Source organism: Salinispora sp. H7-4, assembly GCF_013416675.1.
GTDB classification, from domain to species: Bacteria; Actinomycetota; Actinomycetes; order Mycobacteriales; family Micromonosporaceae; genus Micromonospora; species Micromonospora vitiensis.
The window spans coordinates 70,971-186,313 of sequence record NZ_JABZED010000016.1; the positions used below are offsets into that span (position 1 = coordinate 70,971).

Genomic DNA, 115,343 nt, shown 5'->3' on the forward strand with positions numbered 1-115,343 from the left:
CCCGCGTCTCCCAGGGACGGGAGACCTCCAGCGGGCCCATCGACATCTCGTACACCCGGAACGTGTCCGCCCCGTACGCGGCACACATCTCGTCCGGTGTCACCACGTTCCGCAGGGACTTGCCCATCTTGCCGTACTCGCGGTTGACCTGGTCGTCGCCCAGGTAGTAGGCACCGGAGCGCTCGACCACCTCCTCCGCCGGCACGTACGCCCCGCGCGCGTCGGTGTACGCGTACGCCTGGATGTAGCCCTGGTTGAACAGCTTGCGGAACGGCTCGAAGCTCGACACGTGCCCCAGGTCGTACAGCACCTTGTGCCAGAACCGGGCGTAGAGCAGGTGCAGTACGGCATGCTCGGCGCCACCGACGTACAGGTCGGTGCCCCCGCAGTCGCCCTCGCCGCGCGGACCCATCCAGTACCGCTCGGTCTCCGGGTCGACGAAGCGGTCGGTGTTGGTCGGATCCAGGTAGCGCAGCTCGTACCAGCAGGAGCCGGCCCACTGCGGCATCACGTTGGTCTCCCGGGTGTAGCGCTTCGGACCATCGCCCAGGTCCAGCTCCACCTCGACCCAGTCCCGGCGTCGCGACAGCGGCGTCTCCGGGTTCGACTCCGCGTCCGACGGATCGAAGGTGCGGGGCGAGAAGTCATCCACCTCGGGTAGCTCGACCGGCAGCAGCTCCTCCGGCAGGGCGATGGCGGCGCCGGTCTCGTCGTACACGATCGGGAACGGCTCACCCCAGTACCGCTGCCGGCTGAACAGCCAGTCCCGCAGCCGGTAGGTCACCGCGCCCGAGCCGTGACCCTCCGCCTCCAGCCAGGCGATGGTCCGGGCCTTGGCCTCGGCGACGGCCAGGCCGTTCAGGTCCAGGCCGCGTTCGGGCACGGCGCTGTTGATGGCCGGGCCCTCACCGGTGTACGCCTTACCGGCAAAACCCTCGGCCGGCTGGACGGTACGGACGATGGGCAGATCGAACACCTCGGCGAAGGCCCAGTCCCGCTCGTCCTGACCGGGCACCGCCATGATCGCGCCGGTGCCGTAGCCGGCCAGCACGTAGTCGGCGATGAAGATCGGAATCTGGGCCCCGGTGACCGGGTTGGTGGCGTACGCCCCGGTGAAGACGCCGGTCTTCTCCTTCGTCTCGGCCTGCCGCTCCAGGTCGGTCTTTGCCGCGGCCACCTTGCGGTAGCCCGCCACCGCCGCCCGTGGGCTGGCCTGCCCGCCGGTCCATGCCTGCGGAACCCCCGCCGGCCAGGCCGTCGGTACCAGTGCGTCCACCAGGTCGTGCTCGGGCGCCAGCACCAGGTAGGTGGCGCCGAAGATCGTGTCCGGCCGGGTGGTGAAGACGCTGATCCGCTGCTCGCCCCCCGGGTCCGGATCCGAGGCCGAGGTGGGGAACTCGATGTGCGCGCCGATGGAGCGGCCGATCCAGTTCCGCTGCATCAGCTTGATCGGCTCGGGCCAGTCCAGCTGCTCCAGGTCGTCCAGGAGCCGGTCACCGTACGCGGTGATCCGCATCATCCACTGCTTCAGGTTCCGCTTGAAGACCGGGAAGTTCCCCCGCTCGGAGCGGCCGTCGGCGGTGACCTCCTCGTTGGCCAGCACGGTGCCCAGCCCCGGGCACCAGTTGACCGGTGCCTGCGAGACGTACGCCAGCCGGTGTTGGTCAACGACGGCCCGCCGCTCGGCGTCGGTCAGCTCACCCCACGGTCGTCCGTCGGGGGTACGCCGGACACCGCCGGAGAACTCGGCGATCAGCTCGGCGATCGGGCGGGCCCGCTTCGCCTCGCTGTCATACCAGGCGTTGTAGATCTGCAGGAAGACCCACTGGGTCCAGCGGTAGAAGTCGGCCTCGATGGTGGCCACCGAGCGGCGCTCGTCGTGCGCCAGCCCCAGCCGACGCAGCTGCGCCTTGTACCGGTCGATGTTCGCCTCGGTGGTGGTACGCGGATGGGTGCCGGTCTGCACCGCGTACTGCTCGGCGGGGAGCCCGAAGGCGTCGAAGCCCATCGCGTGCAGCACGTTGCGCCCAGCCATCCGCTGGTAGCGGGCGAAGCAGTCGGTGCCGATGTAGCCCAGCGGGTGGCCGACATGCAGCCCGGCACCCGACGGGTACGGGAACATGTCCAGTACGTACAGCTTCTCCGCTCCCGCCCGCGGATGCTCGGGGTCGGCCAGCGGGCCGGTCGGGTTGGGAGCGTGGAAGGTGCCCTCGCGTTCCCAGGTGTCCTGCCAACGGCGCTCGATCTCGTCGGCCAGGGCCGCCGTGTAGCGGAAGGGGGGAATCTCGCTGGCCGGTGCGGCTGCCTCAGTCATGGCTCTCCTCGCTTCAGTCGGCGCGGATGGTCTCGTGCGTGCCGGTTGATGCTCGCCACCTGCCGGCGGGACCGGGCCGGCGACGGGCACAAAAAAGCCCCTCACACAGGAGGGGCCGCCGTGCTGTCGCGCGTTCAGCGCATCAGCACGGCCCGGTAAGAAGCACGAAGACTCCGGCCATGCCCCGGAGTGTACCCCGCCGACACCCGGGAGCGCGCCCGCGGCCACCCGAGCTGGTCCTCCCCGGGCCCGTCCGGCCCAGACCGGTCATCCCGGGCCCCGGCCGCCGGCGTGCCCGGCCCCGTTCGGCCCGGACCGATCATCCCGGGCCCGGCCGCCGGCGTGCCCGGCCCCGTTCGGCCCGGACCGGTCATCCCGGGCCCGGCCGCCGGCGTGCCGCTGGACCCGCCCGCCGAGTTCGTCGTAGCGCGTGCTGTCAGCCAGCGGACTACCCGCCCGGTAGGCGGCTCGGGCCAGGGCGTACCCGCCGACCGGCGCCGAGACGAGCTGCAGCCCGATGGCGACCAGGCCCACCAGCACCGTCCGGGGGTCGGGCAGCAACACCACCACCGCCAGCAGGACGCAGATCAGGCCCAGGCTGCCGGACTTCGCGACGGCGTTCATCCGGTTGTAGACGTCGGGCAGTCGGATCAGCCCGATGGAGCTGATCACGATCAGGCCGGCGCCGATGACCAGCAGCGCGGAGGCGACCAGCATGCGAATCATGGCCGCCGCCGATGCACCAGACGGGCCAACGCGACCGTGGCCAAGAAGCTGACCAGGGTGCCGGTGAGGACCAGGTCCAGCAGTCCGGGCGCGTCCAACCGCACCGCCAACACCGCCACCGCCGCCAGGAACACGAAGAAGCCGTGGTCGAGCGCGGCCGCACGGTCGGCGTCCGTGGGGCCAACGATCAACCGGCCGAGCACCACGGTCATCGACAGGGCGAGCACCACCAGCACCACGTCGAGCAGGAGCATCCGTCACCCACCTCCCTCACCACCGGTCCGGCCGCCGCCGACCGGTCGGACGGCAGCCAACAGCCGTCCCTCCAGCTCCGCCACGGCGCGGCGAAACGCCAGCGCGTCGTCGGCGTACATGCCGTGCACCCACATCACCCGCGGGTCCCGCCGCACCGCCAGCGCGAGGGTGCCCGGGGTCAGGGTGACGAAGAGCGTGAGCAGGGCCACCTCGGAGTCGGTCCGGGCGCGCAGCGGAACCCGAACCACCGCGGGCTGCAGCGCCAGGCCCGGAGTGACGATCTCCCGGGCCACCATCAGGTTCGCCTGCACCAGCCGACCCGTGAACCAGGCCAGGAACCCCACCATCCGCGCCACCCGGACCGCGGCCCGCCGCACCACGTCGCCCACTGCCCGGCCCACCCCGCCGCTCACCGCCCGCTCACCGCCCGCCGCACCACGCCGCTCACCGCCCGCCGCACCACGCCGCTCATCGGCCGCTCACCGCCCGCACATACCCGGCCGGCTCCAGCAGCCCCGCCGCGGCGTCGTCGGCCACCTGCAGCAGCGGCCCGCCCAACGGCCCGAGCAGCAGCGCGCACCCGCCGAGCGCCAACGGCGGTCCCAGCAGCGCCAGACCGGGGCGGGCCGTTCGCTCCCGGGCCGCTCGCGGCACCTCACCCCAGAACGCGACACCCCAGATCTTCAGCATCGACAGCAGCGTCACCAGGCTGACCAACACCGCCACCGTCAGCACGAGCCAGTCACCGACCTCGTTGGCGGCCCGCAGCACCAGAAACTTGGCGAGAAACCCGCCGAACGGGGGCAGACCAGCCAGGGAGAGCGCGGCGACGCCGAAGGCCAACGCGAGCAGCGGGCTGGACGAGGCCAGCCCACCCAGCCGACTCAACCGGTCGGTACCGCGGGTGGCCACCACCACCGCCGCGCACAGGAACAGTGCCGCCTTCACCAGCACGTACTGGGCCAGGTAGAAGATGGCGGCGGCGAGACTCGCGGCGGTGAACAGGGCCAACCCGAGCAGCACGTAGCCGATCTGGCTCACCATGTGAAAGGCCAGCACCTTCCGCATCGAACCGACGCCGATCGCGCCGAGCACCCCGATCACCATGGACGCCAGCGCCACCGCCACCAGCAACGGGTGGTACGCCGGGTCGCCGCCGTACAACACGGCGTAGATCCGGATGATCGCGTACAGCCCCACCTTGGTGAGCAGACCGGAGAAGAGCGCGACGACCACCGGTGACGCGACCGGGTAGGCGCGGGGCAGCCAGTCGTGCAGCGGCACGAGCGCGCCCTTGAGCGCGAACGCCAGCAGCACGACACCGCCGGCGGCCGCGGCGGCGGGTACCTCCCGGGCGATACCGGCGAGGTCCGCGAGCCCGACCGTACCGGTGACCCCGTAGAGCAGTCCGACACCGGCCAGCAGGATCGTGGAGCCGAGCAGGCTGGTGGCGATGTACACCCGGCCCGCACCGGCACGCCCCGGTCCGCCGGAGAGCGCCAGCAGCACGTAGGACGGAACGAGCATGACCTCGACCAGCACGAACAGGTTGAACAGATCGGTGGTGAGGTACGCGCCGTACGCCCCGGCCGACAGCACCATCGTCAGCGGCAGGAAGGCCCGCTGGCGGTCATCTGCGGTCCCGGCGGCGGCCACCAGGCAGGCCAGCACCACCATCGCCGAGACCGTGACCAGCAACGCGCTCAGGGGATCAGCGGCCAAGGTGATCGTGACAACCGGAGGCCAATCCCCGACCCGGAGCACCGGAACCTCGCCGCCGGAGGTCGCCACCAGCAGGCCGACACCCACCGCGATGACGGCCGCCGTGGCGAGCAGCGCCACCACCCGGCGCAGCAGCAGCCGGTCCGGAAGAGCGAGCAGCACGGCGGCGGCGAGGAGCGGACCCGCCACCGGAACAATCAACAGGATGCTCACCGCGACCCCCCGTCCCACGTCTCCGGTGGCCGACTCCCCCGCCGGGCGGCGCGGCGCAGCAGCCGCAGCAGGTAGACGGTGATACCGAAGGTGATCACGATGGCGGTCAGGATGAATGCCTGGGGCAGCGGGTCGGCGTTCTCCGGGCCACCACCGTCAACCGGCGGCTCCCGCCGGTGCAGCCCACCAGCGGCCAGCAGGAGCACGTTCACCGCGTGCCCGAGCAGCACGAAGCCGAGCACCAGCCGCAGCTGCCCGGGGCGGAGCAGGAGGAAGACGCCGGCCGCCACCAGCACCCCAACGATCAGCGGCCCGCTCATCGGACCCACTCCCGAACCGGCCCGGGCGCCGGGCCGGCGGGCGCGCTGTCCAGTCGACGGACCGCCGCCACGACCAGGGCCAGAACCATCAGGTACACCCCCAGGTCGAACAGGAGAGCCGACGACACCGAACCGACGCCGGGCAGGGGGAACTTGACCGGGGCCAGGAAGGCAAGGCCCCCGGCCAGCGGCACCAAGCCCGCGACGAGCGCCAGTAGCAGACCGACGGTGAGCAGCGGCGCTCCCCGGAGCCGGCCCAGCAGCGGCGCTCCCGCCGGGTGCGCCAGGTGACCGAGTCCGACCGCGGTACCGGCGAGCAGAGCGGCGATGAACCCGCCCCCGAGCTCCTGGTGGCCGCGGAGGAACAACACCGCGGACGCGACGAGCATGACCGGAGCCAGCACGCGGTACGCCAGCTCGAGCACCGGATCGACGGCATGCCGTACCGCGTCGGGAGGATTCCGTACGGCCTCGGCCGGCCGGGCGAGGCCGATCAGCCCCACCGCGACCACCGCGAGTACGACCGCCTCACCGAGGGTGTCCAGGGCCCGGATGTCGACGAGGATGGTGTTGACCAGATTCTGCCCCCCGGTCGCCGAGGACGATTCCCGCAGGTACCAGTCGCCGGCGGGCGACAGGTCCCGGCGGCCGGTCAACGCCGCGGTCGCCACCGCCGCCGCCACCCCGGCGAGCACCGCCAACCCGGCGCCGGCGACTAACCCCACCCGTCGGCCCGGCGCGACCAACCGGCCGGGCCGGCCCCGCAGGGCGAGCATGACCACCACCGTGGTGAGCACTTCGACCAGCATCAGGGTGAGCGCCACGTCCGGGGCGCCGGTGGTGAGGAACCAGGCTGAAAGGATCAGGCCGACCGCGCCGGTCAGCGCGACCGCCGCGAGCGCCGACCGGGTGGTCAGCAGGCCGGCGAGGGCGACCAACAGCAGCCCGAGCACGAGCCAGTCCCCCGGTCGGGTGGCGTCCGGATGCCCGGTGGGCAGCGGGCCGAGGAGCAGCCCGGCGACGGCCGCCAGCGCCACCAGGGCCAGCAGCGGCCGGGCCAGGTAGGGGGCCGGAGCCGTGACCCGGGCGGGTCGGGCCACGATCGCCCCGAAGCGCACCAGGGCACGCCGCCACCGCTCGAGGTAGCCGGTGAACGGTGGGGTGGTCGGTATCGCCGCGAGCACCGGATCGGTCCGGCGCCGGTACCAGAACAGCAGCGTCCCGAGCAGGACGGTGAGCGCGGAGAGCCCGAGCGCCGGGGTAAAGCCGTGCCAGAAGGCCAGGTACGGCGCCGGCCCCTGGGGCCGGGCATCGCTGGCGGCCCGCTCCACCATCGGGCTGAGGAGGGCGACGGCCGGGCCGAGAGCGGTGGCGAGGAGGGCCGCGACCGCTGCCGGCGCCAGGAACGACCAGGCTGGTTCGTGCAGCTCACGCTGCCGGGTCGGGCCGGAGAGGACACCATGGACCAGCCGCGCGGCGTACGCGAAGGTGAGCGTCGCGGCGAGTACCGCCAGGCCGGCGGCGATCCACCCGAGCCAGGGCACCTCGTCCACCGTGATGAGCGCCTCGAAGATCGCCTCTTTGCCGACGAAGCCGATCGTCGGCGGCAGACCGGCCAGCGACATGGCCGCCAACACGGTAAGCGTCACGGTGATCGGCATCGCCCGCCGCAACCCGGACAGGGCCCGGATGTCCCGGCTGCCCGCCTGCCGGTCGATGATCCCCACCAGCATGAACAGCGTCGCCTTGAACAGGGCGTGCGCGATCGTGTAGAGGATCGCCGCCGCGTCCGAGGCGGGCGTGCCGACGCCGATGACGCTGACCAGCAGGCCGAGCTGGCTCACCGTGGAGTACGCGAGCAGGGCCTTGAGATCGTGTTGGCGGAGCGCCAACACCGCGCCGACGATCGCGGTGAGCAGCCCGAGGCCGATCAACGTCAGGTCCCACGGCCACTGTCCGCCGAACAGCGCCGAGAAGCGCATCAGCAGGTAGATGCCCGCCTTCACCAGCGTGGCGGCGTGCAGATAGGCGCTGACCGGGGTGAGGGCGACCATGGCACCGGGCAGCCAGAAATGGAACGGCACCTGCGCCGACTTCGTGATCGCCGCGAAGATCACCAGGGCGCCCGCGGCCCAGGCGGGTCCGGTCGCCAGCCGGCCCGGATCGGCCAGGATCAGATGGAGGTCGCTGGTGCCGAGGCTCGCGGTCAGCACCACCACCGCCACCAGCAGCGCCACCCCACCGGTGGTGGTGACGACGAGGGCCTGGATCGCCGGCCCACGGGCCTGCGGGCGACCGTCCTGCCCGATGAGAACGAACGACAGGATGCTGGCCAGCTCCCAGAAGACGAACAGCAGCAGCAGGTCGTCGGCGAGCACCAGACCCAGCATCGCCGCGGCGAACAGGGTCATCGTCACGTACACCCGGGTGTGCCGGCTGTCCGGGCTCAGGTAGCGCGGGCAGTACGCCATGACGAACGCGCCCACCCCCAACACCAGCAGGGCGAAGATGAGACTGAGTGCGTCCATCCGCAGCTCCGCGTAGACCCCGAGCGACGGTAGCCACGGCCAGGAGAAGATGACGGCCTGGTCGGCGAGCAGGAGTGGACGCTGGGAGAAGAGCAGACCCGCCCCGGCCAGATAGCCGACGGCGAGCAGGTAGCCGGCGTTCCGCCCCAACCACCAGGTCAGCACCGGCGCTACGGCAGCGAGGAGGAACTGCCCGCCGAGGACGACAGCGAGAATCATGCCGGCCCGCAGCAGCCGGACCGGTGTCGCCCACGAACCCCCGGCACCGCCGCGGCTGCCATCTCCTTCTCCCTACTCCACCGACCGGGTCGGGGCTGCGGACTACTACCCGTCCGGTGCCCCGTCGACACCTCCCCCCGACGGACGAATAATCCGGACGTTTGCGATGGAACACCGGTGCCGGTCGGCTGTGGTGTCAAACCTCGCTAGCCTGAGAGGCCAGTGAGATTTCTGCGGCAGACGAGGCTTACGCGGGACCGCGCCAACCCAACGGCGGGGCCAGCCGCTCCGGACGGAGCTGCCGTCGAGGCGACGAGGAGGACGTTCGTGACCCAACAGACCTGGGACGAGGTGGGCGGTCTGCTGCCACACGATGAGTTCTGCGCCGTCGGTGACGCGATCGTGGCGAACATCGAACAGGTCATTGAGGGTAAGACCGCCACCGTGCAACTCGCCCTCGCCGTTCTGCTCGCCGAGGGCCACCTGCTCATCGAGGACGTCCCCGGGGTCGGCAAGACCAAGCTGGCCAAGGCACTGGCGCGCTCGATCGACTGCTCGGTACGCCGGATCCAGTTCACCCCCGACCTGCTACCCAGCGACGTCACCGGAGTCAGCGTCTACAACCAGGAGACGCACGACTTCGAGTTCCGTCCCGGCGCGGTCTTCGCCAACCTGGTGGTCGGCGACGAGATCAACCGGGCCTCGCCGAAGACCCAGTCCGCGCTGTTGGAGTGCATGGAGGAGCGGCAGGTCACCGTAGACGGCATAACCTACCCGCTGCAGACGCCGTTCATGGTGGTCGCTACCCAGAACCCGATCGAGATGGAGGGCACCTACCCGCTGCCGGAAGCCCAGCGCGACCGCTTCACCGCCCGGATCGCGATGGGATACCCGGACGTCGGGGCCGAGTTGGCGATGCTCGACGCGCATGGCGCCACCGACCCACTGGAGTCGCTGCGGCCGGTCTCCGACGCCAGCACCGTGCGCCGACTCATCACCCACGTCCGGCAGGTGCACGTCGCCGACGCCCTCAAGCGCTACGCGGTGGAGCTGGTCACCGCAACCCGCGAGGCTCCCGACCTCCGCCTCGGCGCGTCGCCCCGAGCGACCCTCCAGTTGCTGCGCACCGCCCGCGCGGTCGCCGCGCTCGAGGGGCGCGACTACGTCCTCCCCGACGATCTGCAGGTGCTGGCCGTACCGGTGCTGGCACACCGAATCATTCCGACCGCCGACGCCCAGCTGGCCCGACGCACCACCGACACGATCGTCTCCGATCTGGTGCACCGGCTGCCGCTGCCGCAGGAACGCCGGCGTTCGTCGTACGACACCCGGCCCGCCACCGACAGCAGCCGGGTGTCGTACGAGCCGCGGAGGGCGTGAGGGTGCGCGACGGGCTGCACGGGCTGACCACGCGGGGCCGGTCGTTCCTCGCCGCGGCGGTCGCGGCGGGGATCTCGGCCGCCATCCTCGGCGAACGGGATCTGCTCCGGGTGGCGGCGCTGCTCGCAGTCCTGCCACTGCTGGCCGCACTCTACGTTGGCCGTAGCCGGTACAAGTTGGCCTGCAATCGGTCGCTGGAACCAGAGCGGGTACCGGTCAGCACCAGCTCCCGGGTGGTGCTGCGCCTCCAGAACCTGTCCCGCCTGCCCACCGGTACGCTCCTGCTGGAGGACCGACTGCCGTACGCGCTGGGCAGCCGGCCCCGGGTCGTGTTGGACCGGCTCGGCGCGCAGCAGGCCAGCTCGGTGGCGTACACGGTGCAGGCCGACGTACGCGGCCGATACCGGATCGGCCCACTGGTGGTCCGGATGACCGACCCATTCGGTCTGTGCGAGGTGACCCGCGCCTTCCCCAGCACCGACCAGCTGACGGTCGTCCCGCAGGCCACGCCCCTGCCCACCGTCCGACTTCCCAGCGAGTACGCGGGCAGCGGCGACAGCCGGGCCCGGTCGGTCGCGGTACACGGCGAGGACGATGCGGCGACCCGGGAGTACCGGTTGGGCGACGACCTACGACGGGTGCACTGGAAGTCCACCGCACGCACGGGTGAGCTGATGGTCCGCCGCGAGGAGCAACCCTGGGAAAGCCGCGCCACCGTGCTGCTGGACACCCGGGCGTACGGGCACTGTGGTGACGGGCCGACGGCCAGCTTCGAGTGGGCGGTCTCCGCCGCCGCGAGCATCGCCATGCACCTGCGGCAGAGCGGCTACCGGCTACGGCTGCTCACCGGCTCCGGTACGGACATCGACGCGACGGAGGCGAGCGGGCACGGGCTCCTCCTGGACAACCTCGCCGACGCCCGTCTCGACCAGCGGATCGAGATCGCCACGCTGATCCGGGAGATTCGGCAACACGTCGGCGGTGGTCTGATCATCGGCCTGTTCGGGACGCTCAGCACCGTTGAGGCCGAGCTACTGGCCGCGTTACGCGGCAACGGCGCCACCTGCGTGGCGTTTCTGCAGAACAGCTCCACCTGGCTGACCCTGCCGGCCAGTGCCCGGGCCGAGGCCGACGACGCGCACGCCACCGCCGCGCTTGCGCTGGTCCGAAGTGGCTGGCGAGTGATCGGCGTGGACCATGGCTCCCGGCTACCGGCCCTGTGGCCGCAGGCCGGCCGGGGCGCACAGGGCTTCGCTGTCCGGGCCGCGTCGGCCGAGACCGTGGCAAGCAGACGATGAACCGGAGGCCGCGCACATGATCTCCCACCGGAACCTGGGCCTGGTCGCCGCGGCCGCGACCCTGCTCGCCGCGGCGCCGTTGTCGGCCATCTTCGACCGCTGGACCTGGCTGGTCCAGTCGACCATCACCGTCGCCGCGGTGGCCGCGGTGGCCGCCCTGGCCCGGTTGGGTCGGGCCCCGCTGTGGGGGCAGGTGCTGGCCATGCTCGGTGGCCTGTTACTCGCCCTGACCTGGCTGTTCCCCGCGGGCACCGAGTTGCTGGGCGTGGTGCCGACCCCGGCCACCATCGGGCACTTCGGGGCGCTGGCGGAGGCGTCGCTGGTAGACATGCGCAGCTATCGGGTAAAGGTGCCCGACACCGACCCGATGCTGTTCGTCACCGTACTCGGCATCGGCGGGGTCGCCGTGCTGGTTGACGTGTTGGCGGTCGGGCTGCGCCGGCCCGCACTCGCCGGTCTGCCGATGCTGGCCATCTACTCGGTCCCGGTGGCCGTCTACGTGAACAGCGTCCCTCCGGTGCCGTTCGCCGTCGGCGCGGCCGGTTACCTGTGGCTGTTGGCCGCCGACAACGTCGACCGGGTCCGCCGGTTCGGCCGGCGATTCACCGGCGACGGCCGGGGGGTGGACGTGTGGGAGGCATCCCCGCTTGCCGCCGCCGGTCGCCGACTCGCGGCGGTGGGGGTCGCGGTCGCGGTCCTGCTGCCGCTGGCGGTGCCGGGGATGACCAGCGGCCTACTCAGCACGCTCGGCTCCGGCGCCGGGGACGGCACGGGCGGATCGGGCCGGGGCACAACCGGCCAGGTCGACCTTTTCTCGGCTCTCCAAGGCCAGCTCAACCAGGGCGAGATCACCGACATGGTGAAGGTGACCACCAATGAGCCGTCCCCGCCCTATCTACGGTTCGGCACTGCCGACCAGTTGCGAAGCGGTGGCTTCCAGGCCCGGTCTCCGAGTGGGGTACCGGTCAACCGGGATTTCCGCCCGACCGTGCCCGACCGGGCGGAAATCACCCGCGCCCGCTACCAGGCGACGGTCGAGGTGATGGAGGGTTTCGACATGCCGCTGCTGCCGGTGTACCCCGAGCCGGTGCAGTTCAAGCTGGACGGCAGCTGGTCCTTCGACCCGAGCCAGCAGGTCCTCTTCTCCAACCGGGAGCGTTCGTCGGGCAAGCGCTACGAGTTCGAGTACGTGCGGTCGACCTACTCGCCGGCGGCCCTGCGGCAGGCCGGCCCGCTCCCGGCCGAGCATAGCCTCCGCCGACAGACGGTCACCCCGGCGGTGCCCGAGGTGGAGGCGTTGGTGGACGAGCTGACCCAGGGCCAACGCACCGAGTACGACAAGGTGCGGGCCATCTATGACCACTTCGCCACGGAGAACGGGTTCAGCTACGCCCTCAGCACCGAGGGAGGCACCAGCGGTGAGGAGATCGTCGACTTCCTCACCAACAAGGTCGGGTTCTGTCAGCAGTACGCTGCCGCGATGGCGTGGTTGGTCCGGGCCGCCGACATTCCGGCACGGGTTGCCTTCGGGTTCACCACCGGCGCCAACTCCGACGGGGACACCTACGTGTTGACCAACCGCAACCTGCATGCCTGGACCGAGGTCTACTTCGACGGGTTCGGCTGGGTTCCGTTTGACGCTACTCCCGCATACGGCGTGCCGGGGGCCGTCCGCTCCGACTGGGCCCCCGATCTGGAGGTGGAGGAGGAGGTCGCCCCGGGGCCGAGCGCGTCAGCGGGGCCGGCGGGCTCCGGTTCCGGGACGAGTCAGAACCAGCTGCAGGAAGGGCTGGGGGAGGAGTTGTCGGGGCTGCCGAACGGCACCAGCACCCCCACCCGGCCCGGATCCTCCTGGCTCTGGTGGGCTGTCGGGGCAGTGGCCCTGCTCGTGCTGCTCACCGCACCGGCGTTACAGCGGTCCGCCCTACGCCGACGGCGCAGTGGCAGACGAACGCCGTCGGCCGCGCCGGCCGGGGTGGCCGCGGGCGGGATACCTTCGGGCGACCACCGGATGGTGGTGCTGGCCGACGCGGACCGGGCACGGGCCGACGCGCACGCGGCCTGGGACGAGTTGCTGGACACGTTGGTGGACTTCCGGCAACGGATCAACGGGGCGGAGACGCCGCGCGCCACCGCCAGCCGGCTCGCCCGCGACACCTTCCGTGCGGACAGCGAGGCCAGGTCGGCGGTACGGCTGCTGGGCCGGGCCGAGGAGCTCGCCCGCTACGCCCGCGATCCGCAACCCGGGGAGCCGCTACTGCCAGCTCTGCGTCGGGTCCGGGCCGCGCTCGTGGCAGGATCCGACCGCCGCACGCGCCTGCTGGCGGCAGCCCTGCCCTCGTCGGTGCTGCTGCGTTGGCGGGAGGCCGCCGCTGCCGCCCTCACCCGCCTGACGTCTTCCTACGGTCGGTTCCGGGCCGTGACCCTACGCTGGAGCCCGCGCCGGCTGCTCGTCAACCGCCGCCCCCGTTGACACACCCGCCCCAACCGGGGACCACCGGTTGGGGCGGGACGGTCAAGGGCTCAACGGCGCCCCTCCGGGCGCTGCCGCCACCGGTCCTCCATCCGGTCCAGGATTGACGGTCGACGCCCCGACCGCCCACGGGGCCGGCGGCGCGTTGTCGTCGTCCCGCCCACGACATGTAGGTCGGGGGACTGCGACCGCCGGTGCGACTGCGCCCCGAAGCCCAACGCGGCCAACATGACGACGAAACCCGCCACCGCCAGCGGCGGCGTCTTGATCACCGCGCCGTAAACCAGCAGGGACAGGCCGACGACGACCACGCCGGCAGCGATGAGCAGACGACGCCGCGCGTGGAAACGCGGGTCGCTGGCGCGCACGGCCGAGGCGAACTTGGGGTCCTCGGCAAGCGACCGCTCGATCTGATCGAACAGCCGCTGCTCGTGCTCCGAGAGCGGCACGGCACTCCTCCCCGGTCACGTTGGTCGGCCCGGGCGGCCGACAGACCGTGGCAGCCAACCAGCTGCTTACCCACAAGTCTACGAGGGCCCTCGCGCGTCGGAAAGCGGGACGACCTATGGCCGGTGCTGATTTTCCCTCAGCTGCTGGTCACGGGGGCGCAACAGACTGGCTGGGCCGATGACGGAACGCCCGAAACGGGCAGCGGCGGCGTCAACGGCACGTTCGGCCTCCCGCCACCCCCGCGCCGGCTCACCAAGGGCGAGTTGCCGGGGTGCGTCCCGGACGGGCACGATCTGCTCGGCCCGGACGCCGACCAGCCGGATCGGTTCCCCGGGGTCAAGGAGGGTGTACAGCGCCCAGACAGTGTCGAACATCTCCCGACCGACATCGGTCGGAACAGAGAGGCTGCGGGAGCGGCTTACCGTACGAAAATCGGCCAGCCGCACCTTCAACGTCACCGTCCGCCCCACCTGGCCACCGCGGCGCAGCCGGGCACCGACCTTCTCGGCGAGGCCGAGCAGCGCCCGACGGATCTCCCGCCGATCGGTCACGTCAACGTCGAACGTCACCTCCGCACCGACCGACTTCTCCCCCCGCTCCGGGGTGACCCGCCGCGGGTCCCGCCCCCACGCCAGCTCGTGCAGGTGCCGGGCCGCGGCGGTACCGAGCGCCCGACGGAGCATCCCGTCCGGCGCCTGCGCCAGCTCACCGACGGTGACCAGGCCGAGCCGACGCAGCGTCTCGGCCGACCGCTCCCCAACCCCCCAGAGTGCCTCCACCGGCAGCGGGTGCAGAAACTCGAGCACCCGCGCGGTCGGAACCACCAGCAGCCCGTCCGGCTTGGCCCGCGTCGAGCCCAGCTTCGCGACGAACTTGCTCGACGCCACCCCGACCGAGCAGGTGATCCCCACCTCGGTCGCCACCCGCTCGCGAATCAGCCGGGCGATCGCCGACGGCGGGCCGAACAGCCGCTGGGCGCCGGCCACGTCGAGGAACGCCTCGTCCAGGGAGAGGGGCTCGACCAGCGGGGTGACCTCCCGGAAGATCTGCATGACCCGGCGCGAGGCGGTCGTGTAGGCGGTGAAGTCGGGCGGCAGGAAGACCGCATGCGGGCAGAGCGCCCGGGCCCGCGCGGTCGGCATCGCGCTGCGGACGCCGTACCGTCGGGCCGGGTAGCTCGCCGAGCTCACCACCCCCCGCGGCCCAAGCCCGCCGACCACGACCGGCTGGCTACGCAGCTCCGGCCGGCGGCACACCTCGACAGCGACGAAGAACGCGTCCATGTCGACGTGCAGGACACGGCATCCGGAATCGTCGGCGTCCGGCCCGAAACGCGGGTCGCCGCCGCGCGGCAACGACTGGCTGCGGCCCATACCCGCAGGGTAGTTCGGTTTTCCCCGCCCTGGCCAGCGGCGCGGTAGCGGAACCGCAGCTCAGCCCCGGACCACCAGCAGTGGGATCGTCATCTCCGCCGCGGTGTCCGAACCGTGGTAGGCCACCAGCCGGCTCGCGATCGGCGGCTCGGACCGGGTGGCCAGCACGGCGTAGTCGCTGTTGCAGAGCACCACCACGTCACCGATTCGGCCCAGGTGCTCCTCGGGCACCGGGCCGAACCAGCCGGCCGCCACCAGCTCCGCCCGGGTGGTGACCCGGGCGGCGGCACCGAGCACGGCCGACCAGCTGGCCACCACGTCGTCCCGGGCGCCGGGCCGCACGTGCAGGTAGCGAACTCGGGGCTCGCCGGCCACCACCGTCACGCCGGCCCGCAGGCGCGGGTCGGCGTCCAGGTCGAACCGGTGCTCGAGGGGAATGTTGAGCTGACCGTGGTCGGCGGTAACCAGCAATGCCGCGTCCGGCGGCAGCCCTTCCACGAGACGAGCCAGCAGCCGGTCGACATCGGCCGCGGCGGCGCGCCACGGCGCCGAATCGACCCCGCTGAGATGGCCGTGCCGATCGAGGTCGGGGTGATAGCCAGAGACCAGGGTGGGCCCGGACCCAGCCGCCAGCGCGGCCAACATCTCCCGACCCAGTTCGTCAACGTCCGCCGCACCCCGGTAGTCGCCACCCCGATTGGCCGCCAGGGTGAGGCCGCTCCCGCCGAACTCGGGCCGGCTCACCACCGTCACCCGGACCCCGGCGGCCCGGGCCCGTTCCAGCTGGGTGGGTACGGGTTGCCAGTGCAACGGCTCCGGGTCGCCGGCCCAGTCGATGTGGTTGAGCACCCGGTCGGTGCCGGGGACCCGCAGGGTGAACCCGAGCACGCCGTGCGCACCGGGGGCAGTGCCCGTACCGAGGGTCACCAGGCTGGTCGGAGTGGTCGACGGAAAGCCGGAGGTGAGCGGCCGGCCAGCGGTTGCGGCCAGCCCAGCCAGAACCGGTGCGTACGGCGTGGCGGTGGGGATCTGCTGCCAGCCGAGCCCATCCACCAACAGCACGGCGATCCGGCGCACCCCGTCCAGCACGGTGGTCAGGCCGAGCACGTCGGTCGCGCCGGGCACTCCCAGCGCCGCGAGCGCGGCGGGCAGGATGTCCGCGAGGCTCGCCACGCCGTACCGGGGGGCGAGGATCCCGTACGGATCGCTCGCCCCGGAGTCAGCCCCGGCGGGCGAACCGGAACCGGCCCCCGGCAGCGGGATGCCCGGCAGGCGGGTGTGCTCCGGCGGGCCGGTCATGCCTGCCGACGGGCAAACAGGTGCAACTGGGCGGCGAGGTCCCGCCAGGGCGGTTGGGCGGCGAGCGCCAACTCCAGCTCCAGCAGGGCGGCGGGCTGGCCATCGGCGACCGCGGCGGGCAGCAGATCGGTGAGGACGCGTACGCCGTGGATCTCCTCGACCGCCAGACCAGCGGCCGTGAGCAGCGCGGCCGCCTCATCGGCGGCGAAGCGCCGCCGCAGCGTGTCCCGGGGACCGGCGGCTCCGGAGGGGTCGGCGGCAAGGAGCGCGGCGACATCCAGCTGGCCGGTCATGGCCCGGCCGAGCACAGCGGCGGCCCGCCCGGCGACCAGCGCGCTCGCGGCCCCGCCGGGGCGCAGCGCACCGGCCAGTGCCGCGACCACCGCCGCCGGGTCGTCAACCACTTCCAGAACGGCATGACAGAGCACCAGATCCACGCTGGCCGGCGCCACGAGCCCTGCGAGCGCGTCACCGTCGCCCTGCACCGCATGCACCCGGTCGGCGACCCCGGCCTCAGCAGCGCGGCGGGTCAGCGCGGCGAGCGCGTCGGGGTTGGCGTCCACGACGGTCACCCGGTGCCCCGCCAGGGCCAGCGGGACCGCGAAGCCGCCGGTGCCCCCACCCACGTCGAGTACGGTCAGGTCAGTGCCGGCACGGCGGTCAAGCTCGGCGCGCAGCACCGACCAGATGACAGCGGTACGCGGGGTCAGCGGCGGGCCAGCGAGCCGCCCTCGGGTCTGCTCCACCTCGACCAGCCTAGTCACCACGTCCAGTCCCTTCCGGAACGGCTGGCCGGTCAGGACTCGGGACGGGTCAGGACTCGGGACGGGTCAGGACTCGCCGCCGGTGACGGCCTCCTCCTCGTGCCGCGAACGCACCGAGTTCGCCACCGGCCCCTCGGTGATCTCGTACTCCCGGGCCTCGGCGTGATGGGTGGGCACCCACCCGGTGCCGAGCCGGGTCCGGCTCGTGTTGGCCACCCCACCGTGGTAGGCGCGATTCCCCGTCATCGGTTCGTCCCCTCGTACCGCGCGGGCCACGTTGCCAGCGCGGGCATGGAGTCTCCCGCCACCCAGAGCGAAAAACCGTAACCTGAATCACTCAACGATCATCTAAAGTCACGGGCGGGCGGCCGAACCTGGAGCTCAATCGGGTCCAGTCGATCAGCGGTGAGATTGATCACCCCCTCGTGCCGGCGGAGGAGACCCCGGACCACCAGCCCTCCGCTGTTCTTCGCCACCTGCCGATAGCGCTGCCACAGCCCGGGGGAACAGGTGACATTGAGCATCCCCGTCTCGTCCTCCAGGTTGAGGAAGGTGACCCCACCCGCGGTCGCCGGACGCTGCCGGTGGGTGACGATCCCGCCAACCCGAATCCGCCGCCCCGGCTCCACCAGCGCAAGCCGGGCGATCGGCACCGCCCCCAAAGCATCGAGCTGGTCCCGGACGAACCGGGCCGGATGGCTCTCCGGCGACAGCCCGGTCGCCCAGACATCCGCGACGAGACGATCGACCGCCGCCATCCCGGGCAACATCGGCGCGACCGTGCCGGGCACCGTACCGGGCAGGCGGTCGGGATGCTCCTGGGCCGCCGCCCCGGCGCTCCAGAGCGCCTGTCGTCTGGTGACGCCGAAACACGCGAAGGCATCCGCGGTGGCGAGCGCCTCCAGCTGCGTGGCGGTCAGACCCGCCCGCCGGGCCAGGTCCGACATATCCTGATACGGCCCGTGCGTTGCCCGCTCGGTCTCGATCCGCTCGGCCACCTCCACACCGAGCGTACGCACGCTGCCCAGCCCGAGCCGGACCGCCGGACCACCCAGCCCCCACTCGTGCGGCGGCTCCCCCGGCTGGCTTCCCCACCGGGTGTTCGGGGTGGACTCCAGGACCGCCCCGGCACCGCTGGCATTGACATCCGGCCGACGGACCTCCACCCCGTGCCGACGCGCGTCATCCACCAGGGTCTGCGGCGAGTAGAACCCCATCGGTTGGGCGTTGAGCAGCGCGGCCAGGAACGGTGCCGGGTGGTACCGCTTGAGCCAGGAACTGGCGTAGACCAGGTAGGCGAAGCTCATCGCATGGCTCTCCGGGAAGCCGTAGCTGGCGAACGCGGTGAGCTTCCGGAAGACATCGTCGGCCAGCTCACCGGTGATGCCCCGCTCGGCCATCCCGGCGTAGAGCCGATCGGCGATCCGGGCCATCCGCTCCGCCGACCGCTTGGCCCCCATCGCCCGGCGCAGCTGGTCCGCCTCGGCCGCGTCGAAGCCGGCCAGGTCGATGGCAAGCTGCATGAGCTGCTCCTGGAACAGCGGCACGCCCAAGGTCTTCTCCAGCGCGTTACGCATCAGCGGATGCGGGAAGGTGACCGGCTCCTGGCCGTTCTTACGCCGGATGTACGGATGCACCGAGCCGCCCTGGATCGGGCCCGGCCGGATCAGCGCCACCTCCACCACCAGGTCGTAGAAGCAGCGGGGCTTGAGCCGGGGCAGGGTGGCCATCTGGGCCCGGCTCTCCACCTGGAACACCCCGACCGAGTCGGCCCGACAGAGCATGTCGTAGACCTCGGCGTCGTCCAGGGACATGTCGCCCAGTTCGAGCCGTGCCCCGATCAGGTCGTAACCGTGGTGCAACGCGGCGAGCATGCCGAGGCCGAGCAGGTCGAACTTGACCAAACCGACGGCGGCGCAGTCGTCCTTGTCCCACTGGAGCACGCTCCGGCCCGGCATCCGCCCCCACTCCACCGGGCACACCTCGATCACCGGCCGGTCGCAGATCACCATGCCGCCGGAGTGGATGCCCAGATGCCGGGGAAAGGTCTGCACCGCGTCGGCGTACGCCACCACCGGCTCGGGAATGCCCTCGACATCGGCCGCGGCGACCGAACCCCACCGATCTATCTGTTTACTCCAGGCATCCTGCTGGCCGGGGGAGAACCCGAACGCCTTCGCCACGTCCCGCACCGCCGACCGGGGCCGGTACGAGATGACATTGGCCACCTGAGCGGTGTGCTCCCGCCCGTACCGGGCGTAGACGTGTTGGATCACCTCCTCTCGACGGGAGGACTCGATGTCCACGTCGATGTCCGGTGGCCCATCCCGCTCCGGAGCGAGAAAGCGCTCGAAGAGCAGCCGGTGGCGGACCGCGTCAACGTTGGTGATCCGTAACGCGTAGCAGACCGCCGAGTTCGCCGCCGACCCGCGGCCCTGACAGTAGATGTCCTGCTCACGGCAGAACGTGACGATGTCGTAGACCACCAGGAAGTAGCCGGGAAAGCCCAGCTCCTCGATCATGTTCAGCTCGTGTTCAAGCTGCGCGTACGCCTCGGGGTGCGCCTCCGGCGGGCCGTAGCGCTCGCGTGCCCCCCGCGCCGTGAGATGACGCAGCCAGCTCATCTCGGTGTGCCCGGAACCCACCGGATACGCCGGTAGCGCCGGGGCGACGAGCTGTAGGTCGAAGGCGAGTTCCGCGCCGAAATCGGCGGCTCGGGCCACCGCCCCCGGATAGGCGGCGAACCGGGCCGCCATCTCGGCGCCACTGCGCAGGTGAGCGGTGCCGGCCGCAGGCAGCCAGCCGTCGATCTCGCCCAGGCTACGGCGGGCGCGGACCGCGGCGAGGGTGGTGGCCAGCCGACGCCGCCCCGGAGTGGCGTAGTGCACGTTGTTGGTGGCCACCGTCGGTAGCCCGGCGGCCTCCGCCAGCTCGGCGAGGGCGTCGTTGCGGTCGGTGTCGACCGGGTGGCCGTGGTCGGTCAGCTCCACCGCGACCATCTCCGCGCCGAACAGCGTGGTCAGCCGGTCTAGTTCCCGGGCCGCCGCGTCAACTCCCTCGGTGAGCAGCGCGGCCGGTACGTGGCCCTTGCGGCAGCCGGTGAGCACCAGCACGTGGTCCCGTAACTCGGCCGCGACCTCCGCCAACTCCCCGTAGACCGGACGGCCCTTCTCGCCACCGCGTAGCTGGGCCCGGGAGATGGTGGCGGCCAACCGGGCGTACCCCTCGTGGCCGTGGGCGAGCAGCAACAGGTGCCGCCCGGGCGGGTCCGGCTCGCCACTGGGCACGCCCGGCAGGTCGAGGGAGAGCTCCGCGCCGAAGACCGTCGGCAGGTGCAGGGCACGGGCCGCCTCGGCGAAGCGCACCACGCCGTAGAAACCGTCGTGGTCGGTCACCGCGAGCGCGGTGAGCCCCAGTCGGGCAGCCTCCTCGGCCAACTCCTCCGGGTGGCTGGCACCGTCGAGGAAGCTGAAGTTGGTGTGCGTGTGCAGCTCGGCGTACGGCACCACATCGCCTGGACGGGCTGTCGCGGGCGGCGGATGGTACGGACGCCTACCGGCCCGCGCGGGAGCATCGCCGCCGTCGGCCTCCACCGCCAGCGGGTCCACCACGTGCAGATGCCGCTCGCGGTCGCGGGTACGACGTTGCCCCCGAGTGGGTTCGCCGCTGAGCACCCGCTCCAGCTCCGACCACGGCAGATCCGGGTTGTGGAAGCTCATCGGTGCCCGTCGGCGCCACTGGGACTCATCAGCGGGCCGCCGGCGCCACAGGGACTCATCGGCGGGCCGCCGGCGCCACAGGGATCAGTCATAGCTCGCCTCCACCAGCCACCGGCCCCCCTCGACCGCGAGCAGCAGGGCGGCACCATCGGCGAGGCAAACCTGGAACCGGGCCCGCCGCCGGGCCGCCGCCGGTTCCCACCACCGCTCGTCAACCGGCCATGGACCAGCCCATCCGGTGATCGCCACCGGCGGGCCGGCCCCGATGGTGAGCCACACCGGTGCCGCACTCACCGCCAGACGTGCGCTGATCACGACGGGCTCCTCGACGGCGTCCCGCACGGTAGCGGCCAGCGGCTCGGGGAGCACCACCGCTGGTGCCGGCGGTGGCAGCCGGCCCGGCCACGGCGGCTCCCCCGGCCGGCCCGGCAACCACCCCGACGTGGGGGACCCGGGGCGGGCCGACCGGCGTTCATCGCCCCACGGCACCAGGCGCACCTGGTCGGCCGGGGAGCGTCCACCGCCGAGTACCGCGGTGACCACCGCCTCGGGGCCCAGGAGACCCTGGATCCGGCTCAACGCCCGGTGCGCCCGGTCCCGCTCCTCCCCCGCCTCCCCCCACAGGCCGGGCTGGAGGGCCCCCAGCGCGACCACCCCGTCGGGCACCAGCCGTAGCCGGACGATGCCGGCGGTGGGCCGCACCGGTTCGGCACCCGACCGGCCACCGGAGAGCCACCCGTCGAGCTGCCACCGCGTCCGGTCGGCGATGGCGGCGGCGGTGAGCAGACCGTCGTGCCGCCAGGTTCGGTGCAGTTCCTGACCGTGCGCGGTCACCGCCTCAATACCGAGGCGGGTGCAGGCCAGTCCGTACGCGGCGAGGCGGTCGTGCAGCCGCTCGGCCAGTGCGCGGGCGACGAAGGCCGCCGCGTCAACCCGGTCGAGCGGTTCGTCCTGGTCCGCGGTGACCGTCAGGTCCACCGGGGGCTGCCGAACCGCGAGCGGGCGGTGATCCCGGCCCATGGCCAGCCGGTGGGCCAGCGCACCGTCGGCGCCGAATCGGGCCAGCACGTCGCCGGGGGGCAGCGCGGCGAAGTCGCCGAGGGCGCAGATACCGAGCCGACGCAGCAGGTCGGCCAGGGCCGGTCGACCGAGCGCCTCGACCGGCTGGTCGGCGAGGAACCGGGGCGTCCCGCCCGGGGGAACCACCCGGCCACCGCGGGCGGCCAGCCCGGCGGCGAACTCCCCGTCGGCGATGCCGACCTGGCTCTCCACCGCACAGGCCTGGGCGACGTGTTCGATGATTCGCTCCGCCGCCACCTCCTCACCGCCGAGGTGGCGGGCCGGGCCCCGGGCCGGTACCGCGCACATCCCGGGGCGGACCACCGCCACCCCGGCCACCAGCTCCTCGACTGCGGCCACCACCGGCTCGAACGCTCGGGCGTCCCGGGCGGGATCGTGGGCGACGACGGTGAGTCGGGGGCAGCGACTCTGCGCCTCCCGCCGCCGTAGTCCTCGACGCACTCCCTCGGCCCGGGCCGGCTCGGAGCAGACGACCACCCGGTTGGCGTGCAGTACCGCGACCGGGTCGGTGCTGGGCACCCCCTCCACCAGCTCAGCGGCGACCACCGGCCAGTCCGGGCACCAGAGCACCATCGTGCGGAGCCCGGTCATGCCGAACCGGCCAGGGTGAGCGGCCCGGGCGGGTCGGTGGCCGGTGGCACCGCCCGGAGTCGCCCGGCACCGGAACGCCCAGTGGGCGAAGCCGCCCGGGTGCCACCGGTCGAATCCGGAATCACCTGGGTCGAACCAGTACCGGGCAGCCAGATCGTCACCTCCCGGGGACGGGTGGCGGCGCCCCGCCCCCGCGCCGCCACGGTGACCTCCCGCCGCCGCAGCCGGCCCCGGCCGACACCGACTCCCTGCCAGACTCCCCGGGTCACCCGAAGGGTCAGGTCGGCACCGTCCCACCGTCCGTACGGGACGAGGACGCTGCCCCGCTGCCGGGCCCGCGCCGCCAGTCGACTGGCGACCGATGCGGACACTGCGGCCGGGACGGCGGCGACCACCACGTCCACCCCATCGATCAGCGTGGCGACGACGGTGGCCCACTCGGGTCCTGGATGCGGCACGAGGGCGAGCCGGTCCAGGGCGATCCCGAGCTCGGCGGCGGCGACCGCCCCGAGGGTCGGCACCCCGACCACGGCGCACCACGAGCCGGCCCGGGACGCCTCGGCGAGCAGCGCCAGGGCCAGGGAGGTGGCGCCGCTGTGCCGGGGCTGGCCGGCGGCGACCGAAATCGTGCTGCCGCGGCGTAGCCCCCGGTTGGGCAGCAGGCCGGTCAGCTCGGGGGCGACCGGCAGCACCCGCTGCCCCCCGATCGGGTCCGGCGCACTCGCCGGACGCACCAGACCCGCCAACGCGGCGGAACCGACCACCATGCGGCCCGCCATCGGACCTACCCCCTGTCGTGCTGTTGTACTGATCCAGCGCATTACAAATAGCTCAAGAACTCACAAAACGGACTTATTGGAGAAACTTCTCTGCTGCTACCAGCACCCTCGGCGTCGCCGCGGCTCAGGCCGCCCGACCCGCCGGGGACGACGCTTGCACCACACCCAGCGCGGCCGCCACCACCAGCACGAACTCCTCGGCGGCACGCAGTAGGTCGTCGGCCTCCCGGGCGGTGACGACCCGCGGGATGCCGGCCTCGGCAGCGGCGCGCTTACTGGCCGCCAGGGCAAAGAACCGGGCCCACTCGTCGAGCTCGGGGGCGACACCGGAGAGCAGGACCCAGACACTGGTAACCCGGCTACGCCGAGCCGGCACGGGGCGAGCATGGACGGCGAGCAGCGCCGCGGCGGCCCGCAGAGCCGCCAGGTGGGCCGCCGCGTAGCGGAGACCGTCGGGGCCGGTACGGGCAGCTTCGACGAGCCCACAACGGGCCACCGCGAGGAGCTGGACAGGGGTGCGCTGCGGCAGCACGTGAGCCGGCACCGTCGGCGCGGGAGCTGGGTTGATCGGCATGCGCTGTCTCCTCCAGGGGCCGAGGCGCCACCCGACGGACCTGATCCGCCGGCGGACCGCCGGGTCGAGTGGTGCGGAGGAAGACGCACCGGCGGGGCCGGCCGGGCATGGACGCTTCCCCACACCACACCCGGCCGGCATGACCAGCAGGTTCGTCGCCCGCCGCCCGGGGGTCGAGGGCGGCGGGCGACGCTCCCGCCTGATGGGCCGGGGCTCGCGACCGCCCACGGCCTGGGCGCGACCCGCGGCGCCGCACCCGCCCGGAGCGGCGCCGCGAAACACCACTCCGACTGTCGGAACGAGCATGCGAAGCAAACCCTCGTATCGAACACCCGTTCTAACTACTGCTGACAGTACACCCTCCCGCCGACAAAAACACAACGTGTGCCACCCGTCGCCGCACGTCGGACAGGTCGCCGGCCGCCGCGCCCCACCGCAGTCAACCTGGCGGCCGGACCGCCCGTGATCGCCGCCTCGGGCTCGCCGCCCACCGGCCACCACCGCTGGCGTGGTCAACGAAGGCGCCCGGTGCGCACCGGGAAGAATGGCCGGATGCACCCACACCCGAAAGTACGAGCGACGCAGGAGGCGCTGGACGGCGCTGGAGCACGCGACGGCGCTGGCGCACCCAGCCTGGTTCGCCTGTTGCCCGACGCCGTCCACACCGCCGCGGCAGCAGCCGCCGCCCTCGATGTCGAGATCGGGCAGATCGCCAACTCCCTGGTCTTCGAGACAGCCGACGGGCCACTGCTGGTGCTGACCTCCGGAGCGCACCGGGTGGACACCGTCGGCCTCGCCGCGGCGATCGGCGTCACCCGACTCCGACGGGCCACGCCGGAGTTCGTCCGCGAACACACCGGACAGGTCATCGGTGGAGTCGCCCCGGTCGGCCACCCCCGGCCGCTGCGCACCCTGGTGGACACCACCCTCGACAAGTACGACGAGATCTGGGCCGCGGGCGGCGTACCCCGCGCGGTCTTCCCCACCACCTATCCGGAGCTGCTGCGGGTAACCGGCGGCACACCGGCCGAGGTGGCGTGAGCGGGCTTGTCGAACGAGCCACGCCCGGTCAACCGCCGGGCGCCGGTCCCCGAGTTGGTCACCCTGCATGTGTGGCGGACCAGCCGAGCCGGGCTGCCCCGGGCACTGGCCCGGATGGCAGCCGACCCGCGCCGGCTCCGCGCGCTGCCCGGCGTCCGCTTCGCCAAACTGCTCGGCACCGGGACCGGCACCGGCTTCGGTCCACGCGACGCGGACCTGACCCGGTGGGCGGCGCTGACCGTGTGGGACTCCCCCGCGGCCGCCACCGGCTTCGCCGCCTCCCCGGTGGGACGGGCCTGGGCACGCATCGCCCGCGCCGCCGTCCGAATCGACCTACGCCCGCTCACCAGCCGGGGCGAGTGGTCCGGCCGGCGGCCGTTCGGCGACCCACCAGGCGGGCGGTCCAACGGCCCGGTGCTGGCACTGACCCGGGCCCGGCTCCGCCCCGCCCGGGCGGTCACCTTCTGGCGGGCGGTACCCCCGGTGGCCCGCGCGCTGCACACCGCACCCGGCCTGCTCGCCCGCTTCGGCGTCGGCGAGGCGCCGCTGGGCTGGCAGGGCACGGTCAGCGTGTGGCGCACCCCGGCGGAGCTGGTCGCATTCGCGTACCGTCACCCCGAGCATCGTGCCGCGATCAGGCGAACCCCCACCGAGGGGTGGTACGCGGAGGAGCTCTTCGCCCGGTTCGAGGTGCGCGACGTGGTCGGTGACCGGACGGTGCTGGGCTGGACCACGGACGGCGGAACGAAGGTGGGGACGGCATGAGGCTGGTGCGGTGGACACCGGACGACCTCGTTCGGCGGCTGGACGACGTGGTGGCTGTCTACGGCGAGGCGATGGGGTACCGCGCCGATCTACTCAGGGCGCGGCGCGGCTACATCGCCTCCCACGTCCGCCGCCCCGGCTTCCGCGCCGTCGCCAGCCTCACCTCCGAAGGCCACCTGGCCGGATTCGGCTACGGGTACCACGGGAAGCCCGGCCAGTGGTGGCACGACCAGGTGGGGCGGATGCTGGACCCGGCCACCCGCCGCCGTTGGCTGGCCAGCTGCTTCGAGGTGGTCGAGCTACACGTCCGACCACCCGCGCAGGGGCACGGGCTGGGCGCCAGCCAGCTGCGCGCCCTGCTCGGGATAGCGGAGGGGAGCACCACGCTGTTGTCCACCCCGGAGGCAGACGAGCAGCACTCCCGGGCCTGGCGACTGTACCGACGCTTCGGCTTCGTCGACGTCCTGCGCGACTTCCGCTTCCCCGGTGACGAACGCCTGTTCGGGGTACTCGGTCGGGACCTGCCGCTCCTTTCCCCCACCGCCGCCGGGAGAGCACCCACATGACCCGGCCCACCGCCCTGCCGGGGCCGACCCTGCGGACCGTCTGGGCGCTGTTGGCCGTACTGGTGCTGGTGCAGATCTGCTACCCCCTGACCACGGGGCAGACCCGGGCCCGGCTGACCGTCGCCACAGTCCTGCTCGGCTACCTGCTCTCGGTCGGCCACGCGCTGCTCAGCCGGGGCCCTCGGACGGCGGCGGCGTTGCTCGCCGTGGTCACCGGCGGCGGCTTCGCCATCGAGGCACTCGGGGTGGCCACCGGATTCCCGTTCGGCAGCTACGACTACGCGGAACAGCTCGGGCCAAAGCTGGCCGGGGTACCGCTGATCATCCCCCTCGCCTGGACCTGGATGGCCTGGCCCGCCTGGCTGACCGCGGTCCGCCTCACCGGTGGTGTGCCGGCCGGGGGCACCGGGCCGGCTGTCCGCCGAATCGCGCTGGCAGCGGTCGGGCTGGCCGCCTGGGATCTCTTCCTCGACCCGCAGATGGTCGCCGAGGGGCACTGGGTCTGGCGGAACGCCACCCCCGCGCTGCCCGGCCTGCCCGGCATCCCCATCAGCAACTACCTGGGCTGGCTGCTCTTCGCGGTGCTGGTGATGGCCGCCCTGCGGCCACTGGCCGGCACCGCTGTCGCCACCGCCGACAGCCGCGACGCCCCGATGCTCGCGCTCTATCTGTGGACGTACGGCTCCAGCGTGCTGGCCCACGCCGTCTTCCTCGGCCTGCCCGCCTCGGCCGGGTGGGGCGCCGCGGCTATGGCGCTGACCGCGGTGCCGCTGGCGGTGACGCTGCTGCCCCAACGCCTCCGGCCGACGCTGCTGCCCCAACGCGGCCGGACGGCGCCGCAGGGGCGACGGCGTCGCGCCGACACGTCGATATGAGCGATCCGGCCCGGTGTCGCACCGCCGGCCCCCACCGAGGTGGGGCGCCGACATGATCCTGTTGCTGGCGATCCTGGCCGGCGTGGCCACACTGACCACACACGCCCTGGTCAACGCGGGCCGTTGGCTGCGTCGCCCGGTCGGGACGCCGGTGCCGGTGACCGAACCGGTGGCGGTGCTGCTGCCGCTGCGCAACGAGGCCGCCCGAGTCACCCCGTGCCTGCACGCGCTGCTGGCCCAGCGCGGTGTGCCGCAGCTACAGATCATGGTGCTCGACGACGGGTCGACCGACGGCACCCGCGAGGTCGTCCGCACGGTCGCCGGCGACGACCCCCGGATCACCCTGCTCGACGGCGCCGCCCCACCGCCGGGTTGGCTGGGCAAACCGCACGCCTGCTGGCAACTCGCCGCCCGGGCCGACCCGGCCGCCACCGTGCTGGTCTTCGTCGACGCCGACGTGGTGCTCGCCCCCCACGCCGTGGCCGCGGCGGTCGGCGAGCTACGGGCCGCGCGGGTGGCGCTGCTGTCGCCGTACCCCCGGATCCTGGTCACGACGGTGGCCGACCGGCTGGTTCAGCCGCTGTTGCAGTGGCTGTGGCTGACGTTCCTGCCGCTGCCCGCGATGGAGCGGTCGGCCCGGCCGTCCCTGGCCGCGGCCGGTGGACAGTTCCTGGTCGTGGACCGGGCCGGATACACCGCCGCCGGTGGACACGCGGCGGTGTCCGACCGGGTTCTGGAGGATGTCGAGTTGGCCCGGGCGGTCAAGCGGTCCGGCGGCCGGATCGCCCTCGCCGACGGCTCACAGCTGGCCACCTGCCGGATGTACGACGACTGGCCACAGCTGCGCGACGGCTACTCGAAGTCGCTGTGGGCCTCGTTCGGTCATCCCTCGGCGGCAGCCGCGGTGGTCGCGCTGCTGCTACTGCTATACACCGCCCCGGCGCTGGTCGTCGTGGCCGCGCTGGTCGGCGGTGCGCCGGGGACGGCCGCCGTCGCCGCCGGGGCCTACCTGCTCGGGGTCGCCGGGCGGGTGGCCAGCGCCCGGGCGACCGGCGGCCGGTGGTGGCCGGACGCGTTGGGGCACCCCGCGTCGGTAGCGGTCCTCGGTTGGCTGACCCTGCGGTCGTACCATCTGCGGAAGCGACGGCGCCTGAGCTGGCGGGGCCGTCCGGTCGGCTAGGAGGCACCCATGGCGCGGATCGTGATCGTCGGCGCCGGGGTGGGTGGCCTGGCCACCGCCGCCCGGCTGGCCACCACCGGGCACCAGGTCACCCTCCTGGAGCAGGGCGACACGGTGGGCGGCAAGCTCGGCCGGTACGTACGCGACACACCCGCCGGCCCCTTCCACTTCGACACCGGGCCCAGCCTGCTGACCCTGCCCCAGGTGTTCCACGACCTGTTCGAGGCGACCGGGGCGAAGCTCGACGAGTACCTGGACCTGGTCCCGCTCGACCCGATCGTGCGACACGTCTTCCCCCGGGGTGGACCAACGCTCGATTCGTGCGCCGACTCCGACGAGTTCGCCGCCCGCGTCGGCACGGCCTTCGGTGAGCGGGCCGCCGCCCAGTGGCGGCGCCTCTGGCAGCGTGCCGAGCGGGTCTGGACGGCCTCGGAACGCGATGTCCTGCGCCGCCGGGTCGACTCGCCCCGGGACCTGGCGATGCTGGCCTGGCGGCTGGGTGACCTGGCCGCTATCGGCCCGGGCCGGACGCTACGGGGACTGGGCCGCGCCCACCTGTCCGACCCCCGGCTCCGGATGCTGCTCGACCGGTACGCGACGTACGCCGGAACTGACCCGCGCCGGGCGCCGGCGGCCCTCGTCGCCGTCCCGTACGCCGAGCTGGCTTTCGGCGGCTGGTACCTCCGCGGTGGCCTGGGCACCCTCGCCGACGCCCTGCTGACCCGTTGCCTGGAGCTCGGGGTGGTGGTACGGACCGGCGTCCGGGTCACCAGGATCGACGCGGCGGGCGGACGGGTGCACGGCGTACGCCTCGCTGGCGCGAGCGCCCCCATGCCGGCCGATGTGGTGGTGTCCAACGTTGACGCGCTCACCCTCTACCGCGACCTGCTACCCACCCCGCGACGGCTGGCCACGCTGACCGACCGCAGCCTCGCCGGCTTCGTGCTGCTGCTCGGCGTACGCGGGGACTCCGGGCTGGCCCACCACAACGTCTTCTTCCCCGAGGTCTACGACAGCGAGTTCGACGCGGTCTTCGGGGCGCCCGGGCGGGGGGTTCGGGCGCGCCCGGCCCCGGACCCGGCGGTCTTCGTCACCGTGGCCGCCGACGAGACGGTCCACCCGGCTGGGCACGAGGCGTGGTTCGTGCTGGTCAACGCCGCTCGGCAGGGCACCGTCGGCGGTGCTGTCGACTGGCGACGCCCCGGCCTCGCCGAGGCGTACGCGGACCGGATCCTGGACGTGTTGGCCGCGCGGGGGGTGGACGTACGGGACCGACTGCTGTTCCGGGAGATTCGTACGCCGGCCGATCTGGGCGGTGCGACGGGCACACCGGGTGGAGCCATCTACGGCACCACGGGCAGCCTGCTCCGCCCGCCCAACCGGGGGCCGGTCCGCGGGCTGTGGCTGGTCGGTGGCTCCTGCCACCCGGGCGGCGGGCTGCCGATGGTCGCCCTCTCCGCCCAGATCGTCGCCGACTCCATCGGCCCTGCCTGGTAGCGGGCCGGCCCGATCCGCCAACGCCTACCCGCGGCGGTGTCACGGCTTCGCAGGCGACGCGGGATGCGGGGCACCGGAACGTGGGCCTGATTCCGTCGTCGGCGCACGGCACGAACGCCGCTCCGGTGGGCCGCGAGCGTCAGCTGGCGTTGATCAGTGCGCCCCGGACGGCGGCCAGTAGCTGTCCGAGGCCGAAGCCGGCCAGCAACGCCCAGACCGCGCTCGCCATGGTGATGGTGCCCGCGGTCAGGTCCGGCGCGATCAGCCCCGCCAGCCCGGCCAGCAGCAGGCCGACGAGGGCCACCACGACCCGGGTCGGCCGCTCCCCCACCGTCACCGCACCGACCTCTCGCATTCCGGCGGAGGTCGCCCGGGCCCGCACGTACTCGTGCAGCCAGGAGAGCGCACCACCGGCGACCACCAGCGCGCCCGGCGCGCCGAGCAGCCAGAACGCGACCAGCCAGGCCACCTCGCCGAGCCGGTCGGCCACCGAGTCGTAGACGTACCCGAGCCGGGTGGTGCGGTTACTCGCCACCGCGACCGCGCCGTCGAGACTGTCCGCCACCGAGGCGAGCAGCACCAGCAACGCGCCGAGAAAGGGCCCGTCCTGCGGACGTACCGCGACCAGCGGCACGCCGAGGCAGAGCAGCACCCCGGCGACGGTCACCGCGGTCGGGGTGACCCGGAGCCGCCCCAGCACGTAGCCCCCGTGGTACGCGAGGCGTAGCCAGGCCCGGACGGGCGGGGCTGCTCCGCGCGGATCGAACCCACCGTGCAGGCGCGCCCAGGCCGTGGCGTACTGGTCCCAGTTCAGCTGTCTGCCCACCACGGATCAACCGTCGCACCGATCGCGCGGTGTCGTGGCGCGTCTGCTCACCCGGGGGTACTGACTCGCAGATTCCGCCAGATCTCCCGGGTCGCGGTGGACCGGTTGAAGGTGATGAAGTGGATGCCGGGAACACCCTCGTCCAGCAGCCGCTGGCACATCTCGCTGGCCTGCTCGACGCCGAGCTGGCGGACTGCCTCCGGGTCGTCCGCGACCCGCTCGAAGCGGGCGGCCAGAGCCGGCGGGAAGGGCGCGCCGGAGAGCTGCTCCGACCGCTCGATGGTGCTGACCTTCGTTACCGGCATCACGCCCGGGATGATCGGCGTGTCACAGCCCGCCGCCACCACCCGGTCCCGCAGCCGAAGGTACTCGTCCGCGTCGAAGAACATCTGAGTGATCGCAAACTCGGCTCCGGCCCGGCACTTACGGACGAAGTACGCCGTGTCGGAGTCGATGTCGGGCGAGCGGGGGTGCTTGTACGGGAAGGCGGCAACGCCGACGCTGAAGTCACCCGCGTCCCGGACCAGGCGGACCAGGTCCTCCGCGTAGTCCACGCCATCCGGGTGCGAGATCCACTCGCCGGTGGGGTCGCCGGGCGGGTCGCCCCGCACGGCGAGCACGTTCCGCACGCCCGCAGCGGCCAACCGCCCGATCACGTGCCGCAGCTCGGCCACCGAGTGGTTGACTGCGGTCAGGTGTGCCATCGGCAGCAGCGTGGTCTCGGTGGCGACCCGTTCGGTAACCGCCACGGTCGTGTCCCGAGTTGAGCCACCGGCGCCGTAGGTTATCGAGACGAACGACGGGCGCAGCGACTCCAGTTCCCGGATGGCCTGCCAGAGCAGCCGCTCGCCCTGCGCTGTCTTCGGGGGCATGAACTCGAAGGAGAAGGTCGGCCGGCGGTCACGGATCAGCTCCCCGATCGCCGACTGCGGATTGGGGAGAACCGATGGAAGACCAAGCGCCACGCCATGACTCTAGCGGCGCCGGGCCGCGATCCCTAGACCTTCCCCCGTCGCAAACGATGACAAGGGGTACGGCGCGGCCAACATCCCGCAACACGGCACAGTCGACACCGTCCGACCGGGCCCGGCGCGTCGCCCGGCCGCCGGTGGGTGACCGGCCGTCGCGACCGGCTAGCGTCAGGGCGTGACCTACGCTGCTCCTGTCTCTCCGGTGGACCGTGCCGGGCTTCGGCAACGCGTCAACAAAGCACTGGCCGACTTCCTGGTGACCCGGCGTGCCTGGATGACCGATGTTGACGCCGCCCTCGCCCCGTTGGCCGACGCGGTCGAGGCATTCGTCCTCGGCGGCGGCAAGCGGCTACGGCCCGCCTTCGCCTACTGGGGCTACCGAGGCGCCGGTGGAGTCGACAGCGAACACGTGACGACCGCCCTGGCCTCGTTGGAGTTCGTGCAGGCCAGCGCCTTGATTCACGACGATCTGATCGATCGTTCGGACACCCGGCGGGGTGAGCCGGCGGTGCACCTGCGGTTCGCCGCCCGGCACCGGTCGGCGGACTGGGACGGAGACGCGGACGGCTTCGGTGCCGCGGCGGCCATTCTCCTGGGCGACCTGTGCCTGGTCTGGTCCGATGAGCTGCTGCACTCCGCCGGGCTGGACCCGCGCACCATCGCCCGGGCACGGCCGGTATTCGACCAGATGCGGACCGAGGTCACCGTGGGTCAGTACCTCGACGTACTGACCCAGGCCACCGGGGACACGTCGGTCGAACGGGCCGGGAAGGTCGCCCGCTACAAGTCGGCGAAGTACACCGTCGAACGCCCGTTGTTACTCGGCGCCGCACTGGCCGACGCCACCCCCGAGGTCCACGCGGCGTACTCGGCGTACGGGCTGCCGCTGGGTGAGGCCTTCCAACTACGCGACGACGTGCTGGGCATCTTTGGTGACCCGGCGCAGACCGGCAAACCAGCCGGCGACGACCTCCGCGAGGGAAAGCGGACCTACCTGGTGGCGGCGGCGGTGGAGATGGTCGGCACCGCTGACCGGGAGGTGCTGCTCGAGGGCCTCGGCGACGCCGACCTCGACGACGCCGGGGTGGCCCGGCTGCGGGAGCTGATCGGAGCCAGCGGCGCGCTCGGCCGCGCCGAGCAGCGGATCCAGAAGCTCACCGACACCGCGCTCGCCGCACTGTCCACCGTTGACCTCGACACCGAGGCACACCAGGCCCTGGCCGACCTCGCCATCGCCGCCACCCGCCGCCCTGCCTGACCCCCGCCCATCCGGCCGGACCCCGACCGGACCGGGCGGGGAACGCCGGGTCAGAAACCGAGGGCTTGGGCGCGACGTTTGACCTCGCGGGCCTGGTCGCCGGCCAGCGCCACGGCGGCGGTGCCGCCGGGCAGGGTGTCGTCGGGCTGATAGAGCCAGCGCAGGATCTCTTCATCGTCGTAGCCGGCGTCGGCGAGGAGGTTCAGCACTCCGGGTAGATGCTTGAGCACCCCTCGGGTCGCCACCAGGTCCGCCGGCACCCGCCGGGCACCGTCTCGGCGGACCGCGATCAGCTCCCGGTCCCGGATCATCTGGTGGACCTTGCTGATCGTCAGGTCGAGGCGCTCGGCGACAGCCGGCAGGGTCAGCCACGCGGTCGGTTCGGCGGCAGGGCTCACGGCGGGCTCGCCAGCGGGTACGGAGTCGGTCACCAGACCACCCTGCCACGCCGCCCCGGCATTGGGCGAACGCCCCCACGGCCCTGGATCAGGGCCGTCGCGCACCGACCGGAGCTGCCAAAACGGCCGTCCGGCGGGTCACGGGATCCAAACGTCACCGCCGGCCTGTAGCATCGGTGTCCAACCACCTACCCCTGGACGCATAGACTTCCTGCCGATGGACACACAGGTCGCCGACACGTTGCTGGGCTCACTGATCGACGGGCGCTACCGCATCCGCGGTCGGGTCGCCCGGGGTGGCATGGCGACTGTATACACCGCAACCGACGAGCGCCTCGATCGCACCGTCGCAGTTAAGATCATCCATCCCACGCCGGGTCCCGAGGCCCAGGGACGGACAGCGGGCTTCGTGAATCGTTTCGCCGACGAGGCGAAGACCATCGCCCGGCTGACCCACCCCAACGTCGTCGCCGTCTACGACCAGGGCATCCACGCCGACCGGCCATACCTGGTCATGGAGTACGTGCGCGGGCGCACGCTGCGCGACGTGCTCACCGAACGGCACCGGCTCAACCCCGACGAGGCGCTCGCGATCACCGAACAGATGCTCGCCGCGATCGCCGCCGCGCACCGGGCCGGGCTCGTCCACCGGGATGTCAAACCAGAGAACGTGCTGGTCGCCGAGGCACCGACCGGAGGTGCGGCCAACCTGGTCGACAGCGTGGTGAAGGTCGCCGATTTCGGGTTGGCCCAGGCGGTGGAGGCGAGCGCCGACGACGCACAGGCCAACCAGCTGATGGCCACGATCGCCTATGTGGCACCCGAGCTGGTGACCGACGGGCACGCCGACCCGCGCACCGACGTCTATTCCGCGGGCATCGTGCTGTTCGAGATGCTCACCGGCCGGGTGCCGTATGACGGCCATCGCCCGGTCGAGGTGGCCTGGCAGCATGTCCGACAGGATGTGCCGGCACCGTCGACCCTGGTGCCGGGGTTGCCGAAGGCCCTCGACGACCTGGTCATCCGCGCCACCCGGCGCGATCCCGGTGCCCGCCCGGCCGACGCCGGTGCGCTGCTCACCCAGGTGCAGGCGGCTCGGGAGGGGTTGGGCAACCCGAATACCCACACCACGGTGCTACGTCGGGTGACCGAGAAGCCCCCGGTGAGTGACCCGACCATGGTGGTCCCGGCCATACAGCCGGCGCAGCGCCCCGCCTGGGCCCGGCTACCCGAGGAGGCCCCGCGGGGTGGCCGACGACGGGCGGTCGACAACGAGAGTCTCTGGTCCCGGTTGGCCCCGCTGCCCGGTCGGCTGATGGGTGAGCAGCGCGGCCGGCTTGCGGTGGCCGCTGTCGTCGTGATGCTGGGGCTGATTGCCGCGGTGGGTGGCTGGTGGGTCGGCGTCGGCCGGTTCACCGAGGCCCCCGAGTTGGTGAGCCTGGACCGGGCCGCCGCGGAGGCGCAGGCGAAGCGGGCCGGTCTGGTCCTCCAGTACGCCGACCCGCGCCACGACGACCAGGTGCCGAAAGACGCCGTCCTGTCCCAGGATCCGGCCTCCGCCGCCCGCATCGTGAAGGGCGGCACGATCACCCTCACCCTCTCGCTGGGCCCCGAGCAGTTCGCGGTGCCGGATGTCGTCGGCAAAGAGTTCGAGTTGGCCTCGACCGACCTGACCGAGGCCGGCCTGGAAGTGATCAAGGGTTCCACCAGCTACCACAACAGCCTGCCGGAGGGCATGGTGGTCGCCACCGACCCGGAGGCGGGCACCGAGGTCAAGCCCGGACACGAGGTCACGGTAACTCTGAGCAAGGGCAGGGCGCCCATCTCGGTGCCGAACCTGGTCGGCAAGCCCCTGGACGAGGCCCGTTCGATCCTGAACCAGCTCGGGCTGGTACTCGTGGAACCGCCGACGGTGAAGGAATCCGACAAGCCCAAGAACGAGGTCATCGGGCAGAGTCCAGCCGACGGCGCCGGCGTGGAGAAGGGGGCGGAGGTCAGCCTGGAGGTCAGCCAGGGCCCACCGCAGGTTGTCGTCCCCCGCGTGATCGGCATGCCGTGCCAGCAGGCCAAGCAGGTGTTGGAGGGGCAGTCCTTCCCGGTCGCGGTGCAGTTCAACCAGAACGGCACCGTCCGGTTCCAGACACCCGGCGAGAACTCCCAGGTACCACCCGGTACCCAGATCACCCTCGGCTGCCTGTGATGGCGACAGTGCGACCGGTCGGCGCGCACACACCAGCCGGGGGTGGGCTGGCGAAAGCCGCCCTGCCCTACCTGGACGCGACAGGCGCCGAGGTCGCCCAGGTCTACGTGTCCAATTCGCGGGGCTGGGCGTTGCCGCCCGGCAACCCCACGCAGGACGCACTGTTTCGCGCCGGCTGCGCGGAGCGTGGCGTCCCGGTGTTCATCCACGCGTCCCTGCTGGTCAACCTCGGCTCGCCCACCGCGGCGACGGTAGAACGGTCAGCGCTGACGCTGGCACACGCGCTACGCCGAGGGACAGCGATCGGCGCCCAGGGGGTGGTGTTCCACGCCGGCAGCGCGGTGGACGCCGGGTACGCCGACACGGCAATGCGCCAGGTCCGGGAAGTGCTGCTGCCACTGCTGGACACCGCCGGCGACACAGACGGGCCGATGCTGCTGGTCGAGCCGAGCGCCGGTGGCGGGCGCTCGCTCGCCGCCCGGGTAGAACAGCTCGGCCCCTACCTGGATGCGGTGGACCGGCACCCATGGCTCGGTGTCTGCTTCGACACCTGCCATGCCTGGGCCGCCGGCCACGACCTGTCCGTCGAAGGTGGCATGACCGCCACGCTCGACACGCTGGTAGACACCGTGGGGGCGGACCGGCTACGGCTGGTACACGCCAACGACTCGAAGGACCTCTGCGGCTCCACCCGGGACCGACACGAGAACATCGGCAAGGGCACCATCGGGGAGCCAGCCTTCGCCGAGCTGATGCACCACCCGGCGACCTCCGGGGTGCCGACGGTGGTGGAGACCCCCACCGAGAAGCACGTGGGCCACGCTGGCGACGTGACCGTTCTCAAGCGACTGCGTAGCTGACCCGACCCGCGGTACGGCTCAGGTACGCAGGGCGCGGGTGAGGACCTCGATCGCGCGGTCGACCGCCGCATCGTCCACACCCAGATGGGTGACCAGGCGGGCCGTATCCGGGCCGAGCACACTGACCAGCACCCCTTCCGCACGGGCCGCTGCCGCGAAGGTGTGCGCGTTCATCGGTGTCTTGGTGAGATCCAACGGGACCAGGTTGGTACGCACCTCGGCCGCCAAAACCCCGAACGGGGCAACCGCATCGGCGAGCCGGGTCGCCTTCGCGTGATCCTCGGCGAGCCGCTGCACCTGGTTCGCCAGGGCGTACCGGCCGGCAGCCGCGAGGATCCCGGCCTGCCGCATACCACCGCCCATCCGCTTCCGGATGAACCGCGCTCGTTCGATCTTGTCGGCGCTGCCGACCACCAGCGAGCCGACCGGCGCGCCAAGCCCCTTGGAGAGGCAGACCGACAGGGTGTCGAAGAGCACGCCGTAGGTGGCCAGCGGTACCCCGTCGGCAATGTGCGCGTGCCAGATTCGAGCACCATCGCAGTGCACCGCGACCTGGGCCGCGTCGGCGACCCGACGCAGCTCACGCAGAGCCGCCAGCGGGATCACCCCACCGCCGCCCCGATTGTGGGTCTGCTCCACGGCGACCGCCCGGGTGGGCACCGCCCAGTAGCCGTCGGGCCGAATCATGCCAGCGACCACGTCCGGGTCAACCGCCGCGCCGACCGCCGGCCAGGTCCGCGACGAGATGCCGCCGTACACGGCAGCCGCACCGATCTCGTACGTCACCACGTGCGCGTCCGCGTCGCAGAGCAGTTCGCCACCGGGTGGCACCAACAACTGCAGCGAAATCTGGTTGGCCATCGTCCCGGTCGGGCAGAACAGCGCCGCCTCGTGGCCGAAAAGCGCCGCGACCTCGGTCTCCAGGGCGTTGACCGTAGGGTCCTCGCCGTACACGTCGTCGCCCACCTCGGCGACGGCCATCGCCTCCCGCATTCCCTCGGTCGGGCGGGTAACAGTGTCCGAACGCAGATCGATCATGACGTCCTCCCTCCTCGTGTCAGCCACGGAGCCTCCACCGGCCGCCGACTGCGGGGCTCGCAAGCTCACTCCTCGCATCAGCCACCATCATCCCCACCGGCCGCCGACTGCGGGGCTCGCAAGCTCACTCCTCGCGTCAGCCACCATCATCCCCACCGGCCGCCGACTGCGGGGCTCGCAAGCTCACTCCTCGCGTCAGCCACGGAGCATCTCGGCTACCAGGAACGCCAACTCCAGCGACTGTTGGGTGTTCAGCCGCGGGTCACAGGCGGTCTCGTACCGGTCGGGCAGATCGACGTCGCCGATACCCTGGGCACCGCCGAGGCACTCGGTGACATCTTCACCGGTCAGCTCGACGTGCAGCCCGCCGGGGTGGGTTTCCAGGCCACGGTGCACCTCGAAGTAGCCCAGCACCTCGTCTACGATCCGGTCGAAGTGCCGGGTCTTGTAGCCGTTAGACGATTCATGGGTGTTGCCGTGCATCGGGTCGCACTGCCACACCACCTTGGCGCCAGCGGCGGTGACCTTGGCGACGAGCGACGGCAGGACGTCACGGACCCGGTGGTTGCCCATCCGGCTGATCAGGGTCAGCCGGCCCGGCACATTGTCCGGGTTGAGCTTCTCGCACAGCTCGATGACATCGTCCGGCTTCGTCGTCGGGCCGAGCTTCACCCCGATCGGGTTCGCGATCCGGGAGATGAAGTCAATGTGCGCCCCGTCGAGCTGCCGGGTACGCTCGCCCACCCAGAGCAGGTGCCCGGAGAGCCCGTACGCCCGGCTGTCGGAGACACGGGTCAACGCCCGGTCATACTCCAGGGCCAGCGCCTCGTGGGAGCAGTAGAGGGTGACGGTCCGCAACGCCTCGTCCTCGGTCATCCCACAGGCCTGGATGAAGGCCAGCGCCCGGTCGATCTCCCGGGCGATCGCCTCGTACCGCTCGCCGGCTGGCGAGTTCCGCACGAAGCCCTTGTTCCAGTCGTGCACCGCGTGCAGGTCCGCCAGCCCGCCAGCAAGGTAGGCACGGAGCATGTTCATCGCGGCGGCGGAGTTCGCGTACGCCCGGATCATGCGTTGCGGGTCGGCAACCCGCGCCTCCGGCGTCGCGTCCAAGGAGTTGATCATGTCGCCCCGGTAGGCGGGTAGGCCACGGGCGTCGGTCGGCAGTGACCGGGGTTTGGTGTACTGACCGGCCGCCCGGGCGACCTTGACCACCGGCAACGAGGCGCCGTAGGTCAACACGATCGCCATCTGCAGCAAGGTACGGGCGTTGGCGAGCAGGTGGCTCTCGGTGTTGTCGGCGAAGGTCTCCGCGCAGTCCCCACCCTGGAGCAGGAACGCCTTTCCCTCGCAGACCAGTGCGAGTTGGCGCCGCAGCTGATCAACCTCGTACGGGGCCACGACCGACGGGACGTTCTCCAACACCTTGCAGACCTCGGCGACCTGGGCACCGTCCGGCCAGGGCGGGGTCTGGGCGCGCGGCAGGTCCCGCCAACGGTCCAGGCCGAGGGCAGCGTCCTCGGCGGAATCCATGGTCGGCCGGCTGGTCTGCAGCACCGGACTACCGACAGCGGGATGGCTCAGCTGATGCCATTCTTGGCGCATGCCAGAAAGCCTACGGCGACGGATCCAGCACCAAACCCGCGAGGGGGACCATTCCGCCAGGTGAGAGATCCATCACCGATCTCGAACCGAGTCGGGCGGCGGGCGCCGACCGTGGGAACAGCCACGTCAGGGGGTTTCGGTCGGCTCGGGAGTCCCGGCCGAGGCGGATGCCGTACTGCCGGGTGTCTCACTCGCGATACACCAATCAGCCCCGTCCCGGGTAACCGTGAACAGCAGCGGGCGGACCAACTCCTCCGCGTCGGAGGTCACCGACACCGTCGCGCTGACCTCCTCACCCCGCGGACCGGTCCCGACCTCGATGATCTGCGCCTGCGACACCTCAAAGTGGTCAGCGAAGTCGCCGCTCGGTCCGGTGGCGACAGCGTCGAACGCCGGATGCATCACCGCGCAGAACTGGCTGCGCCCGGCAGCCACGTCCTTGACCGCTACCGCATCGAGGTACGCCTGCACCCGCTCCCGCGCCTTGGTCGCGCTCTCGACCGCAGGCGCCTGCTCGGCGGACTCCGTCGGCTCATCCGCGCTGCAGCCGAGGAGGGTCGCCAGCAAACTCCCGCCGAGCACGCCGAGCCCCAGCCTCCGGTACGCCGTACGCATGCCACCTCCGAACGCCATGGATTCCGACCGTCGACCGGCGAGTCTGTCACACCGGCCGGAGCGCCGGTGTGACAGACACGGGCGGGGAGGGAGCGATCCGCGGCCCCTCCCCGCCCGGGTCGATCGGGCGCCGGCCAGGCTAGCCGAGACCACCCTCGATGGCGCTGATCAGCTCACCGTTGGTGGTGTCACCGGAGAGTTCCCAGAAGAACGCTCCGCCGAGACCCTCATTCTTCGCGTAGGTCATCTTGCCGCCGATGGTGGACGGGGTGTCGTAGCTCCACCAGTTGTTGCCGCACCTGGCGTACGCCGTGCCACCGACCGTTCCGGTTACCGGACAGGTGTTCTTGAGAACCTTGTAGTCATCAAAGCCCGCCTCGTAGGTGCCGGAAGCGGGTCCGGTGGCGGTGCCACCTGGCGCCGTCTGGGTGACACCGGTCCAACCTCGACCGTAGAAGCCGATACCGAGCAGCAACTTGTCGGCCGAGACCCCCTTACTCTTCAGCTTCTGGATCGCCGCGTCGGACCAGAAGCCCTGCTGCGGGATGCCGGAGTACGAGTAGAGCGGCGAGTGCGGGGCGGTCGGACCCTGCGGGCTGAAGGCGCCGAAGTAGTCGTAGGTCATGGCCATGATCCAGTCAAGCGTGGGCGCCGCGCCGGCATAGTCGGCGGCGTCGATCCGGCCACCGTTGCTGGCGTCGCCGGTGATCGCGGCGGTGATCAGCGCCGACGGGCCGAACCGGGCACGCAACGCGTGCACCACGTTCTTGAACGCGGCTGGTCCGCTGGAGTCACAGGTGAGACCGCAGGCGTTCGGGTACTCCCAGTCGATGTCGATGCCGTCGAAGACGTCCGCCCAGCGCGGATCCTCCACCAGGTTGTAACAGCTCTCGGCGAAGGCGGTCGGGTTCTGCGCTGCCTGGGTGAACCCGCCGGACCAGGTCCAGCCGCCGAAGGACCAGATCACCTTGAGGTGCGGGTACATCGCTTTGAGCTTGCGCAGCTGGTTGAAGTTCCCCCGCAACGGCTGATCCCACGTGTCGGCGACGCCGTCCACGCTGCCCGCCGCGGTGTACGCCTTCTCGTAGTCGGCGTAGCTGTCGCCGATCCCGCAGCGCCCACCTTCCGTTTTGCCGAAGGCGTACATGATGTGGGTCAGCTTCGATGCCGAGCCACTGGTGTGGATGTTCTTGACGTGGTAGTCGCGGTCGTAGACACCCCACTGCGTGAAGTAGCCGACGATCTTGTGGTCACCACTGGGGGGTGCGGTGGTCGGGGGCGGCGTGGTTGGCGGCGGCGTGGTCGGGGGCGCGGTCGTCGGAGGTGACGTGGTCGGGGGCGACGTGGTCGGTGGGGCGGACCCGCCGGAACAGGCAGCACCGTTGATTGTGCAGTTCAGGGGCGCTCGATAGGGGCCGGTCCCGTTGTATCCCCAACTGAAGCTGGCACCTGGGGCGAGCGGCCCGGCCCAACTCTTCTTGACCGCGACGTAGTGGTTCCCGGTGCGGGTGACGTCGGCGTCCCAGAACACGCCGATGCTGGTCCCGGCGGGAAGGTCGAACTCGATCCGCCAGGTGCTCACCGACTCGTTCGTGCCGTTGGTGACCGTCACCTTCGCCGAGTGGCCGCTCCCCCAGTCCTGCACCTGGTCGAAGGTGGCGGTGACGCTGCCGGCTCCGTACGCAGAGGCCATCGGAACAGCCGCGACTGCCAGCACGACTACGGCACCGGCCCAGAGAGCCCGGCGAAGTGATCTCTTCATGTAACACTCCTCAAATAGTTAGGAAACTTTTTTAATTATTATGAGACGTTACTCACAGTTCGCAAATTCGTCAAGAAGTTCACACCCATCGCTATCGAACGCCCTGGATAACGCCGGATTAACCGTCCGCACATCTGTTGGACGCAGCCCTGGCCCAACTGAGTAACCCATAAAGCTGGAAATGCCACGCATGACGGAAAATTCACTTTTGCTCCAGCAGCCTGTCCCGAAGTAGCGTCCCCGGAAGCGCACACTCGGAAGCGCACACTCGGAAGCGCACACCCGGAAGGGAGCCCTTCCCGCCCGCGGGAAGACTGTTTCGCACATACGCTGAAGCGGTTTGGTTCGCAGTAGCGCGATTGGTAAAGTCCAGCTATCTTTCGGTCCATCCCATCGAGCCTGCGACCCGGGCCGACAAGGACGGCGCATGCTGCATCACCCGGCCAAACTGCCCCAGCCTCGACGGCCCACGATGGTGGATGTCGCGCGACGTGCCGGCGTGAGTCTGAAGACCGTCTCCCGCGTGGTCAACAACGAGCCAACCGTCGGCCCCGAACTTGCCGAACGAGTGATGACTGCCGTCTCCGAGTTGGGCTTCCGGCGCAACGGCATCGCCCGCAATCTCCGATCCCAGGAGCTCAGCGCGACGATCGGCCTACTCATCGAAGAAATTGCCAACCCGTTCTACGCGACAGTCGCGGGTGTCGCAGCGGAGATCGCGGCGGCACACCAGACACTGCTGATCACCGCCTCCTCCGAGGAGGACCCGGACCGCGAGCGCGCGCTGTTGCTGGAGTTGGTCCAGCGCCGGGTGGACGGCCTGCTCGTGGTTCCCGCCGGAACAGACCACTCCTTTCTTCGCCGGGAGGTGGAGATGGGCCTTCCGGCGGTGTTTGTCGACCGACCACCCGGACAGCTCCTCGCCGATGTGGTCCTCCTGGACAACCAGGGCGGAAGTCGCGCCGGAATCCGCTCACTACTCGACGCCGGGCACCGACGGATCGGCCTATTGCTGGGTTCCTTGAACGTCTACACAATGCGGGAGCGACTGGCCGGCGTACAGGCCGAGTTGTCGGGCTCCGGTATCCCGTACGACGAGGCGATGGTGCGGAGTGGAATAGCGGGTCCAGAGCAGGCCAGCCGGGCGGTGGCCGACATGCTCGGCCTCGCCGACCGGCCCACCGCCTTCTTCTGCGCCAACAACCGCCTCACCCTCGGCGCACTCCAGGAGCTTCATGGCCGAGGCAGCGACGCGGCGTTGGTTGGTTTCGACGATTTTGAACTGTCCCATCTGATGCCGCGACCGTTGACCGTCATCGCCCACGACCAACGTGAACTGGCACGGATCGCGACGGAGCAACTGTTCGAACGCATCGGTGGAGACCGGTCGTGGCCGTCGACCACGGTCCTGCCGACCCAGCTGGTTCACCGCGGCCGGCGCTGACGGCAACCCGCCGCCGGGACCCGCCGCGCACAACGAGGTCCGGCCGACGCTCCCGCCGGCCGGGCCCAGATCGCTACGCTGGCCCCGGGGGGAACGCCGCTACGGCATCGGCGAGCGCGGGTGGGTCAGCCCCCCGCCGGCCGCAGGTGAGCGCGGCGACGGTGCTGGCCTGGTGCAGCCCCTGGCGCCACTGGTTCGGGGTGACGGCCGCGAGACGGGCACCGGGCTGGTCGCCGAGCGCACCGAAGTCCGCGAGGGCGGCGAGCAGGCCGCCGGTGAACGAATCGCCCGCACCGACGGTATCGACCACCTCGCCCCGCCGGGCTGGCTGTCGGTACATCGCCCCGTCCGGTGCCAGCAGACAACTGCCGGCAGCGCCGCGCGTCACCACCGCGCAGGCCACCCCGGCGGCCCGCCACTCGGCCATGACCTGCTCGATGGTGCGGTCTGGGTAGAGCCAGTCAAGGTCCTCCTCGCTCGCCTTGACCAGGTGCGCGGAGCGCACCTGTCGCTCCACCCGGCGCTGCTCCCCGATGCGGTCGGGGATGATGGTGGGGCGCAGGTTGAGGTCGATCGACAGGGTGAGCGCCCCGCGGTCCCGTTCCCGGGCGAAGAGATCTTCCACCACCGCCGCGCCCGGTGCCAGGGCCAGTGCCAGGGAGCCGGAGTGCAGGGCAGTAAGCCCGGTGTCTTCGAAGCTCGGTAGCTCGGCCGTGGTCCACTGCCAGTCGGCGGTCCCGGTCAGGTAGCACTGGTAGGTGGCCTGGCCGGAGTCGTCGAGCGTGGCGACCACCAGTGAGGTTGACTCGACCGCGGAAACCGCCCAGGTCAGATCGACTCCGTTGGCGTGCAGGTGGCCCCGGATCCGCTGGCCGAAGCCGTCGCTACCGAGCCGGGCGAGCAGCCGGACCGGCTGCTCGAGCCGGGCCAGGGTGAGTGCGACATTGGCCGGTGAACCGCCGGGTACGGCGCGGTAGCTCCCGGCCGTGTCCTCGGCGACCAGGTCGACCAGCGCCTCGCCAACAACCGCGATCACCGGTTTACCTCCACCTGATCGGTCCCCATCGGGTCGTACAGACCCGCGAGGCTGGGCTTTATCGGTGCCTGGGACAGCAGGACGGCCTGGTAGCCGTGGTAGACGTCGGGGCGGCCGTGCCAGACCCGGTTCGCCGGCTGGTTCAGCTCGTCCAGCTCGTGGTGCCACTCTCCGGTCTTCGGATCAATGAGATGGCGGACGGCATAGTCCCAGAAGGTCTGGTACCAGTGCTCGTAGTAGTGGTCGCCGGTGCGCCGCCAGAGGGTCGCCGCCGCCCCGATCGCCTCGGCCAGCACCCAGTGCATCCGGGATCGAACCACTGGCCGGTCCGACCAGTCGAGGGTGTAGACAAATCCATCCGCCCCATCCACCGACCAGCCCCGGGTGACCGCCGCGGTGAAGAGCGCACGTGCGTCTTCGAGCAGCCAGTGCGGTGGTGCAACGAGCGCGGTCTCGAGGTGTAGCAGCAGTCGCGCCCACTCCAGCCAGTGGCCTACCGTGGACCCGTACGGCCGGAAGGGGTCCGCGGGCTGGTCCAGGTTGTAGTCCAGCTGCGGTTCCCAGTCGGCGGTGAAGTGCTCGGGCAGCCGCCAGTCGTGTCGGGCGGCCACCCCGTGGACCAGGTGCTCACAGATCGCCAGTGCGCGTTGCGCCCAGCGGCGGTCCCCGGTGACCTCCCCGACGGCCAGGAACGCCTCGACCATGTGCATGCTGCTGTTCGCACCACGGTAGGGCTCCAGCTCGGAGAAGTCCCGGCTCCACGACTCCCGGGTCCGACCGGCGTTCTCGTCCCAGAACCGCTCGCCCACCACCGCGATCGCCTCGGCCAGAAGCTGGTCGGCGCCGGGCCGGCCGGCGCGGGCCGCGCTGCTCGCGGCGAGCAGGACAAAGGCGTGCTCGTACGCGGACTTCCGGTCCGTGACCGGTTCCCCACCCAGCTCCACGGCGCTGAACCAACCGCCGTACTGCGCGTCCCGCAGGGTACTGCGCAGCGTGGCGACGCCGTGGTCGACCACGTCGGCGGTGTCCGGGGTCTGTTGTAGGTGTGCCAGGGCGAAGACGTGGGTCATCCGACAGGCGATCCAGGTGTGCAGCGGCTGGCGCGGGTCGGGTGCGCCGTGCTCGCCCAACCACCAGAAACCTCCCTCGGGCCGAACCGAGGCGCGGGCGGCGCGCAGCAGCGCGTCGCGCTGGTTGGCGAGGAGCTGCTGATGGGCGGTGTCCGGGGTCGGGTCGGTTCGCGTCGGCCGCCGGCCGGAGAGATGTTCGGTCATGTCAGCTTTTCACCGATCCCGCCATGAGGCCACCGATGAACCAGCGACCCAGGAGTACGTAGACAACCAGAGTGGGCAGCGAGGTGATCAGCGCCCCGGCCATCGAGGCCGCGTAGTCGGGGGACTGAGCTCCCGCGAGCGCATTGAGCGCGATCGTGATCGGCCCATTACGGGTGTTGGAGAGGAAGATAGCAAACAGGTAGTCGTTCCAGGCCGAGGTGAACTGCCAGATCACGGCGACCACAAAGCCCGGAATGGACACCGGCAGGATGATCGACCGGAAGGTACGGATGAGGCCCGCACCATCGACCCACGCGGCTTCGACCATCTCCACCGGCACCGTGGTGGCGTAGTAGTTACGGAAGATGAGCGTGCAGATCGGGATGCCGTAGACGCAGTGCACGAAGATCAGCGTAGGAATACCCGGCGCGATACCGAGGGTGCTGACCACATCCCGCAGCGGAATCATCACCGCCTGGTAAGGGATGAACATCCCGAACAGGATCAGGGTGAACACGATGTCCGCACCGGGAAACCGCCACCGGGACAGGACGAAGCCATTCGCCGCACCGAGCAGCGAAGAGATCAACGCGACCGGAATGGCGAGCTGGAAGGTCCGGACGAACGACGGGCCCAGGGCCGCCCACGCCTTGGCCCACGATTCGGTGCTCCACTGCTCGGGCAGATTCCACTGCCCGTTCACGCCGATGTCAGAGCCCGACTTGAAGCTGGTCACGACGAGGACGTACGCCGGCATCAGCACGATGAGCAGGAAGAGCAGCAGCACGCCGTACCGGAGGGTACGCCCGACTACGCCGGCGGCGGGACGGCGACGCGGTGGGGGCGGCGCCGCGACGGCCGGTGGGGACGTCCGCTGAGTGGTCGTGGTGGTCACGAACGTCGCTCCGTTCTCATCGTCTGCACCAGGTAGGGCACGATGACCAGCGCGACCAGCAGCAACAGAATCACCGAGATCGCCGAGGCCTTGGCGTAGTCACTGGTCAACAGGGTCTGCCAGACGTAGACGGCCGGTACCTCGGTCAGCCACTGGGCGCCGGAGACAGACATGATCAGGTCGAACATCTTCATGGACATGTGCCCGACGATGATCAACGCGGAGAGCGCCACCGGGGTCAGCTGCGGAAAGAGGACCCGCCGGTAGAGCTGGAAGGTGCTGGCCCCGTCGACCGCGGCCGCCTCGCGAAGCTCCGCCGGGATACCGCGGAACCCAGCAAGGAACAGCGCCATGACATAGCCGGAGAGCTGCCAGATCGCCGGGACCGCCATGGCGACCATGCCCCATTCCGGGTCGGTCCACCAAGGGTTTTGCAGGAAGTCAAGATTCAGCTGCCCGAAGATCGCGTTCAGGCCGCCAGCGTCGTCGCCCTGCCCGGAGTTCATCAGCCATCGCCAGACCACGCCGGAGGCGACGAACGAGACTGCCATGGGGAACAGGTAGACCGTCCGGAACAGCCCCTCTGCCCGAACCCCGCGCTCCAGGAGGAACGCCCAGAGCAGGCCCAACAGCATCGTGCCGAGCAGGAATACGACGGTAAAGATCAGCAGGTTCCGTAGGGAGTGCAGGAACCGGCCGTTGATGTCGTTGGTAAACAGATCAACATAGTTACTCAGTCCAACGAATCCGTCCGACTCGGCGGCAGTGTGCCGATCCGACATCGAGACCTTTATCGTCCAACCGATGAGGCCATAGACGAATACTCCAAGCAGGAGTAACGAAGGGGAGAGCAGCAGAAGGCCGGGTCCCCATCGCCGGACGCGAGTAAGCATGGCAGATTCCTGGTGGGTTCGGACGGACGAGTGTCAACCGGGACCGGTAACCGCACGACCGCGCGAGAGCGCCAGCCGTGCGGTTACCGGAACTGCGAGCCGTTCTAGTTCTTACTGAGCGCGGCGGCGGCGGACATCGCCTGCTGCAGCCCCGCCAGGTCCTGGTCGCTGGAGAACTTGCCGATCGCGGAGTTCGCCGCCTCGATGGCGCCCTGCGAGCAGGCGGCACCGTGGGCGCAGGACGGGACCTGCGTGCCGGTCTTCCAGTCCTGGATGGCCGACTGCTGGTAGGCAGGGTAGTCGGCCTCGGTGACGTCGGTACGGGCGGGGATGGAGCCCTTCTTGATGTTGAACGCCTGCTGTCCCTCGGCACTGCCGACCGTCTTCAGCCAGCACTTGGTGCCCTCGGGGTTGTTCGCCCCCTGCGGCAGCACGAAGGAGTCGGCCAGCCACTGGAAGGTGTCCCCGTTACCCGGGAACGCAAGGTAGTCGAAGTCGGTGAAGCCCTTGGTCTCGAAGTCGCTTGGCGCCCAGTCCCCCATCAGGAAGAAGCCGGCCTTGCCGTCCATGAGGAGCTTGCCGGCGTCGGTCCAGTCGTAGGTGTCCCGGTCCGTGTTGGTGTAGCTGAGCAGCCGCCGGTAGTTCTCCAGACCCTGGGTGACCTCGGGGCTGTTCCAGTCGGTCGCACCGGTCCAGAGGCCGGTGAAGCTCTCCGGGCCGAGGTCACTGATCAGGACCGCCTCCAGCAGCATCAGCTGGGACCAGTCCTTGCCGATCGCGAGCGGTGCGTCCACGCCCGCGGCCTGCAACGTGTCGAGCGCGGTGAAGAGCTCGGCCAGCGTCGTCGGCTCGGCCGTGATTCCGGCGTCGGTCAGGACCGACTTGTTCGTCCAGAGCACGTTCGACCGGTGGATGTTCACCGGCACCGAGTAGACCTTGCCGTCCACGCTGAGGTTCTCCAGCAGGCCCGGCGGCAGCGCCTCGGTGAGGCCCCACTCCTCGTACAGGGCGCTGAGATCCTCGATCTGGCCGGCCGCGATGTAGTCCGACAGCTCGGTACCGGCGTGGGCCTGGAAGGTGTCCGGAGCGTCGCCCTGCTGGAGCCGGGAGGCCAGCACCTGCTTGGCGTTCGAACCGGCGCCGCCGGCCACCGCCCCGTTCACGAACGAGTAGTCGCACTGCTTGTCGAAGGCGTCGACCAGACCGTCGAGGCCGGCCTTCTCACCCCCGTCGGCCCACCAGGTGAAGACCTCCACCTCCTGGTCGGCCCCGCTGTCGGCACCACCGCAAGCGGCGGGCGACAGCAACGCGAGCGTCCCAACCGCGGCGACGGCCGCCCTACGCATCCTGCCCATGCTTCCTCCCGCTGGGGATGACATCGTTGTCTGAGAGCCACCACACTTTCGCTGCGGCTAGTCCTCGTCAACGTCGGCCCAGCTACGAAAAAGTAACGATGACATCACGAGGCGACCCGCCAAAAACCGCTTTACTCTCCTATTGCCGCCACTCCGACCCGGCGATCATGAATCGCGCCACCGGAAGCCGCCCGAGACATTCACCAACCTATTGACAACGTTGTCTACTGCCGACACGCTTTCTCCGACCCTCAAGCGTGACCCCCGCACGCTTGACGACCCCCTGGAGGATCACGTGGGCAGACACCGGAGGGCGATCGCCACCGTGCTCGCGGTTGGCCTGGCAATACCGGGCACCCAACTGCCAGCAGCGGCGGCACCGTCGCTCGACACCGACTTCTTCTCCTCGTTCGATTCCGACGATTCGCAGCCGACGTGGACCAACACCGTGGAAACCGACGCGGCCGGAAGACCCAAGATGTCCGGCGTAACCGGGAATCCAGATTCCGGCGGAATCCCCGGCAACATCAATGACACGATTGCCGAGGTAACCGCCAACGGCGACAACCCGCCCAACGAAACCGTCCGGCGGGTAATCGACAATGACGCGTCCACCAAGTGGCTGGTCTTCGAGCCCACCGGCTGGGTACAGGCCCAGCTTGAGACACCGGCAACCGTGGTGCACTACGCGCTCACCTCCGCCAACGACGGACCGGAGCGGGACCCGCAGGACTGGGAGCTACAGGGGTCAACCGACGGCGACACCTGGGTCACCCTCGACGCCCAGACCGGGCAGGACTTCCCCGAACGGTTCCAGACCAGGGAGTACCGGTTCAGCAACGACACCGAGTATTCGCACTACCGCCTGGACATCACGGCCAACCACGGCGCAGACATCGTCCAGCTGGCGGATCTCCAGCTCTCCAACGGCGACACCACCCCGAAGCCGCCGACACCGATGTACAGCGTCGTGGACAACGGGCCCGCGGGAAGCCCCACCGCCAAGGCCAACGCCGGCTGGAGCGGCGAACACGCGCTGCGCTACTCGGGGGGACAGACCGTTGACGGACGCGGCTACGCCTACAACAAGATCTTCGATGTTGCCATCGACGTCACCGCGACCAGCGAACTGTCGTACCTGATCTTCCCCGAGCTGACCCAGGGCGATCTCGACTATCCGAGCACCTACGCCGCGGTCGACCTGGCCTTCGACGACGGCACCTACCTCAGTGACCTGAACCCGGTTGACCAGTACGGCTTCGGTCTACACCCGTCGAAGCAGGGGACCACCAAGTCGCTCTACGCCGACCAGTGGAACAGCAAACGATCGTCCCTCGGTGAGGTGGCCGCGGGGAAGCGGATCGACCGGATTCTGATCGGGTACGACAGCAGCATCGGCCCCGGCGCCTTCCGGGGCTGGGTGGACGACATCCGCGTGACCGGGAGCCCCGAGCGCCCCGCCTACGACCGGCTCTCCGACTATGCGTTGACCACCCGCGGGACGAACTCCACCGGAGACTTCTCCCGGGGGAACACCTTCCCGGCGACCGCGGTGCCGCACGGCTTCAACTTCTGGACGCCGATGACCGACGCCGGCTCGAACAGTTGGGTCTACCAATACCAACGGGACAACAACGCCGACAACCGGCCGACGATCCAGGCGTTCACCGCCAGCCACGAGCCCAGCCCGTGGATCGGTGACCGGCAGACCTTCCAGGTCATGCCCGCAGCGACCAGCGACAAACCGAACGCCAACAGAACGGCGCGGGCATTGGCCTTCCGCCATGTCAACGAGACCGCCAAGCCCCACTACTACGGCGTGACCTTCGACAACGGGCTAACGACGGAGATCACTCCCACCGACCACGCGGCGATGTTCCGATTCACCTTCACCGGGGACCACGGCAACCTGATCTTCGACAACCTCAACAACCAGGGCGGCCTGACCCTCAACCCCGACGGCACCGTGACCGGCTACTCCGACACCCGGCTGGGCAGCGGCGCCACCCGGATGTTCGTCTACGGCACGGTGGACCGCCCCGTCGTCGCCCACGGTGGGTTGACCGGTGGCGGTGGCGACGACGTGACCGGCTACCTGGCCTTCGACACCTCAACGTCGAAGGTCGTCACACTACGGATCGCCACCTCGCTGATCTCCCTCGACCAAGCTCGGAAGAACCTGGCGCTGGAGATCGCTGAAGACGACACCTTCGACACCGTCCGCGCCCGTGCCCAGGACCTCTGGGATGACAAGCTCAAGGTCATCGAGGTCGAGGGTGCGACCGACGAGCAACTCGTGACCCTGTACTCCAACCTCTACCGGCTCTTCCTCTACCCCAACTCGGCCCATGAGAATGTCGGAACGGCAACCGCTGCGGTGTGGAAGCACGCGGTGCAGTCGTCCACCTCGAGCACCCTGCCACCGGGGACCACACCAACCGAGACCGGCGCGGACGTGGTAGCGGGAAAGGTGTACGTCAACAACGGCTTCTGGGACACCTACCGCACCACCTGGCCGGCGTACGCGCTGTTCAGCCCCACCACCGCCGGTGAACTCGTTGACGGCTTCGTCCAGCAGTACCGGGACGGTGGTTGGGTGTCGCGGTGGTCGGCCCCCGGCTACCGGAACCTGATGACCGGCACCAGCTCGGACGTCTCGTTCGCCGACGCGTACGTCAAGGGGGTGCGTAACTTCGACGTACGGGCCGCGTACGACGCGGCGGTGCGCAACGCCACCGTCGTGCCACCCGGGAACGCCAACAACAGCAGCGTTGGCCGGAAGGGCCTACCGGAATCGATCTTCCACGGATACACCTCGACCGCGGTCTCCGAAGGCGTCTCCTGGGGGCTGGAGGGCTACATCAATGACTTCGGCATCGCGAACATGGCCGCCGAACTGGCCGAGGACCCGGAGACCCCGGAAGCCGACCGGTCCCGCTACCGCGAGGAGGCGGAGTATTTCCGCAGCCGCGCGCTCAACTACGTGCACACCTTCGACCCGGCGATCGAGTTCTTCCAGGGACGCGACACGTCCGGGCAGTGGAAGTCGACGCCAGAGACGTACGAGCCGCACGTGTGGGGGCACGAGCACGACTACACCGAGACCAACGGGTGGAACTTCGCCTTCCACGTCCCGCACGACGGCGAAGGCCTCGCCAGCCTGTACGGAGGGCGGGAGGCGCTGGCCGAGAAGCTGGACGAATTCTTTGCCACGCCGGAGACGGGGACCTTCCCCGGCTCGTACGGCCGGATCATCCACGAGATGCGGGAGGCGCGGGACGTCCGGATGGGCATGTGGGGCTTCAGCAACCAGGTGTCGCACCACATTCCCTGGATGTACAACTACGCCGGCCAGCCGGCCAAGACGCAGAAGATCGTACGAGAGGTGCTGTCCCGGCTGTACATCGGCAGTGAGATCGGCCAGGGGTACGCCGGCGACGAGGACAACGGCGAGACCTCGGCGTGGTACCTGTTCAGCGCGCTGGGCTTCTACCCGCTCCAGGTGGGTAGCGAGAACTACGTGATCGGCTCACCGCTGTTCACGAAGGCCACCGTGCACCTGGACAACGGTAAGAAGATCGTCGTCAACGCGCCCAACAACAGCGCCGACAACGTCTACGTGCAGGGCCTCAAGGTCAACGGGCAGCCGTACCACCAGACCTCGATCTCACACGAGGTGCTGGCCGGCGGCGCGGTGCTGGACTTCACCATGGGCTCGCAGCCGTCTTCCTGGGGCAGCGGCGAAGCGGACCTCCCCCCGTCCCTCACCCCCTCCGGTGCGGCTCCCCGACCGATGTCCGACATCGCGGTGACCGGTGGTCCCGCGGCGCTGGCCGACAACACCTCCACCACCTCGGCTTCGGTGGCGGCGCCGGTGCGGTGGGCGGTAGCGGGCGCACCGGAGCGGGTCACGCACTACACCCTCACGTCGGGGCCGGACACCGGGACCGACCCGGTGGGCTGGCAGCTGCAGGGCTCCTACGACGGAGACACCTGGACCACCATCGACAGTCGTGCCGGTGCGGAGTTCACCTGGCGACTGCAGACCCGGTCCTTCGCCGTAGACCGGCCCGGGCGGTACCTGCACTACCGGCTCACGCCCGAGAGCGGCGACTCCGTCCCCGTCCTCGCCGAGGTCGAATTGCTCGCCACGACCTCCCCCTCGTGTACGACGACGGTGAGCGGCACCATCAGGGGGCCGCTGAAGGTCGACTCCGGGGTGACGTGCCTGTCCGAGGCGACTGTCAACGGGCCGGTGACGGTGCGATCCGGTGCCGCGCTCCACGCGGTTGACTCGACCATCTCCGGTCCGGTCGCCGCCAACGGGGCCGAGGCGGTGGTGCTCCGGGAGGTCCAGCTCGGAGGGGCGCTGGCGGTGTCCGGGGTGAGCGGCGAGGTGAGCATCGAACGCACCACCGTCGCCGGATCGGCGGTCCTGACGCAGAACCAGGCGCCGGTGATCGCGGCGGCATCGGTCGGCGGACCCCTGTCGTGCTCCCGCAACACTGTCGCACCCACGGACAACGGGGTGCCGAACTCGGTGCGGGGACCTACCTCCGGGCAGTGCAGGGACCTGTAACGATTCCGGGGCCGGCCGCTGGCACAGTGGCCGGCCCCGGAAGCGCCCTCGGGGCCCGCTCCCGGCCGGTGATGGTCAGCGCGGCCGGCGCCTACTCCCGGTGCGGCATGCCCCACCCGGTGTCCGTTGCCGCTCAGTCGGCTTGGGCTGCCAGTTCCCCGGCCCGGTCCCGGGCCGCCTCCAGGGCGGCCAACAGCGCCGCCCGCACCCCGTGCCTCTCCAACTCGCGGACTGCGGAGATGGTGGTGCCGGCGGGCGAGGTCACCGCCTCCCGCAGCTTGACCGGGTGCTCGCCGGAGTCGCGCAGCATGACCGCCGAACCGATCGCGGTCTGCACGATCAGCTCGTGGGCCACCTGCCGGGGCAGGCCAAGCAGGATGCCCGCGTCAACCATCGCCTCCACCAGCAGGTAGAAGTACGCCGGCCCGGAACCCGACAACGCGGTCACCGCGTCCTGCTGCGACTCGGGAACCCGCAGGGTCCCGCCGAGCGGGGTGAACATCTCCTCGGCCAGGGCCAGGTGCGCGGCGGTGGCGTGCTCCCCGGCGGAGATCGCCGACATCGCCTCGTCAACCAGGGCCGGAGTGTTGGTCATCACCCGCACCACCGGGGTGCCGGCGGCCAACCGCCGACTGAAGAAGCTGGTGGGCAGGCCGGCGCAGAGCGAGATGACCAGCTTCTCGGCCGGAATCTTCGGGCCGATCTCGTCCAGCAACGCGGCAGCATCCTGCGGCTTGACCGCGATCGCGAGCACCTCGGCCTCGGCCACCGCGGTGTGGTTGTCGACCACCCGCACGCCGTGGCGGAGGGCCAGCTCCTCGGCCCGCGCCTGCCGCCGGGTGGTGGCCAACAGCCGCTCCGCCGGCCAGCCCGAGCGCAGCAGGCCGGAGAGCACCAGCTCGCCGATCTTGCCAGCCCCGATGACCGCGACCGGGTGCACGGCTTCCGCCATCGGCCGTACCTCCTCCAGCGTAGGCCGGTGCGCGGTGGCCCGTGGGCCCACCGCGCACCGGTTGACGATCAGCTACCGAAGAAGACCTCGGCCTCGGCGTACCGCTCCAGCGGCACGGTCTTCAGCTCGCGGGTGGCCTCGGCCAGCGGCACGCGAACGATGTCCGTGCTCTGCATCGCCACCATCTTGCCCCAGTCGCCCTCGTGCACGGCATCGATCGCCTGGAGACCGAGCCGGGTGGCGAGCACCCGATCGAAGGCGGTCGGGGTGCCGCCGCGCTGGATGTGACCGAGCACGACGGTACGGGCCTCCTTGCCGGTCTTGGCTTCGAGCTGCTCGGCGAGCCACTGGCCGACGCCACCGAGACGGACGTGGCCGAAGGCGTCCAGCTCCTGGTTGTGCAGGACCATCTGCCCCTCGAGCGGGTGGGCACCCTCGGCGACCACCACGATCGGGGCGTACTGGTGCTGGAAACGCTTCTCGACGTAGCCGGCGACCTGGTTCACGTCGAACTGCCGCTCCGGCAGCAGGATCACGTTGGCGCCACCGGCGAGACCGGCGTGCAGGGCGATCCAGCCAGCGTGCCGGCCCATCACCTCCACCACCAGGGTGCGGTGGTGGCTCTCGGCGGTGGTGTGCAGCCGGTCGATAGCCTCCATCGCGATGTTGACCGCGGTGTCGAAGCCGAAGGTGTAGTCGGTGGCGCCCAGGTCGTTGTCGATCGTCTTCGGCACGCCGATGACGTTGACGCCGAGTTCGTGCAGCTTGGTGGCGACACCGAGGGTGTCCTCGCCGCCGATCGCGATCAGCGCGTCAACGCCCTGCGCGGCGAGGTTCTCCTTGATCCGCTCAACGCCGTTCTCAATCTTGAACGGGTTGGTCCGGGAGGAGCCCAGGATCGTACCGCCACGCGGCAGGATACCCCGCACCTCCGCGATCCCCAGCGGGCGGGAAAGCCCCTCGAGCGGGCCCTTCCAGCCATCCCGGAAGCCCACGAACTCGTGACCGTAGTTGGCCACGCCCTTCCGAACCACCGCCCGGATGACCGCGTTGAGACCGGGGCAGTCGCCGCCGCCGGTGAGCACGCCGATACGCATGATCTGCTCATCCTCCTGGGAACAATTGGGTAAAGCCCGGTTAAGCCCCAGGATATGTGTCGGAACAGACCATCGGCGCCATTGCCGGCCCGGGGCGGGCCGTCATTGCGAACTGTAGTCCCGTCCGGTGTGCGCCGACACCGCGCCCCTGGGAACCAGGCGGTAGACCAGCCCCGGAGCGAGATCTGATCAACGGCGACCCGATCCCGTCCGACCCGATCCGGTCATGGCCTGCCATCGAGCCAGGTTGTGTCGCGCGTCCACCAGCGCATCATGCCGAGCCGCGTCCGCGTCCGGCAACGGCGGACGACCCCGGTCGTCCCAGAGCTGACGCAGGTCCTTGGTGAAGCGCGGGATCTGCCGAGGCAGTGCTGGCATCGCCCCCCACAGCTGCGCCAGCGACACGTGGTCGTACGCCGCGTACCACGCCCACAGCTCCAGCTGCTCGCCCGGACGGCCCCGGACCGGCTCCAACAGGAACTCCTCCAGCTCGTCCCGGATTCGGGCGCGGGACCGCCAGGCCCGATCCGCCGGCGACGGCAACTGACTCAGCACGTTACGACGTACCCAGGGCACCGCCCGGGAGTCGTCGAACTCGGTGGAGACGGCGTAGAAGTCACGTCCGTACTCATCGACGACGCCGATCGACACCAGATCGATGGTGCGGCCATCCTCGATGAACTCGCAGTCATAAAAGTAGCGATAAACCATCACCGCCATCTTGGCGTACGCCGCCACGACCGGGCCGGGGTGGGTGCCGCCGGCCGGAATGCTCCGCGTCCTCGCAGGTCAGAACTGGTATCGGATAGGTCTCGAAGGTCACGCAAACGAATTGAGGGGTGTACAGCAAGCAACCAGGCCGTCATGATCTGATGTGTACCGCTACCGGAGGCGTCGGAGTACCTGGGCAGTCCTGTCAGGTTCACCCGGGAGCGAGTCAAGGGTCCTTGACCGGGGAGGGGTTGGGCCGTGGAGGTGCGCCTACCGGAGCCAGGTGACGCGCTCACGGGCGTCGAGATGTTCGCCGGCCTCGAGCCAGAAGCCCGGCAACGGGTGATCTCGGCGGCGGTGCCACGCACCTACCGCAAGGGGCAGCTGCTCTTCGTGGAGAACGACCCGGGCGAGTCCCTGATCGTGCTGCGCCGCGGCGCAGTGGCCGTATTTCGCACGGCTCCCACCGGGGAGCGGGCGGTGCTGTCGGTGATCCGGCCGCCGGAAGTGCTGGGCGAGGTCTCATTGCTGGACGCCTCCACCCGATCTGCGTCCGCCGAGGCGATCGAGGACTGCGCGGCCCTCGCCCTGTCCCGGGGGGCGTTCATGGAGTTGGTGCACTCCAATCCGCGCATCCTCGACGCGGTGATGCGCTCCCTCGGCAGCCTGATCCGCCGGCTGACCGAGCAGAACGCCGACCATGTCTTCCTCGACCTGCCCGGACGGGTGGCAAAGACGCTGGTCCGCCTGGCTGGTGAGAGCCAGGCCCCGATGATCACCATTGAGCTCAACCAGAGCCAGCTCGCCGAGATGGCCGGCGGCTCCCGGCAAAGCGTCAACCAGGCGATCGGCTCCTTCGCCAACCGGGGCTGGCTGCGCACCGAGGGCCGCCGGATCGTGGTGACGGACGTGGCGTCGCTGCGCCGCCGCGCCGGCATGAGCGAGCGCTGACGGCACGTACGATCGGGGCCGGGGTGGGCGATCGGCCCCGGCCGGGCCCGCCCGCGACTGCTCCGATCGCAAGACGCGAGCGAACGCACTCCCGCAACCGGTCCCCGGCGTGTCACGATTCAAGGCACGGCGGGTACAGACGCCGAGAGGGCTTCGGGAGCGCGCCCCCGGCGCGCGAAGAGGAGGTTGTCCGGTGTCAGCGGGTGGGGCCCGCCGGGGACGGCGGGACAACGGGATCGACGCAAGTGACTACGCGGTCGCTGGCGATGTGGATCCCCGGGTCGGTGAGCATCTTCTGGACGTGCTCGCCGCCGGGGGCATCGCCGCCTATCTACAACCCTCGGCCGACCTCAACCCGGTCACCCGCACCACCACCGTCCCACCCCGGCCGATCGACCGGCTGTACGTGGACCGCTCCCACCTGCGAACCGCCCGGGACTACCTCAGCCAACTCGCCGACGAAGGTGGCACCGACCGGGCCCGGGACAACGAGCCCGACATCGAGGCCGAATGGGCACGGATAGTCGCCGGGTTCCACACCACCTCCGCCAGCGGTGGTGACAACCGGTGGCCCGCTGCCGAGGACGTGGACGACGACCGGGCCAGCCGGACCTCCACCGACACGCGGCGACTGCCCTACGCGGCGGACGTCTCCGGCGTCACCGTCAGCCAAGGGCGGGAGGAGGAGCCATCGCTCCTCGACGGGTTGGACACCTTCGGCGCGGGCCTGCCCGACGACGAGCAGGACGAGGCGGAGCGGTACACCCCACCCCCACCCCCACCGCTGCCCCGCATCTCCAAGTACGCCGTGCTCGGCATCCTCGCCATCGTGGTCGGTTTCCTGCTCTTCCTGTATCCGGAGCTGCTCCCGGTAGACCCGGGGATTGTCACCCTGCTCGGCTTCACCGGCATCCTCGCCGGCTTCGTCACCCTGATCTGCCGGCTCCGTCCCGGCGACCGGGACGAACACGACCCGGACGACGGCGCCGTCGTCTGAGCTGGGCCTCCTGGCCCGAATCACGCAGCCACACCACCCCCGTAGGCCCACCCACCGCGGTCCCCCGCACCGAAATTGCGGCTCGCCGCACGGATTGCGCCCGCCCCACGGATTGCGGCCCGCCGCACCGCTTGCGGGCCGACCAGGCACCCACTCGGAAGCTGAGACGTAACAGTGGTGTAACTTACGGTTAGTAGGAATACTCCTGTCCGTCATTCCCCCTCCGCCGGCTGCCGGCCCTATCCCCCTGTTGCGGCGGTCTCCGGCAGATCGGAAACGTCCGAGGTGCGACAGAGTTCCCTGGTGGTGGTCGCCAACCGCCTCCCCATCGACGACAGTACGGCGCCGGACGGTGCCTGCGAGTGGCGCCGCCGCCCCGGTGGCCTGGTGAGCGCCCTGCACTCGCCACTACGGCAGACACCCGCCACCTGGGTGGGGTGGGCAGGTGGCACCGGACCGGCACCGGCGCTGCCCGACGTCGACGGTGTCCGGATGCACCCGGTGCCGCTCACCGCCGACGATCTGCGTGACCACTACGAGGGCTTCGTCAACGCCACGCTCTGGCCGCTCTACCACGACGCCGTTGAACAGCCGGAGCACCACCGCCGCTGGTGGGAGGCGTACCAGCGAGTCAACCAACGGTTCGCGGCAGCCGTCGCCGAGGTGGCCGAGCCCGGCGCCGTGGTCTGGGTGCAGGACTACCACCTACAGCTCGTGCCCGGCCTGCTCCGGGCACTCCGCCCGGACCTGCGAATCGGCTTCTTCCTCCACGTGGCGTTCCCACCGCCGGAGCTGTTCATGCAGCTCCCCCGGCGAGCCGAACTACTGCGGGGAATACTCGGCGCCGACCTCGTCGGCTTCCAACGGGCCCAAGCGGCACACAACTTCGCCCAGCTCGCCGACCGGGTACTCGGGCTGCCGGCCACCGACCATCGAATCGCCGTGGACGGCCGGATCGTCCGCGTCGGTTCGTTCCCGGTCTCCATTGACACCGCTGAGATGGCCGCCCTGGCCGGCCGGCCCGACGTCGCCGACCGCGCCAGCCGGCTCCGCCGAGACCTGGGCAGCCCGGAGCGCGTGATCCTCAGCGTGGACCGAATGGACTACACCAAGGGCATCGAGCAGCGGCTGAAGGCGTACAGCGAGCTGATCGCCGACGGGCACGTCAAGGTACAGGACACTGTCCTGGTCCAGGTGGCGGTGCCCAGCCGCGAGCGAGTGGGGCAGTACCAGATCCTCCGCAAACGGGTGGAGCGTGAGGTCGGCCGGATCAACGGCGAATTCGGCCGCGTCGGCGAGCCGGCCATCCACTACCTGACCCAGCCCTTCGGCCGCGCCGAGTTGGCCGCGCTCTACCGGATCGCAGATGTGATGGCGGTGACCCCGCTCCGGGACGGCATGAACCTCGTCGCCAAAGAGTACGTAGCCGCCCGGGTAGACGACACCGGCGCGCTGCTGCTCAGTGAGTTCGCCGGCGCCGCCGCCGAGCTGGCCCAGGCGTACCTGGTGAACCCACACGACCTGGAAGGTCTCAAGCAGGGCCTGCTCGCGGCGCTGCGGGCCCAGCCGGAGCAGGTCCGCGAGCGGATGCGAGCGATGCGGACGCACCTGCGCCAGTACGACATCCACGCCTGGGCTCGCTCCTACCTGACCGCTCTGGACCAGGACAGCGCCCTGCTCAGCCGACTCGGTACGACCCGCTGACCGACCCGGGCTCAGCCGCCGGACGGCTCCTTCTCCAGCCAGTCGAGGATCCCGTCGATCGGTTCCCGCCACCGGGCGTCCAACATCAGGTCGTGGCTCATGCCCGGGAAGAGCAGCGGGGCTGAGCCGTACCGTCTGGCAGCCCGGGTGAGCACCGGGTGCGGCACAACCCGGTCCTCCGGGCTACCGAGCACCAACACCGGTGGGTCGCCCACAGCCGGCTCGGGCTCTCGCCCGAGCAGTAGCTGCCACTGGGCACGACGGGCGGGGCGACCCAGCCGGGACAGGTGCCGCCGCGCCTCCTCCCGGGGCAGTTCCCGACCGAACAACTGGGCGCGGTTGCACCGCAGCCGGCCGCCAACGAGGGCGGGCAGCGTACCCAGGGGGTTACGGCGCAGCGCCGTGAACGCCGTTGCCCAACCACCGAAGACCGGGGCCACCAGCACGGCGGCCCGGGCCGGGTAGCGGGCCAGGGCGTGCGCCACCACCAGCGCCCCCGCCCCATGCCCCACCAGCACCGCCCGACGGGGCAGGTTCGCGGCCACCTGCACCACGTCGTGGGCGTACGCCCGCAGCGTGGCTTCCGGCGCCGGTCCACTGCCAGCCTGCCCCCGCAGACTCACCGCGTACCCAGAAAAACCGCGCTCGGCGGCGTGCCCCAACCAATGCTCAGCGAACGCCCACGCGCCATGCCCGAAGCCGGGGACGAACAACAACGGCGGTCGGCCCTCATCCAGCCCGGGGGTGGCCTCGAGCACCTCGCGCCGCACCGGACGGACCGGGCGAGCCCACTCCCGCCCCCGCATGATCCGCACCTGCTGGCTCACCGGGTAAACCCTCCGCTCGCGACTGCGGGGCTCGCAAGCTCACTCCTCGCACTCACCAACCCCACCCTCCGCTCGCGACTGCGGGGCTCGCAAGCTCACTCCTCGCACTCACTTGGCCTCCAGGTCGTGCAGGGCGCGCTGCAGGGCGCGCAGGTAGTCGGCGTGACCGACCTCGAACCAGTGCCGGCTGCTCTCCTTGACCGGCCCCGAGTAGCGCTCCCCCGCCCGCGCGGTCACCGTGGCGGCGAAGGCTGTCGCCTTGCTGGGCCGGGTCTCCCGCAGCCGCAGCAACCGGGCGAAGAGCACGCTCTGCCAGTGGGACAGCGGGAAGATGCCGGAATCCGGCTGCACCAGACCGGCCACGGCGAGGGTCGGATGATTCGGTACGAAGGCGTTGAGCCACAGCACCGGACGCCCGGTCGTGCCATCGTCGCCAAGGATCTTCGGGTCGAGAAACTCGAACCGGGGCAGGTAGCCGGTGGCGAAGACGACCAGCTCCGGATCGACCTGCCGGCCATCCGCCAACTCGACGGAGCCCGGGTGGAAACGGACAACCTCCGGCACCGGAGTGACTCGGCCATGGCCCAGATAGTAGACAAGCTGGCTGTTCACGATCGGATGCGTCTCCAGCATCCGGTGGTCGGGCCGCGGCAGACCGAAGCGGGTCAGATCCCCCACACTCGCCCGGAGGAGGCGGTGAAAGAGCCACTGCCGGAGCCGCCGGGGCACCCGCAGCGCCAGCATCAGGTCGTTGAGCTGGTCAGCCGGACGGCCGAGGAGATACTTCGGTGCGTACCAGTAGCCACGGCGGGTGGAGTGCCAGCAGTGGGCGGCCTGCTGGGCTGCCTCGGTAGCGATGTCGCAGCCGGTGTTGCCGGCTCCGACCACCAGCACCCGTCTGCCCCGCAACTGCGCCGGATCCTGGTAGGCCGAGGCGTGCATGACCTCGCCGCGGAACTCGGCAAGGCCCTCGTAGGTGGGTAGCTTCGGCGACCAGTTGTGGCCGTTGGCGACCACCACCGCGGCGTACCGGGAGGTTCGTTCCGGGCCGTAGCCGCCGGTACTGCGGGTCGTGACGTCCCACCGGTCGCCGTCAACCGGCTCGACCCGCACCACCTCCGTACCGAACCAGACGTGCCGGCGCAGGTCGAAGTGGTCCGCGTACCGCTCGAGGTAGGACAGCAACTGACTGTGGTGCGGGTAGTCCGGCCAGTCGTCCGGCATCGGAAAGTCGGGGAACTGGGTTAACGGACGCGACGAGATCAGGTGCGTGCTGGCGTAGACCGGGCTGCGGTCGTGCCGCCAGTTCCACACCCCGCCGACTCCGGTCTCCCGCTCGTAGCAGTCGACGCCGAACCCGTGCTCGGTCAAATTCTTGATCGCGGTCAGCCCGGTCGGGCCCGCCCCGATCACGCAGACAGTCTCACCGCGGTCGGAGACGGAGCGGCCCTCCCGGGTCAGGTCGAGGGTGCTCGACTCCGGGTCGGGCCGGCCGTGATCGGTGGAGGTGGTCACCGAGGCATCTCCTTAGGTGCGGCACGGATGCCAGGTCGCGCAGCATCCTGCCCACATCGGATGCCCAATGTCCAGCCCGACCGGCCGGCAGTCCGTCGGGCACCACCGCCAGCAGCGCCGCCGCGTCGTCCCGCTGGCGGTGGGTGCTACGACCCGGACCCACAGCGGCACCGAGCCGCCCGACGTCGTTACCGGCCCGCGTCCTAGCTTCGGCGAGCGAGGTCGGCAGCGCCGATGAGACCGGCGTCGTTGCCGAGCTTGGCGGGGCAGACCTGTGCCACCGGCAGCCGGCCCCGCTGCGCAAGCGCCTCGGTGTAGGCGGAGCGGGCCGGTCCCAGCAGCAGCTCACCGGCTTCGACGACGCCACCGCCGACCACCAACACCTGCGGGTCCAGGACCTGCGCCAGGTCGGCGAGACCGCTGCCGAGCCAGTGGCCGACCTGGGCGAAAGCCTCGGTGGAGACCGGGTCGCCGTCCTGCGCCGCGACGGTGATCATCCGTCCGGTGATCGCATCAACGTCGCCACCGGCACAGGCCAGCAGGGCGGCAGCACGGTGCGGTTCCTGGCGGGCTGCGGCCCGGGCGAAGCGCACCAGGGCGCTGCCGCTGGCGTACTGCTCGATGCAGCCCAGCCGACCGCAGCCGCACTGGTGCCCGTCCGGCACGCTGAGCATGTGTCCCAGCTCGGCGGCGATGCCGTGCGCGCCACGCACCAGTTCGCCACCGAGCACGATGCCGCCGCCGACCCCGGTGCCGATGGTGAACATGACCATCGAGTCCTCGGCGTCGCGGGCCGCACCGTAGCGGAACTCTGCCCAGGCGGCCACGTTGGCGTCGTTCTCCACGATCACCGGCAGGTCGGTGGCGCCGTTGACGAACTCGCGCAGCGGCTCGTCCCGCCAGGCGAGGTTCGGGGCGAAGAGCACAGTTGAACGACTGGCGTCGATCCAGCCGGCCGCACCGATGCCGACCCCCTCGATCGCCCGCCCCTCGGCCAACTCTCGGACCACCTCGACGATGAGGTCACAGGTCTTGCCGACGTCATCCGCGGGAGTGTCCCGTCGGGTCTGCACGAGCACCGTGCCCGTGTCGTCCACGACGCCGGCTGCAACCTTCGTGCCACCGACGTCCACTCCGATGGTCAGCGTCACCGCTGCCACTCCCCTCTGCTGTACTGCCCGGCCCGGGGCATACGCCGATCGGGTCGGGGTGCTGGGTCAGGCCCCGCGGGCGTCCTCGCCCATGTCGCCGGGCACCCGAGCGGCGGGCACCACGGGACGGTCAGCCGTCGCCGGTTTCTTCTCTGTCTCGGTCGGCCCGGCGCCGTTGACGGGCGGTGCGGCGGCCGGGACGGGGTCCTCCTCCGCCCGAGTCGCGGCGGACCAGACATCCCCCTCGGGCGCCGACGGAGAATCATGCCTGCTCCGGGTGGCTGCCTGCCACACCGGGGTTGGCCTCCCCGGTGCTGCGGTCTCCGCGGTGGGGTCCGCCGCCGCGGCGGGGGCCGGCTGTGCCGAGGCGAATGCCCGGAGCAGGCTCGCCACTCCGGCAGCCAGGTCACCGGCTCCGGTGGCGAGCCGCTCGGCGAATTCCGGACTTGGGTCCCGTAAGGCGACAATCGCCCGACAGAGCGGGCAGATGCAGCACTCCGCCGTACCGGTTGACAGACCGGCACCGGTCGAACTCCCAGCGTGACCGAGAACACTTGAGACGATCCCGCCGAGCGGACCCCACGAGGTGCCGCCCTCCGCGCCGGCCCCGGCGAGCCGCGCCGCGGCCAACAGGGTCGCGACCAGCCGTTCCGCCTCTTCCCGGGCCGAACCCGGATCCGTTGCCCCCATGGTCGGCTCCCTCTACCGAAACGGCCGCGTCAACACGGCGCGTCAGATGCTTTCTACCCGGCGCTTGAGCTGCTTCAACGCAGCTTCCATGATCATTCTTTCAGCCTTACGGCGAAACATCCCGAGCATCCCCACCGACAGCTCGACCTCCAGGGTGTAGGTCACCGTGGTCGTGCCATCCGCGTTGCCCACCAGGTCGTACGAACCGTGCTGGGAGCGCTGCATCCGGGAGGGCGCCGCCAGGTGCCACTCGATCCGACTGAGGTCCGCTGCGTACTCGTAGACCAGCACGTACTCGTCCACCAGAACGCCGGCGTCGAGGGTGAACCGCACCTGACGGGCGTAGCCGTCGGCGTCCTCCTCAAGTACCTCCACCTGCCGCAACGCGTCGGTCCATTCGGGGTAGCGGGGCAGGTCGCAGATGACCGCCGCCACCCGTTCCGGTGCCGCACCGATCGTGATCGACTGGGTGGAGGAGTCCGCCATGGGGGGAGGCTACCCGGCCGTGTGACGAACCTGTCTGCACCACCCGCCGCGCTGGACGGGTAGGTTGCGACAGAGCCGACCACGAGGGCGGCCTGCCCAGCCAGCGTGAACACGAGGAGAGTGCAGGTGCGCGAGTTCTCCGTCCCACCGATCGTCACCGTCGGCGACTCGGCCAACCTAACCGATCCGGTCTGGGAAAACGCTGAGGTAGCCCCAGACGTGGTGCAGTTCATCCGTGCGGGTGCCGGCGACGCCTGGGTCGACGTGACCTGCCGTCAGTTCCGCGACGAGGTGGTCGCGACGGCGCGCGGCCTGGTCGCGGCCGGGGTACAGCCCGGCGACCGGGTCGGGCTGATGAGCCGCACCCGGTACGAGTGGACGCTCTTCGACTACGCGATCTGGGCTGCCGGCGCGGTCACCGTGCCGATCTACGAGACCTCCAGCGCCGAGCAGACCGCCTGGATCCTGTCCGACTCGGGGGCGGTCGGCGTCCTGGTGGAGACGGACGCACACGCCGCGCTGGTCGCCGGGGTCCGCGACCGGGTGCCCGAGCTGACGCACGTGTGGCAGATCGACCGCGGCGGAATGGACGAGTTGGTCACCGCCGGTGAGTCGGTTGACCCGACCGAGATCGAGCAGCGCCGCGCGGCCGTGCGGGCCGACGACATCGCCACCCTCGTCTACACCAGTGGCACCACCGGCCGCCCCAAGGGGTGCATGCTGACCCACCGCAGCATTTTCGCCGACATCGCCAACGCCGTACCCGTGCTGCCCAACCTGTTCGGCCCGGGCGCCTCCACCCTGCTGTTCCTGCCACTCGCCCACGTCTTCGCCCGGCTGATCCAGGTCGGTGTGGTGCAGGCGCGCGCCACCATGGCCCACTGCCCGGACACCAGCGACCTGCTCCCCCGGTTGCAGGCGGTTCGCCCCACGTTCGTGCTCTCCGTCCCCCGGGTCTTCGAGAAGGTCTACAACAGCGCCAAGCAGAAGGCCGACGCCTCCGGCAAGGGTCGGATCTTCGCCCGTGCCGAGGCCGTCGCGATCGCGTACAGCGAGGCGCTGGATACCTCGACCGGGCCCGGTTTGGCGCTGCGGGTGCAGCACGCGCTCTTCGACCGACTGGTCTACCGCAAGCTGCGGGCCGCGCTCGGTGGGCGGTGCAACGATGCAATCTCCGGCGGGGCGCCACTCGGCGCGCGACTTGGGCACTTCTTCCGCGGCGTGGGGGTGACCATCTACGAGGGGTACGGGCTGACCGAAACCTCCCCCGCCGCCTCCACCAACCTGCCCGACGCCATCCGGATCGGCAGTGTCGGCCGCCCGCTGCCCGGGGTGACCATCCGGATTGACGACGACGGCGAGGTCCTCGTCGCCGGAGACCTGGTCTTCCGGGGCTACTGGCGCAATGAGGCCGCCAGCGCGGATGTGCTCACCGCCGACGGTTGGTTCCGCACCGGCGATCTGGGCCAGCTCGACAGCGACGGCTACCTGCGGATCACCGGCCGGAAGAAGGAGATCATCGTGACCGCGGGCGGCAAGAATGTCGCTCCGGCGGTCCTTGAGGATCAGGTACGGTCGCACCCGCTGGTCAGCCAGTGCGTGGTGGTCGGCGACCGGCAGCCCTTTGTCGCGGCGCTGGTCACCGTGGACGAGGAGGCGCTGCCGGCGTGGTTGGAGGAGGCCGGCCTGCCGGCGACCACCCCGGTCGAGCAGCTCCGCGATCATGAGGGGCTGCGGTCCGAGATCCAGTCCGCGATCGACACGGCCAACCAGGCCGTGTCCCGGGCCGAGGCCATCCGAGTCTTCCGAATCCTGCCCCGGGACTTCACCGAGACGACCGGCGAGCTGACCCCCTCCCTCAAAGTAAAACGACAAATCGTGCACAAGTCGTACGCTGCAGAAATCGCTGAAATCTACCGAAGCTGACTACCATCCGTCAGGTGCCCGCCTCCACTCCGAGACTGCCCCGACCGCACCCCCTAGCCGCTGCCGCGCGCGTGGTGATGCTGGCCCTGGTGGCGGTACTGAGCCTGCTCGCCACGCACGACCTCGCCCAACTGTGGTGGATCGCGCTCCTGGCGGCGGCGGGCCTGCCGGCGCTGCTCGCGCCGACACACGACCGGCTCGGGCCACTGAGCCGGGGCGCCGAGGTGGTGGTGCTGGGGCTCGCCACCAGCCACGTCGCCTCGGTGGCGACGATCGGCGCGCAGAACGCCGGGCTGGGCGCCTCCGCGGTGCTGCCATACCTGACCGTCCCGGTCACCGTCACCGCCCTGCGCCGACGCTTCCGCGAGGGCGCAGGGCTGCTGGCGATCATCGGTCTCACCCTGTTGCTGGCCGGAGCGCTGACCGAGATTGACGGCCAGCGGCAGCTCTTCCAGGTCGGCTACCTGGCGGTCAGCGCCCAGTGGCTGGCCCTCTCCGGCCTCGGGCTCTATGCGGCGCGAACCCTGCACCGGGTGATCCGGGCGCGCAGCGACAGCAAACCCCAGCCGTACGCCGAGGCGACCCGCCTCCTAACCCAGCTACGTACAGTCGCTCGAAAACTACCTGGCGCCACACTGGACCCGGGCGGCATCTCCGAGCACCTGTTGGAGGAGCTGCGAACACTGGCCCGGGCGGACCGGGGGGCCGTCCTGTCGGCCAGTGGTGGTGGCCGGCTGGTGGTCCTGGCCCAGTGCGGTGCCGACCGGGTGGACTGGGAAACCACACTGGACGCGGACTCGGCGATCGCCGACGCGTGGGCCAGCCAGCAGCCACAGACCGCCGCGCACTCGCAGGCCCGCTCACCCGCCGGTGGGGAGGTCTCTGCGCTGATCGTGCCGCTGGTCGCCGGGGTGCGTACGGTCGGACTGGTGGTGCTGGAGGCCGATGTCGCGCATGCGTACCCACCCGCGGTGGTGTCCCGGGCGACCGGGCTGACCTCCCCCGCCGCGCTACGCCTGGAGGCAGCCCTGCTCTTCGACGAGGTGCGCTCCCTGGCCACCAACGAGGAGCGACAACGACTCGCCCGGGAGATCCACGACGGGGTGGCCCAGGAACTGGTGATGGTCGGCTACGGCATCGACAACGCCCTGGCCACGGTGCACGAGGACACCGAGGAGACCGCCGAGTCGCTGCGTGGGCTACGTCAGGAGGTCACCCGGGTCATCACCGAGCTGCGGCTCAGCCTCTTCGAGCTGCGCAGCGAGGTGGACCGACACGGTGGCCTCGCCGCCGCCATCGCCGAGTACGCGCGCACGGTCGGGGTCTCCGGCGGCCTGCGGGTGCACCTGTCGCTGGACGAGTCGACCGCCCGGCTGCCCGCCGCCACCGAGGCCGAGCTCCTGCGGATCGCCCAGGAGGCGGTGGCCAACGCCCGCAAGCACGCTGGTGCCTCGAACCTCTGGGTCACCTGTGCGGTGGACCCGCCGTACGCCCAGATCGAAGTGTCGGATGACGGTCACGGGATCGCCGACCACCGTACGGACGGGCACTACGGTCTTGCGATCATGGCAGAGAGGGCGGAACGTATCCGAGGTCGACTGGAGATCCGGCCGCGGCAGCCGAGCGGCACAACGGTGGCCGTGGTGGTGGGTTCGTCGTCCCCACGCGATAGCGTGCGTGGCAGTACCGCAGTAGAAGGGGAGTAACCCGAGGATGACCACACCGACACCCGCCACTCGCACCAAGGTCCTCCTTGTGGACGATCACGACCTGATCCGGAAGGGGCTGCGGCATGCCTTCGAGCGCGACCGGCAGTTCGAGGTCGTCGGCGAGGCTGCCACCGCGGCCGAGGGGGTCCGCCAAGCCGGCGCACTCCAACCGGACGTGGTCATCATGGACCTGCGGCTGCCCGACGGCAGCGGCCTCGAGGCCACCCGCGCACTCCGCAAGTCCAGCACCACGATGGGCATCGTCGTGCTGACCATGTACGCCGGCGACGACCAGCTCTTCGGCGCGCTCGAGGCGGGCGCGAGTGCCTTCGTCCCGAAAACTGCCCCGGCGGATGAGGTGGTCGCTGCCGCCCGGCACGCCGCCTCCTCGCCCAGCGCCTTCACCGCTGCCGACCTGGCTGAGGCGATGAAGCGCCGGCTGGCCCCGTCCGGGCCGCAGCTCTCCCCACGCGAGGGGCAGGTGCTGCGCCTGCTCGCCGACGGAATGAGTGTGGCTGGCATCGCCAAGCAACTCTTCGTCAGTGAGTCCACTGCCAAAACCCACATTTCCAAACTGTACGAGAAGCTCGGCGCCGCCAATCGTGCCCAGGCATTGATGACTGCGCTCCGACTCGGTCTGCTCGAGGCTCCCGACGCACCCAAATTCTGACCCACCGCTCAGCTAACGAGCCGACAACTTCTCATCTCCGGCGGTATCGGTCGGCGCGATGTCGCGCTAAGGTCTCCCCCGGCGGAGGGGCAGTATGCAGGGACGGGCCCCGTGCGCACGAAGAGGTGAGGCATGCAACGGCCGGACTGGGCACCCGACGACATTGACATCGAGCGTCCCAGCGTCGCCCGCATGTACGACTACTACCTTGGCGGCTCCCACAACTTTGCGGCGGACCGCGCAGCAGCGCAGACCATGGTCGCAGCCGTTCCAGAAGCCCCGCTGATGGCCCAGGCAAACCGCGCTTTCCTGCGCCGGGCGGTGCACTTCCTGGTTGATGCCGGGGTCCGGCAGTTCCTCGACATCGGCTCCGGAATTCCCACGGTCGGCAACGTGCACGAGATCGTCCAGCAGTTGGCGCCCACCTCCCGGGTCGTCTACGTCGACACCGACGCGGTGGCAGTGGCGCACAGCCAGGAGATTCTCGCTGACAACAGCCAGGCAACCGTGGTGCAGGAGGACCTGCGGCACCCCGACCGTATCCTCGGCCATCCCGAGCTCCGTCGGCTGCTCGACCTCAGTGAGCCGACGGCGGTGCTCCTCGTCGCCGTCCTGCACTTCGTCTCCGACGACGACCGCCCCGCCGAGCTGCTGCGGGTCCTGCGCGAGGCCCTCGCCCCCGGAAGCTGGCTGGTGCTGTCGCAGGCCAGCCACGAAGGGCGGCCGGACACCGAGCGGAGTGACGCCGAGGCGGTGTACCAACGCACCGGTAGTCCGCTGTGGTTCCGGGACCGATCCGAACTGACCACGCTCTTCGACGGTTTCGAGCTGGTCGAGCCCGGGGTGGTGTGGGTCCCGCAGTGGCGCCCGGAGACACCGGAGAGCAGCGTGAACGCCGAGGCATCGGCGTTCCTCGGTGGCGTGGGGCGGATCCGTGACTAGCCCAGCCACCGCGGCTCAGCCAGGCGGTGCCAGCCCCGGCATGGCGGCCTTTACTCAGGAATGGGCGAACGCGATCGCCGGGACGAGCTACCTGCCGATGACCCAGGCACAGCTCAAGCGACTACTTGACCGCCTCGCCCGGCAGCTGGCGGCAGCCCTGCTCGCCGAGCCGTTCGACCTGCGAGCTGGTCAGCGCGTCGGCGCCGAGCTGGTGGCCGCACACATCGCCTCCGCCGAGGCGCTGGGCCGTACCGTTGAGGTCGTTCAGCTCCGCCTGGTGCGCGATCTGGGCTTGGTCGCCGAGGACGTGGCGGACCGCCTGGCCCGGCTGCTCGCTGCGGTGACCACCGGATACGCCCGGGCGCTGCGCGACCGCACGCTGGACGAGCAGGAGTCGATCCGGCGGGCCGCAATGGCACAGCGAACGAAGGCCGAACGGGCGCTCCGGGCCAGTGAGGCCCGCTTTCGGCACCAGGCCACCCACGACTCGCTCACCGACCTGCCGAACCGGAATCTCTTCACCGAGCGGCTCACCGCGGCGCTGGGTGCGCCGCAGCGGGAAACGGACCGGGTCGGCCTCTGCTTTCTCGACCTGGACGGATTCAAGCGGGTCAACGACCAGCACGGGCACCAGGCCGGAGACCGGGTGCTCACAGAGATGGCCAACCGGCTGCGCCAGGACCTCACCGGGCATCTGGTCGCCCGGCTCGGCGGCGACGCGTTCGTCATCCTGATCGAACGCACCGGCGGCACCCGGGACGTGATCGCGGTGGCGGAGGCGGCCCTGGCCGCCGTGCACAAACCGGCGATGGTGGCGGGCCACGAGGTGACGGTCCGGACCAGCATCGGCATCGTGGAGCGACAGGTTGCCGGCACCTCCGCGAACGAGCTGATGCGGGCCGCCGACTGCACCCTGCACTGGGCCAAGGCAGCCGGCGGCGGCCGCTGGATGCTCTATGATGCCGAGCGCCACCGCCGGGAGCTGACCAGCCAGGCACTGACCGCGGCGATCCCGGCCGGCTTGGACCGGGGCGAGTTCTACCTCGACTACCAACCACTCGCCTCCCTGCACGACGGCCGCATGCTGGGTGTGGAGGCGTTGGTGCGCTGGCGACATCCGGAGCTGGGTGTCCTGCACCCGGGCCAGTTCATCGGCCTCGCCGAGGAGACCGGATTGATCATCCCCCTCGGTGGGTGGGTGCTCGCCGAAGCGTGCCGGGCAGCCGGCAGCTGGTCGGCGACCGCCGGGACGCCGTTCGTGAGCGTGAACCTGGCCGTCCGGCAGGTGCACCGACCGGGCCTGGTACAGGAGGTCAGCAACATACTGCGGCACACCGGACTACCGCCGGAACGTCTCCAGCTGGAGATCACCGAGAGCGCCATGATGAGCCCCGCCGAGGAACCGGTGCAGGCGCTACGCCGCCTCGCCGACCTCGGTGTCCGCATCGCCATCGACGACTTCGGCACCGGCTACAGCAACCTGGCGTACCTGCGCGACCTACCGGTAACCGAGCTGAAGGTGGCCGGGGAGTTCGTTGCCGGACTGCGTGCCCAGGAGCCCCAGGCAGACGAAAGGATCGTCGCGTCGTTGGTCTCGCTGGCCCACGCGCTCAACCTGACCGTCACCGCGGAGGGGGTGGAGACAGCCGGGCAGGCCGAACGGCTGCGGGCCATCGGCTGCGACGCCGGCCAGGGCTGGCACTTCGGCCGTCCAGAACCTGCTGACCGGATTCTGGCCCGGCTCGGCTGACCGCCGGGGCTGAGCACCGCTCCTCCCCGCCCACCGCGTCTACTCCGGGCCCACCGCTCCTCCGGTCCCACCACGTCGCTCAGGGCTGCAGGAGATCGGACATCCGGGCGGCCTGGGTCTCCCACCGCCACTCGCGTTCGACCCAGGCCCGACCGGCGGCACCAAACTGGCGGGCCAGATCGCGGTCGGCGAGCAGGGTCGCCACCCGGTCGGCGAGCTGGGCCACGTCCCGCCCCCGCACCACGAAACCCGTCTCGCCGTCGCGCACCGCATCGGGTGCGCCGCCGGAGTCACCGGCCACCACGGGCAGCCCGGTCGCGGATGCCTCCAGGTAGACGATGCCCAGCCCCTCTATGTCGAGGCCCCGGTTCCGGGTACGGCACGGCATCGCGTACACGTCGCCGGCCGCGTAGTGCGCGGGCAACTCCGCCGCCGGCACCGTGCCGGTGAAGACCACGTCCCGCTCGACACCGACCTGCCGGGCCAGTTTCCCCAGCCCGTTCCGGTACGGCCCACCCCCGACGATCAGCAGTGCGGTGTCCGGGACCCGGCGGCGGATCTCCGGCAACGCCCGGATCAGCATGTCCTGCCCCTTTCGCGGCACCAGCCGGGACACACAGACCACGACCGGTCGGTCAGCCAGCCCGAGCCGGGCCCGCACCGAGTCGCCCCGAACGGTCGGGTGGTAGGTGTCGAGGTCGACACCGGGCGCCAGCCGACGCAGCTCGGTCGCCCCACGTAACGCCCGGTCCAGCCGGAGCCGGGTGTACTCCCCCAGGTACGTGGTCACGTCAACGTCCCGGGCGATCCGGCGTAACGCGGAACGGGCACCGGGCAGTGCTGCCCAGCCAATCTCATGCCCGTGGGTCTGTGCCACCACCCGCCGGACGCCGGCCCGACGCCGCAGACCCGCGGCGAGCAGCCCGAGTGGTGCCGCTGCACCGAACCAGACCGTGTCGCAGTCGTTTTCCCGGGCAAGCTGGGTGACCCGCCGCGCCACCAGCGGGGTGGGCAGCAGCACCTTGGTGTCTTCCCGCACCACCGCGAAGGGCTGTTCGGCGTCGAACTTCTCGGCGCCCCGCCAACTCGAGGCGTAGACCACCACCGAGCCCGCGGGCTGGCGCACCGCGAGGCCATGCACGAAAGACTGGATCCCCCCGGGCCGCGGTGGGAAGTCGTTCGTGACAAGCAACGTTCGGCTCTCGCTCATCGACTGGTCTTCCTGGCGTAGGCGCGGGCGGCGGCGATCCGCTCCACGGTGGACGGGTGACTGGCGGAGTAGAGGTATCCCAGCCGGGGCGGGTCGGGGTCGGCGAGGTTGATGCCGGCGAGTCGGCGCTGCATCGCCACAAAGGCGCCCGGGTCCCTGGTCAGCGCCAGCGCGTGTGCGTCAGCCCGCGCCTCGACCCGACGGGAGATCAACGCCTGCGCCGGCGTGGCGACCAGGCCGGCCACCGTCACCAGGGCCAACAGCAACGGGAAGGCCCGCGGCTGGTCGATCGAGTCAACACCGGCCATCCGGAGCAACGGAGCGACAAACCCGAGCAGGTAGAGCACCACCACCAGCACCGCCGCGCCCAGCGCACCGGTCAGCGTGCCGACCACCACGTCGCGGTCCTTGGCGTGCCCCAACTCGTGGGCCACCACCGCCGTCACCTCCTCCGGGGTGGCTTCGCGCAGCAGGGTGTCGTAGACGACGATCCGCCGGGTCGGCCCCAGCCCGGAGACGTAGGCGTTGACGGCGCGGGTGCGACGGGAGGCGTCCGCCACCAGCACGTCCCGGACCGGAACGCCGTCGCGGTCCGCCAGCTCCATCAACTCTGTCCGCAGTGGGCTCGGCTCCAACGGGGTGAACCGGTTGAACACCGGCTCCACCAGCACCGGGAACACGAACGACAGGAGCATCACCAGGCCGGCCGCCCCGGCCGCGCCGAACGCCCACCACCAGCGCGGCGCCAGCCGGATCACGGTGTAGAAGCCACCCAGGGCCACTGCCCCGATGACGGCGCTGACCGCGTACGACCGGAGCAGGTCAACGGCCCAGCCACCCCAGCTGTTGGTGGCCAGCCCGTAGCGGGTGAGCACGGTGTGCCGCCAGGCGGCGAATGGCAGGGTCATCAGGTCGGCGACGAGCACCACGGTGAGCCCGCCGAGCACCGCCTGCGCGGCCCAGTGCCCGCCGAACGGACGGCCAACCAGCTCGACCAAGCGACTGCCCAGCGGGGTGAGCCCCAGCGCGAGCGCCACCAACAGGCCGACGCCGAGCGCCGCCCAGCCGCCGGGCCGCAGTGCCGCCCGGAACTCCCGCCCCCTACGCACCTGCTCTCCCGGCAGCTCGTCCAGGGCGGCGAGCTGGTCCGCCCGCGGGGCCGGCGGGCGCTGCCACGGGATCAGCACCGCGGCGGTCACGGCCAGCGCAGCGACCAGCCCGACCAGCGTGAGCAGGGCCCAGCCGCGCGGACTCACCGGATCGCCTCCCGGCCCAGGATGCCGACGGTCGCGACGGACCCGCCCGCAGCGCGCCATTCCCGCGTCATGCCACTCCTCCCGCTGTGCGCGCCCATCGTAGTGGCCACCCGGTCCCGACGGACGGGGTGCACACACCATCGACGACAACCGGACGGTCGCGGCCGGCCACGGCGGGTGCGTCGAGACTCCGTGGGCACCACGCGGCTCCCCGCCCCGCGGGCACCACGTGGCCCCGCCCCGCCCCTACGGGCAGGTCACGCCACCCGACGGTGGCGGCGGCCGGGCCGGCGCACCGGAGGCCGGGGCTCCGGCAGCACCTGCACGTCGAACCCGGCCCGAGCGAACACTTCGATCGCCCGTACCTCGGCCGCACCGAACTCCACGGTCTCGTTGAGCAGAACGGTCATCAGACAACCCGAACAGCCGTCGGCCCGGCCCACGCACCCGTCACAGTCGATCAACATCACGCCTCCCGCCGCGCCGACGGTGATCGGGCCAGCAGGTCGCGCTTCCTGATGGCGCCCTCACCCCGCCGCTACGAGGTCTGCCCCACACCGTCGGTCACATCGACGCTAGACACGGCGTATGACAGATCCCGGACAATAGATCAACTCGCCACCGGGATCCCCCGGGAGTCAATCCGACTGCCGCGTCCCGCTCGGGTTGGATCAGCCGAACAGTCAGGAACGGGCCAGCCGGCGCAGCAGCGCGTCGGCGCCCAACGGGTAGGCGCCGTGCCGACGTACGCCATCGGCCACCTCCCGGTCCGCGGAGACCACCACCACCGGCCGCCCCGACGGCTCGGCCCGGACCAGCCTTCGGATCAGCTCATCGGCTGTCTCGCCCTTACGGGAAAAGAGCACCCGGACGCCGCGGGGACTCGGCGGCAGGCCATGCATCCGCTCGGCGCCGTCGAAGACCACGGTAACCTCGTCGCCGGTCTGCGCGGCGATGCCCCCCAGACCGGTAATCAACCGCTTGCGCTGCTGCTCCAGCGACATCTCGCCGAAGCCCCGTTTGGTGACGTTGTAGCCATCCACCACCAGATGTGCCCGGGGCAACGCGAGTAGCTGGTCCAACCGGGCCGGATCGTCGGAGTCCCGGGCTCGGGTGGCGACACCGGTCACGGGAGCGTCGGACTGGTCGGCGAAGGCGTCAGCGACGAAGTCGGCCGGCAACCTGTCCGCCGGATCCAACGCCAACTCCCGCCGCAGGCCCACCGCGGCCTGACCGATCGTCTCCAGCAGCAGCCACAACCGGGCGTCGTCAACGGACCTGGATTCCTTGGCACTGGCCCGGACCACCCCAGCCGCCGCCTCCGCCTCGGCCAGCCGGGCCCGGGCCCGACGCAGTTCCGCCTCGGCGTCCGCCGTCGCGCGTGCCACCCTGCCCCGCTCGGTGGCGAGCAGCTCGCTCGCCCGGCGCTCTCGAGCCTGCGTCTCCCGCAACGACCGGCCAAGCTGCCGCGTCTCTTCCCGGAGTTGGCCGATTTCCTCGCGGACCCGGGCCAGCTCGTCGCGGAGTTTGTCTGCCTCGACCCGAGCCACCGCACGGTCGTGCTCTGCCCGGGTGGCCCGCTGCTCGGCCTCTCGGACCAGCTCGGCGACGACCGCGCTGTCCGCCTCGGCCCGGACCGCCGCGCCGCTGGACTCGATAAGGTCCCGCCACCCCCGCGGGCGCGCCAGGTACGCCAGTGCCGCAACCTCCACCGGGTCGGCGGCGGCCGGCGCGGTGCCCCCGAGCACCGCCGCGCCGAGGTCACCGGCGTCGGCAAGCACCCGCGCGGCTACCCGCTGACGAAACAGTGGGTCGCCGGTCAACTGAGTCGCGATCATCGGCGCGCCGAGCCGCGCCCGCCGGTTGGGAGCGAACTTGGCCACCCGGCGCAGTGGGACCGGCACCTCGTCGGCGGGCAGGCCGGGCAACACCGCGGCGGCCAGCACCACGATCCGCTGCCGGACCGGCTCCGGCAGCACCGGTTCCGGACCGCCCTCCGCTGCGGTGTCCTCGTCGCCCGGCGGCACGGGACCGTCAGCGGACGGCACGGGATCGTCGCCCGGCGGCGCAGGACCGTCAGCGGACGGCACGGGATCGACCCCGCTACGGGGTCCGGAACCGGACGCACCGGCGATGCCGGTGCTGGCCGGGTTGGCGGTGGACGCGGTGGCGCCGGCGGCAACCGGATCATCGAGAGTGCCCCCCGTACCCTCGATGCCCGGCTCCGGCGCAGCGGCGACCGGCTCCTCCACGGGGCGGTGGTCGTCGTCGTACGGCTCGGCGAGGGGCATATGGCAAGTCTCCCACTGCCGCCCGACCCACCGCCGAGCGAGTGAGCCAATATCTCATCGCAGGACTGCTGTCAACTCTCCGCCGCCCACTGACGTCGGCGACGCCACGGGCGACACGACGGCGAAGGCCGCGGGGCACGGTGTCGGACCGGGCCGTTAGCGTGCCCGCCGATGGCACCGCAGAAATATGTCCAGGAGTTGTTGGCCGGTCTCGACCCCGCTGTCGGCGGCGTTGACCCGGCACTGCCGCTCCACGCGACCACCTTTGTCGTGGTCGACCTCGAGACCACGGGCGGCGCGCCGGACGGCGGCGGCATCACCGAGATCGGCGCGGTGAAGGTCCGCGGCGGCGAACAGCTCGGCGAGCTCGCCACCCTGGTCAATCCCGGCACATCGGTCCCACCCTTCGTCACCGTGCTCACCGGCATCACCCAGGCGATGCTGCGACCCGCCCCACCGGTCACCGAGGTCCTGCCGAGCTTCCTCGAGTTCCTCTCCGCCGACGCGGTCCTGGTTGCCCACAACGCCCCGTACGACGTGGGGTTTCTCAAGGCGGCCTGCGCGGCGCACGGCTATCGCTGGCCGAACCCGCGGGTGCTGGACACGGCGGCGCTGGCCCGACGGGTGCTGACCCGCGACGAGGTGCCCAACCGCCGACTCGGCACCCTCGCGGCGTACTTCCGCACCGCCACCCGGCCCACCCACCGGGCGTTGGACGATGCGAGGGCGACCGTTGACGTGCTCCACGGCCTGATCGCGCGGCTCGGTGGCCACCGGGTGCACACCATCGGCGAGGCGATCGAGTTCGCCCGGGCGGTCACCCCGACGCAACGCCGTAAGCGGCACCTCGCCGAGGGCCTGCCCCACTCGCCCGGGGTCTACCTGTTCCGGGGCACCGACGACCGCCCGCTCTATGTCGGCACCTCGGTCGACATCGCCACCCGGGTCCGCAGCTACTTCACGGCCGGGGAGAAGCGGGCCCGCATCTCGGAGATGCTCGCCGCCGCCGAGCGGGTGGAGGCGGTGGAGTGCGCCCACTCGCTCGAGGCCCAGGTGCGGGAGCTGCGCCTGATCGGAACGCACGCCCCGCCGTACAACCGACGGTCGAAGTTCCCCGAGCGGGTGGTCTGGCTGAAGCTGACCGACGAGGCGTACCCACGGTTGTCGGTGGTGCGAAACCTGGCCCCAGGGGACGAGGCCTACCTCGGGCCCTTCGCCTCCCGCCGCGCCGCGGAGCTCGCGGCGGCCGGCTTCCACGACGCGATGCCACTGCGGCAGTGCACGCACCGGCTGTCGTCACGGAAGGTCACGCCGGCGTGCGCCGTGGCCGAGCTGGGTCGCTGCCTGGCGCCCTGCGAGCACCGGATCACTCCGGCGGAGTACGAGGACCGCGCGACGACGCCCTTCCGTACGGCGTGTGGCGGCGACCCGCAGGGCGTGGTGGACGCCTTGCTTGGCCGAATCGAGACACTCTCGGCGGGACAACGCTACGAGGAGGCCGCGGTGGTGCGGTCCCGGCTCACCGCCGTGCTCCGCGCGATTACCCGGATGCAGCGACTCGCCGCGCTGACCGGGATCGCCGAGGTGGTGGCTGCCCGGCCGGCGGCGGATGGGGGTTGGGAGTTGGCGCTGGTGCGGCACGGACGGCTGGCCGGCGCCGGGGTGTCCCCGCCCGGGATCCACCCACGACCGACGATCGCCACGATCCGGGCGACCGCGGAGACCGTCGCCCCGGGGCACGGACCCACGCCGGCTACCAGCGCCGAGGAGACCGAGCGGATTCTGTCCTGGTTGGAGCGTTCGGAGACCCGGCTGGTGGAGATGTCGTCCGCCTGGGCCTCCCCGGCTGCCGGTGCGGGACGGTTCCGAGCCCTGCTTACGAAGGCGACACACGCGGCTTCCCACCAATTCTCGACCGAAAGCCCATGACCAACCAGCTGATCGGATGACGCTGACTCGCATAAGCTGTTAACAAGTGCAGTCCCGCCCGTTTCTGGGCCGGCTCCCGGCACCGGGCACGGTGCCCTGGGGCCGGGGTGAGGAGGTATCCCTCGTGGATGTCGACGCCGGACACGGCGCCGCCCTGGAGGGCGCGCTTTCGCCCCAACCGGCGGAGCTGCCGCTGACCCGCCGACTGCGGACACTGTGGGCCTGGTCCACCACCGAGGCCGAACCGGTTGGTGAGCTGGTCCGCACCCACCGGAACATCCACTCCGGAACGGACCCGTCGGTGCTGCGTCGGGCGTATACGATCGCCGAGACGATGCACCGCGGGCAGTTCCGCAAGAGCGGCGAGCCCTACATCACCCACCCGCTCGCGGTCGCCCAGATCTGCGCCGGTCTCGGCATGGACGCGACCACCCTGGTCGCAGCACTGCTGCACGACACCGTCGAGGACACCCGCTACACCCTCCAGGCCCTCGCCGACGATTTCGGGCCCGAGGTCGCCCACCTGGTTGACGGAGTCACCAAGTTCGACAAGGCGTTCTACGGTAAAGCCGCCGAGGCCGAGACGACCCGAAAGATGATCATCGCGGCCGGTAGGGACGTCCGCGTGTTGATCATCAAACTGGCGGACCGGCTGCACAACATGCGCACGCTCGGGGTTCGCTCCGCCGCGTCCCGGGAGCGCATCGCCCGCAAGACCCAGGAGGTGCTCGTTCCGCTCTGCGACCGGCTGGGCATCCAGAAGCTCAAGCGAGAACTGGATGACATCGTCCTGATGCACCTGGAGCCAGCGGAGCACGACCGCATCACCCGGCACCTGCACGACCGGCCCGGCTGGGACTCATACCTGACGGAAATCGTCTCCCGGGCGAAGACGGCGCTCCGCCGCAGCCGGGTCAACGCCGACGTGACCCCCCGGCCGCGCCACCTCTACTCGATCTGGAAGGACACCGTGGCCGGTGACCACGCCACCCCGTACGACCTGCCCCGGGTCGTCGTCGTCGTGAACGGCCCGGACACCGACTGCTACGCGGCTCTGGGCGCCATCCACGGCACGTGGCCGCCGGTACCCGGCCGGTTCAAGGACTACATCGCCTCCCCGAAGAACAACCTCTACCGCTCCCTCCACACCAGCGTTCGCGGGCTGCGAGACCGCACGGTGGAGGTGCTGATCCGCACCGAAGAGATGCACCGCTGTGCGGAATACGGCATCGCCGCCAGCTACCGCTTCCCCCGCCCCCGCGTTGACCAGGCCGTTCGGGACGAACGACTGGACTGGCTGCGACGCGTGCTGGACTGGGAACAGGAGACCGCCGACCCGGCGCAGTTCCTGGAGTCGCTGCGCAGCGACCTCGCCGAGGCGCAGATCCAGGTCTTCGCCGACGGGCGACAGGTGGTGCTGCCCGCCGGAGCCACCCCGGTCGACCTCGCGTACGAACTCGGCACCGAGCGCGGCGACCACTGCCTGGCGACCCGGATCAACGGTCGACTCGCCCCGCTCTCCTCCTGCCTCGAGGACGGCGACGTCGTGGAGATCTTCACCGAGACCGAGCAGGCGCCCAGCGACTTCGACGGGGCCCCGCGGGGCCCCCGCCGGGAGTGGCTCGGCTTCGTCAAGTCCCCACAAGCCCAGATGCAGATCAACCGCTGGTTCGCCGACCACACCGAACCGGGAATCTCCATCGCCGACAAGGTCCGCCTCGGCCGGGCCGCCGTCGGGTTGGCCCTACGCAAGCACGACCGCGGTCTCGCCAGCGACCTGCCCCTGCTCCGGCTCTCCGAGGAGCTCGGCTACCCCGACCTGGAGACGATGCTCGTCGCGGTCTTCGACCGGGCGATCGCACCGGACACGGTGGTGCAGCAGCTCATCGACCTGGTCGACCACCGGCGGTGACCCGACCGGCCCCAGGCCCGCAGGGATTCACCCGACGGCATTAGCCTGAACGCATGATCTGCCGCTTGCGGGTAACCGGACGTGCTGTCGCATACCAGGTCTTCTACCGGCTCCCGCTGCCCGTCCGGCGTCGCCTGGTCCGGCTCACCGTGCCCAAGTACATCGTCGGTGCGGTCACCCTCGTTCGCGACACCGAGGCCACGGGAGCCGGCCGGCTGCTCCTGCTGCGCCAACCGCCCGGCCGGGGGTGGACGCTGCCAGCCGGGCTGCTGCAGAAGCGGGAGGCGCCGGTGCTCGGGGCCTGCCGCGAACTTTACGAAGAGACCGGCATCCGGCTCTCCCCCCACGAGCTGACCCCCGCGGTGCCGAACGCAGTCGTCCACGACAAGGGTTGGGTGGACGTGGTGTTCACCGCCGAGGTTCCGGCGTCGACCACGGCCCTGCGGGTTGACGGTGCGGAGGTCTTCGAGGCCGCCTGGCACCCGCTGGACGCCCTACCGAAGTTGACCTGGCCCACGGCCCGCCTGCTCGGCTACTTCGACATCGGGCCGCTGGCCGGGCAGTTCCCGCCCGCGCTCCCCGACCACCAGCAGTGACCGCCGTCGAGGTCTGCGCGGTGGCCCTCGCCGCCGGCGAGGGCAGCCGGCTGCGTCCGCTGACCGAGCGGGTACCCAAAGCGCTCTGTCCGGTCGGGAACGTCCCGCTACTCGACCGGGTGCTCGCGCGGCTCGCCGGGATCGGCCTGACGGGGACGAGCCGGGTGGCGGTCAACGCCAGCTACCTCGCGGAGCAGGTAGTCGCGCACGTCGGCGACCGGGCCCACCGGTCGGTGGAGCCCGACGGCCCGCTCGGCACCGCCGGCGGCCTGGCGAAGCTACGCGACTGGATCAACGGGCGGGGCGTGCTGGTCGGAAACGCCGACGCCTACCTCGCCGACCCGGACCGTCCACCTGGGCCAGATATCGCCACCCTGCTGCAGGGCTGGGATGGCGAGACCGTACGGCTGCTGGGCCAGCCCGCCGTGAACCCGACGGCACCCGGCACCTTCGACGGCCACGCCTTCACCGGTTTCTCCCTGCTGCCCTGGCGGCTAGTTCGGGACCTACCCCTGGAGTTCGGCGACCTGGTCCGGACGGTCTGGCGGCCGGCGGAGGCAGCCGGCGAGCTGACCGTGGTCCGCTATCCCGGCACGTTCTACGACACCGGCACACCCGCCGACTATCTCACCGCCAACCTGCACGCCACGGGCGGCGACACCCTGGTTCACCCCACGGCGCTGGTCACCGGCCGGTGCCGGTCGGCAGTGGTCGGGGCGGGCGCCCGGGTACACGGGGCTGTCACCAGGGCTGTGGTCTGGCCGGGCGCCACCGTAGCAGCGGAGGAGCACGTTCAGAATGCGATCCGCGCGGGGACCGATCTCACCGTCGTCGTCAGCGAACCCGCCGCTGCCGGGAGCTAGCATGAACGGCGAAGCCGACGAACGGAGCGAACTCCCGTGATCACCGCGATTGTGCTGATCGACTGCGCCACCGACTCGATCCCCGAGGTGGCGGAGGCACTCGCCGCCCTGCCCGGTGTCAGCGAGGTCTACTCAGTGGCCGGACAGGTCGACCTGGTCGCGATAGTCCGGGTCCGCGAGTTCGAGCAGATCGCTGAGGTGATCGCGGGGCGCATCTCCAGGGTGTCGGGGGTCCTGAACACCGACTCCCACATCGCGTTCCGCGCGTACTCGCAGCACGATCTCGAGCAGACGTTCGCGATCGGCCTCGCCACCGCCGACTGACGGGGCGGCAGGCGCCGCCGCTGCCGGCAGACGGCTGGTCCACCCATCCCGGGGTGGACCAGCCGTCTGCGTACCTCATTCGTGGTCCGGACCTACCTCATCGTGGTCCGGACCAACCTCATCGTGGTCAACTCACACCCGGAGCCGGGGTCTCAGTGCCGGTACCGCCACCCGGAGCCGGTGACTCGGTGGTACCACCCGGAGCCGGGCTCTCGGTGGTGGTGCCCGGGCCCGGAGTGGTCATACCCGGGCTCGGGGTGCCGGTGCCGGTGCTCTGCGGGACCGGGACACCCAGCTGGTTGGCCAGCTCGACCAACTCGTCGTAGTGGGTCTGCAGGGTCGGCAGCGCCGTCTGCGCAAGCTCGATCACCGACGAGTCGGAGCCCTGCGAGATCTCAGTCTGGGTGGCCTGGATGGCCTGGACGTGGGCGGTCAGGTTACTGGTCACCCAGAGCTGGTCGAATTCCTCGCCACTGGCGTTGTTCATCTGGTCGGTGGCGTCCTGCTGGTCGGCCGTCAGCTCGCTCGACAGCTCGACACCGAGCTGGTTGGCGACCTGTTGGACACTCTCGTCCAGTTGGGTGTGGTCAGTCCCGATCTGTTGGCCCAAATTCTTGACCCCCTGGTCCTGGGCCTTCTGTCCGGCCAGTTCCCCCTTGCCGATCTCAAACTGATTCACCTGGTGAATGGCCTGCAGGTACTGGGTGTCCTGCTGTGACGGCTGCGCCGCGGCGTGGGTGGCCGCGGCGGGTGCGATACCCACCAGCACCAGCGCGGCCAGCAGGCCCAGACGTTTGAATCCCAACATTCGTCCTCCCCTAGAGACGTTGGACCGCACGGATACCCGGCTGGCCGGGGTTATTCCTCGGTCCCAGCCCAGGTACGCCCAACAGATGTGGCGCCCGCCGGAAACTCCGGCGGGCGCCACATGCGGCTACGTCGCGGGTGAGGTCAGCGGCGCTCGCCGCTGGTGATCTCCGAACGCTCGGTGTCCGAATCGACCGGGGGTGCCGGCGATACCGGCGCCTCGGCGGGCTTCTCGATCGGGTAGAAGAAGCCCCGGATCGCCGGGCCCAGCGCGCCGAGCCGGTTCATCTTCTTCGGCACCACCCAGCCGACGTACTCCAGTTCGCCGTCCTCGCGGTGGAGCGGCTGGTGCACCTCGACGAACCGACCGTCCGGCAGCCGCCGGATTATGCCGGTCTCGACCCCGTGCGCCAGAACCTCCCGGTCGTGCTGCTGGAGCCCCAGACAGATCCGGTAGGTGACGAAGTACGCCAGCGGCGGGAGGAGCAGCAGACCGATCCGGCCACCCCAGGTCATCGCGTTCAGGCTGATATTGAACTTGTCGGCAATGACATCGTTCGCCCCGGAGAGCGCCAGCACCAGGTAGAAGGTGACGGCCATGGCGCCCAGCCCGCTCCGCGCCGGAACGTCCCGCGGCCGCTGGAGCAGATTGTGGCTACGGTAGTCCTTGAGGCGCCGGGCCTCGATGAACGGGTAGAGCACGGACATACCCACCAACACCCCGGGCAACACGACAGTTGGCCAGAACAGCGGCGGGATAACGTACCCGTCGCCGATCGGAATGTTGATCTCCCAGGCGGGCATCAGCCGGGTAGAGCCGTCGAGGAACATGACGTACCAGTCGGGCTGGCTGGCAGCCGACACCACCCACGCCTCGTACGGCCCGAAGAGCCAGATCGGGTTGATCTGGAACAGGCCGGCCATCAGCGCGATCACGCCGAAGACGACCATGAAGAAGCCGCCCTGCTTCAACGCGTAGCGCGGGAACATCCGCTCGCCGACCACGTTGTCGTTGGTCCGGCCCGGGCCGGGCCACTGGGTGTGCTTCTGCTTGAAGACCAGCCCCAGGTGGGCGCCGATCAGGGCGAGCAGCAAGCCGGGGATGAGCAGTACGTGCGCGATGTAGAACCGGCTGACGATGATCGTTCCGGGGAACTCGCCGTCGAAGATCGAGGACGTGAGCCAGGAGCCGATCACCGGAATCGACAACATGATGCCGGAGGCGATCCGGAGCCCGGTGCCGGAGAGCCCGTCGTCCGGCAGGGAGTAGCCGGTGAAGCCGGCCAGGAAGCCGACCCAGAACAGCAGCGAGCCGATGATCCAGTTGGTCTCCCGCGGCTTGCGGAACGCGCCGGTGAAGAAGACCCGCAGCATGTGCACCACGATCGCGGCCATGAACAGCAGGGCCGACCAGTGGTGCATCTGCCGCATGATCAGGCCACCGCGGACATCGAACGAAATGTCCAGACTGGAGGCGTACGCGGCGGACATCGGCGTGCCCCGCAGCGGGGCGTAGCTGCCGTTGTAGATCACCTCGGTCATCGCCGGCTCGAAGAAGAAGGTCAGGAAGACCCCGGTGAGCAGCAGCACGATGAACGAGAAGAGCGCGATCTCACCCAGCAGGAAGGACCAGTGGTCCGGGAAGACCTTGTTCAGCAGCCGACGGAGCGGGGTGGCCACCTGAAAGCGGTCGTCCACTCCCCGGGCCACGTTCCCCGGGACGGCTGCCATCTCAAACTTGCGCCGCTTCACGGCCGCTCCCAGAAGTCGGGCCCGACGGTCTCGGTGTAGTCGGACGTGGCCACGAAGTAACCCTCGTCGTCAACGACGATCGGCAACTGCGGCAGCCGACGGCTGGCGGGACCGAAGATGGGCTTCGCGTTGTCGGTGATCAGGAACTGCGACTGGTGGCACGGGCAGAGCAGCCGGTTGGTCTGCTGTTCGTAGAGGCTGGCGGGGCAGCCAGCGTGCGTGCAGATCTTGGAGTAGGCGGCGAAGTTGCCCCACATGAAGTCGTCGTGGCCGATCCGCACGTTGGCCTCGCGGGCCTCCTGTGCATCCGCGTCCCGAAGATGGATCAACAACGCCGGCGAGTCCGCGTACTTGTTACTCACCCCGTGTTCGATGCCGGGGAAGACGGTGATCTGGCCACCAGCGCTGATATCCGCCGGACGGATCGGGCGGCCGTCCTCACGGACCAGCCGAACCTGCTGTCCGCCCTCCATGGGCGCGAAACCCGTGGTGAACATCTGGTTGTTCTTGTGTGGCTGCGAGATCAGGCCACCCACCAGCGGCGCCGCGGCCACCGCGCCGACCGGTGCGAGACCGGCCAGCAGCGAGACTCCCAGCAACGGCCGGCGCTTCACGCCCAGCTCGTCCGCCATGTAGAGCATCGTCTGTCCGGTGATCTTGCGGTCCCGCTCGTTGACACCCTCGTGCCGGTCCTGAACCGACACCTCCTTGGGCAGCAGCTTCTTGCCCCAGGTGAGGACGCCGAAGCCGATGCCGAGCAGGGAGATACCCAGGGTGACACCGAGCAACGGGGTGTACCACTTGTCGCCGCCGTAGCCCAGCTCGTACTCCCAGGGCCACCAGATGTAGATCGCCAGGAAGGCGGTCGCGGAGACGCCGGTCAGCAGAAAGAACAGGGCGACCGTACGGCTCAGTCGCCGCTCGGCCTTGCTGCCCGGCACGACCTGGGGCTCGTAGTGCACGATCTGAATGTCGTCCTCACGGGCGCCCGCACGGACGATGTCGAAGCGACTGAGATCCGGATCATCCAGGTCGACCGGCTGGTCGCCGCCCGCGTGTCCAGGGTGGGTGGTGGTCATGCCGTCACCTCGCTGTGGGCGGTGCCGACCGGCGACACCGGCGCAATGTTGGTCAGGAACCGCCCGGTCACGATTTACCCGCAATCCACAGGGTGGTAAAGACCAGCGCGACGATGCCGACCAGGAAGATCGCCAGGCCCTCGGTCGAGGGGCCGTAGCGGCCGAGGTTGAAGCCACCCGGGTCCTGGTTGTGGTTCAGGTTCGCCTGGATGTAGGCGATGATGTCGGCCTTCTGCTCGGGCGTGATCTGGTTGTCCCCGAACACCGGCATGTTCTGCGGGCCACTGAGCATCGCGGCGTAGATCTGACGGTCGCTGGCCGGCTTCAGGCTCGGCGCGTACTTGCCCGAGGAGAGGGCTCCGCCGCCACCGCCGAAGGCGTGGCACTGCGCGCAGTTGATCCGGAACAGCTCACCACCGGCGGCGAGGTTGCCGTCCTCGTGGAGGTTCTCGCCGGCCGGCAACTCCGGGCCGCCGCCAAACTCCTGGACGTACTGCCCGAGCTGACGGATCTCATCGGGAGTGAAGACCGGAGGCTTGCGGGGCGCCTGGGCCTCCTGCCGGACCATCGGCATGCGGCCCGTGCCCACCTGGAACTCGACCGAGGCGGAGCCAACACCGACCAGACTCGGGCCGCGCCCCTCGACGCCCTGCGCGTTGCGACCGTGGCAGCTCACACAGCTTTCGTTGAACAGCGCCTTGCCATCCGCGGCGGCGCCGGACATCGGCGTGTCCTGCGCCTGCACGCTGGGGGCGAAGGCCGTGTAGGCGCCGCCGGCCAGCATCAGCGCTGCCAGCAGCCGGACCGCGGCACCCAGCCGGCGGCGGCCCCGGCTGCGCGCCGCGGGCCGCCCGCGCAGCCGCGCGAACAGACCGCGTCGGCGGTCGTTGTCAGAAGTCATGACCTGTGTCCTTAACCGGTTGGACCTTGCCTGAGGGGACGAATCAGCGGCGCGGTTCGGGGCGCGCCAAGATCACTGAAGCCAGTAGATCATGCCGTAGAGCGCGATCCACACCACATCGACGAAGTGCCAGTAGTACGACACCACGATCGCCGACGTCGCCTGCGCCGGCGTGAATCGACCCATGGTGGTGCGAATCATGAAGATGACGAAGGCAACCAGACCACCCGCCACGTGGAGGCCGTGGAAGCCGGTGGTGAGGTAGAACATCGAGCCGTAGCCATCTTCGTTGATCTTGACGCCCTCGTGGATCAGCTCCCGATACTCGTTCACCTGGCCGAGTACGAAGATCAGTCCCATCACGAAGGTGATCGTGAACCAGCGCCGCAGGGCGTGCACGTCCCCCTTCTCCGCGGCGAACACGCCGATCTGGCAGGTCACCGACGAGAGCACCAAAATCACCGTGAACGTCGTCGCGTACGGAACATTCAGGTGCGGAGTGTGCTCCGCCCACTGCTCCGGCGCCGCGGCACGGATCGAGAAGTACATCGCGAACAGCGCCGCGAAGAACATGAGTTCGCTGGAGAGCCACACGATCGTCCCGACGCTGACCATGTTGGGTCGCGTCAGGGAGTGGATCCGGCTCTTGTCAATCGCTGGGGCCGCAGTCACGCGGTCATTATTGCCGTTCAGCAAGGCCGGCGATCAGCGGGGGCCCAAACCGGTGCTCCGGGCAGCCCGATCGGGGGGGTCCGATTAGCCTCACCTAGGGTTAAAACGTGCAGCGCGTCGATCCAGTCTCCATTGCTACCGAAGTCGCCGCACCGGCCGCGACCTCGGTCGCCGCACCTGCGGCACCCGCGGCCGCCCCACCACCATTCGGCCTCACATCGATCGTCACCGAGGTGCAGCCGGTCAGCTGGATCGCCGTCGGCCTGGCGCTCGCAGCTGGACTCTACCTCTACGGCGTACGCCGGCTCCGGGTGCGTGGCCACCGCTGGCCGGTGGCCCGAACGCTGCTCTTCCTCGGCCCCGGCCTCGGCGGCATCGCCACGGTGACCCTCAGCGGGCTGGCAGCCTACGACACGACTCTGCTGTCGGTGTACCTGACGCAGCATCTGGTGCTCTCCATGGTGGCACCGATCTTCCTGGCCCTGGGCGCCCCGGTCACGCTGGCGCTACAGGCGTTGCCACCGCACCCGCGTGAGCGGCTGCGAGCGCTCGTGCACAGCCGGGCCGCCCGGCTCTGCAGCTACCCCCTGGTCGCCTTCGCGATCTTCATGGTCACCCCGTTCGCCCTCTACTTCACCGACCTGTACCGCTACACGCTCGAACACGCCTGGGCGCACGAGTTGGTCCACGCACACGTACTCCTGATCGGATGCGTCCTCTTCTGGCCGCTGCTCGGGCTCGACCCGCTGCCCAACCGCTGGCCCTACCCGGGCCGGGCCCTGCTGATGCTGCTCTGCGTGCCGTTCTACACCGTGCTCGGACTCACCGTCATGCAGTCAACCACCCTCTTCGGTGGCGACTGGCATTCCTCGCTCGGCCTGACCTGGGCCGACCCGTGGGAGGACCAGGTGATCGCCGGCGGCATCCTCTGGGCCGGCGGCGAGTTCGTCAGCGTCACCATGCTGGCGGTGCTGGTCGTGCGCTGGATGCGCCAGGCCGAACAGGAGGCCCGCCGGATCGACCGCGAGCTGGACCGCCAGGAGGCCGAACAGCGGGCCAGTCCGACGGTGGGCTGACCGCCGAGCCGCGGAGCACCGCCCGCGGAAGCCCTGCTGGGTACGCCCGGTACGATCGGCAGATAGCTACGAGGTGGGAGCCAGTTAAGCAATGAGCGATCGTCGGTGCACTGTCCTGCTCTACAGTGACGACCCACAGGTCCGGGATCGGATGCGACTCGCCGTCGGCACCCGGCCCGCACCCGGCCTCCTGGTGGAGTTCGTCGACGCGTCCGACTACGCCGAGTGCATCCGCCTGGTCGACGACTACGAAATTGATCTCCTACTCCTGGACGGCGAGGCCCATCCCGGCGGCGGCCTCGGCATCGCCCGGCAGATCAAGGACGACCGGGCCGACGCCCCGCCCACCTGCGTGGTGCTCGCTCGCGCTGCCGACCGATGGCTCGCCGCCTACGCCGAGGTTGACGCCACCCTGGTGCATCCACTCGATCCGGTGACCACCGGCACGACCGTTGCCGAAGTCCTGCGGACCCACGCACCGACCTGACGTCCCCACTCCGGCACCGCCTCGGCGCCGGATCCGCCGGCGCCGGATCCCAACCCCTGGACCGCTCGGGAGGACCCGATGGGCGAACGGACCTGGCCACACCTGCTCGCCGCGCTGCTGCGCGGCGAGGAGCTATCCACCGCTGACACCGCGTGGGCGATGGGTGAGATCATGTCCGGATCGGCGGGCCCGGCACAGATCGCCGGCTTCGCCGTCGCGCTGCGGGCCAAGGGTGAGACCCCCGCCGAGCTCTCCGGCCTGGTCGAGGCGATGCTCACGCACGCCGTTCGAGTCGATCTACCCGCGGAGCTCCGTGCCACCGCAGTGGATGTGGTGGGCACCGGTGGCGATCTCGCGCACACCGTGAACATATCCACCATGGCCTCCCTGGTGGTCGCCGGCGCCGGCGTACGGGTCGTCAAGCACGGCAACCGGGCCGCCTCCTCGTCCTGCGGTACCGCGGACGTACTGGAGTTCCTCGGCCTGCCGCTGGACCTGGGCCCCGAAGCGGTGGCTACCTGCGTCGCCGAGGCGGGGATCGGCTTCTGCTTCGCCGCCCGGTTCCACCCCGGAATGCGCCACGCCGGCCCGGTCCGCCGGGAGCTGGGCGTACCAACCGCCTTCAACTTCCTCGGCCCGCTCACCAACCCGGCTCGTCCCCGAGCCGGCGCGGTCGGCTGCTTCGACGCACGGATGGCGCCGGTCATGGCCGCGGTCTTCGCCGCTCGCGGCGACTCGGCTCTCGTCCTGCGCGGCGAGGACGGGCTCGACGAGTTCACCACCGCCGCACCCACCCGCATCTGGGCGGCACAGCACGGCACGGTCTCCGAGGTGGTGCTCGACGCGACCGACCTTGGGATACCCCGGGCCACCCTCGCCGACCTCCGTGGCGGCGACGTCGCCTACAACGCCGACGCGGTACGCCGCCTGCTGGCCGGGGAGACCGGGCCGGTGCGAGACGCGGTGCTGGTCAACGCCGCCGCCGCGCTCGCCACCCAGGGACCCCTGAACACAGACCTGACCGAGGCGCTCCGGGCCGGCCTACTCCGCGCCGCCGATTCGATCGACTCCGGCGCCGCGGCCCAGACTCTGGACCGCTGGATCGAGGTCGCTCAGACCGTCCGGCCGGCGGCCGTCTGAGCCCACGCAGACCGGCTCAGACGCGGCGCCGGACAGCCCAGCCCACAGACCAACTCAGCCAACGCCGGACCGGCTCAGACGCGGCGCCGGACCGCCGGAAAGACCGGAGGCCAGGTCGGGCCGGCCGGACGATCAACCGAACCGACCGATCTCCCCCGGTCCCACTGCGGGCGCCCCGCACGGCGAACGGCCCGTTCCCTGCCGGGAACGGGCCGTTCGACTGGTTGCGATCAGTGCTCGGCGGTGCGCCGGGTGCCGCTGTAGTACTCGAAGAGCAGGCCACAGGCGGCGAAGACGACCGCCAGCAGGCCGATAGCCAGCAGCCAGAGCTGCCAGAACACGAGGCCGAGACCGGCGATCGTGGCCGCCAGCGCGATCCCGAACGGCCAGTAGCTGCCCGGGCTGAAGAAGCCCACCTCACCCGCGCCATCAGCGATCTCCGCATCAGCCCGGTCCTCGGGGCGCAGATCGATCCGCCGGGCGACAAACCAGAAGAAGCCGCCGCACATCAGGCAGAGCGCGAAGCTCAACAGCAGGGCGATGGTGCCAACCCATTCGATCTGGCCGCCGTCGCCGTAGGTCCAGCCCCCATAGAGCGCCGAGGCGAAGAGCAGGAACCCGGCGATGATGAGGAAGATGCGCCACTCGGTCTTCATGCCTGCTCCCTCAGCTACCCGAACCGCTAGCCGACTTGTCGGGGTTGAAGTTCGACTCGGTGCGTCGCGTGTCGAACGGCTCCGTGGTCATCGCGTACGGATCCTCACCGATCGCGGTCAGCGCCGCCTGCGTGGACTGTCCATCCTGCTTGGCGGCGAGGAACTGGTCGTACTTCTCCGGCGTGACAACCCGCAGTTCGAAGTTCATGAAGGCGTGATAGGTGCCGCACAGCTCGGCGCAGCGGCCCACGTACGCACCCTCGCCCTCGAGCTTGGAGACCTCGAAGACGTTGCGAATGCTGCCGGGGAAGACATCGCGCTTGAACAGCATCTCCGGCACCCAGAACGAGTGGATGACGTCGCGGCTGGTCTCCTCGAAGCGGATCGACCGGTCCGAGGGCAACACCAGGATCGGGATGACCTCGCTGGTGCCGAGGACCGAAGCGACCGTGTTGGCCTCCACACCCTGGCCGTCGCGGTAGTTGAACTGCCAGTTCCACTTGAAGGCGACCACCTCGACGGTGACGTCCGGGTCCCGGGAGGTCTTGCCCACGTCGGTCTGCACGATCGCCGTGTAGTAGAAGAGCACGGCGACGATCAGGATCGGGGCGATGGTGTAGAGGAACTCCATCGGCAGGTTGTAGCGAGTCTGCACCGGCAGCTCGTTGCCCCGCTTCCGGTAGCGCACCACGCACCAGAAGATGAGGCCCCACACGAAGACACCGACCGCGAGCGCCGCGATGCACGAGGCGATCCACAGGTCGTACATCCGGTTCGCCTCGGGAGTGATGCCGCCCTGCGGCCAGCCGAAGCCGCCGAACGCGGCGCCGACATCGCAGCCCGTGAGCAGGACCAGCAGTGCCGCTCCGCCGAGACCGAGCCCAGCCACCCGGCCGGCACCCCGCACCCGGCGCCCACCGGCTCCCGGGTACACGCTGTGCCGTACGGCCGACGGCCGTACCTCCGAACTCCTTGCGACCACCTGGTCCTGCCTCCCTAGCGCGCCGCCGTGTCATCTGGTCTGCCGGCCTCCGCCGGTGGAGCTACAACACCGGCGGCAAAAGGGGTCACCGACGGTCGCAGATTACTCGACCAGGACCGGCTGGACCCGATTGGGGTGGTTGTCCGCCCCCATCGGGGTGATCACGGGACAGCGGAGGCGATATCGTGGAGTTCCGTGAACGCCTCTCCGGTCTACCTGGACGCCGCCTCCGCCGCGCCACTGCACCCCGTCGCCCGACAGGCACTGCTGGCTGCCCTCGACGACGGCTGGGCCGACCCACAACGGCTCTACGCCCCGGCACGACGGGCGCGTCAACTCCTGGACGCGGCGCGGGAAGCCGCCGCGGCCACGCTCGGCGTCCGACCGGACGAGCTCTCCTTCACCCCGAGTGGTACGGCGGCTGCGCACTCGGCCGTCCTCGGTGGGCTCGCCGGACGACGCCGGGCCGGGTCCGGCCTGGTGCACTCCGCGATCGAACACTCGGCGGTGCTGCACGCCGCCGAACGGCACGTGGCTGGCGGCGGCGCGGCGACATCGGTCCCGGTCGACCGGGTCGGCCGAATCGATCTGGACGCCTGGTCAGCGGCGGTCGGGGCACCTGGCACCGCGCTCGCGGCCCTGATCGCCGCGAGTCACGAGGTGGGCACCGTGCAGCCGGTCGCCGCCGCCGGTGCCGTCTGCGCCGCCGCCGGAGTGCCGCTCTACGTTGACGCGGCACAGGTGGTCGGGCACGCTCCAGTGCCGGCCGGCTGGTCGGTGCTGACCGCGAGCGCCCACAAGTGGGGCGGACCGCCGGGGGTCGGGCTGCTGGTGGTCCGCAAGGGCACCCGCTGGGAGTCGCCGTGGCCGATGGACGAACGCGAGGCAGGGCGTACCCCGGGGGTGGTGAACCTACCGGCGGTCGTCGCGGCGGCGGCGAGCCTGCGCGCGGCGGCGGCCGACGCGGCGGCGCGGTCGGCCCGGCTCGCCCGCCTGGTGGACCGGATCCGGGCTCGGGTGGCGACCGAGGTCCCGGATGTGGAGGTGGTCGGTGATCCAGAAGATCGACTTCCGCACCTGGTGACCTTCTCCTGCCTGTACGTCGATGGTGAGGCGCTGCTACACGCATTGGACCGGCGGGGCTTCGCCGTCTCCTCCGGGTCGTCGTGCACCTCGTCGACGCTGCGCCCGTCGCACGTGCTGGCGGCGATGGGGGTGCTGTCGCACGGCAATGTTCGGGTCTCGCTGCACCGGGACACCACCGAGGCCGAGGTGGAGCGGTTCCTGACCGAACTGCCGGGGATCGTGGCCGCGTTGCGGGCCGAAGCCGGGGTGGTGGGGCTGTGACGACGCCCGAGCTAATCGACTGCCGGGGGCAACGCTGTCCGCTACCGGTGATCACGCTGGCCCGCCGCCTGCCCGAGCTGCCGGTGGGCACCCTCGTCCGGGTGCTGGCCGACGATCCGGCCGCCGCGGTGGACCTGCCCGCCTGGTGCCGGCTTCGAGGTCAGGAGTTCGTGGGCCGGGTGGACGGCCCCGACGGCCCGGGATTTGACGTACGCCGCCGGCACTGACCCCGGGTCCCGGGGTCAGTGCCGGCGTGGGACTACGGCACCAGGTGCGGACGGACCTCTTCGGCAGCCGCGTCGCCGTACGAGTCGGCGAGCCGCTTGACGAAGAGGTCCCGGTGGAGCTGGTACTCCTGGGTGCCGACGGCCTCCAGTACGAGGGTGGCCAGCAACGATCCGACCTGGGCGGCCCGCTCCAACCCCAGACCCCAGGAGAGCGCGGCGAAGAAGCCAGCCCGGAATCCGTCGCCGACCCCGGTCGGGTCGACGGCGCGGATCTCGCGGGCGATCGGCACATGGATCGGGTCGATGTCCCGTCCGGCGATCTCCACACCCTGCTTGCCCAGGGTGGTCACCCGTACCTTGACCAGGTCGAGCAGCTGCTCGTCGCTGAGGCCGGCCTTGCTCTGCAGCAGCGACTTCTCGTACTCGTTGGTCATCAGGTACTCGGCGCCCTCAACCAGCGCGACGACGTCCTCGCCGGGCATCCGCGCAAGCTGCTGGGAGGGGTCGGCGGCGAACGCGTACCCCCGCTCCCGGCACTCGGCGGAGTGGCGCAGCATCGCCTCCGGATCGTTGGCGCCGACCAACACCAGGTCGAGACCGCCGGCCCGCTGGGCGATCGGCCCCAGCTCGATGTTGCGCGCCTCGCTCATCGCCCCCGCGTAGAAGGAGGCGATCTGACACATCTCGGTGTCGGTGGTGCAGACGAAACGGGCGGTGTGGGCGATCTCGCTCACATGCACCGAGTCGCAGTCGACGCCGTGCCGCTCCAGCCAGGACCGGTAGTCGGCGAAGTCGGCGCCCACCGCGCCCACCAGAACCGGGCGCAGGCCGAGCTGGCCCATCCCGAAGGCGATGTTGGCGGCCACCCCGCCCCGTCGTAGCACAAGGTCGTCCACCAGGAAGGAGAGCGACACCTTGTCGAGCTGGTCGGCGATGAACTGCTCGGCGAATCGGCCGGGGAAACTCATCAGGTGGTCAGTCGCGATCGAGCCGGTCACGGCGATCTTCATGTCATCCCTTGGGGTGTCGGGAGCGGGGCGTCGGTCAGCCTACCGCTCCGGCTACCCCGAGGTAACCGTTCAGATGAACCATCGACAACTCCCGTAACAACCACCGCGGGCCGGTCCCGGTCCCATGCTGAAGAACCGGGGCCGGCCCGCCGGGAAGCGGTCAGCTGAACGAGTCGCCGCAGGCGCAGGAGTTCCCCGCGTTCGGGTTGTCGATCGTGAAGCCCTGCGCGTCGATGCGGTCGGCGAAGTCGATGGTGGCGCCGCCCAGGTAGGGGGCGCTCATCCGGTCAACGACGACCCCCACACCGTCGAAGTCGGTGACGACATCGCCGTCGAGCGACCGCTCGTCGAAGAAGAGCTGGTACCGCAGGCCGGAGCAGCCGCCCGGCTGCACCGCGACCCGGAGCCGCAGGTCGTCACGGCCCTCCTGCTCGATCAGAGCCTTGACCTTCTGGGCCGCGACGTCGGTGAGGATGACGGTCGTGGGGGCCTGGGTCGACTCGGTCTGCGCTGGCGTGGTCACGTGGAATCTCCCTGCACACGTAAGGTGTGGTCGTCGTGGCCAACACGTCGGTCAACGATTCCCACTGCGGTCCGGCTTTCGATTGTAGGCCGCCTGCTGCCGGGCCACCCAGGTGACGCCGGGCGCACCCCGGGCCGGTCAACGACTCCACTGCCGGGCCAACCGGGCCGCCAGGGCCCGCAGCCCGTCCGCCGGCCGGCCGATCGCCGCCTCCACCCCGCCGTGTTCCGCCCCGCCGTAGTGCTCGACGAGGCTGTGCGCCTCGGTGACACCCGCCATGGCCGCCTCGCGCCGGCCCGCGCCCACCCGCCCCGCCAGCACCACGCACGGCACGCCCCGGTCCCGGGCCGCACCGGCCACTCCGGCGACCACCTTGCCGCGCAGGGACTGCTGATCAAACGAGCCCTCGCCGGTGATCACCAAATCGACGGTATCCAGCGCGGTGTCCAGCCCGACGGCGCGGGCGACCAGGCCGATCCCCGAGGAGCGCTGACCGCCGAGGGCGAGCACCGCCGCGCCCAGCCCACCGGCCGCCCCACCGCCGGGCAGGGCGCCCAGATCACCAGGGCAGCCGGGTAGGTCCCGCTCGAGGACCGCGACGAACCGCTCCAGCGCCGCGTCGAGCAACAGAACGTCTGCCCGGTCGGCGCCTTTCTGCGGTCCAAAAACATTGCTCGCCCCATGCACCCCGAGTACCGGGTTGTCCACATCCGTGGCCGCGACCAGCCGGGCGTCCCGCAGCCGCGGCGCCCCGTCCAGCGCCGCGGCGGCAGCCAGCGCCGCTCCCCCGTACGGCAGAGCCGCGCCGCTGCCATCCAGCGCGGTCACGCCGAGGGCGGCGAGCAGGCCCGCACCAGCGTCATTGGTGGCCGAGCCGCCGAGCCCGATCACCACCTCGGAAGCGCCGCACTCGACCGCAGCGGCCACCAGAAGCCCCACCCCGTACGAGGTGGTGCGTCTCGGGTCACGCTCGGCCGGGGCTAGTAGGTGCAGACCGCAGGCCTGGGCGCTCTCCACGTACCCGGTGCCGGCCGGGGTGAGCAGGATCTCACCGGCCGCTGGACGGCCAAGGGGGTCAACAGTTGGTACCGGAACACGGCGCGCGTCCACCGCCGCGGCCAACGCATCCAGGAACCCGGGGCCACCGTCGGCGAGGGGGTGTACCAGCAGGTCGTCGTCGGGTGCCACCGAGCGCCAGCCGGTGGCCACCGCGGCGGCCACCGCCGGCGCCGACAGGGTGCCGGCGAACTTGTCCGGACAGAGCAGCACACGCATGCCGAGCAGTGTGGCAGCACACACCGGCGACAGTCGCGACGCCATCGTGCTGTGGAACCATAGGGGGCGTGACGTCGACCTGGGTTGAACCTTCCGCCACCGCCACCGCGCTCCTCCTGCTCGGTCGGGGCAGCGATCCGGCCTCCGAACGGGGAGTCGAGTGTCCTGGCGACCTGCCGGCACCGAGCGACCCCGAGCTGGTGGCCCGGGCGGCGGCGGCGAAGGCACAGCTGGGTGACCGGGTCTTCGTGCTGGGTCACCACTACCAGCGCGACGAGGTGATCCAGTTCGCCGACGTCACCGGCGACTCGTTCAAGCTGGCCCGGGAGGCCGCCGCCCGGCCGAACGCGGAGTACGTCGTCTTCTGCGGCGTGCACTTCATGGCCGAGAGCGCCGACATCCTCACCACGGACCGGCAGCGGGTTGTCCTGCCCGACCTGGCCGCTGGTTGTTCGATGGCGGACATGGCGGCGCTCCCGCAGGTCGAGGCCGCCTGGGAGACCCTGGCCGACCTCGGTCTCACCGAAGGCACCGTCCCGGTCACCTACATGAACTCCTCGGCGGACATCAAGGGTTTCGTCGGGCGCAACGGCGGTGTCGTCTGCACCTCGTCGAACGCCAAGCGGGCGCTGGAGTGGGCGTACCAGCAGGGCCAGCGGGTCCTCTTCCTCCCCGACCAGCATCTGGGCCGCAACACCGCCGTGTTGGAGCTGGGCTTCTCGCTGGACGACTGCGTGCTGTACGACCCGCACAAGCCAACCGGCGGGCTCACCGCCGCGCAGCTACGGGACGCTCGGATGATTCTCTGGCGGGGGCACTGCTCGGTCCACGGCCGGTTCACCCTCGACAGCGTCAACGACGTACGCGAGCGGGTGCCGGGCGTCAACGTGCTGGTGCACCCGGAGTGCCGGCACGAGGTGGTCCGCGCCGCTGACCTCGTCGGATCCACGGAGTACATCATCAAGATGATCGAGGCGGCGCCGGCCGGCTCGGCGTGGGCGGTCGGCACGGAGCTGAACCTGGTCCGCCGGCTGGCGCTGGCCAACCCGGACAAGCAGATCATGTTCCTGGACCGGGCGGTCTGCTACTGCTCGACGATGAACCGCATCGACCTACCCCATCTGGTGTGGGCACTGGAGGAGTTGGTCGCCGGCCGGGTGGTGAACCAGATCACGGTGGACGCGGAGACCGCGCACCAGGCGCGGGTGGCGCTGGACCAGATGCTCGCCCTGCCCGGAACGGAGAACCGGCCACCAAGCGGAGTGTGATAACTGTCCGTATCGACTCTGGCGCAAGAAGTGCTAGAAAGCCGATAGCTACCCCCAAGGGCGATCTGACCGAGTCCGCCTTCGTCACGGAGGGCTATGCTGCCCTGGGCGACGACTCGTGGGTGTCCCGGTCCCCGACCCCTGTCATCGCAGATCGCAGGACATCCAACCCCACCGATACCCGGCACCACTCGACGCGCTGGAGGTTGCGTTGACCGACGACGTCCTGGTCGTACACGGAGGCACTCCGCTGGAAGGGCGAATTCGCGTACGCGGCGCGAAGAACCTCGTCTCCAAGGCAATGGTCGCCGCGCTGCTTGGTGACAGCCCGAGCCGGCTCTACGACCTACCGAAGATCCGTGACGTCGAGGTCGTCCGTGGCCTGCTCGGCGTACACGGGGTCAAGGTCACTGATGGCGACGAGGACGGCGCGCTGGTCCTCGACCCCGCCAACGTGGAGAGCGCCAGCACCGACCAGATCAACGTGCACGCCGGTTCCAGCCGGATCCCGATCCTGTTCTGCGGGCCACTGCTGCACAGGCTTGGCCACGCCTTCATCCCCGATCTCGGCGGTTGCCACATCGGCCCCCGCCCGATCGACTTCCACCTCCAGGCGCTGCGCGAGTTCGGGGCGACCGTCGAGAAGCAGCCGGAGGGCCTACACCTGTCGGCGCCGGACGGCCTGCACGGCACGAAATTCGCGCTCCCCTACCCGAGCGTCGGCGCCACCGAGCAGGTACTGCTGACCGCGGTGATGGCCGAGGGCGTCACCGAGCTGCGCAACGCGGCGGTCGAGCCGGAGATCATCGACCTGATCTGCGTCCTCCAGAAGATGGGCGCGATCATCAAGGTGCACACCGACCGGGTGATCGAGATCCAGGGTGTGCCGAAGCTCCACGGCTACTCGCACCGCCCGATCCCGGACCGGATCGAGGCGGCCAGCTGGGCCGCCGCCGCGCTGGCCACCCGCGGCCACGTCGAGGTGCTGGGCGCGGAACAGGCCGACATGATGACGTTCCTGAACATCTTCCGCTCGGTTGGCGGCGAGTACGAGGTCACCGACGCCCGCCCACCCCGGCTGAACGACCCGGGCCAGGAGGGCGGTATCCGATTCTGGCACCCGGGCGGGGAGCTGAAGTCGGTCGCGCTGGAGACCGACGTACACCCGGGTTTCATGACCGACTGGCAGCAGCCATTGGTCGTGGCGCTGACCCAGGCCCGTGGCCTCTCGATCGTGCACGAAACGGTGTACGAGCAGCGACTCGGCTACACCTCGGCGCTGAACTCGATGGGTGCGAACATCCAGGTCTACCGGGACTGCCTGGGCGGTACGCCGTGTCGCTTCGGCCGGCGCAATTTCAAGCACTCGGCAGTCATCGCCGGGCCGAGTAAGCTGCACGCCGCCGATCTGGTCATCCCCGACCTGCGGGCCGGGTTCAGCCACCTGATCGCGGCGCTCGCCGCCGAAGGCACCTCCCGGGTGTACGGCGTCGACCTCATCAACCGTGGTTACGAGGACTTCGAGGCGAAGCTCTCCGACCTGGGCGCACACATCGAGCGCCCGTGACCCGTACCACCCCGGGCGGCACCGCCCGCTCCTGACGCCCGCGCCCGGTGCACCGCGATGTGCACCGGGCGCGGGCGTTTGGCTACGCTTGTTACGTGCCCCTGTTTCGTCGCAAAGCCACTGACCTGCTCGACGAGTCCACCACGCCGGTGACGCCCGAGGAGGAGCCTGCCGCCCAGCCCCGGGGCTACACGCCGGCGAAGGGGCGCGAGACGCCCAAGCGGCCCAGTGTCGGGCGGCGCCCCACCACGGTGGTCAAGTCGCTGAGTAAGGAGGAGCGACGCGCGGAGCGCCGCCGACTGCGCGCCGAGTCGGCCGCGGAGTTCCGCCGCGAGGGCGGCCCCCGGGACCGGGGGCCGGAGCGGCTGCTCGTCCGGAACGTGGTCGACTCCCGACGTACGGTGGGCACCTGGTTCTTCGGTGGTGCACTGATCGTGTTGCTCGGCTCGAACCAGGCGATGCCGCCGGAGGTCCGACTCGGCTCCAACATTCTCTGGGTGATGATCGCGATCGCCCTGATCATCGACTCGATCCTGATCTCACGAAAAATCAAGAAGCTGGTCCGGGAGCGTTTTCCGAACACCGGGCAACGGCTGGGCTCGCTCTACCTCTACGCGATCATGCGGTCGATCACCTTCCGCCGGATGCGGGCCCCCGCACCCCGCGTCGCCATCGGCGACCCGGTCTGACGGTGCCCGCCGGCGGGCACCCGCTCGCCCCTTTTCCGACACCTCGCCCCTTTCCGACACCTCGGCCCTTCCGACACACCTTGGCCCGATGCCCGTACGGCATCCGGCGGGACGCTGACGCCACCGGAATCGAAACTCTGGTCCGGATATAACCCAAATTTCCGGAACATGGGATAACGTTTGGGTCCCGCGCGGGCGCCGCAGTGGCGGCGACCGAGCCCGCGCCGCTACCCTCCTTCCGCAGCTATGCCTTGCGGGACGGAGGACGCTACCGCCGGCGGGTGCCCAGCGCGACAAGGTGCAACGAGGTGACAATCGCCGTGAGCGAGCGGACGCGAGCCGGTCATCGGGGCGCGCCCGGAAGCAAACCGACGCCCCCGACAGATCCTGCCCAACCCTCACCCGCGGGCCAGGGCAGCCCACTCGTCCGCACCGACGGGACACACGGATGAGTCGCGGCGGCTACGACGACCCGTGGCACCGCACCACCGAGCCGTCCTGGATGGTCGAGCCGACGAACGAGTGGCATCCACAGTTCCCCGGCCAGCGCTACCCCGGTGACATCGGCGTTGAGCACACCCAACCGCCCGCCCCACGCGGGCGAGCTGCCGTCGTCGGCCGGGCCACGGTGCCCCCGCTGGCGCCGACCCGCCCCGACGGGACCTACACCGGCCGTTCCTGGGATGAACCGGACGACCACCTCGCCCACCTGGACGAGGAGCCACGCCGCCGACGGCCGGGTGAGACACCCCGGGTAGCAGACCGAGGCCGGCGATCGGCGCCGGGCGGTTTCCGCGACGGCGACCCCGGCCAGGAACGGGACAGCCAGCGCACCGGCTCCGGGCGCAGTCACCACGCCCGCCCGGACCGGCACGACGGCCGGGGTCCGTGGCACGAGCCCGCGGGATGGAGCCAGCCGGTCTCCCCCGCCCAGCACCCGGAACCGGGCTGGATACCCGAACCGGACGAGGAGCGACCCCAGGGACACGACCGCTACCCCCTCGGTCGGCAGGCCGGGGGGCCACCGCCCCGGACCCGCTACCCGTGGGGGCGGTCAACCGATCATGGTCGGCTCGGCGCACCACCGGAGAACGACGGTGGGCGCCCGCGGCCGGACGGGCCCCAGTCGCGCCGGGATGGACGGGTTGACCCATACCCACGACGGCATTCCGCCGGCCCTGGTAACCCGGTCGGCCCCGCCTCCTCGGTCGGCCCTGGTAACCCGGTCGGCCCTGGTCCCGCGGCCGAACACGGCACCGTCCACCCGCACCGTGGCGGGGCACCCGGACCGGTCCGCCACCCCGACCGGCACCCCGGCCAGCAGCAGCCGCACCCCAACCGGCGGCCCGGTACCGGACGCCCTTGGCACCCAGCCCAGCCGGGCCCGCACCAGGAGAACCCCCAACGCGGCACAGCACCCGGACCACACCTCCCGCCACCCCACCGACCGCCTCAGGACGGTCCCCCGACAACCACGTCGGCACCCCCATCCGGCCGACCGGTATCCGGCACGCCCAGCCAACCGGTATCCGGCGGCACCGGGGCGGCCGCGCCGCCCCATCCGGACCCGGACCGCCCGGTCACCGGCGTACCTTCCGGACCGACTCCGCCGCCTCCCAAGGCGGCCGGGCCGACACCTGCCATCAAGGCACCACGGCCGCAGCGGTACGTTCCGCCACCGCCCACCACCGATCCCATCCGGCCCGCACCAGGCCCAAGTGGGCCAGGCGTCTGGTTCGGACCGGCCGCCCCCACCGAGCCAACCGCCCCTGCCGAGCCGCTCACCCCCGCCGCCGACCCCTCCAGCCCCGACGTACCGCCGTCGACGGCCGCATCCCACCAGCCCGACGACACACCAGCCGCCACGTCACCGCTCTCGGAAACAGCGGCCAACGCCACGACCGAGTACGTGGAACCCGCCAGCGTCCCCGAGGCGAAGACGGAATCCGCCAACCCCGCACCGGAGGAGACCGAGCCGGCCGATGCCGTACCGGCCGGCGCCGCTGACGTCCTCGGCAGCGGCGACAAAGCCCCGCACGTGGATTCAGCCCCACCCGCAGACGCTGCCCCGACGGAAGACCCAGACCCGGCGCCAGCCGACGATGGCCTGGAACGGGCACCAGCGGTGGGTCTCGCTCCCACCACCGAGCCCGCCTCGTCGGATTCGGAGACCGCATTGTCATCGGTCGCGACGGACCGGGGGCCGGTCCCGGGACCGGAGCCGGAACCGGAACCGGAACCGGAACCGGAACCGGAACCGGAACCGGAACCGGAGCCAGAACCAGTGCCGGAACCGGAACCAGAACCAGAACCGGAACCGGTAGCGACCTCAGTGCCGGTAGACCTGGCCGCGACGACCACGGCGACGGTCGCGCCGGAACCGGCCCACGTGCTCCCCGCGCCGCGACCGGAGGCCGACTCAACGGAGGCAGCGGAACCGACGGAAGTTCCCGCGCCGGAGGCAGCAACCGCTCCCCCGCCAGAGACGACAGCCGCTCCCGCGACGGTTCCGCCGACCACCACGGACCAGAGTGACCAACCGGAGGCCGCGGACGTCAACGACACCGCCCCACCGGGCGACCCCGAACGGGTGCTGGCCAACCTTCCCTCGCGACTGGACCCGGCCACGCTCCGCGAGGTCATCCCCGACCCCCAGCAGTTCCGGAATATCCGACACCGGTTGACCGAGAAGCTCGGCACGGCCATGGACAACCGATCCCGGGCCCGGCTGCTCAGTCTGCGGGCCGTGGCGTCCCGGGCAGCTGGTGACCTGGACGAGGCGCTGGCGGACGGCCGACTGGCCCTGACCTACGCGGAGGCCACCGGCGAGTTGCGACGGTCCGCTCTCGCGCAGGCCCGGCTGGCCCACGTGCTGCGATGGCGGGGCGAGTACGACGAAGCCGACCGCCTCTTCGCCCAGGCGAACTCGCCGGAGCTGCCCGACCGGCTCCGGGTGGCGCTGCACGAACATGCGGGACGGTGTTGCGTTGACCAAGGTCGACTGATCGAGGCCTGCCTGCATTTCGAGCGGGCCTTGGACCTACGCGGCACCGCCGATCCGGAACTGCTGGACCGGGTACGGGTGAGTCTGGACGCGGTCGCCGATCGGGCCGCCAAGACCGGCTTCGGGCCGTACCCCCGCAGCAGGGCGGAGTTGCTGGAGCCGGACCAGCCGCCGGTGCCGGCGCGTGACGGCGACCTCTGGGGGTACGCCGGCCCGGACGGTGACCTGGCCATCGCGGCGGAGTACGCGGAGGCGCAGCCGTTCCGGGAGGGCATGGCCTGGGTTCGCCACCCGGACGACCAACGGTGGTCGCTGCTCGATCGAGCTGGCAGCACCGTGTTGCCAGCGTCCTGGCTGGTGGTCCGCCCGTTCGGCGACGGACTGGCCTGGGTATCCCAGGGCGAACCCGGCGGCTGGCGTGCGATTGATCCGCAGGGCGAGGTCGTGGTGCCGCCGGGATTCACCGACGTGCGCCCGTTCCGAAACGGTATTGCCGTGGTCCGGCGCGAGGGGTGGGGCGCGGTGGACCGCGCCGGCCGGCTGGTGGTACCGACCCGGTACCACGGGTTCGCCACCATGCTCGCTGCCGGCGGGCAGGTGGATGGCTTCACCGAGGAGGGGTTGGCCGTCGTTGACCTGGCCGGACGGTACGGCGTGGTGGACCGGACGGGCCGGGTGGTCGTGCCGCCGGCGCACCCGGCGTTGGTGGTGCACCCCGTGGCCTACCTGATAGCCACCCCCGCCGGCCGATGGGGAGCCTTGGATCGGCAGGGCAGACCGCTGATCGAGCCGACCCAGCCCGACCAGGCGGGGGTGCTCGCCGAGATCGAACAGCTGCTCACCGATGCGGTGCCACTACTCTGACCTGGTCGGACCGGAAGCTCGGCCGGCGACAGCTCCGCGGCCATCCCCGCTGGTGCACCGGTTCGGCGAGCAGAGCCGTGCCCTTCGTGGCGGCGCGCCACCGGGTTAGGGTCAGGGAATGGAATTCCGACACCTGGGCCGTTCCGGCCTGATAGTCAGCGAGATCTCGTACGGAAACTGGATCACCCACGGCTCCCAGGTTGAGGAGGAGTCGGCCTTCGCCTGTGTCCGGGCCGCCCTGGACGCCGGTATCACCACCTTCGACACCGCGGACGCGTACGCGGGCACGCGGGCGGAGGAGGTTCTCGGCCGGGCGCTGCAAAACGAACGGCGTTCCGGAATCGAGTTGTTCACGAAGGTGTTCTGGCCGACCGGTCCGGGTCGCAACGACCGCGGCCTGTCCCGCAAGCACATCATGGAATCGATCGACGGTTCGCTGCGCCGGCTGGGCACCGACTACGTCGACCTCTACCAGGCGCACCGGTACGACCACAGCACCCCGATCGAAGAGACGATGGAGGCGTTCGCCGATGTTGTCCGCGCCGGGAAGGCGCTCTACGTCGGGGTCTCGGAGTGGACGGCGACGGAGCTGCGCCAGGCCCACCAGCTCGCCCGTGAGCTGCGGATTCCGCTGATCTCCAACCAGCCGCAGTACTCGATGCTCTGGCGGGTCATCGAGGCTGAGGTGGTGCCGGCCAGCGAGGAGTTGGGCGTCGGTCAGATCGTCTGGTCCCCGATGGCCCAGGGTGTGCTGACCGGTAAGTACCAGCCGGGTCACCCCCCGCCCGCGGGCTCCCGGGCCACCGACGAGAAGTCCGGCGCGCACTTCATTGCCAAGTGGCTCAGCGACGACGTGCTGACCCGGGTGCAGCAGCTCAAGCCGCTCGCCGAGCAGGCGGGGCTGAGCATGGCCCAGCTCGCCATCGCCTGGGTGCTGCAGAACCCGAACGTCTCCTCGGCGATCATCGGCGCCTCCCGCCCCGAGCAGGTGCACGACAACATCAAGGCGTCCGGGGTACGGCTCGACGCCGACCTGCTCAAGGCCATCGATGACATCATCGAGCCGGTCGTCGAGCGGGACCCGGCCCGGACCGAGTCCCCCGCGCAGCGGCCCTGACCCGCCCACGGCGGTGTGCCGGCCGACATGACCGGCCCACCGCCGTGCACGCTGACTGTCCCAGCGGCGGGTGAGCTGACCGTCCCAGCGCCGGCCGGAATGACCGGCGGCACCCGCGGGGCTTCAGCCCTGCCAGAAGCGGACCAGATCCAGGCCGAGCCCGTACAGATCCGGCGGTAGGCCCAACGCGTCGCCGACGGCGAAGACCGTCCCGAAGAACCAGCCGTTGATCCGTGGGTTCCACAGCAGCGCGAAGAGCAGGAGAAAGCCGTACGGCGCGAAGAGGTCGTACACCCGCCGGTACTGCGGGGAGAGCCAGGGCTGGATCATGTTGCCACCGTCCAGGCCCGGCACCGGAAGCAGGTTGAGCAGGCTCGCCGTGAGTTGGAGGAAGGCGAGCAGTGCCACCGCGGCCCAGAACTGCACCGGCCCGCCGCCGCCCGCCGCCAGCCGGACGGCGATGACCAGCACCAGCGTGAACACCACGTTGGTGGCCGGGCCGGCGAGGCTGACCAGGGTGTGCCGGAGCCGCCCCGGAATGGCGTGCCGGTCCACCCAGACCGCGCCGCCGGGCAGGCCGATACCACCGAGCAGCACCACCACCACCGGCAGTGCGATCGACAGCAGCGGATGGCTGTACTTCAGTGGGTTGAGGGTGAGGTAGCCCTGGTGCGCGACGCTACGGTCCCCGGCCCGGAACGCCACCAGCGCGTGCGCGTACTCGTGCAGGCAGAGTGAGACCAGCCACCCGGAGACGACGAAAAGGAACACGTTGCCCCGGACGTTGCCGACTCCCTGCCAGGTCAGGAATCCACTGGACACGAAGAGGGCCACCAGCCCGAGGAAGACCGGGCTGGGGCGGAACGCTGCCCGGGGCACGCCCAGCACCAGCGGCCCGCCTCCAGCACGATCTCCGGCCATCACTCCGCCGGGGGCTGCAGACTCATCCGGTACTCCACGCGGTCGTCCTCGACAAGCAGGACCGCGATCACGCCGGCCGCCGCGAGTTCCCGCCAGGTCTGGCCGATCCAGGACTCGGCGTCCGCCTGGCTACTGAACGACTCGGCCGGCCCCGACGCCGGTTCGCCGTTCTCGCCCTCGTACTGCCAGCTCCACGCCATCTGCGTGTCTCCCCTCGCCGCTGATCTCCCGTCAGCCTAGTCCGCCGCGCCGCCGACGGCTGCACGTCCGGCCCCGCCATGATCGTTACGAGGCGGAGGTGAGCAGCTCCGGGAGGAGCGGGGCGGGAGGCGGGCGGGCACCGGGCGGCCTTAAGGTACGGACATGTCCATTGACGGGTGGAACACGGTCCTGGTGCTCGGCGGAATCCGGTCGGGAAAGTCCGAGTTCGCCGAGGCCCTGGTAGCCGACGCGCCGACGGTCCGGTATGTGGCCACCGCCGCCGACACCAGCGCCGACGACGAGGAGTGGGCGACCCGCCTCCACGCTCACCGCGCTCGCCGGCCGACGACGTGGACCACGGAGGAGACCGCGGGGCAGCCACGCCGGCTGGCGGAGCTGCTGGCCGCCGCGCAGCCCGCCGAGACGCTGCTCATCGACGATGTCGGTGGCTGGGTGACGGCTCTCCTCGACCCCGCCCACCAACCCGTCGACGCCACTGCCACGATCGCCGTGCTGGTCGCGGCGATCCGCTCCTGCCCCGCGCGGCTGGTGCTGGTCAGCGCCGAGGTTGGCCTCTCGCTGGTGCCGACGACCCCGCTCGGCCGGGCCTTCACCGACACGCTCGGCACCGCCAACCGGGCGATCGCCGACGCGGTTGACACGGTCGTGCTGGTGGTCGCCGGCCAGCCCAGCTGGCTCAAACCGCCCCCACCGACCCGCCCAGCCGCCGTCCCGGCGCAGATCACGCCGGCCGCCGCCGGCAGCAGAGCCGCTACCGGCCCGGTCCTCGCACCGCCGCCGCTACCGGAGGTGCTGACCCCGAGCGCCCCGCCCACACCGGCCGCACTCGCCGCCGCTGCCGGCGCACCCTGGTTGGCGCTGCCGGTGGCCGCGGCCAGCCTGGCGATCGAGCCGGACCTGGCCATCGAGCCGGACCTGGAGCTACCCATGCCCGACGAGGACGCCGGGTCGCAGGCCGGGCAGCGGGTGGCCACCCGGGACCTGCCCGGCGCCGGCTTCGGCGGGCTCACCCAGCTGGTCGAGTTCGCCGCCGCCACCCAGGGCACTCCGCAGCCCGTCCCCTGGGCCCGCACCCGGGTACTGCTGGTGCATGGTGACCACGCGGGCGGTGCCGCCGCCGGCACCGCCCCTGGCGACTCCGCCCGCCGGGCCCAGGAGGCCCGGGACGGCCAGGGTGCGTGGGCCCGCCTCGCCGCTGAGGCCGGTGCTGAGCTGCAGGTGGTTGACGCCCCCGCCGCGGACCCGATCGAGACCGACCCGGCGCTCCCCCTCAACCAGGTCGAGGCGGCGTTGCAGCTCGGCTGGCGGCTCGCCGACCAGGCCGCCGACGCGGGCGTACGGCTGCTGGTGCTGGGCGCGTGCGGCGCCGGCACCGACGCCGCCGCCGCAGCGGTGCTCGCCGCCACGGCCGGCGCCGAACCACCCGCCGTACTCGCCCGGGTGCGCACCGGCGCCGGCGAGTACGACGACGCCGCGTGGATGATCCGCTGCGCGGCTGTCCGGGATGGGCTGCACCGCAGCCGCCACTCGTCCCGCGAGCCCAGGGAGATCCTCGCCGAGGTGGGCGGCGGCGACATCGCGGTCGCCACCGGCATGCTGCTCGGCGCTGCCGCGCGGCGGCTGCCGGTCCTCCTGGACGGGCCGGTCGGAGTTGCGGCCGGTCTGGTCAGCCGCGACCTGGCCGGCCCGGCCCGGCACTGGTGCCTGCTCGCCGACCACGGCGGGCACCCCGGGGTCCAGCTCGCCGCCGACGTGCTCGGCCTCACTCCCCTGCTCGACCTGCGGCTGGACCTGGGCGAGGGCGGGAACGCGCTGGTGGCGCTGCCGCTGCTGCGGTCGGCGCTGGCCTTGGCCGCGGCGCTGCCGGCGCACCCGTCGCTACGGGTCGAGTCGGACGAAGCCACGTCGAACGTGGCCGAGTTGACGACGGACCCGGCGGCCGCCGGGTCAACGACGAGCGAGCCGGACGAGGCCACGCCGCCGACGGAGGAGTCGGAGCCGACGACGGAGCAACCGGAGCCGGCGTCGCCGACGGAGGACGAGCCGGACTTCCGCGAGCCGGAACCGGCCGGACCGGGGCCCACCAGCACCGATCCGGAGTCCACCCCGCTGGATTCGTCCGGCCGGCGTGCCGGCTGAACCGCGGCTCGCTGCCGGTGCCCGGCTGGCGCTGACCACATTCACCACGTTGCCGGTGCCGGCCGGCCGGATCGACCGGGCCGTGGCCGGCACCGCGATGGCCCTGGCCCCGGCCGTCGGCGCGCTGCTCGGTGCCCTCCTCACCGGAGTGCTGCTACTCACCGACGGCTTCGCGCCGCCACTGGTAGCGGCCGGCGTCACGGTCGGTGCCGGCGCGCTGCTCACCCGAGGGCTGCACCTCGACGGGCTCGCCGACACCGTGGACGCACTCGGCTCGTACCGGCGCGGGCCGGCCGCGCTGGAGATCATGAAGAAGCCGGATGTCGGCCCGTTCGGGGTCACCGCCCTGGTGGTCGTCCTCCTGGTACAGGCGGCGGTGCTGGCGGAGCTGGCCGAACGGTCCACATCGACCGCGCTGGCGGCGGTGGTGACCGCCACCGCCGCCGGTCGGCTCGGAGTCGCGCTGGCCTGCCGGCGTGGGGTGCCGGCAGCCCGACCGGACGGGCTGGGAGCCCTGGTCGCCGGGACCGTCCGGCCCGGCGCCCTCGCCACCGGGACCACCGCGGTGGCGCTGCTGGCGCTCGCCGCCGTGCCGGACCGTCCGTGGCAGGGACCGCTGGTCGTCATCGCCGCCCTCGCCACCGCGGTCTGGCTGCTCCGGCACGTGGTACGCCGTCTCGGTGGGATCACCGGCGACGTGCTCGGCGCCACCGTCGAGGTGGTCACCACCCTGGTCTACCTGGGACTGGTCTTGTCCGGCTGAACTCCGCCCACCCCGGCGGGTAGCGTTACGCACGACAACACCGGCACGGCCATCCGGGAGACCCATGCTCATCACGGACGACTTCCTGCCCGTACCGGTCCCGGAATCGCTGAACGCCACCTACCTGGTACCGATGGCGGGGCTCCCGAAGGTGGGCACGAAGACCGCGGTACGGCAGCTCACCGGCCGGCTCGCCGAGCCGGTGCACGCCCTTGCCCAGCAGATGCTGGACAGCCCGCTGATGAGCGTGGACACCCGGCCGATCCACGAGTTCCCCGAGCTTCCGCCGGACCTACTCACCGCCTTCGGCGCGACCGAGGCCCAGCTGTCCCGGCTGGCGGCGGCGACCCACCTGGTCGTGGTGCAGGCCGAGTACCAGCCCGGCTGGCCGCCCGCGCACGAGTGGGCGGCGCGGGCGGTGGCGGCGGCGGTTGCCGAGACCGCCGGCGGCGACGTGGTGGATGTCTTCGGGCTCCAGTTCCTCGACCCGACGACCGCGCTGCGGTCCCTGCCGGACGAGCAGGGCCGGATCCGGCTGGTCGACTGGGTACTGGTGCCGTACTCGTCCGACGCCGACGGGCTCTGGTTCACCACCAAGGGGCTGCGCCGGTTCGGGCTGCTGGAACTACAGGCACAGGGCGTGCCGGACCACCTCACCCGGGCCTGGGGCGCGGTGATGACCGGCGCGGCGCGGCGGCTGCTGCGGGTGTGGACCGACGGCCTGGCCGGCGAGGAGCTGCCGGCGTTCGTGCAGCTACCCGTACTGGCCACGGTCACCGGCGGAGACATCGCGGTGGCGTACGGCAACCCGGAGCAGCATGGAGCCACCGCCCCGGTGCTGCTCCGGCTGGAACTGGACCCGGCGACGGACCCGGAGGCGGATTCGTTCCTCACCCTGCGGCCGCCGGCCGGCTACTCCGGACCGGACGGCCGCTACTACGCCTCGGCCTGTGGAACCCTCTTCACCGGCATCGCCCCGGACGTGCGCTACACCCGCTCCGGCGACGCGATGAGCCGGGCGGTCGCCACCGCCCGCGCCGCGCTGGGCGAGATCCGCGCCCGCTTCCTCGCCGGGGCACTACCACCGGAGACGCAGCTGGTGGTGAAGTACGGGCTGCCCGGAGCGGACGGCCCGGAGTACGTGTGGGCCGGGGTGACCTCCTGGCCGACGCCGGAGCAGATCGAGGGTGCCAGCGCCAGCGACGCCAACACGGATCCGGCCGTACGGATCGGCTCCGCGGTGGTGGTGGAGGCGACCGACGTGGTCGACTGGGCGGTCCTGGACGGCACCGGGGTCCGGGAGGGCGGCTGGACCCAGGCCGTCCTGGATGCCGGTGAACGCCCCGCCCCGCCGGTCTGACCCGGCCCCACCCCCACCGATCGGCAGGGGTGGCGCGGGCGCTGACCGGGAGCGAGCTACCGAACCGAGGGGTTGACGAACGGCGGGCGGACCAGGTTCACCGCTGCCCGGCGTCCCCGGATGTCGACCTCGAGCTCGGCCCCGTCGGCCAGGGCCGGCTCGGTGTCGATCAGGGCCAGGGCGATGCCCTGTTTCCGGGTCGGGCTGAAGGTGCCGCTGGTGACCGTGCCGACCGGCGTCGCACCGTGGTAGACGACCATGCCGGGACGCGGGATGGCCCGATCGACCGCCACCAGGCCGCGCAGCCGGCGCCGGGGGCCGGCGGCCTTCTCCGCGAGCAGGGCCGCCCGCCCCCAGAAGGCGGGCTTGTCCCAGCCGACCGCCCAGCCCGAGCGGCCCTGCACCGGGGTGATCTCCAGCGACAGGTCCTGCCCGTGCAGCGGGTAGCCCATCTCGGTCCGCAGGGTGTCCCGGGCGGCCAGGCCGCACGCCTGCAGCTGCTCGTCGGCGGCGAAGAGCGCGTCCCAGACGCCGCCAGCCTCCGCGGCGGGCAGGATCAGTTCATAGCCCAGTTCGCCGGTGTAGCCGGTGCGGCACACGGTCACGCTGGCCCCGGCCAGCGTGCCCTCCGCGAAGCTCATGTAGCCGTGCTCGGTGGGCAGGCCCAGCGCGCCGAGCAGGTCGGCCGAGCGCGGGCCCTGCACCGCGAGGATCGCGTACGCCTCGTGCTCGTCGGTGATCGTGACCGTCGGTGGCGCGGCGGCCTGCAGCCGGCGCACCACCTCGGCGGTGTTCGCGGCGTTGGGGATCAGGAAGACGTGGTCGTCGGCGTACAGGTAGGCGATGATGTCGTCGACCACACCGCCGGTGGCATCGTCGCAGCAGAGGGTGTACTGCGCCTGGCCGGGCCCGATCCGGGCCAGGTCGTTGCTGAGGCAGGCGTTGACGAACTCCGCCGCCTCCGGGCCGGTGACCCGCACCTTGCCCAGGTGTGACACGTCGAAGACGCCCACCGCGTCGCGGACCGCCGAGTGCTCCCTGCGCACCCCACCCCCCGCGTACTCGAGCGGCATCTCCCACCCGCCGAAGAGGGCAAACTTGGCGCCGGCAGCGACATGCCGGTCGTGCAGCGGGGAGCGGCGCAGCCGGGTTTCGGCGGAGCCGGAGGTCACGTCGGTCATGGGTGGCAACTTACCGGCACCACCCCGGCTGGTTAGCATCGGCGGGACCCGCCAGCACCACTGGCGGGACAGCCCTGGTCAACGGCGGGTACGGTCCGCCGGAGACCTTCATCGCTGGTACGCGACGACGCGACCAGCCCGGCCCGCCCGGAGTAGCTTCAGTGACATCGCCCACCATTTCCCTCAGCCTCGTTGACACCGACCCCGCCGAGCTCGCCGTTGACGCGATCGTCATCGGCGTGCACAGCCAGCCCGGAGAGCGGGCCGGTGATCTCGTCGGCACCCTGCTGCTGGCCAGCGGCGCGGAGAGCATCGCCGCGGCCTTCGATGGAAAACTGACCGAGACGCTGGCGTTGCTCGGCGCAACCGGAGGCCCGGGCGAGGTGATCAAGCTCGCCACACTCGGCACGGTTACCGCTCCGGTGATCGCCGCGGTGGGTCTCGGGCCGGAGCCGACCGGCGCCGCCCCCACCCCGGAGACCCTGCGCCGGGCGGCCGGTGCCGCGGTGCGGGCGCTGGCCGGCTCGGCCCGGGTCGCGCTGGCCCTGCCGCTGCCGGACGACGCCGACGCGCCGGCCGCGCTGCGCGCGGTCGCCGAGGGCGGCCTGTTGGGCGGCTACCGGTTCGCCGGTTACAAGACCCGCCCGCAGCCGGCCCGGCGGGAGCCGGTCGCGGAGGTGCTGGTCGCGGTCCCGGACGCGGGTGACGCCACCGCAACGGCCGAGGTCGCCCGGGCGCAGGCGGTGGCCAACGCGGTCCGCTCCTCCCGGGACTGGGTCAACGCCGCCCCCAACGAGCTGCGCCCGCCGGCCTTCGCCGACTCGGTGGCGACCGCCGCCCGCGCGGCTGGCATGGAGGTGGAGGTGCTCGACGAGGTCGCCCTGCGCGAGGGCGGCTACGGGGGCATCACCGCCGTCGGGCAGGGGTCGCAGGCCCCGCCGCGGCTGGTACGGATCAGCTACACCCCGGCTGGCGGCGGCAACGGCAAGCGGGTCGCCCTGGTCGGCAAGGGCATCACCTTCGACAGCGGCGGCGTCTCGATCAAGCCCTCGCAGGGCATGTGGGAGATGAAGGCCGACATGGCCGGCGCCGGCGCCGTCGCCGCCGCGATGCTGGCGGTCGCGGAGCTCGCGCCCGCCGTGTCGGTGACGGCGTACGTGCCGATGGCGGAGAACATGCCCTCCGGTACGGCGTACCGGCCGGGCGACGTCATCACGATGTTCGACGGCAAGCGCGTCGAGGTGCTCAACACCGACGCCGAGGGGCGGATGATCCTCGGCGACGCGATCGCCCGGGCCTGCGCGGACGGCTGTGACTACCTGCTGGAGACCTCCACGCTCACCGGCGGCCAGGTGGTCGCGCTGGGCAAGAGGGTCGCCGGGGTGATGGGCACGCCGGAGCTGTGCGAGCGGGTGCGTACCGCCGGCGATGCGGTCGGCGAGCCGACCTGGCCGATGCCGCTGCCGGAGGACGTGCGCAAGGGCATGGACTCCGAGGTCGCCGACATCTCCCAGGTCAACGCGGGGATGGACCGGGCGGGTCATATGCTCCAGGGCGGTGTGTTCCTGCGTGAGTTCGTCACCGACGAGGTCGCCTGGGCGCACATCGACATCGCCGGCCCCGGCTACCACTCGGGTGAGCCGACGGGCTACTGGACCAAGGGCGGCACCGGGGTGCCCGTCCGCACCCTGCTGCACCTGATCGAGGACATCGCCAGCCAGGGCTGACCGGTCAGCAGGGGCCCTCGTACCCGCGGGTACGAGGGCCCCTGCTTGCACCACCCGCCGGTTCGGTGCGGGTTTCAGAACAACTTCGGTGCGGGTTTCAGAACAACTCGGGGCGCCGCTTGCGGCGTTCGTTGTAGTCCCGCATCCGCTGCGGGTAGCCCATCAGGCTCACGTCGTAGACCGGGATGCTCAGCCGGTGGGCGAAGCGCCGCGCGCCGTCCGGGCCGCCGATCCGGCGGCGGGTCCACTCGCCGTCGTCGGCGATCAGCATGACCGTGGTCTCGGTCATGGTCGTCCGGGGCTCGATGTACGCCTCGACTCCCCGCCGGGTCCGCACGAAGTTCTCCAGGTGGCCCAGATCACCCTGGTCAACCCCGCGATCCTGACTGACCGGACGTGCCTTCTTCCGTCGGAACAGTCCCACCGGCCGTCTCCCCACACCCGCACCATCGAAGCTGGTGCCAAGGGTACGTGTCTCGGACGTGTCGTTGGGCACCTCATTACCCGTGCCGGGCGTGGTGGTGACAAGATGACCGAGGTGGGGTGTGTCCGCATTACCCCACCGTGACCCCCCGATGCAGCCAGGCGACCTGGGAGTTGGACGTGAGCGAGCCGAACGAGATCTTCGACATCGTTATCCTCGGAGGTGGCAGCGGTGGCTACGCAGCGGCGCTGCGCGCCGCCGAGCTGGGCCTCTCCGTTGCGTTGGTCGAGAAGGGCAAGCTCGGCGGTACCTGCCTGCACAACGGCTGCATCCCGACCAAGGCATTGCTGCACGCCGCCGAGATCGCCGACCAGACCCGCGAGTCGGAGCAGTTCGGCGTCAAGGCCGAGTTGGTCGGCATCGACATGGCGGCGGTCAACTCGTACAAGGACGGGGTGGTCGCGCGGCTGTACAAGGGCCTGCAGGGCATGCTGCGCGGCGCGAAGAACATCACCATCGTGGCCGGCGCTGGCCGGCTGGTCGCGCCGAACACCGTCGAGGTCGACGGGCAGCGGTACACCGGCCGCAACATCATTCTGGCCTCCGGCTCGTACGCGAAGAGCCTGCCGGGCCTGGAGGTCGACGGCGAGCGGATCATCACGAGCGACCACGCGCTGGTGATGGATCGGGTCCCCGCGTCGGTGATCGTGCTCGGTGGCGGCGTCATCGGGGTGGAGTTCGCCAGCGTGTGGAAGTCCTTCGGAGTGGACGTCACGATCATTGAGGCGCTGCCCCGGCTGGTCGCCGCCGAGGACGCGGAGTCGTCGAAGGCGCTGGAGCGGGCCTTCCGGAAGCGGAAGATCAACTTCAAGGTCGGCAAGCCGTTCGAGAAGGTCGAGAAGACCGACAGCGGCGTTCGCGTGACCATCGCCGGCGGCGAGACCGTTGAGGCCGAGCTGCTGCTGGTCGCCGTCGGTCGGGGACCGAACACCGCCGGCCTCGGCTACGAGGAGCAGGGCGTCCGGATGGACCGGGGCTACGTGCTGACCGACGAGCGGCAGCGCACGAGCGTGCCGAACGTCTACGCGGTCGGCGACATCGTGCCCGGCCTCCAGCTGGCACACCGCGGCTTCCAGCAGGGCATCTTCGTCGTCGAGGAGATCGCCGGAGAGAACCCGGCCGTCATCGACGAGGCCGGCATCCCCCGGGTCACCTACTCTGACCCCGAGCTGGCGTCGGTCGGCCTGACCGAGGCGAAGGCCAGGGAGCAGTACGGCACCGACAAGATCAAGACCTACAACTACAACCTGGGCGGCAACGGCAAGAGCCAGATCCTCAAGACGTCCGGCTTCGTCAAGCTGGTCCGGGTCGAGGACGGCCCGGTCGTTGGCTTGCACATGGTGGGTGCTCGGGTCGGTGAGCTGATCGGTGAGGCCCAGCTCATCTATAACTGGGAGGCGTACCCCGCCGAGGTGGCACAGCTCGTGCACGCCCACCCGACCCAGAACGAGGCGCTGGGTGAGGCACACCTGGCCCTCGCCGGCAAGCCGCTGCACGCGCACGCCTGATACGACAACCACGGCGTCCGGCGACGGGCGACGATCCCATCAGGGGAATGAAGGAGTCTGGAGAAAATGCCGGTATCGGTCACCATGCCCCGGCTCGGTGAGAGCGTCACCGAGGGCACCGTCACGCGCTGGCTCAAGCAGGAGGGCGACACCGTCGAGGTTGACGAGCCGCTGCTCGAGGTGTCGACCGACAAGGTGGACACCGAGATCCCGTCCCCCGCGGCCGGTGTGCTGACCCGCATCGTGGTCGGCGAGGACGAGACCGCCGAGGTCGGCAGCGAGCTGGCGACGATCGGTGATGAGGCGTCGGGCGGCAGCGGGACGGCGGGCGGCGGCGAGGCCGAGCCGCGGCAGTCGGCGCCCGAGCCGACCGCCGCCGCCGAGGGCACCGGCCCGGAGCCGGAGCAGGAGCAGCCGGCTTCCGCGCCCTCCGGCGGGGGCAGCTCGTCGGGCGACGGCAGCCCGGTGACGATGCCGGCCCTCGGCGAGAGTGTCACCGAGGGTACGGTCACCCGCTGGCTCAAGCAGGTCGGCGACACCGTCGAGGTTGACGAGCCGCTGCTCGAGGTCTCGACCGACAAGGTGGACACCGAGATCCCCTCGCCGGTCGCCGGGACCGTCCTGGAGATCACCGTGGCGGAGGACGAGACCGCCGATGTCGGCGCGACGCTGGCGATCGTCGGCACCGCCGGTGCGGCGGCGAAGCCCGAGCCCAAGCCGGAGCCGGCGCCCAAGCCCGAGGCGAAGCCGGCACCCAAGCCGGAGCCGAAGCCCGAGCCGAAGGTCACCGAGCCGACCCCGGGCGCCTCCTACAACGAGCCGGCGGCCGAAGCCGAGAGCGCCCCCGACCCGGCGAAGGCGGAGCGGGCCTCCGCCCCGTCCGCGCCCGCCCCCCGGCCGGCGACGGCCGGTGGCACGGAGAACGCCGGCTACGTCACCCCGCTGGTCCGCAAGCTCGCCGGCGAGCATGGGGTTGACCTCGCCACGGTCAACGGCACCGGCGTGGGTGGCCGGATCCGCAAGCAGGACGTACTCGACGCGGCCGAGCAGGCCCGCGCCGCCAAGGCGGCTCCGGCCCCGGCGGCGCAGCCGGCCGCCCCCGCGGCGAAGCCGGCGGCCCGGCCCGCGC

General features: G+C 71.1%; 97 protein-coding genes (1 of these 97 only partly in view). 43 read left to right on the forward strand and 54 right to left on the reverse strand.

The window, feature by feature from the left end; all coding sequences use genetic code 11:
* The 7 genes from leuS to mbhE form a co-directional block, all read right to left on the reverse strand.
* Positions 1–2,314: leucine--tRNA ligase (gene leuS, locus H0524_RS11415; protein WP_180198627.1), on the reverse strand; the 2,314-nt coding region annotated here is incomplete at its 3' end.
* A gap of 267 nt (positions 2,315–2,581) precedes the next feature.
* Positions 2,582–3,040, reverse strand: coding sequence for a monovalent cation/H(+) antiporter subunit G (gene mnhG, locus H0524_RS11420; protein ID WP_255435897.1), 459 nt, complete (start codon positions 3,038–3,040; stop codon positions 2,582–2,584).
* A complete protein-coding gene (locus H0524_RS11425) occupies positions 3,037–3,294 on the reverse strand; it encodes a monovalent cation/H+ antiporter complex subunit F (protein WP_018216379.1) in 258 nt (85 codons plus the stop codon). Before H0524_RS11425 ends, mnhG begins: the two co-directional genes overlap by 4 nt.
* Positions 3,295–3,297: 3 nt before the next feature.
* A complete protein-coding gene (locus H0524_RS11430) occupies positions 3,298–3,708 on the reverse strand; it encodes a Na+/H+ antiporter subunit E (protein WP_375372000.1) in 411 nt (136 codons plus the stop codon).
* Positions 3,709–3,763: 55 nt separating this feature from the next.
* Positions 3,764–5,248: a monovalent cation/H+ antiporter subunit D family protein gene (locus H0524_RS11435; RefSeq protein WP_180198628.1), complete on the reverse strand. Its 1,485-nt coding sequence runs from the start codon at positions 5,246–5,248 to the stop codon at positions 3,764–3,766.
* On the reverse strand, positions 5,227–5,550 hold the full coding sequence (locus H0524_RS11440) for a sodium:proton antiporter (protein ID WP_180198629.1): 324 nt from the start codon (positions 5,548–5,550) through the stop codon (positions 5,227–5,229). The genes H0524_RS11435 and H0524_RS11440 overlap by 22 nt, the downstream gene beginning before the upstream one ends.
* On the reverse strand, positions 5,547–8,297 hold the full coding sequence (gene mbhE, locus H0524_RS11445; protein ID WP_180198630.1) for a hydrogen gas-evolving membrane-bound hydrogenase subunit E: 2,751 nt from the start codon (positions 8,295–8,297) through the stop codon (positions 5,547–5,549). Before mbhE ends, H0524_RS11440 begins: the two co-directional genes overlap by 4 nt.
* Before the next feature lie 327 nt (positions 8,298–8,624).
* Here mbhE and H0524_RS11450 point away from each other — a divergent pair, with 327 nt between their 5' ends.
* Genes H0524_RS11450 through H0524_RS11460 form a run of 3 tightly spaced genes read left to right on the forward strand, consistent with a single transcriptional unit; the run spans position 8,625 to position 13,448 of the window.
* On the forward strand, positions 8,625–9,677 hold the full coding sequence (locus H0524_RS11450; RefSeq protein ID WP_180198631.1) for a MoxR family ATPase: 1,053 nt from the start codon (positions 8,625–8,627) through the stop codon (positions 9,675–9,677).
* A 2-nt stretch (positions 9,678–9,679) separates the two neighbouring features.
* Entirely contained in the window at positions 9,680–10,975 is a 1,296-nt protein-coding gene (locus H0524_RS11455; RefSeq protein ID WP_180198769.1) for a DUF58 domain-containing protein, read from the forward strand.
* Between the two features lie 16 nt (positions 10,976–10,991).
* The gene (locus tag H0524_RS11460; protein ID WP_180198632.1) at positions 10,992–13,448 is read left to right on the forward strand and encodes a DUF3488 and transglutaminase-like domain-containing protein; all 2,457 of its coding nucleotides are present in this window, start codon (positions 10,992–10,994) and stop codon (positions 13,446–13,448) included.
* A 50-nt stretch (positions 13,449–13,498) separates the two neighbouring features.
* On the opposite strand, the gene H0524_RS11465 is transcribed toward H0524_RS11460, so the two are convergent.
* The 9 genes from H0524_RS11465 to H0524_RS11505 form a co-directional block, all read right to left on the reverse strand.
* A complete protein-coding gene (locus H0524_RS11465; protein WP_018726775.1) occupies positions 13,499–13,897 on the reverse strand; it encodes a DUF3040 domain-containing protein in 399 nt (132 codons plus the stop codon).
* 114 nt (positions 13,898–14,011) lie between these two features.
* Positions 14,012–15,271, reverse strand: coding sequence for a DNA polymerase IV (locus tag H0524_RS11470; RefSeq protein ID WP_180198633.1), 1,260 nt, complete (start codon positions 15,269–15,271; stop codon positions 14,012–14,014).
* Positions 15,272–15,331: 60 nt separating this feature from the next.
* Positions 15,332–16,570 carry an alkaline phosphatase family protein gene (locus H0524_RS11475; protein ID WP_180198634.1) on the reverse strand — a complete coding sequence of 413 codons (1,239 nt, stop codon included), beginning with the start codon at positions 16,568–16,570 and terminating at the stop codon, positions 15,332–15,334.
* Positions 16,567–17,337 (reverse strand): methyltransferase domain-containing protein, encoded by a 771-nt coding sequence (locus H0524_RS11480; RefSeq protein WP_180198635.1) that lies wholly within the window; start codon positions 17,335–17,337, stop codon positions 16,567–16,569. The genes H0524_RS11475 and H0524_RS11480 overlap by 4 nt, the downstream gene beginning before the upstream one ends.
* Before the next feature lie 63 nt (positions 17,338–17,400).
* Positions 17,401–17,580, reverse strand: coding sequence for a hypothetical protein (locus tag H0524_RS11485; RefSeq protein WP_180198636.1), 180 nt, complete (start codon positions 17,578–17,580; stop codon positions 17,401–17,403).
* Positions 17,581–17,678: 98 nt separating this feature from the next.
* Positions 17,679–21,053 carry an error-prone DNA polymerase gene (locus tag H0524_RS11490; protein WP_180198637.1) on the reverse strand — a complete coding sequence of 1,125 codons (3,375 nt, stop codon included), beginning with the start codon at positions 21,051–21,053 and terminating at the stop codon, positions 17,679–17,681.
* A gap of 84 nt (positions 21,054–21,137) precedes the next feature.
* Positions 21,138–22,724, reverse strand: a complete 1,587-nt coding sequence (locus tag H0524_RS11495; protein ID WP_180198638.1) for a DNA polymerase Y family protein — start codon at positions 22,722–22,724, stop codon at positions 21,138–21,140.
* The gene (locus H0524_RS11500) at positions 22,721–23,503 is read right to left on the reverse strand and encodes a hypothetical protein (protein ID WP_180198639.1); all 783 of its coding nucleotides are present in this window, start codon (positions 23,501–23,503) and stop codon (positions 22,721–22,723) included. Before H0524_RS11500 ends, H0524_RS11495 begins: the two co-directional genes overlap by 4 nt.
* Positions 23,504–23,627: 124 nt before the next feature.
* Positions 23,628–24,077 carry an SAV_6107 family HEPN domain-containing protein gene (locus H0524_RS11505; RefSeq protein WP_180198640.1) on the reverse strand — a complete coding sequence of 150 codons (450 nt, stop codon included), beginning with the start codon at positions 24,075–24,077 and terminating at the stop codon, positions 23,628–23,630.
* A gap of 552 nt (positions 24,078–24,629) precedes the next feature.
* Between H0524_RS11505 and H0524_RS11510 the strand changes: the two genes are divergently transcribed.
* Genes H0524_RS11510 through H0524_RS11535 form a run of 6 tightly spaced genes read left to right on the forward strand, consistent with a single transcriptional unit; the run spans position 24,630 to position 30,001 of the window.
* Positions 24,630–25,118, forward strand: a complete 489-nt coding sequence (locus tag H0524_RS11510) for a YbaK/EbsC family protein (RefSeq protein ID WP_018726784.1) — start codon at positions 24,630–24,632, stop codon at positions 25,116–25,118.
* A 6-nt stretch (positions 25,119–25,124) separates the two neighbouring features.
* Complete coding sequence (locus tag H0524_RS11515; RefSeq protein ID WP_180198641.1) at positions 25,125–25,883, forward strand: monooxygenase; 759 nt, start codon at positions 25,125–25,127, stop codon at positions 25,881–25,883.
* Positions 25,880–26,449, forward strand: a complete 570-nt coding sequence (locus H0524_RS11520; protein WP_180198642.1) for a GNAT family N-acetyltransferase — start codon at positions 25,880–25,882, stop codon at positions 26,447–26,449. Before H0524_RS11515 ends, H0524_RS11520 begins: the two co-directional genes overlap by 4 nt.
* Positions 26,446–27,324, forward strand: a complete 879-nt coding sequence (locus H0524_RS11525; RefSeq protein ID WP_180198643.1) for a carotenoid biosynthesis protein — start codon at positions 26,446–26,448, stop codon at positions 27,322–27,324. Before H0524_RS11520 ends, H0524_RS11525 begins: the two co-directional genes overlap by 4 nt.
* Before the next feature lie 52 nt (positions 27,325–27,376).
* Complete coding sequence (locus tag H0524_RS11530) at positions 27,377–28,504, forward strand: glycosyltransferase family 2 protein (protein WP_180198644.1); 1,128 nt, start codon at positions 27,377–27,379, stop codon at positions 28,502–28,504.
* Positions 28,505–28,513: 9 nt separating this feature from the next.
* Positions 28,514–30,001, forward strand: coding sequence for an NAD(P)/FAD-dependent oxidoreductase (locus tag H0524_RS11535; RefSeq protein WP_180198645.1), 1,488 nt, complete (start codon positions 28,514–28,516; stop codon positions 29,999–30,001).
* 139 nt (positions 30,002–30,140) lie between these two features.
* Here the strand turns inward: H0524_RS11535 and H0524_RS11540 are convergent, their stop codons facing one another.
* Positions 30,141–30,830 carry a CDP-alcohol phosphatidyltransferase family protein gene (locus H0524_RS11540; protein WP_180198646.1) on the reverse strand — a complete coding sequence of 230 codons (690 nt, stop codon included), beginning with the start codon at positions 30,828–30,830 and terminating at the stop codon, positions 30,141–30,143.
* Positions 30,831–30,874: 44 nt separating this feature from the next.
* A complete protein-coding gene (gene metF / locus H0524_RS11545) occupies positions 30,875–31,792 on the reverse strand; it encodes a methylenetetrahydrofolate reductase [NAD(P)H] (RefSeq protein ID WP_018726791.1) in 918 nt (305 codons plus the stop codon).
* A gap of 181 nt (positions 31,793–31,973) precedes the next feature.
* Here metF and H0524_RS11550 point away from each other — a divergent pair, with 181 nt between their 5' ends.
* Positions 31,974–33,056 carry a polyprenyl synthetase family protein gene (locus H0524_RS11550; RefSeq protein ID WP_180198647.1) on the forward strand — a complete coding sequence of 361 codons (1,083 nt, stop codon included), beginning with the start codon at positions 31,974–31,976 and terminating at the stop codon, positions 33,054–33,056.
* Between the two features lie 50 nt (positions 33,057–33,106).
* Here the strand turns inward: H0524_RS11550 and H0524_RS11555 are convergent, their stop codons facing one another.
* Positions 33,107–33,487 (reverse strand): Rv2175c family DNA-binding protein, encoded by a 381-nt coding sequence (locus H0524_RS11555; RefSeq protein WP_180198648.1) that lies wholly within the window; start codon positions 33,485–33,487, stop codon positions 33,107–33,109.
* Positions 33,488–33,671: 184 nt separating this feature from the next.
* On the opposite strand from H0524_RS11555, the gene pknB reads away from it, so the two are divergent.
* Positions 33,672–35,654, forward strand: a complete 1,983-nt coding sequence (gene pknB, locus H0524_RS11560) for a Stk1 family PASTA domain-containing Ser/Thr kinase (protein ID WP_180198649.1) — start codon at positions 33,672–33,674, stop codon at positions 35,652–35,654.
* Positions 35,651–36,514: a deoxyribonuclease IV gene (locus H0524_RS11565; RefSeq protein ID WP_180198650.1), complete on the forward strand. Its 864-nt coding sequence runs from the start codon at positions 35,651–35,653 to the stop codon at positions 36,512–36,514. The genes pknB and H0524_RS11565 overlap by 4 nt, the downstream gene beginning before the upstream one ends.
* An 18-nt stretch (positions 36,515–36,532) precedes the next feature.
* On the opposite strand, the gene H0524_RS11570 is transcribed toward H0524_RS11565, so the two are convergent.
* The 4 genes from H0524_RS11570 to H0524_RS11585 all read right to left on the reverse strand — a co-directional run bounded on the left by H0524_RS11570 (position 36,533) and on the right by H0524_RS11585 (position 41,531).
* Positions 36,533–37,552 carry a low specificity L-threonine aldolase gene (locus H0524_RS11570; RefSeq protein WP_180198651.1) on the reverse strand — a complete coding sequence of 340 codons (1,020 nt, stop codon included), beginning with the start codon at positions 37,550–37,552 and terminating at the stop codon, positions 36,533–36,535.
* Between the two features lie 195 nt (positions 37,553–37,747).
* On the reverse strand, positions 37,748–39,154 hold the full coding sequence (locus H0524_RS11575) for a class II 3-deoxy-7-phosphoheptulonate synthase (RefSeq protein WP_180198652.1): 1,407 nt from the start codon (positions 39,152–39,154) through the stop codon (positions 37,748–37,750).
* A 126-nt stretch (positions 39,155–39,280) separates the two neighbouring features.
* Positions 39,281–39,769, reverse strand: coding sequence for a nuclear transport factor 2 family protein (locus H0524_RS11580; RefSeq protein ID WP_180198653.1), 489 nt, complete (start codon positions 39,767–39,769; stop codon positions 39,281–39,283).
* Positions 39,770–39,908: 139 nt separating this feature from the next.
* Positions 39,909–41,531: a glycosyl hydrolase family 18 protein gene (locus H0524_RS11585; protein ID WP_180198654.1), complete on the reverse strand. Its 1,623-nt coding sequence runs from the start codon at positions 41,529–41,531 to the stop codon at positions 39,909–39,911.
* Between the two features lie 427 nt (positions 41,532–41,958).
* Here H0524_RS11585 and H0524_RS11590 point away from each other — a divergent pair, with 427 nt between their 5' ends.
* Positions 41,959–42,975 carry a LacI family DNA-binding transcriptional regulator gene (locus H0524_RS11590; RefSeq protein WP_180198655.1) on the forward strand — a complete coding sequence of 339 codons (1,017 nt, stop codon included), beginning with the start codon at positions 41,959–41,961 and terminating at the stop codon, positions 42,973–42,975.
* A 73-nt stretch (positions 42,976–43,048) separates the two neighbouring features.
* On the opposite strand, the gene H0524_RS11595 is transcribed toward H0524_RS11590, so the two are convergent.
* The 5 genes from H0524_RS11595 to H0524_RS11615 all read right to left on the reverse strand — a co-directional run bounded on the left by H0524_RS11595 (position 43,049) and on the right by H0524_RS11615 (position 48,419).
* Entirely contained in the window at positions 43,049–44,011 is a 963-nt protein-coding gene (locus H0524_RS11595; RefSeq protein WP_180198656.1) for a carbohydrate kinase, read from the reverse strand.
* Positions 44,008–45,285: an AGE family epimerase/isomerase gene (locus tag H0524_RS11600; RefSeq protein WP_180198657.1), complete on the reverse strand. Its 1,278-nt coding sequence runs from the start codon at positions 45,283–45,285 to the stop codon at positions 44,008–44,010. The genes H0524_RS11595 and H0524_RS11600 overlap by 4 nt, the downstream gene beginning before the upstream one ends.
* A 1-nt stretch (position 45,286) precedes the next feature.
* Complete coding sequence (locus H0524_RS11605; RefSeq protein WP_018726803.1) at positions 45,287–46,180, reverse strand: carbohydrate ABC transporter permease; 894 nt, start codon at positions 46,178–46,180, stop codon at positions 45,287–45,289.
* Positions 46,177–47,073 (reverse strand): carbohydrate ABC transporter permease, encoded by an 897-nt coding sequence (locus H0524_RS11610; protein WP_026322658.1) that lies wholly within the window; start codon positions 47,071–47,073, stop codon positions 46,177–46,179. Before H0524_RS11610 ends, H0524_RS11605 begins: the two co-directional genes overlap by 4 nt.
* A 104-nt stretch (positions 47,074–47,177) precedes the next feature.
* Positions 47,178–48,419 (reverse strand): ABC transporter substrate-binding protein, encoded by a 1,242-nt coding sequence (locus H0524_RS11615; RefSeq protein WP_180198658.1) that lies wholly within the window; start codon positions 48,417–48,419, stop codon positions 47,178–47,180.
* Positions 48,420–48,723: 304 nt separating this feature from the next.
* Between H0524_RS11615 and H0524_RS11620 the strand changes: the two genes are divergently transcribed.
* The gene (locus tag H0524_RS11620) at positions 48,724–53,007 is read left to right on the forward strand and encodes a GH92 family glycosyl hydrolase (protein ID WP_180198659.1); all 4,284 of its coding nucleotides are present in this window, start codon (positions 48,724–48,726) and stop codon (positions 53,005–53,007) included.
* Between the two features lie 133 nt (positions 53,008–53,140).
* Here H0524_RS11620 and proC read toward each other — a convergent pair whose 3' ends face one another.
* The 3 genes from proC to H0524_RS11635 form a co-directional block, all read right to left on the reverse strand.
* A complete protein-coding gene (gene proC / locus H0524_RS11625) occupies positions 53,141–53,959 on the reverse strand; it encodes a pyrroline-5-carboxylate reductase (RefSeq protein WP_180198660.1) in 819 nt (272 codons plus the stop codon).
* Positions 53,960–54,027: 68 nt separating this feature from the next.
* Positions 54,028–55,056 carry a 6-phosphofructokinase gene (locus H0524_RS11630; RefSeq protein WP_018730685.1) on the reverse strand — a complete coding sequence of 343 codons (1,029 nt, stop codon included), beginning with the start codon at positions 55,054–55,056 and terminating at the stop codon, positions 54,028–54,030.
* Positions 55,057–55,245: 189 nt separating this feature from the next.
* Positions 55,246–55,767, reverse strand: a complete 522-nt coding sequence (locus tag H0524_RS11635) for a polyadenylate-specific 3'-exoribonuclease AS (protein ID WP_026322660.1) — start codon at positions 55,765–55,767, stop codon at positions 55,246–55,248.
* A gap of 258 nt (positions 55,768–56,025) precedes the next feature.
* Here H0524_RS11635 and H0524_RS11640 point away from each other — a divergent pair, with 258 nt between their 5' ends.
* From H0524_RS11640 to H0524_RS11650, 3 genes are all read left to right on the forward strand, one after another.
* Positions 56,026–56,718: a Crp/Fnr family transcriptional regulator gene (locus H0524_RS11640; RefSeq protein ID WP_018216422.1), complete on the forward strand. Its 693-nt coding sequence runs from the start codon at positions 56,026–56,028 to the stop codon at positions 56,716–56,718.
* A gap of 193 nt (positions 56,719–56,911) precedes the next feature.
* Positions 56,912–57,715, forward strand: a complete 804-nt coding sequence (locus H0524_RS11645; RefSeq protein ID WP_180198661.1) for a DUF308 domain-containing protein — start codon at positions 56,912–56,914, stop codon at positions 57,713–57,715.
* A 285-nt stretch (positions 57,716–58,000) separates the two neighbouring features.
* Complete coding sequence (locus H0524_RS11650) at positions 58,001–59,419, forward strand: trehalose-6-phosphate synthase (protein ID WP_180198662.1); 1,419 nt, start codon at positions 58,001–58,003, stop codon at positions 59,417–59,419.
* Positions 59,420–59,430: 11 nt separating this feature from the next.
* Here the strand turns inward: H0524_RS11650 and H0524_RS11655 are convergent, their stop codons facing one another.
* The 5 genes from H0524_RS11655 to H0524_RS11675 form a co-directional block, all read right to left on the reverse strand.
* Positions 59,431–60,246, reverse strand: a complete 816-nt coding sequence (locus H0524_RS11655) for an alpha/beta hydrolase (RefSeq protein ID WP_180198663.1) — start codon at positions 60,244–60,246, stop codon at positions 59,431–59,433.
* A 108-nt stretch (positions 60,247–60,354) separates the two neighbouring features.
* Positions 60,355–61,761 carry an NAD(P)/FAD-dependent oxidoreductase gene (locus tag H0524_RS11660; RefSeq protein ID WP_180198664.1) on the reverse strand — a complete coding sequence of 469 codons (1,407 nt, stop codon included), beginning with the start codon at positions 61,759–61,761 and terminating at the stop codon, positions 60,355–60,357.
* Positions 61,762–61,964: 203 nt separating this feature from the next.
* Entirely contained in the window at positions 61,965–62,921 is a 957-nt protein-coding gene (locus H0524_RS11665) for an ROK family glucokinase (protein ID WP_018726814.1), read from the reverse strand.
* Positions 62,922–62,978: 57 nt separating this feature from the next.
* Positions 62,979–63,602 (reverse strand): hypothetical protein, encoded by a 624-nt coding sequence (locus H0524_RS11670; RefSeq protein ID WP_180198665.1) that lies wholly within the window; start codon positions 63,600–63,602, stop codon positions 62,979–62,981.
* 42 nt (positions 63,603–63,644) lie between these two features.
* Complete coding sequence (locus H0524_RS11675) at positions 63,645–64,088, reverse strand: SRPBCC family protein (RefSeq protein WP_180198666.1); 444 nt, start codon at positions 64,086–64,088, stop codon at positions 63,645–63,647.
* A gap of 126 nt (positions 64,089–64,214) precedes the next feature.
* Here H0524_RS11675 and H0524_RS11680 point away from each other — a divergent pair, with 126 nt between their 5' ends.
* The 5 genes from H0524_RS11680 to H0524_RS11700 all read left to right on the forward strand — a co-directional run bounded on the left by H0524_RS11680 (position 64,215) and on the right by H0524_RS11700 (position 71,085).
* Positions 64,215–66,014 carry a long-chain fatty acid--CoA ligase gene (locus H0524_RS11680; protein WP_180198667.1) on the forward strand — a complete coding sequence of 600 codons (1,800 nt, stop codon included), beginning with the start codon at positions 64,215–64,217 and terminating at the stop codon, positions 66,012–66,014.
* A gap of 14 nt (positions 66,015–66,028) precedes the next feature.
* The gene (locus H0524_RS11685) at positions 66,029–67,720 is read left to right on the forward strand and encodes a GAF domain-containing sensor histidine kinase (protein ID WP_309225078.1); all 1,692 of its coding nucleotides are present in this window, start codon (positions 66,029–66,031) and stop codon (positions 67,718–67,720) included.
* Between the two features lie 7 nt (positions 67,721–67,727).
* Positions 67,728–68,393 carry a response regulator transcription factor gene (locus H0524_RS11690; protein ID WP_018251742.1) on the forward strand — a complete coding sequence of 222 codons (666 nt, stop codon included), beginning with the start codon at positions 67,728–67,730 and terminating at the stop codon, positions 68,391–68,393.
* Positions 68,394–68,525: 132 nt separating this feature from the next.
* Complete coding sequence (locus H0524_RS11695) at positions 68,526–69,335, forward strand: SAM-dependent methyltransferase (RefSeq protein WP_180198668.1); 810 nt, start codon at positions 68,526–68,528, stop codon at positions 69,333–69,335.
* 40 nt (positions 69,336–69,375) lie between these two features.
* Entirely contained in the window at positions 69,376–71,085 is a 1,710-nt protein-coding gene (locus H0524_RS11700) for a bifunctional diguanylate cyclase/phosphodiesterase (protein WP_180198669.1), read from the forward strand.
* Between the two features lie 79 nt (positions 71,086–71,164).
* Here the strand turns inward: H0524_RS11700 and H0524_RS11705 are convergent, their stop codons facing one another.
* The 4 genes from H0524_RS11705 to H0524_RS11720 all read right to left on the reverse strand — a co-directional run bounded on the left by H0524_RS11705 (position 71,165) and on the right by H0524_RS11720 (position 75,842).
* Positions 71,165–72,295 carry a glycosyltransferase family 4 protein gene (locus H0524_RS11705; RefSeq protein ID WP_180198670.1) on the reverse strand — a complete coding sequence of 377 codons (1,131 nt, stop codon included), beginning with the start codon at positions 72,293–72,295 and terminating at the stop codon, positions 71,165–71,167.
* Positions 72,292–73,551, reverse strand: a complete 1,260-nt coding sequence (locus H0524_RS11710; RefSeq protein WP_180198671.1) for a M48 family metallopeptidase — start codon at positions 73,549–73,551, stop codon at positions 72,292–72,294. The genes H0524_RS11705 and H0524_RS11710 overlap by 4 nt, the downstream gene beginning before the upstream one ends.
* Before the next feature lie 257 nt (positions 73,552–73,808).
* The gene (locus H0524_RS11715; protein ID WP_180198672.1) at positions 73,809–74,018 is read right to left on the reverse strand and encodes a hypothetical protein; all 210 of its coding nucleotides are present in this window, start codon (positions 74,016–74,018) and stop codon (positions 73,809–73,811) included.
* A gap of 216 nt (positions 74,019–74,234) precedes the next feature.
* Positions 74,235–75,842, reverse strand: a complete 1,608-nt coding sequence (locus tag H0524_RS11720; protein WP_180198673.1) for an NYN domain-containing protein — start codon at positions 75,840–75,842, stop codon at positions 74,235–74,237.
* Positions 75,843–76,013: 171 nt separating this feature from the next.
* On the opposite strand from H0524_RS11720, the gene H0524_RS11725 reads away from it, so the two are divergent.
* From H0524_RS11725 to H0524_RS11745, 5 genes are all read left to right on the forward strand, one after another.
* A complete protein-coding gene (locus H0524_RS11725; RefSeq protein WP_180198674.1) occupies positions 76,014–77,771 on the forward strand; it encodes a DEDD exonuclease domain-containing protein in 1,758 nt (585 codons plus the stop codon).
* Between the two features lie 124 nt (positions 77,772–77,895).
* Positions 77,896–79,683, forward strand: coding sequence for a bifunctional (p)ppGpp synthetase/guanosine-3',5'-bis(diphosphate) 3'-pyrophosphohydrolase (locus tag H0524_RS11730; protein WP_180198771.1), 1,788 nt, complete (start codon positions 77,896–77,898; stop codon positions 79,681–79,683).
* A 53-nt stretch (positions 79,684–79,736) separates the two neighbouring features.
* On the forward strand, positions 79,737–80,279 hold the full coding sequence (locus H0524_RS11735; protein WP_018726829.1) for an NUDIX hydrolase: 543 nt from the start codon (positions 79,737–79,739) through the stop codon (positions 80,277–80,279).
* Complete coding sequence (locus tag H0524_RS11740) at positions 80,276–81,142, forward strand: sugar phosphate nucleotidyltransferase (RefSeq protein WP_180198675.1); 867 nt, start codon at positions 80,276–80,278, stop codon at positions 81,140–81,142. Before H0524_RS11735 ends, H0524_RS11740 begins: the two co-directional genes overlap by 4 nt.
* Positions 81,143–81,178: 36 nt before the next feature.
* Entirely contained in the window at positions 81,179–81,466 is a 288-nt protein-coding gene (locus tag H0524_RS11745; protein ID WP_018726831.1) for an Lrp/AsnC family transcriptional regulator, read from the forward strand.
* A gap of 127 nt (positions 81,467–81,593) precedes the next feature.
* On the opposite strand, the gene H0524_RS11750 is transcribed toward H0524_RS11745, so the two are convergent.
* From H0524_RS11750 to H0524_RS11770, 5 genes are all read right to left on the reverse strand, one after another.
* The gene (locus tag H0524_RS11750; RefSeq protein WP_180198676.1) at positions 81,594–82,274 is read right to left on the reverse strand and encodes a DUF4142 domain-containing protein; all 681 of its coding nucleotides are present in this window, start codon (positions 82,272–82,274) and stop codon (positions 81,594–81,596) included.
* 143 nt (positions 82,275–82,417) lie between these two features.
* Positions 82,418–84,025 (reverse strand): cytochrome b N-terminal domain-containing protein, encoded by a 1,608-nt coding sequence (locus tag H0524_RS11755; protein WP_180198677.1) that lies wholly within the window; start codon positions 84,023–84,025, stop codon positions 82,418–82,420.
* Positions 84,022–85,104, reverse strand: coding sequence for a ubiquinol-cytochrome c reductase iron-sulfur subunit (locus tag H0524_RS11760; protein WP_180198678.1), 1,083 nt, complete (start codon positions 85,102–85,104; stop codon positions 84,022–84,024). The genes H0524_RS11755 and H0524_RS11760 overlap by 4 nt, the downstream gene beginning before the upstream one ends.
* 67 nt (positions 85,105–85,171) lie before the next feature.
* A complete protein-coding gene (locus H0524_RS11765) occupies positions 85,172–86,005 on the reverse strand; it encodes a cytochrome c (protein ID WP_180198679.1) in 834 nt (277 codons plus the stop codon).
* Between the two features lie 72 nt (positions 86,006–86,077).
* On the reverse strand, positions 86,078–86,677 hold the full coding sequence (locus tag H0524_RS11770) for a heme-copper oxidase subunit III (protein WP_180198680.1): 600 nt from the start codon (positions 86,675–86,677) through the stop codon (positions 86,078–86,080).
* A gap of 107 nt (positions 86,678–86,784) precedes the next feature.
* Between H0524_RS11770 and H0524_RS11775 the strand changes: the two genes are divergently transcribed.
* From H0524_RS11775 to trpD, 3 genes are all read left to right on the forward strand, one after another.
* Positions 86,785–87,753: a cytochrome c oxidase assembly protein gene (locus H0524_RS11775; RefSeq protein WP_180198681.1), complete on the forward strand. Its 969-nt coding sequence runs from the start codon at positions 86,785–86,787 to the stop codon at positions 87,751–87,753.
* A 91-nt stretch (positions 87,754–87,844) separates the two neighbouring features.
* Positions 87,845–88,240 (forward strand): chemotaxis protein CheY, encoded by a 396-nt coding sequence (locus H0524_RS11780; RefSeq protein WP_018223185.1) that lies wholly within the window; start codon positions 87,845–87,847, stop codon positions 88,238–88,240.
* 78 nt (positions 88,241–88,318) lie between these two features.
* Positions 88,319–89,380 carry an anthranilate phosphoribosyltransferase gene (gene trpD, locus H0524_RS11785; protein WP_180198682.1) on the forward strand — a complete coding sequence of 354 codons (1,062 nt, stop codon included), beginning with the start codon at positions 88,319–88,321 and terminating at the stop codon, positions 89,378–89,380.
* Between the two features lie 230 nt (positions 89,381–89,610).
* On the opposite strand, the gene H0524_RS11790 is transcribed toward trpD, so the two are convergent.
* Positions 89,611–90,036 carry a cytochrome c oxidase subunit 4 gene (locus H0524_RS11790; RefSeq protein WP_180198683.1) on the reverse strand — a complete coding sequence of 142 codons (426 nt, stop codon included), beginning with the start codon at positions 90,034–90,036 and terminating at the stop codon, positions 89,611–89,613.
* Positions 90,037–90,046: 10 nt separating this feature from the next.
* Entirely contained in the window at positions 90,047–91,018 is a 972-nt protein-coding gene (gene coxB / locus H0524_RS11795; RefSeq protein ID WP_026322667.1) for a cytochrome c oxidase subunit II, read from the reverse strand.
* Between the two features lie 195 nt (positions 91,019–91,213).
* Here coxB and H0524_RS11800 point away from each other — a divergent pair, with 195 nt between their 5' ends.
* Positions 91,214–92,365: an aminotransferase class V-fold PLP-dependent enzyme gene (locus H0524_RS11800; RefSeq protein WP_180198684.1), complete on the forward strand. Its 1,152-nt coding sequence runs from the start codon at positions 91,214–91,216 to the stop codon at positions 92,363–92,365.
* Positions 92,362–92,592 carry a sulfurtransferase TusA family protein gene (locus H0524_RS11805; RefSeq protein WP_180198685.1) on the forward strand — a complete coding sequence of 77 codons (231 nt, stop codon included), beginning with the start codon at positions 92,362–92,364 and terminating at the stop codon, positions 92,590–92,592. Before H0524_RS11800 ends, H0524_RS11805 begins: the two co-directional genes overlap by 4 nt.
* Positions 92,593–92,624: 32 nt before the next feature.
* On the opposite strand, the gene H0524_RS11810 is transcribed toward H0524_RS11805, so the two are convergent.
* The 3 genes from H0524_RS11810 to H0524_RS11820 form a co-directional block, all read right to left on the reverse strand.
* A complete protein-coding gene (locus H0524_RS11810) occupies positions 92,625–93,602 on the reverse strand; it encodes a carbohydrate kinase family protein (RefSeq protein ID WP_180198686.1) in 978 nt (325 codons plus the stop codon).
* Positions 93,603–93,762: 160 nt separating this feature from the next.
* Entirely contained in the window at positions 93,763–94,125 is a 363-nt protein-coding gene (erpA, locus tag H0524_RS11815) for an iron-sulfur cluster insertion protein ErpA (RefSeq protein ID WP_180198687.1), read from the reverse strand.
* Positions 94,126–94,263: 138 nt separating this feature from the next.
* Entirely contained in the window at positions 94,264–95,400 is a 1,137-nt protein-coding gene (locus H0524_RS11820) for a glycerate kinase (protein ID WP_180198688.1), read from the reverse strand.
* Positions 95,401–95,468: 68 nt separating this feature from the next.
* On the opposite strand from H0524_RS11820, the gene nadA reads away from it, so the two are divergent.
* The 5 genes from nadA to H0524_RS11845 all read left to right on the forward strand — a co-directional run bounded on the left by nadA (position 95,469) and on the right by H0524_RS11845 (position 103,909).
* Complete coding sequence (gene nadA, locus H0524_RS11825; protein WP_018726845.1) at positions 95,469–96,668, forward strand: quinolinate synthase NadA; 1,200 nt, start codon at positions 95,469–95,471, stop codon at positions 96,666–96,668.
* A 118-nt stretch (positions 96,669–96,786) separates the two neighbouring features.
* Positions 96,787–98,235 (forward strand): UDP-N-acetylglucosamine 1-carboxyvinyltransferase, encoded by a 1,449-nt coding sequence (murA, locus tag H0524_RS11830; RefSeq protein WP_180198689.1) that lies wholly within the window; start codon positions 96,787–96,789, stop codon positions 98,233–98,235.
* 95 nt (positions 98,236–98,330) lie between these two features.
* The gene (locus H0524_RS11835; RefSeq protein WP_180198690.1) at positions 98,331–98,924 is read left to right on the forward strand and encodes a DUF3043 domain-containing protein; all 594 of its coding nucleotides are present in this window, start codon (positions 98,331–98,333) and stop codon (positions 98,922–98,924) included.
* Positions 98,925–99,372: 448 nt separating this feature from the next.
* The gene (locus tag H0524_RS11840) at positions 99,373–102,792 is read left to right on the forward strand and encodes a WG repeat-containing protein (protein ID WP_180198691.1); all 3,420 of its coding nucleotides are present in this window, start codon (positions 99,373–99,375) and stop codon (positions 102,790–102,792) included.
* A 118-nt stretch (positions 102,793–102,910) separates the two neighbouring features.
* Complete coding sequence (locus H0524_RS11845; RefSeq protein WP_180198692.1) at positions 102,911–103,909, forward strand: aldo/keto reductase family protein; 999 nt, start codon at positions 102,911–102,913, stop codon at positions 103,907–103,909.
* 123 nt (positions 103,910–104,032) lie between these two features.
* Here the strand turns inward: H0524_RS11845 and H0524_RS11850 are convergent, their stop codons facing one another.
* Both H0524_RS11850 and H0524_RS11855 read right to left on the reverse strand, forming a co-directional pair.
* Complete coding sequence (locus tag H0524_RS11850; protein WP_180198693.1) at positions 104,033–104,830, reverse strand: site-2 protease family protein; 798 nt, start codon at positions 104,828–104,830, stop codon at positions 104,033–104,035.
* On the reverse strand, positions 104,830–105,030 hold the full coding sequence (locus tag H0524_RS11855) for a hypothetical protein (RefSeq protein WP_018216464.1): 201 nt from the start codon (positions 105,028–105,030) through the stop codon (positions 104,830–104,832). Before H0524_RS11855 ends, H0524_RS11850 begins: the two co-directional genes overlap by 1 nt.
* 163 nt (positions 105,031–105,193) lie before the next feature.
* Here H0524_RS11855 and H0524_RS11860 point away from each other — a divergent pair, with 163 nt between their 5' ends.
* The 3 genes from H0524_RS11860 (at position 105,194) to H0524_RS11870 (ending at position 109,314) form a co-directional block, all read left to right on the forward strand.
* Positions 105,194–107,191 (forward strand): bifunctional adenosylcobinamide kinase/adenosylcobinamide-phosphate guanylyltransferase, encoded by a 1,998-nt coding sequence (locus H0524_RS11860; protein ID WP_180198694.1) that lies wholly within the window; start codon positions 105,194–105,196, stop codon positions 107,189–107,191.
* Positions 107,181–107,954, forward strand: a complete 774-nt coding sequence (locus tag H0524_RS11865; protein WP_180198695.1) for an adenosylcobinamide-GDP ribazoletransferase — start codon at positions 107,181–107,183, stop codon at positions 107,952–107,954. Before H0524_RS11860 ends, H0524_RS11865 begins: the two co-directional genes overlap by 11 nt.
* A gap of 64 nt (positions 107,955–108,018) precedes the next feature.
* The gene (locus H0524_RS11870) at positions 108,019–109,314 is read left to right on the forward strand and encodes a DUF2314 domain-containing protein (RefSeq protein WP_180198696.1); all 1,296 of its coding nucleotides are present in this window, start codon (positions 108,019–108,021) and stop codon (positions 109,312–109,314) included.
* Positions 109,315–109,370: 56 nt separating this feature from the next.
* Here the strand turns inward: H0524_RS11870 and gcvT are convergent, their stop codons facing one another.
* Complete coding sequence (gcvT, locus tag H0524_RS11875; protein WP_180198697.1) at positions 109,371–110,495, reverse strand: glycine cleavage system aminomethyltransferase GcvT; 1,125 nt, start codon at positions 110,493–110,495, stop codon at positions 109,371–109,373.
* A 161-nt stretch (positions 110,496–110,656) separates the two neighbouring features.
* Between gcvT and H0524_RS11880 the strand changes: the two genes are divergently transcribed.
* Entirely contained in the window at positions 110,657–112,222 is a 1,566-nt protein-coding gene (locus H0524_RS11880) for a leucyl aminopeptidase (protein ID WP_180198698.1), read from the forward strand.
* Between the two features lie 97 nt (positions 112,223–112,319).
* On the opposite strand, the gene H0524_RS11885 is transcribed toward H0524_RS11880, so the two are convergent.
* Positions 112,320–112,646 (reverse strand): hypothetical protein, encoded by a 327-nt coding sequence (locus tag H0524_RS11885; protein WP_180198699.1) that lies wholly within the window; start codon positions 112,644–112,646, stop codon positions 112,320–112,322.
* Between the two features lie 140 nt (positions 112,647–112,786).
* Between H0524_RS11885 and lpdA the strand changes: the two genes are divergently transcribed.
* Positions 112,787–114,214 (forward strand): dihydrolipoyl dehydrogenase, encoded by a 1,428-nt coding sequence (lpdA, locus tag H0524_RS11890; protein WP_180198700.1) that lies wholly within the window; start codon positions 112,787–112,789, stop codon positions 114,212–114,214.
* 66 nt (positions 114,215–114,280) lie between these two features.
* Positions 114,281–115,343 carry the 5' portion of a 2-oxoglutarate dehydrogenase, E2 component, dihydrolipoamide succinyltransferase gene (gene sucB / locus H0524_RS11895; RefSeq protein ID WP_180198701.1) on the forward strand. 731 nt of this gene lie beyond the right edge of the window, so 1,063 of the gene's 1,794 nt are visible here — the first part of the coding sequence; the start codon lies at positions 114,281–114,283; its stop codon lies beyond the right edge, outside the window.

What these genes read in the sequence shown, in the direction of transcription:
- H0524_RS11840 (WP_180198691.1), top strand. Translation starts at nt 99,373, where the DNA reads ATGAGTCGCGGCGGCTACGACGACCCGTGGCACCGCACCACCGAGCCG.
- H0524_RS11855 (WP_018216464.1), bottom strand. Translation starts at nt 105,030, where the DNA reads ATGGCGTGGAGCTGGCAGTACGAGGGCGAGAACGGCGAACCGGCGTCG.
- H0524_RS11675 (WP_180198666.1), bottom strand. Translation starts at nt 64,088, where the DNA reads ATGGCGGACTCCTCCACCCAGTCGATCACGATCGGTGCGGCACCGGAA.
- H0524_RS11820 (WP_180198688.1), bottom strand. Translation starts at nt 95,400, where the DNA reads ATGCGTGTGCTGCTCTGTCCGGACAAGTTCGCCGGCACCCTGTCGGCG.
- H0524_RS11610 (WP_026322658.1), bottom strand. Translation starts at nt 47,073, where the DNA reads ATGCTTACTCGCGTCCGGCGATGGGGACCCGGCCTTCTGCTGCTCTCC.
- H0524_RS11750 (WP_180198676.1), bottom strand. Translation starts at nt 82,274, where the DNA reads ATGTTGGGATTCAAACGTCTGGGCCTGCTGGCCGCGCTGGTGCTGGTG.
- H0524_RS11475 (WP_180198634.1), bottom strand. Translation starts at nt 16,570, where the DNA reads ATGACCGGCCCGCCGGAGCACACCCGCCTGCCGGGCATCCCGCTGCCG.
- mbhE (WP_180198630.1), bottom strand. Translation starts at nt 8,297, where the DNA reads ATGATTCTCGCTGTCGTCCTCGGCGGGCAGTTCCTCCTCGCTGCCGTA.
- H0524_RS11765 (WP_180198679.1), bottom strand. Translation starts at nt 86,005, where the DNA reads ATGACTTCTGACAACGACCGCCGACGCGGTCTGTTCGCGCGGCTGCGC.
- trpD (WP_180198682.1), top strand. Translation starts at nt 88,319, where the DNA reads ATGGGCGAACGGACCTGGCCACACCTGCTCGCCGCGCTGCTGCGCGGC.
- H0524_RS11780 (WP_018223185.1), top strand. Translation starts at nt 87,845, where the DNA reads ATGAGCGATCGTCGGTGCACTGTCCTGCTCTACAGTGACGACCCACAG.
- H0524_RS11760 (WP_180198678.1), bottom strand. Translation starts at nt 85,104, where the DNA reads ATGACCACCACCCACCCTGGACACGCGGGCGGCGACCAGCCGGTCGAC.
- H0524_RS11490 (WP_180198637.1), bottom strand. Translation starts at nt 21,053, where the DNA reads ATGAGCTTCCACAACCCGGATCTGCCGTGGTCGGAGCTGGAGCGGGTG.
- H0524_RS11470 (WP_180198633.1), bottom strand. Translation starts at nt 15,271, where the DNA reads ATGGGCCGCAGCCAGTCGTTGCCGCGCGGCGGCGACCCGCGTTTCGGG.
- H0524_RS11505 (WP_180198640.1), bottom strand. Translation starts at nt 24,077, where the DNA reads ATGCCGATCAACCCAGCTCCCGCGCCGACGGTGCCGGCTCACGTGCTG.
- gcvT (WP_180198697.1), bottom strand. Translation starts at nt 110,495, where the DNA reads ATGACCGACGTGACCTCCGGCTCCGCCGAAACCCGGCTGCGCCGCTCC.
- H0524_RS11500 (WP_180198639.1), bottom strand. Translation starts at nt 23,503, where the DNA reads ATGGCGGGCCGCATGGTGGTCGGTTCCGCCGCGTTGGCGGGTCTGGTG.
- H0524_RS11615 (WP_180198658.1), bottom strand. Translation starts at nt 48,419, where the DNA reads ATGCGTAGGGCGGCCGTCGCCGCGGTTGGGACGCTCGCGTTGCTGTCG.
- H0524_RS11485 (WP_180198636.1), bottom strand. Translation starts at nt 17,580, where the DNA reads ATGACGGGGAATCGCGCCTACCACGGTGGGGTGGCCAACACGAGCCGG.
- H0524_RS11725 (WP_180198674.1), top strand. Translation starts at nt 76,014, where the DNA reads ATGGCACCGCAGAAATATGTCCAGGAGTTGTTGGCCGGTCTCGACCCC.
- H0524_RS11510 (WP_018726784.1), top strand. Translation starts at nt 24,630, where the DNA reads ATGCACCCACACCCGAAAGTACGAGCGACGCAGGAGGCGCTGGACGGC.
- H0524_RS11700 (WP_180198669.1), top strand. Translation starts at nt 69,376, where the DNA reads ATGGCGGCCTTTACTCAGGAATGGGCGAACGCGATCGCCGGGACGAGC.
- H0524_RS11525 (WP_180198643.1), top strand. Translation starts at nt 26,446, where the DNA reads ATGACCCGGCCCACCGCCCTGCCGGGGCCGACCCTGCGGACCGTCTGG.
- mnhG (WP_255435897.1), bottom strand. Translation starts at nt 3,040, where the DNA reads ATGATTCGCATGCTGGTCGCCTCCGCGCTGCTGGTCATCGGCGCCGGC.
- H0524_RS11535 (WP_180198645.1), top strand. Translation starts at nt 28,514, where the DNA reads ATGGCGCGGATCGTGATCGTCGGCGCCGGGGTGGGTGGCCTGGCCACC.
- H0524_RS11845 (WP_180198692.1), top strand. Translation starts at nt 102,911, where the DNA reads ATGGAATTCCGACACCTGGGCCGTTCCGGCCTGATAGTCAGCGAGATC.
- H0524_RS11810 (WP_180198686.1), bottom strand. Translation starts at nt 93,602, where the DNA reads ATGAAGATCGCCGTGACCGGCTCGATCGCGACTGACCACCTGATGAGT.
- H0524_RS11720 (WP_180198673.1), bottom strand. Translation starts at nt 75,842, where the DNA reads ATGCCCCTCGCCGAGCCGTACGACGACGACCACCGCCCCGTGGAGGAG.
- H0524_RS11735 (WP_018726829.1), top strand. Translation starts at nt 79,737, where the DNA reads ATGATCTGCCGCTTGCGGGTAACCGGACGTGCTGTCGCATACCAGGTC.
- H0524_RS11705 (WP_180198670.1), bottom strand. Translation starts at nt 72,295, where the DNA reads ATGAGCGAGAGCCGAACGTTGCTTGTCACGAACGACTTCCCACCGCGG.
- H0524_RS11630 (WP_018730685.1), bottom strand. Translation starts at nt 55,056, where the DNA reads ATGCGTATCGGCGTGCTCACCGGCGGCGGCGACTGCCCCGGTCTCAAC.
- H0524_RS11520 (WP_180198642.1), top strand. Translation starts at nt 25,880, where the DNA reads ATGAGGCTGGTGCGGTGGACACCGGACGACCTCGTTCGGCGGCTGGAC.
- H0524_RS11580 (WP_180198653.1), bottom strand. Translation starts at nt 39,769, where the DNA reads ATGCGTACGGCGTACCGGAGGCTGGGGCTCGGCGTGCTCGGCGGGAGT.
- H0524_RS11590 (WP_180198655.1), top strand. Translation starts at nt 41,959, where the DNA reads ATGCTGCATCACCCGGCCAAACTGCCCCAGCCTCGACGGCCCACGATG.
- H0524_RS11585 (WP_180198654.1), bottom strand. Translation starts at nt 41,531, where the DNA reads ATGAAGAGATCACTTCGCCGGGCTCTCTGGGCCGGTGCCGTAGTCGTG.
- H0524_RS11495 (WP_180198638.1), bottom strand. Translation starts at nt 22,724, where the DNA reads ATGACCGGGCTCCGCACGATGGTGCTCTGGTGCCCGGACTGGCCGGTG.
- H0524_RS11670 (WP_180198665.1), bottom strand. Translation starts at nt 63,602, where the DNA reads ATGGGGGCAACGGATCCGGGTTCGGCCCGGGAAGAGGCGGAACGGCTG.
- proC (WP_180198660.1), bottom strand. Translation starts at nt 53,959, where the DNA reads ATGGCGGAAGCCGTGCACCCGGTCGCGGTCATCGGGGCTGGCAAGATC.
- H0524_RS11570 (WP_180198651.1), bottom strand. Translation starts at nt 37,552, where the DNA reads ATGATCGATCTGCGTTCGGACACTGTTACCCGCCCGACCGAGGGAATG.
- H0524_RS11600 (WP_180198657.1), bottom strand. Translation starts at nt 45,285, where the DNA reads ATGACCGAACATCTCTCCGGCCGGCGGCCGACGCGAACCGACCCGACC.
- H0524_RS11695 (WP_180198668.1), top strand. Translation starts at nt 68,526, where the DNA reads ATGCAACGGCCGGACTGGGCACCCGACGACATTGACATCGAGCGTCCC.
- H0524_RS11530 (WP_180198644.1), top strand. Translation starts at nt 27,377, where the DNA reads ATGATCCTGTTGCTGGCGATCCTGGCCGGCGTGGCCACACTGACCACA.
- H0524_RS11635 (WP_026322660.1), bottom strand. Translation starts at nt 55,767, where the DNA reads ATGGTTTATCGCTACTTTTATGACTGCGAGTTCATCGAGGATGGCCGC.
- H0524_RS11440 (WP_180198629.1), bottom strand. Translation starts at nt 5,550, where the DNA reads ATGAGCGGGCCGCTGATCGTTGGGGTGCTGGTGGCGGCCGGCGTCTTC.
- H0524_RS11425 (WP_018216379.1), bottom strand. Translation starts at nt 3,294, where the DNA reads ATGCTCCTGCTCGACGTGGTGCTGGTGGTGCTCGCCCTGTCGATGACC.
- pknB (WP_180198649.1), top strand. Translation starts at nt 33,672, where the DNA reads ATGGACACACAGGTCGCCGACACGTTGCTGGGCTCACTGATCGACGGG.
- H0524_RS11860 (WP_180198694.1), top strand. Translation starts at nt 105,194, where the DNA reads ATGTCCATTGACGGGTGGAACACGGTCCTGGTGCTCGGCGGAATCCGG.
- H0524_RS11715 (WP_180198672.1), bottom strand. Translation starts at nt 74,018, where the DNA reads ATGTTGATCGACTGTGACGGGTGCGTGGGCCGGGCCGACGGCTGTTCG.
- H0524_RS11690 (WP_018251742.1), top strand. Translation starts at nt 67,728, where the DNA reads ATGACCACACCGACACCCGCCACTCGCACCAAGGTCCTCCTTGTGGAC.
- H0524_RS11460 (WP_180198632.1), top strand. Translation starts at nt 10,992, where the DNA reads ATGATCTCCCACCGGAACCTGGGCCTGGTCGCCGCGGCCGCGACCCTG.
- H0524_RS11870 (WP_180198696.1), top strand. Translation starts at nt 108,019, where the DNA reads ATGCTCATCACGGACGACTTCCTGCCCGTACCGGTCCCGGAATCGCTG.
- H0524_RS11575 (WP_180198652.1), bottom strand. Translation starts at nt 39,154, where the DNA reads ATGCGCCAAGAATGGCATCAGCTGAGCCATCCCGCTGTCGGTAGTCCG.
- H0524_RS11850 (WP_180198693.1), bottom strand. Translation starts at nt 104,830, where the DNA reads ATGGCCGGAGATCGTGCTGGAGGCGGGCCGCTGGTGCTGGGCGTGCCC.
- H0524_RS11790 (WP_180198683.1), bottom strand. Translation starts at nt 90,036, where the DNA reads ATGAAGACCGAGTGGCGCATCTTCCTCATCATCGCCGGGTTCCTGCTC.